At 71.8% G+C, this 113,418-nt stretch carries 104 protein-coding genes, 1 tRNA gene and 1 pseudogene (2 of these 106 running past the window's edge); 68 read left to right on the top strand and 38 right to left on the bottom strand.

The window, feature by feature from the left end:
• Positions 1-577 carry the start of an ArsA family ATPase gene (locus tag BJ965_RS17335; RefSeq protein WP_184909502.1) on the bottom strand. Its footprint begins 869 nt before the window's first position, so the window shows 577 of its 1,446 coding nt (coding positions 1-577); its start codon is at positions 575-577; its stop codon lies beyond the left edge, outside the window.
• A gap of 127 nt (positions 578-704) precedes the next feature.
• On the bottom strand, positions 705-1,682 hold the full coding sequence (locus BJ965_RS17330) for an ArsA-related P-loop ATPase (protein ID WP_184909501.1): 978 nt from the start codon (positions 1,680-1,682) through the stop codon (positions 705-707).
• 107 nt (positions 1,683-1,789) lie between these two features.
• Here BJ965_RS17330 and BJ965_RS17325 point away from each other — a divergent pair, with 107 nt between their 5' ends.
• The 4 genes from BJ965_RS17325 to BJ965_RS17310 all read left to right on the top strand — a co-directional run bounded on the left by BJ965_RS17325 (position 1,790) and on the right by BJ965_RS17310 (position 4,211).
• The gene (locus tag BJ965_RS17325; protein WP_097218487.1) at positions 1,790-1,948 is read left to right on the top strand and encodes a DUF4177 domain-containing protein; all 159 of its coding nucleotides are present in this window, start codon (positions 1,790-1,792) and stop codon (positions 1,946-1,948) included.
• Positions 1,948-2,409, top strand: coding sequence for a RidA family protein (locus BJ965_RS17320; RefSeq protein WP_030846166.1), 462 nt, complete (start codon positions 1,948-1,950; stop codon positions 2,407-2,409). Before BJ965_RS17325 ends, BJ965_RS17320 begins: the two co-directional genes overlap by 1 nt.
• A gap of 105 nt (positions 2,410-2,514) precedes the next feature.
• Positions 2,515-3,384, top strand: coding sequence for an NUDIX hydrolase (locus BJ965_RS17315; protein ID WP_184909500.1), 870 nt, complete (start codon positions 2,515-2,517; stop codon positions 3,382-3,384).
• Positions 3,381-4,211 carry an MBL fold metallo-hydrolase gene (locus tag BJ965_RS17310; protein WP_184909499.1) on the top strand — a complete coding sequence of 277 codons (831 nt, stop codon included), beginning with the start codon at positions 3,381-3,383 and terminating at the stop codon, positions 4,209-4,211. Before BJ965_RS17315 ends, BJ965_RS17310 begins: the two co-directional genes overlap by 4 nt.
• Before the next feature lie 76 nt (positions 4,212-4,287).
• On the opposite strand, the gene BJ965_RS17305 is transcribed toward BJ965_RS17310, so the two are convergent.
• The gene (locus BJ965_RS17305; RefSeq protein WP_010031945.1) at positions 4,288-4,962 is read right to left on the bottom strand and encodes a Crp/Fnr family transcriptional regulator; all 675 of its coding nucleotides are present in this window, start codon (positions 4,960-4,962) and stop codon (positions 4,288-4,290) included.
• Between the two features lie 335 nt (positions 4,963-5,297).
• On the opposite strand from BJ965_RS17305, the gene nth reads away from it, so the two are divergent.
• The 3 genes from nth (at position 5,298) to BJ965_RS17290 (ending at position 8,500) form a co-directional block, all read left to right on the top strand.
• The gene (nth, locus tag BJ965_RS17300; RefSeq protein WP_184909498.1) at positions 5,298-6,371 is read left to right on the top strand and encodes an endonuclease III; all 1,074 of its coding nucleotides are present in this window, start codon (positions 5,298-5,300) and stop codon (positions 6,369-6,371) included.
• 220 nt (positions 6,372-6,591) lie between these two features.
• Positions 6,592-7,287, top strand: coding sequence for an NUDIX hydrolase (locus BJ965_RS17295; protein WP_184909497.1), 696 nt, complete (start codon positions 6,592-6,594; stop codon positions 7,285-7,287).
• A 13-nt stretch (positions 7,288-7,300) separates the two neighbouring features.
• Entirely contained in the window at positions 7,301-8,500 is a 1,200-nt protein-coding gene (locus BJ965_RS17290) for a MarP family serine protease (protein ID WP_184909496.1), read from the top strand.
• A 65-nt stretch (positions 8,501-8,565) separates the two neighbouring features.
• Here BJ965_RS17290 and BJ965_RS39360 read toward each other — a convergent pair whose 3' ends face one another.
• The 6 genes from BJ965_RS39360 to BJ965_RS17265 form a co-directional block, all read right to left on the bottom strand.
• A complete protein-coding gene (locus BJ965_RS39360; protein ID WP_078615223.1) occupies positions 8,566-8,748 on the bottom strand; it encodes a hypothetical protein in 183 nt (60 codons plus the stop codon).
• Positions 8,749-8,876: 128 nt separating this feature from the next.
• Positions 8,877-9,815 carry an alpha/beta fold hydrolase gene (locus BJ965_RS17285; protein ID WP_184909495.1) on the bottom strand — a complete coding sequence of 313 codons (939 nt, stop codon included), beginning with the start codon at positions 9,813-9,815 and terminating at the stop codon, positions 8,877-8,879.
• Entirely contained in the window at positions 9,812-10,300 is a 489-nt protein-coding gene (locus BJ965_RS17280) for a phage holin family protein (RefSeq protein WP_184909494.1), read from the bottom strand. Before BJ965_RS17280 ends, BJ965_RS17285 begins: the two co-directional genes overlap by 4 nt.
• 121 nt (positions 10,301-10,421) lie before the next feature.
• Positions 10,422-11,858, bottom strand: coding sequence for a Na+/H+ antiporter NhaA (gene nhaA / locus BJ965_RS17275; protein ID WP_184909493.1), 1,437 nt, complete (start codon positions 11,856-11,858; stop codon positions 10,422-10,424).
• A 197-nt stretch (positions 11,859-12,055) separates the two neighbouring features.
• On the bottom strand, positions 12,056-14,011 hold the full coding sequence (acs, locus tag BJ965_RS17270) for an acetate--CoA ligase (RefSeq protein ID WP_184909492.1): 1,956 nt from the start codon (positions 14,009-14,011) through the stop codon (positions 12,056-12,058).
• 257 nt (positions 14,012-14,268) lie between these two features.
• Positions 14,269-16,638: a bifunctional SulP family inorganic anion transporter/carbonic anhydrase gene (locus BJ965_RS17265; RefSeq protein WP_184909491.1), complete on the bottom strand. Its 2,370-nt coding sequence runs from the start codon at positions 16,636-16,638 to the stop codon at positions 14,269-14,271.
• A gap of 287 nt (positions 16,639-16,925) precedes the next feature.
• On the opposite strand from BJ965_RS17265, the gene BJ965_RS17260 reads away from it, so the two are divergent.
• Complete coding sequence (locus tag BJ965_RS17260; RefSeq protein ID WP_184909490.1) at positions 16,926-18,218, top strand: hypothetical protein; 1,293 nt, start codon at positions 16,926-16,928, stop codon at positions 18,216-18,218.
• Positions 18,219-18,377: 159 nt separating this feature from the next.
• The gene (locus BJ965_RS17255; RefSeq protein ID WP_184909489.1) at positions 18,378-19,202 is read left to right on the top strand and encodes an oxidoreductase; all 825 of its coding nucleotides are present in this window, start codon (positions 18,378-18,380) and stop codon (positions 19,200-19,202) included.
• 385 nt (positions 19,203-19,587) lie between these two features.
• Here BJ965_RS17255 and BJ965_RS17250 read toward each other — a convergent pair whose 3' ends face one another.
• A complete protein-coding gene (locus BJ965_RS17250) occupies positions 19,588-20,421 on the bottom strand; it encodes an HAD family hydrolase (protein ID WP_184909488.1) in 834 nt (277 codons plus the stop codon).
• A gap of 573 nt (positions 20,422-20,994) precedes the next feature.
• On the opposite strand from BJ965_RS17250, the gene ssd reads away from it, so the two are divergent.
• The 7 genes and pseudogenes from ssd to BJ965_RS17215 all read left to right on the top strand — a co-directional run.
• Positions 20,995-22,104 carry a septum site-determining protein Ssd gene (gene ssd / locus BJ965_RS17245; RefSeq protein ID WP_184909487.1) on the top strand — a complete coding sequence of 370 codons (1,110 nt, stop codon included), beginning with the start codon at positions 20,995-20,997 and terminating at the stop codon, positions 22,102-22,104.
• Positions 22,101-23,321 carry a TadA family conjugal transfer-associated ATPase gene (locus BJ965_RS17240; RefSeq protein WP_184909486.1) on the top strand — a complete coding sequence of 407 codons (1,221 nt, stop codon included), beginning with the start codon at positions 22,101-22,103 and terminating at the stop codon, positions 23,319-23,321. The genes ssd and BJ965_RS17240 overlap by 4 nt, the downstream gene beginning before the upstream one ends.
• A gap of 7 nt (positions 23,322-23,328) precedes the next feature.
• The gene (locus BJ965_RS17235) at positions 23,329-24,177 is read left to right on the top strand and encodes a type II secretion system F family protein (protein WP_184917242.1); all 849 of its coding nucleotides are present in this window, start codon (positions 23,329-23,331) and stop codon (positions 24,175-24,177) included.
• Positions 24,174-24,965, top strand: a complete 792-nt coding sequence (locus BJ965_RS17230) for a type II secretion system F family protein (RefSeq protein WP_184909485.1) — start codon at positions 24,174-24,176, stop codon at positions 24,963-24,965. The genes BJ965_RS17235 and BJ965_RS17230 overlap by 4 nt, the downstream gene beginning before the upstream one ends.
• 121 nt (positions 24,966-25,086) lie before the next feature.
• Positions 25,087-25,296 carry a DUF4244 domain-containing protein gene (locus BJ965_RS17225; RefSeq protein WP_184917239.1) on the top strand — a complete coding sequence of 70 codons (210 nt, stop codon included), beginning with the start codon at positions 25,087-25,089 and terminating at the stop codon, positions 25,294-25,296.
• A complete protein-coding gene (locus tag BJ965_RS17220; protein WP_184909484.1) occupies positions 25,283-25,645 on the top strand; it encodes a TadE family type IV pilus minor pilin in 363 nt (120 codons plus the stop codon). Before BJ965_RS17225 ends, BJ965_RS17220 begins: the two co-directional genes overlap by 14 nt.
• Positions 25,642-26,052 (top strand): annotated as a pseudogene (locus BJ965_RS17215) (Rv3654c family TadE-like protein); the annotation flags it as partial. The gene BJ965_RS17220 and the pseudogene BJ965_RS17215, both read left to right, overlap by 4 nt.
• Here the strand turns inward: BJ965_RS17215 and BJ965_RS17210 are convergent.
• Positions 25,979-28,537, bottom strand: coding sequence for a DEAD/DEAH box helicase (locus BJ965_RS17210; RefSeq protein WP_246545919.1), 2,559 nt, complete (start codon positions 28,535-28,537; stop codon positions 25,979-25,981). The pseudogene BJ965_RS17215 and the gene BJ965_RS17210 sit on opposite strands and share 74 nt — an antisense overlap.
• A gap of 78 nt (positions 28,538-28,615) precedes the next feature.
• Here BJ965_RS17210 and bldG point away from each other — a divergent pair, with 78 nt between their 5' ends.
• The 11 genes from bldG (at position 28,616) to BJ965_RS17155 (ending at position 45,001) form a co-directional block, all read left to right on the top strand.
• Positions 28,616-28,957, top strand: coding sequence for an anti-sigma factor antagonist BldG (gene bldG, locus BJ965_RS17205; protein WP_003991900.1), 342 nt, complete (start codon positions 28,616-28,618; stop codon positions 28,955-28,957).
• 122 nt (positions 28,958-29,079) lie between these two features.
• Positions 29,080-29,517, top strand: coding sequence for an ATP-binding protein (locus BJ965_RS17200; protein ID WP_184909482.1), 438 nt, complete (start codon positions 29,080-29,082; stop codon positions 29,515-29,517).
• Between the two features lie 273 nt (positions 29,518-29,790).
• Positions 29,791-32,196, top strand: a complete 2,406-nt coding sequence (locus BJ965_RS17195) for a sodium-translocating pyrophosphatase (RefSeq protein ID WP_184909481.1) — start codon at positions 29,791-29,793, stop codon at positions 32,194-32,196.
• Positions 32,197-32,389: 193 nt separating this feature from the next.
• Positions 32,390-32,980 (top strand): small secreted protein, encoded by a 591-nt coding sequence (locus tag BJ965_RS17190; protein WP_184909480.1) that lies wholly within the window; start codon positions 32,390-32,392, stop codon positions 32,978-32,980.
• Between the two features lie 204 nt (positions 32,981-33,184).
• Positions 33,185-34,723 (top strand): DUF7059 domain-containing protein, encoded by a 1,539-nt coding sequence (locus BJ965_RS17185; protein ID WP_184909479.1) that lies wholly within the window; start codon positions 33,185-33,187, stop codon positions 34,721-34,723.
• A 222-nt stretch (positions 34,724-34,945) separates the two neighbouring features.
• The gene (locus BJ965_RS17180; protein WP_184909478.1) at positions 34,946-35,143 is read left to right on the top strand and encodes a hypothetical protein; all 198 of its coding nucleotides are present in this window, start codon (positions 34,946-34,948) and stop codon (positions 35,141-35,143) included.
• Between the two features lie 246 nt (positions 35,144-35,389).
• Entirely contained in the window at positions 35,390-38,221 is a 2,832-nt protein-coding gene (gene topA / locus BJ965_RS17175; protein ID WP_184909477.1) for a type I DNA topoisomerase, read from the top strand.
• Positions 38,222-38,375: 154 nt separating this feature from the next.
• Positions 38,376-41,702 (top strand): dTMP kinase, encoded by a 3,327-nt coding sequence (gene tmk, locus BJ965_RS17170; protein ID WP_184909476.1) that lies wholly within the window; start codon positions 38,376-38,378, stop codon positions 41,700-41,702.
• Between the two features lie 147 nt (positions 41,703-41,849).
• A complete protein-coding gene (locus BJ965_RS17165) occupies positions 41,850-43,055 on the top strand; it encodes a DNA polymerase III subunit delta' (RefSeq protein WP_184909475.1) in 1,206 nt (401 codons plus the stop codon).
• A 139-nt stretch (positions 43,056-43,194) separates the two neighbouring features.
• Positions 43,195-44,817, top strand: coding sequence for an alpha/beta hydrolase (locus tag BJ965_RS17160; protein ID WP_184909474.1), 1,623 nt, complete (start codon positions 43,195-43,197; stop codon positions 44,815-44,817).
• Positions 44,818-44,924: 107 nt separating this feature from the next.
• Positions 44,925-45,001: transfer RNA gene (locus BJ965_RS17155), tRNA-Thr, on the top strand.
• Between the two features lie 55 nt (positions 45,002-45,056).
• Here BJ965_RS17155 and BJ965_RS17150 read toward each other — a convergent pair.
• Positions 45,057-45,938, bottom strand: a complete 882-nt coding sequence (locus BJ965_RS17150) for an AraC family transcriptional regulator (RefSeq protein WP_184909473.1) — start codon at positions 45,936-45,938, stop codon at positions 45,057-45,059.
• Positions 45,939-46,143: 205 nt separating this feature from the next.
• Here BJ965_RS17150 and BJ965_RS17145 point away from each other — a divergent pair, with 205 nt between their 5' ends.
• Both BJ965_RS17145 and BJ965_RS17140 read left to right on the top strand, forming a co-directional pair.
• Positions 46,144-47,037 carry a glycosyltransferase family 2 protein gene (locus BJ965_RS17145; protein ID WP_184909472.1) on the top strand — a complete coding sequence of 298 codons (894 nt, stop codon included), beginning with the start codon at positions 46,144-46,146 and terminating at the stop codon, positions 47,035-47,037.
• A 379-nt stretch (positions 47,038-47,416) separates the two neighbouring features.
• Entirely contained in the window at positions 47,417-50,482 is a 3,066-nt protein-coding gene (locus BJ965_RS17140; RefSeq protein ID WP_184909471.1) for an AfsR/SARP family transcriptional regulator, read from the top strand.
• On the opposite strand, the gene BJ965_RS17135 is transcribed toward BJ965_RS17140, so the two are convergent.
• Together BJ965_RS17135 and BJ965_RS17130 are read right to left on the bottom strand one after the other, a co-directional pair.
• Entirely contained in the window at positions 50,483-52,222 is a 1,740-nt protein-coding gene (locus BJ965_RS17135; RefSeq protein ID WP_184909470.1) for a bifunctional 3'-5' exonuclease/DNA polymerase, read from the bottom strand.
• Between the two features lie 69 nt (positions 52,223-52,291).
• Complete coding sequence (locus BJ965_RS17130) at positions 52,292-53,029, bottom strand: Clp protease N-terminal domain-containing protein (RefSeq protein WP_184909469.1); 738 nt, start codon at positions 53,027-53,029, stop codon at positions 52,292-52,294.
• A 77-nt stretch (positions 53,030-53,106) separates the two neighbouring features.
• Here BJ965_RS17130 and BJ965_RS17125 point away from each other — a divergent pair, with 77 nt between their 5' ends.
• Positions 53,107-54,228, top strand: a complete 1,122-nt coding sequence (locus BJ965_RS17125; RefSeq protein WP_184909468.1) for a DUF2786 domain-containing protein — start codon at positions 53,107-53,109, stop codon at positions 54,226-54,228.
• A 79-nt stretch (positions 54,229-54,307) separates the two neighbouring features.
• On the opposite strand, the gene BJ965_RS17120 is transcribed toward BJ965_RS17125, so the two are convergent.
• The 4 genes from BJ965_RS17120 to rpmB all read right to left on the bottom strand — a co-directional run bounded on the left by BJ965_RS17120 (position 54,308) and on the right by rpmB (position 56,589).
• Positions 54,308-54,835, bottom strand: a complete 528-nt coding sequence (locus tag BJ965_RS17120; RefSeq protein WP_184909467.1) for a DUF4232 domain-containing protein — start codon at positions 54,833-54,835, stop codon at positions 54,308-54,310.
• A gap of 583 nt (positions 54,836-55,418) precedes the next feature.
• Positions 55,419-55,925 (bottom strand): hypothetical protein, encoded by a 507-nt coding sequence (locus BJ965_RS17115; protein WP_184909466.1) that lies wholly within the window; start codon positions 55,923-55,925, stop codon positions 55,419-55,421.
• Between the two features lie 122 nt (positions 55,926-56,047).
• A complete protein-coding gene (gene rpsN, locus BJ965_RS17110; RefSeq protein WP_184909465.1) occupies positions 56,048-56,353 on the bottom strand; it encodes a 30S ribosomal protein S14 in 306 nt (101 codons plus the stop codon).
• Positions 56,353-56,589 carry a 50S ribosomal protein L28 gene (gene rpmB, locus BJ965_RS17105; protein WP_030846002.1) on the bottom strand — a complete coding sequence of 79 codons (237 nt, stop codon included), beginning with the start codon at positions 56,587-56,589 and terminating at the stop codon, positions 56,353-56,355. Before rpmB ends, rpsN begins: the two co-directional genes overlap by 1 nt.
• Positions 56,590-56,654: 65 nt before the next feature.
• Between rpmB and rpmG the strand changes: the two genes are divergently transcribed.
• From rpmG to BJ965_RS17080, 5 genes are all read left to right on the top strand, one after another.
• Complete coding sequence (rpmG, locus tag BJ965_RS17100) at positions 56,655-56,819, top strand: 50S ribosomal protein L33 (protein WP_030846000.1); 165 nt, start codon at positions 56,655-56,657, stop codon at positions 56,817-56,819.
• 2 nt (positions 56,820-56,821) lie between these two features.
• Complete coding sequence (locus BJ965_RS17095; protein ID WP_030845997.1) at positions 56,822-57,079, top strand: type B 50S ribosomal protein L31; 258 nt, start codon at positions 56,822-56,824, stop codon at positions 57,077-57,079.
• 4 nt (positions 57,080-57,083) lie between these two features.
• Complete coding sequence (locus tag BJ965_RS17090) at positions 57,084-58,286, top strand: CobW family GTP-binding protein (protein WP_184909464.1); 1,203 nt, start codon at positions 57,084-57,086, stop codon at positions 58,284-58,286.
• Positions 58,287-58,290: 4 nt separating this feature from the next.
• Positions 58,291-58,524 (top strand): 30S ribosomal protein S18, encoded by a 234-nt coding sequence (rpsR, locus tag BJ965_RS17085; RefSeq protein ID WP_184909463.1) that lies wholly within the window; start codon positions 58,291-58,293, stop codon positions 58,522-58,524.
• A 718-nt stretch (positions 58,525-59,242) separates the two neighbouring features.
• On the top strand, positions 59,243-59,461 hold the full coding sequence (locus tag BJ965_RS17080) for a DUF397 domain-containing protein (protein ID WP_045296613.1): 219 nt from the start codon (positions 59,243-59,245) through the stop codon (positions 59,459-59,461).
• Positions 59,462-59,553: 92 nt separating this feature from the next.
• On the opposite strand, the gene BJ965_RS17075 is transcribed toward BJ965_RS17080, so the two are convergent.
• Positions 59,554-60,048 (bottom strand): ATP-binding protein, encoded by a 495-nt coding sequence (locus BJ965_RS17075; protein WP_246545918.1) that lies wholly within the window; start codon positions 60,046-60,048, stop codon positions 59,554-59,556.
• Positions 60,049-60,412: 364 nt separating this feature from the next.
• Between BJ965_RS17075 and BJ965_RS17070 the strand changes: the two genes are divergently transcribed.
• From BJ965_RS17070 to BJ965_RS17045, 6 genes are all read left to right on the top strand, one after another.
• A complete protein-coding gene (locus BJ965_RS17070) occupies positions 60,413-61,237 on the top strand; it encodes a helix-turn-helix domain-containing protein (protein WP_051715698.1) in 825 nt (274 codons plus the stop codon).
• 183 nt (positions 61,238-61,420) lie between these two features.
• The gene (locus BJ965_RS17065; RefSeq protein WP_184909461.1) at positions 61,421-62,884 is read left to right on the top strand and encodes an aldehyde dehydrogenase family protein; all 1,464 of its coding nucleotides are present in this window, start codon (positions 61,421-61,423) and stop codon (positions 62,882-62,884) included.
• A gap of 123 nt (positions 62,885-63,007) precedes the next feature.
• On the top strand, positions 63,008-63,559 hold the full coding sequence (locus BJ965_RS17060; protein WP_184909460.1) for a DinB family protein: 552 nt from the start codon (positions 63,008-63,010) through the stop codon (positions 63,557-63,559).
• A 10-nt stretch (positions 63,560-63,569) separates the two neighbouring features.
• Positions 63,570-64,211 carry a PadR family transcriptional regulator gene (locus BJ965_RS17055; RefSeq protein ID WP_184909459.1) on the top strand — a complete coding sequence of 214 codons (642 nt, stop codon included), beginning with the start codon at positions 63,570-63,572 and terminating at the stop codon, positions 64,209-64,211.
• Positions 64,212-64,284: 73 nt separating this feature from the next.
• A complete protein-coding gene (locus BJ965_RS17050) occupies positions 64,285-65,235 on the top strand; it encodes an ATP-binding cassette domain-containing protein (RefSeq protein ID WP_184909458.1) in 951 nt (316 codons plus the stop codon).
• Entirely contained in the window at positions 65,232-65,993 is a 762-nt protein-coding gene (locus BJ965_RS17045) for an ABC transporter permease (protein WP_184909457.1), read from the top strand. The genes BJ965_RS17050 and BJ965_RS17045 overlap by 4 nt, the downstream gene beginning before the upstream one ends.
• Before the next feature lie 424 nt (positions 65,994-66,417).
• Here BJ965_RS17045 and BJ965_RS17040 read toward each other — a convergent pair whose 3' ends face one another.
• Both BJ965_RS17040 and BJ965_RS17035 read right to left on the bottom strand, forming a co-directional pair.
• Entirely contained in the window at positions 66,418-67,824 is a 1,407-nt protein-coding gene (locus BJ965_RS17040; protein ID WP_184909456.1) for a glutamate decarboxylase, read from the bottom strand.
• 37 nt (positions 67,825-67,861) lie between these two features.
• Complete coding sequence (locus BJ965_RS17035) at positions 67,862-69,148, bottom strand: ion channel protein (RefSeq protein WP_184909455.1); 1,287 nt, start codon at positions 69,146-69,148, stop codon at positions 67,862-67,864.
• Between the two features lie 102 nt (positions 69,149-69,250).
• On the opposite strand from BJ965_RS17035, the gene BJ965_RS17030 reads away from it, so the two are divergent.
• Positions 69,251-70,012 (top strand): MerR family transcriptional regulator, encoded by a 762-nt coding sequence (locus tag BJ965_RS17030; protein WP_184909454.1) that lies wholly within the window; start codon positions 69,251-69,253, stop codon positions 70,010-70,012.
• 19 nt (positions 70,013-70,031) lie between these two features.
• Here BJ965_RS17030 and BJ965_RS17025 read toward each other — a convergent pair whose 3' ends face one another.
• Positions 70,032-70,397, bottom strand: coding sequence for a YbjQ family protein (locus tag BJ965_RS17025; RefSeq protein WP_184909453.1), 366 nt, complete (start codon positions 70,395-70,397; stop codon positions 70,032-70,034).
• Positions 70,398-70,531: 134 nt separating this feature from the next.
• Here BJ965_RS17025 and BJ965_RS17020 point away from each other — a divergent pair, with 134 nt between their 5' ends.
• Entirely contained in the window at positions 70,532-71,512 is a 981-nt protein-coding gene (locus tag BJ965_RS17020; RefSeq protein WP_184909452.1) for a DedA family protein, read from the top strand.
• A 39-nt stretch (positions 71,513-71,551) separates the two neighbouring features.
• Here BJ965_RS17020 and BJ965_RS17015 read toward each other — a convergent pair whose 3' ends face one another.
• Both BJ965_RS17015 and BJ965_RS17010 read right to left on the bottom strand, forming a co-directional pair.
• Complete coding sequence (locus BJ965_RS17015) at positions 71,552-73,249, bottom strand: threonine/serine exporter family protein (RefSeq protein ID WP_184909451.1); 1,698 nt, start codon at positions 73,247-73,249, stop codon at positions 71,552-71,554.
• 120 nt (positions 73,250-73,369) lie between these two features.
• Entirely contained in the window at positions 73,370-73,861 is a 492-nt protein-coding gene (locus BJ965_RS17010; protein WP_003975424.1) for an inorganic diphosphatase, read from the bottom strand.
• Positions 73,862-73,940: 79 nt separating this feature from the next.
• Between BJ965_RS17010 and dacB the strand changes: the two genes are divergently transcribed.
• The 6 genes from dacB to folE all read left to right on the top strand — a co-directional run bounded on the left by dacB (position 73,941) and on the right by folE (position 81,572).
• A complete protein-coding gene (gene dacB / locus BJ965_RS17005; protein ID WP_184909450.1) occupies positions 73,941-75,527 on the top strand; it encodes a D-alanyl-D-alanine carboxypeptidase/D-alanyl-D-alanine endopeptidase in 1,587 nt (528 codons plus the stop codon).
• 104 nt (positions 75,528-75,631) lie between these two features.
• On the top strand, positions 75,632-76,759 hold the full coding sequence (locus BJ965_RS17000; RefSeq protein WP_184909449.1) for a zinc-dependent metalloprotease: 1,128 nt from the start codon (positions 75,632-75,634) through the stop codon (positions 76,757-76,759).
• Between the two features lie 195 nt (positions 76,760-76,954).
• On the top strand, positions 76,955-77,992 hold the full coding sequence (tilS, locus tag BJ965_RS16995; RefSeq protein ID WP_184909448.1) for a tRNA lysidine(34) synthetase TilS: 1,038 nt from the start codon (positions 76,955-76,957) through the stop codon (positions 77,990-77,992).
• A 61-nt stretch (positions 77,993-78,053) separates the two neighbouring features.
• The gene (gene hpt, locus BJ965_RS16990; protein WP_030845937.1) at positions 78,054-78,614 is read left to right on the top strand and encodes a hypoxanthine phosphoribosyltransferase; all 561 of its coding nucleotides are present in this window, start codon (positions 78,054-78,056) and stop codon (positions 78,612-78,614) included.
• 186 nt (positions 78,615-78,800) lie between these two features.
• Positions 78,801-80,840 carry an ATP-dependent zinc metalloprotease FtsH gene (ftsH, locus tag BJ965_RS16985; RefSeq protein WP_031106707.1) on the top strand — a complete coding sequence of 680 codons (2,040 nt, stop codon included), beginning with the start codon at positions 78,801-78,803 and terminating at the stop codon, positions 80,838-80,840.
• A 126-nt stretch (positions 80,841-80,966) separates the two neighbouring features.
• A complete protein-coding gene (gene folE / locus BJ965_RS16980) occupies positions 80,967-81,572 on the top strand; it encodes a GTP cyclohydrolase I FolE (protein WP_184909447.1) in 606 nt (201 codons plus the stop codon).
• A gap of 55 nt (positions 81,573-81,627) precedes the next feature.
• On the opposite strand, the gene BJ965_RS16975 is transcribed toward folE, so the two are convergent.
• The 6 genes from BJ965_RS16975 to BJ965_RS16950 form a co-directional block, all read right to left on the bottom strand.
• The gene (locus BJ965_RS16975; RefSeq protein WP_184909446.1) at positions 81,628-82,116 is read right to left on the bottom strand and encodes a DUF3180 domain-containing protein; all 489 of its coding nucleotides are present in this window, start codon (positions 82,114-82,116) and stop codon (positions 81,628-81,630) included.
• A gap of 60 nt (positions 82,117-82,176) precedes the next feature.
• On the bottom strand, positions 82,177-82,788 hold the full coding sequence (gene folK / locus BJ965_RS16970; protein ID WP_184909445.1) for a 2-amino-4-hydroxy-6-hydroxymethyldihydropteridine diphosphokinase: 612 nt from the start codon (positions 82,786-82,788) through the stop codon (positions 82,177-82,179).
• Positions 82,785-83,144: a dihydroneopterin aldolase gene (gene folB, locus BJ965_RS16965; RefSeq protein WP_031106702.1), complete on the bottom strand. Its 360-nt coding sequence runs from the start codon at positions 83,142-83,144 to the stop codon at positions 82,785-82,787. Before folB ends, folK begins: the two co-directional genes overlap by 4 nt.
• 236 nt (positions 83,145-83,380) lie before the next feature.
• Entirely contained in the window at positions 83,381-83,887 is a 507-nt protein-coding gene (locus tag BJ965_RS16960) for a nuclear transport factor 2 family protein (protein ID WP_184909444.1), read from the bottom strand.
• The gene (gene folP, locus BJ965_RS16955; RefSeq protein ID WP_184909443.1) at positions 83,884-84,774 is read right to left on the bottom strand and encodes a dihydropteroate synthase; all 891 of its coding nucleotides are present in this window, start codon (positions 84,772-84,774) and stop codon (positions 83,884-83,886) included. Before folP ends, BJ965_RS16960 begins: the two co-directional genes overlap by 4 nt.
• A 72-nt stretch (positions 84,775-84,846) precedes the next feature.
• Complete coding sequence (locus BJ965_RS16950; protein ID WP_184909442.1) at positions 84,847-86,682, bottom strand: phosphatidylglycerol lysyltransferase domain-containing protein; 1,836 nt, start codon at positions 86,680-86,682, stop codon at positions 84,847-84,849.
• 230 nt (positions 86,683-86,912) lie between these two features.
• On the opposite strand from BJ965_RS16950, the gene BJ965_RS16945 reads away from it, so the two are divergent.
• Together BJ965_RS16945 and BJ965_RS16940 are read left to right on the top strand one after the other, a co-directional pair.
• On the top strand, positions 86,913-88,031 hold the full coding sequence (locus BJ965_RS16945) for an alpha/beta hydrolase (RefSeq protein WP_184909441.1): 1,119 nt from the start codon (positions 86,913-86,915) through the stop codon (positions 88,029-88,031).
• Positions 88,032-88,207: 176 nt separating this feature from the next.
• Entirely contained in the window at positions 88,208-89,554 is a 1,347-nt protein-coding gene (locus tag BJ965_RS16940; protein WP_246545917.1) for a hypothetical protein, read from the top strand.
• A gap of 69 nt (positions 89,555-89,623) precedes the next feature.
• Here BJ965_RS16940 and BJ965_RS16935 read toward each other — a convergent pair whose 3' ends face one another.
• Together BJ965_RS16935 and BJ965_RS16930 are read right to left on the bottom strand one after the other, a co-directional pair.
• Complete coding sequence (locus BJ965_RS16935) at positions 89,624-90,958, bottom strand: PH domain-containing protein (RefSeq protein ID WP_184909439.1); 1,335 nt, start codon at positions 90,956-90,958, stop codon at positions 89,624-89,626.
• Positions 90,955-91,536: a PH domain-containing protein gene (locus BJ965_RS16930; RefSeq protein ID WP_246545916.1), complete on the bottom strand. Its 582-nt coding sequence runs from the start codon at positions 91,534-91,536 to the stop codon at positions 90,955-90,957. The genes BJ965_RS16935 and BJ965_RS16930 overlap by 4 nt, the downstream gene beginning before the upstream one ends.
• Positions 91,537-91,567: 31 nt before the next feature.
• Between BJ965_RS16930 and BJ965_RS16925 the strand changes: the two genes are divergently transcribed.
• Positions 91,568-92,719 carry an NADH-quinone oxidoreductase subunit D gene (locus BJ965_RS16925; RefSeq protein WP_184909438.1) on the top strand — a complete coding sequence of 384 codons (1,152 nt, stop codon included), beginning with the start codon at positions 91,568-91,570 and terminating at the stop codon, positions 92,717-92,719.
• Between the two features lie 3 nt (positions 92,720-92,722).
• Here BJ965_RS16925 and BJ965_RS16920 read toward each other — a convergent pair whose 3' ends face one another.
• Positions 92,723-93,718: an SAM-dependent methyltransferase gene (locus BJ965_RS16920; protein ID WP_184909437.1), complete on the bottom strand. Its 996-nt coding sequence runs from the start codon at positions 93,716-93,718 to the stop codon at positions 92,723-92,725.
• 118 nt (positions 93,719-93,836) lie between these two features.
• Here BJ965_RS16920 and BJ965_RS16915 point away from each other — a divergent pair, with 118 nt between their 5' ends.
• Positions 93,837-95,030 carry a sensor histidine kinase gene (locus tag BJ965_RS16915; protein ID WP_184909436.1) on the top strand — a complete coding sequence of 398 codons (1,194 nt, stop codon included), beginning with the start codon at positions 93,837-93,839 and terminating at the stop codon, positions 95,028-95,030.
• Positions 95,031-95,085: 55 nt separating this feature from the next.
• Complete coding sequence (locus BJ965_RS16910; protein WP_184909435.1) at positions 95,086-95,754, top strand: response regulator; 669 nt, start codon at positions 95,086-95,088, stop codon at positions 95,752-95,754.
• Between the two features lie 21 nt (positions 95,755-95,775).
• Here BJ965_RS16910 and BJ965_RS16905 read toward each other — a convergent pair whose 3' ends face one another.
• On the bottom strand, positions 95,776-96,882 hold the full coding sequence (locus BJ965_RS16905) for a DUF5937 family protein (RefSeq protein WP_184909434.1): 1,107 nt from the start codon (positions 96,880-96,882) through the stop codon (positions 95,776-95,778).
• A 159-nt stretch (positions 96,883-97,041) separates the two neighbouring features.
• On the opposite strand from BJ965_RS16905, the gene BJ965_RS16900 reads away from it, so the two are divergent.
• Entirely contained in the window at positions 97,042-97,227 is a 186-nt protein-coding gene (locus BJ965_RS16900) for a hypothetical protein (RefSeq protein WP_184909433.1), read from the top strand.
• Here the strand turns inward: BJ965_RS16900 and BJ965_RS16895 are convergent.
• Complete coding sequence (locus BJ965_RS16895) at positions 97,220-98,401, bottom strand: threonine aldolase family protein (protein WP_246545915.1); 1,182 nt, start codon at positions 98,399-98,401, stop codon at positions 97,220-97,222. The genes BJ965_RS16900 and BJ965_RS16895 overlap by 8 nt on opposite strands.
• Before the next feature lie 191 nt (positions 98,402-98,592).
• Between BJ965_RS16895 and BJ965_RS16890 the strand changes: the two genes are divergently transcribed.
• The 10 genes from BJ965_RS16890 to BJ965_RS16845 all read left to right on the top strand — a co-directional run bounded on the left by BJ965_RS16890 (position 98,593) and on the right by BJ965_RS16845 (position 107,028).
• Positions 98,593-99,522, top strand: coding sequence for a Rossmann-like and DUF2520 domain-containing protein (locus BJ965_RS16890; protein ID WP_184909431.1), 930 nt, complete (start codon positions 98,593-98,595; stop codon positions 99,520-99,522).
• A complete protein-coding gene (gene panC, locus BJ965_RS16885) occupies positions 99,519-100,520 on the top strand; it encodes a pantoate--beta-alanine ligase (RefSeq protein ID WP_184909430.1) in 1,002 nt (333 codons plus the stop codon). Before BJ965_RS16890 ends, panC begins: the two co-directional genes overlap by 4 nt.
• Complete coding sequence (locus BJ965_RS16880) at positions 100,517-102,226, top strand: L-aspartate oxidase (RefSeq protein WP_184909429.1); 1,710 nt, start codon at positions 100,517-100,519, stop codon at positions 102,224-102,226. Before panC ends, BJ965_RS16880 begins: the two co-directional genes overlap by 4 nt.
• A gap of 5 nt (positions 102,227-102,231) precedes the next feature.
• Positions 102,232-103,206, top strand: coding sequence for a carboxylating nicotinate-nucleotide diphosphorylase (gene nadC, locus BJ965_RS16875; RefSeq protein WP_184909428.1), 975 nt, complete (start codon positions 102,232-102,234; stop codon positions 103,204-103,206).
• Positions 103,207-103,221: 15 nt separating this feature from the next.
• Complete coding sequence (locus BJ965_RS16870) at positions 103,222-104,019, top strand: type III pantothenate kinase (protein WP_142161099.1); 798 nt, start codon at positions 103,222-103,224, stop codon at positions 104,017-104,019.
• A 378-nt stretch (positions 104,020-104,397) separates the two neighbouring features.
• Complete coding sequence (locus BJ965_RS16865; RefSeq protein ID WP_246545914.1) at positions 104,398-105,060, top strand: hypothetical protein; 663 nt, start codon at positions 104,398-104,400, stop codon at positions 105,058-105,060.
• Between the two features lie 18 nt (positions 105,061-105,078).
• Entirely contained in the window at positions 105,079-105,267 is a 189-nt protein-coding gene (locus BJ965_RS16860; protein WP_184909427.1) for a hypothetical protein, read from the top strand.
• A gap of 146 nt (positions 105,268-105,413) precedes the next feature.
• Positions 105,414-105,887: a BlaI/MecI/CopY family transcriptional regulator gene (locus tag BJ965_RS16855; RefSeq protein ID WP_184909426.1), complete on the top strand. Its 474-nt coding sequence runs from the start codon at positions 105,414-105,416 to the stop codon at positions 105,885-105,887.
• 9 nt (positions 105,888-105,896) lie between these two features.
• A complete protein-coding gene (locus BJ965_RS16850) occupies positions 105,897-106,430 on the top strand; it encodes an amino-acid N-acetyltransferase (protein ID WP_184909425.1) in 534 nt (177 codons plus the stop codon).
• Between the two features lie 262 nt (positions 106,431-106,692).
• On the top strand, positions 106,693-107,028 hold the full coding sequence (locus BJ965_RS16845) for a histone-like nucleoid-structuring protein Lsr2 (protein ID WP_010048839.1): 336 nt from the start codon (positions 106,693-106,695) through the stop codon (positions 107,026-107,028).
• Positions 107,029-107,037: 9 nt separating this feature from the next.
• Here BJ965_RS16845 and BJ965_RS16840 read toward each other — a convergent pair whose 3' ends face one another.
• Positions 107,038-107,742 (bottom strand): SCO3374 family protein, encoded by a 705-nt coding sequence (locus tag BJ965_RS16840; protein ID WP_184909424.1) that lies wholly within the window; start codon positions 107,740-107,742, stop codon positions 107,038-107,040.
• A gap of 430 nt (positions 107,743-108,172) precedes the next feature.
• Between BJ965_RS16840 and BJ965_RS16835 the strand changes: the two genes are divergently transcribed.
• Entirely contained in the window at positions 108,173-110,698 is a 2,526-nt protein-coding gene (locus BJ965_RS16835) for an ATP-dependent Clp protease ATP-binding subunit (RefSeq protein WP_030845852.1), read from the top strand.
• A 71-nt stretch (positions 110,699-110,769) separates the two neighbouring features.
• Here the strand turns inward: BJ965_RS16835 and BJ965_RS16830 are convergent, their stop codons facing one another.
• Entirely contained in the window at positions 110,770-111,408 is a 639-nt protein-coding gene (locus tag BJ965_RS16830) for an HAD family acid phosphatase (RefSeq protein ID WP_184909423.1), read from the bottom strand.
• Positions 111,409-111,848: 440 nt separating this feature from the next.
• Between BJ965_RS16830 and BJ965_RS16825 the strand changes: the two genes are divergently transcribed.
• Positions 111,849-112,562 (top strand): M23 family metallopeptidase, encoded by a 714-nt coding sequence (locus tag BJ965_RS16825; RefSeq protein WP_184909422.1) that lies wholly within the window; start codon positions 111,849-111,851, stop codon positions 112,560-112,562.
• A gap of 22 nt (positions 112,563-112,584) precedes the next feature.
• Here BJ965_RS16825 and BJ965_RS16820 read toward each other — a convergent pair whose 3' ends face one another.
• Positions 112,585-113,181: a TetR/AcrR family transcriptional regulator gene (locus tag BJ965_RS16820; RefSeq protein WP_030845846.1), complete on the bottom strand. Its 597-nt coding sequence runs from the start codon at positions 113,179-113,181 to the stop codon at positions 112,585-112,587.
• A gap of 122 nt (positions 113,182-113,303) precedes the next feature.
• Between BJ965_RS16820 and BJ965_RS16815 the strand changes: the two genes are divergently transcribed.
• Positions 113,304-113,418, top strand: partial view of an MDR family MFS transporter gene (locus BJ965_RS16815; RefSeq protein ID WP_184909421.1) — the 5' end (the start) only. It continues 1,469 nt past the right edge of the window; the window shows 115 of its 1,584 coding nt (coding positions 1-115); it begins with the start codon at positions 113,304-113,306; the stop codon falls past the right edge of the window.

Raw genomic sequence — 113,418 nt, 5'->3', positions numbered from 1 at the left:
CGTCCAGGAACGACCCCAGCCGCTTGGGCGCGTCCAGGAAATCCAGCGCCGAGCGGGAGGGCGGGGTGTCGACGACGATCAGGTCCCACTCGTCCCGGGCGCGCAACTGCCCGAGCTTCTCCATCGCCATGTACTCCTGCGTGCCCGCGAAGCCCGCCGAGAGCGACTGGTAGAAGGGGTTTCCCAGGATGGCGGCCGCCCGCTCGCCGTCCGCGTGCGCCTCGACGATCTCGTCGAAGGTGCGCTTCATGTCGAGCATCATCGCGTGCAGCTCGCCGCCCGCGGAGTCGTCGATGCCCTTCACCCGGCGCGGGGTGTTGTCCAGGGAGTCGATGCCCATGGACTGGGCCAGCCGGCGGGCCGGGTCGATGGTCAGGACGACCACCTTGCGGCCCCGCTCCGCCGCGCGCAGACCCAGGGCCGCCGCGGTGGTGGTCTTGCCGACCCCGCCCGAGCCGCAGCAGACCATGATCCGGGTCTTCGGGTCCTCCAGCAGGGGATCGATGTCGAGCAGGCGCGCGGGGGCGAGGTGCGGGCGGGCCGGGTCGTGGCTGTGGGCCGGGTCCGGACGACTCATGACATCCCCTGCTTCCGACTCATGACGGGCCTTGCCCGTCCGTCCTGGCTCATGACACGCCCTGCTCGCGTGCCCTGTCCGTGCCGGCTCATCTCGTGCCCCGCTCGCGTGCCCTGCCCGTGCCTGCTCATGACACGCCCTGCTCGCGCAGCTCGCGGGCCAGCTCGTACAGCCCCGCCAGGTCCATGCCCTCGGCGAACAGGGGCAGTTCGTGCGTCGCCAGGCCCAGTTCGGCCAGGACCGCCCGCTGCTCGTGCTCCAGCGTGTACCGCTCGGCGTACTCCTCGGCCTGCGTGAGCAGCGGATCCACCAGCCGCTCGGCGTGCCCGCCGCGCCGCGCCCCGCCGAGCCCCGCGGAGGACAGGGACCGCGCGACAGTGGAACGCGGGACCGTCCGTACGAGTTCCAGGTCCGTCTCGTCCAACACCTCCGGCCGGACCATGTTCACGATGATCCGTCCCACCGGCAGCCGGGCCGAACGCAGCTCCGCGATGCCGTCCACGGTCTCCTGGACGGGCATCTCCTCCAGCAGCGTCACCAGGTGCACGGCCGTCTCCTGCGACTTCAGCACCCGCATCACGGCCTGCGCCTGATTGTGTATCGGGCCGATCTTGGCGAGACCCGCGACCTCGTCGTTCACGTTCAGGAAGCGGGTGATCCGCCCGGTCGGCGGGGCGTCCATGACGACGTAGTCGTACACGAACCGCCCGCTGCGCTCCTTGCGGCGCACCGCCTCGCACGCCTTGCCGGTCAGGAGGACGTCCCTGAGGCCGGGCGCGATGGTGGTGGCGAAGTCGATCGCGCCGAGCTTCTTCAGGGCCCGTCCCGCGCTGCCCAGCTTGTAGAACATCTGGAGGTAGTCCAGAAGGGCCAGTTCGGGGTCGATGGCGAGGGCATACACCTCCCCGCCCCCGGGTGCTACCGCGATTTTCCGTTCCTCATAAGGCAGCGCTTCCGTTTCGAAGAGCTGCGCGATGCCCTGACGGCCCTCGACCTCGACGAGAAGCGTCCGCTTCCCCTCCGTGGCCAGGGCCAGCGCTAGGGCCGCGGCCACCGTGGTCTTGCCGGTACCGCCCTTGCCGCTGACGACCTGGAGCCTGCTCACGTATTCGAGCCTAACCAGTCCGTGCCCGCGCTACGCGGGAGGCTGTGGACAACCGGTGCGGTGGTGGGCCGCGTGGCCCCCGGCCGCCAGGGGCTAGAGTCGGCCGCATGACCAAGTGGGAATACTCGACTGTGCCGCTGCTCGTCCACGCCACGAAGCAGATTCTGGACACCTGGGGCGAGGACGGCTGGGAGCTCGTCCAGGTCGTGCCCGGGCCGAACAACCCCGAGCAGCTCGTGGCCTACCTGAAGCGGGAGAAGCAGTAGTGGGCGCCGTCGAGGCGAAGCTGGCCGAGCTCGGCCTGAGCCTGCCGGCGGTGGTCCCGCCGCTCGCCGCGTACCAGCCGGCCGTGCAGTCAGGCCCGTACGTCTACACCGCCGGGCAGCTCCCGATGGTGGACGGCAAGCTTCCGGTCACCGGCAAGGTCGGCGCGGAGGTCACCCCCGAGGAGGCCAAGGAGCTGGCACGCACGTGTGCGCTGAACGCCCTGGCCGCCGTGAAGTCCGTAGCCGGTGACCTGGACCGCATCGCGCGTGTGGTGAAGGTCGTCGGCTTCGTCGCCTCGGCCTCGGACTTCACGGGCCAGCCCGCGGTGCTCAACGGCGCGAGCGAGCTGCTCGGCGAGGTCCTCGGCGACAAGGGCGTGCACGCGCGCAGCGCGGTGGGCGTCGCGGTGCTGCCGCTGGACGCACCGGTCGAGGTCGAGATCCAGGTGGAGCTCGCGTAGCACCGGGCCGTGCACCCCGTCCGTGCCCTCTGCGATGGCCCCAGCTGCGCATTCCGTCCCCGGGGCCACTCGAACATCCGCCCGTCACGGGATAGCCTCGCGCCCATGGCGAACGGTCAGTGGTACCCCCCGGAGTGGCCGGACCGCATCCGCGCACTCGCGGCCGGCACCCTCACCCCGGTGACCCCGAAGCGCGCGGCCACCGTCATGCTCCTGAAGGACACCGGCAGCGGCCCCGCCGTCCACATGCTGCGCAGACGCGCCTCCATGGCCTTCGCCGGAGGCGCGTACGCGTATCCGGGCGGCGGTGTCGACCCGCGCGACGACGATCACCACGTCCGCTGGGCGGGCCCCACGCGCGCGTGGTGGGCCGACCGGCTCGGCGTCGACGAGACGGCGGCCCAGGCGATCGTCTGCGCGGCCGTGCGCGAGACGTACGAGGAGGCGGGCGTGCTGCTCGCCGGACCGGCCTCCGACTCGGTCGTCGGTGACACCACGGGTGCCGACTGGGAGGCCGACCGGGCCGCCCTGGTCGCCCGGGACCTGTCCTTCGCGGAGTTCCTGGACCGCCGCGGCCTGGTCCTGCGCTCCGATCTGCTGGGCGCCTGGACCCGCTGGATCACCCCGGAGTTCGAGGCCCGCCGCTACGACACCTGGTTCTTCGTGGCCGCGCTCCCCGAGGGGCAGCGCACCCGCAACGCCTCCACCGAGGCCGACCGGACGGTGTGGATCACGCCGGGTGAGGCGGCCGCCGGGTACGACAAGGGCGAGCTGCTGATGATGCCGCCGACGATCGCGACCCTGCGCCAGCTGACGGAGTACGAGACGGCCGCCCGGGCGCTCGACGCCGCCCCGGGGCGTGACCTCACGCCCGTCCTGGCCACCGCCCGCCTGGTCGACGGCGAGCTCGTGCTCTCCTGGCCGGGCCACGACGAGTTCACCAAGCACATCCCGACCGGTGGAGCCACCGCATGACGGACGCAAGCGCCCTTCCCGGCCAGCCCCGGGGCGGGGTCCTCTCGGGGCCCGCCACCGCGCGGGCCGTGAACGTCCTGGCCCCGAACGCGTCGGCGATGACCCTGGACGGCACGAACACCTGGATCGTCTCCGAGCCCGGCTCGGACCTGGCCGTGGTGATCGACCCGGGGCCGCTGGACGACGCGCACCTGCGACGGGTCGTCACGACGGCCGGGCAGGCCGGCAAGCGGGTCGCCCTGACCCTGCTGACCCACGGGCACCCCGACCACGCGGAGGGCGCCGCCCGGTTCGCCGAACTGACCGGCACGCGCGTGCGTGCCCTCGACCCGGCACTGCGGCTGGGCGACGAGGGCCTGGCCGCCGGGGACGTGATCACGACCGGTGGGCTGGAACTGCGCGTGGTGCCGACCCCCGGCCACACCGCCGACTCCCTCTCCTTCCACCTCCCGGCCGACCGGGCCGTCCTCACCGGCGACACGATCCTCGGCCGCGGCACGACGGTCGTGGCCCACCCCGACGGCCGCCTCGGCGACTATCTGGACTCCCTGCGCCGCCTGCGCTCCCTGACGGTCGACGACGGCGTCCACACCGTCCTGCCGGGCCACGGCCCGGTCCTCGACGACGCTCAGGGCGTCGTCGAGTACTACCTCGCCCACCGCGCCACCCGCCTCGCCCAGGTCGAGACGGCCGTCGAGGACGGCTACCGCACCCCTGCGCAGGTCGTCGCCCACGTCTACGCCGACGTGGACCGCTCCCTGTGGCCGGCGGCGGAACTGTCGGTGCGCGCGCAGATGGACTATCTGGAGGAGCACGGGCTCATCTGACCCCGTCCGGATACGACGTCGGGCCCCGTCTCGTGAGGAGACGGGGCCCGATGACGTACGGGGCCGGGTGTGCGCGTCAGCGTGAGCGCTTGGCGAGGCGCTCCACGTCCAGGAGGATCACCGCGCGGGCCTCCAGGCGCAGCCAGCCGCGCTGGGCGAAGTCCGCGAGGGCCTTGTTGACCGTCTCGCGGGACGCGCCGACGAGTTGGGCCAGCTCCTCCTGCGTGAGGTCGTGCACGACGTGGATGCCCTCCTCGGACTGCACGCCGAACCGGCGCGACAGGTCGAGCAGCGCGCGGGCGACACGGCCCGGGACGTCCGAGAAGACGAGGTCGGACATCGCGTCGTTGGTCTTGCGCAGTCGGCGGGCGACGGCGCGCAGGAGCGCCGTGGCCACCTCCGGGCGGGCGTTCAGCCAGGGCTGGAGGTCGCCGTGGCCGAGGCCGAGCAGCTTGACCTCGGTCAGTGCCGTGGCCGTCGCGGTGCGCGGGCCCGGGTCGAACAGCGAGAGCTCGCCGATGAGCTCGCCGGGGCCGACCACGGCCAGCATGTTCTCGCGGCCGTCGGGGGATGTGCGGTGGAGCTTCACCTTGCCCTCCGTGACCACATACAGGCGGTCACCGGGGTCGCCCTCATGGAACAGCGAGTCACCGCGGGCGAGGGTCACCTCACTCATGGAGGCGCGGAGCTCCGCGGCCTGCTCGTCATCGAGCGCCGCGAAGAGCGGATTGCGCCGCAGAACGTCGTCCACGAGTTCTCTCCTATTCGACCTGCTCAGGGGATCTTGCTCCCCCGTGTACCGAGGGACCGTGGTGCCCATTTTGTCGGGCGGTCCAAACAGTGTGATCTGTCACAAGGATGCCGCACACGTGTCCCGGGGTACGCGGCAGGGGTCCAATTGGGCGCCGATCTTCAGGGGCCGGGGCGGATGTCGGTGCCGGGCCTTAGGCTGGCCGGGTGTCCAAATCGCCGGTGAGAGCACAGGCCGAGGGGGCTGCGCGGGTGGTTGTACGTCGCGATTCCGCTGTGGGCGAACAGAGCCCCGATGGCGGTAGGAAAACGGCGAAAGAGAACAAGACGGAACCGGTGACGAGGGCGGCGTCCGCGAAGAAGGCCGCGTCCGCGAAGAAGGCCGCGTCTACGAGACAGACGGCCTCCGCGAAGGAGACGGCCTCCGTCAAGGGGACGGCCTCCGCCAAGAAGGCTGCCTCCGCCAAGAAGGCCGCTTCCAAGACGTCCGCCGCCCAGAAGGCATCGAAGAAGGCATCGAAGGGCGCCGCCGTGAAGAAGGCGCCCGCCGCCAAGAAGGTCGCGGTCGCGCCCAAGAAGGCCACCGCCCGTCTCAAGGGCACCGCCCCCGCCAAGGCCGTCGTCCACCCGCCGGGTGACGAGTCGCCCACCGCCCTGGTCCGCCGGGCCCGTCGGATCAACCGCGAGCTCGCCGAGGTCTTTCCGTACGCGCACCCCGAGCTGGACTTCGAGAACCCCTTCCAACTGGTCGTCGCCACGGTCCTGTCCGCCCAGACGACCGACCTGCGCGTCAACCAGACGACGCCCGCCCTCTTCGCCACGTACCCGACCCCGGAGGACCTGGCCGCCGCCAACCCCGAGGAGGTGGAGGAGATCCTCCGCCCGTGCGGCTTCTTCCGGGCCAAGACGAAGTCGGTCATAGGGCTGTCGAAGGCCCTGGTGGAGGACTTCGGGGGCGAGGTGCCCGGCCGGCTGGAGGACCTGGTCAAGCTGCCCGGCGTCGGCCGCAAGACCGCGTTCGTCGTGCTCGGCAACGCCTTCGGGCGCCCCGGCATCACCGTCGACACGCACTTCCAGCGCCTGGTGCGCCGCTGGCGGTGGACCGGCGAGACCGACCCGGACAAGATCGAGGCCGCCATCGGCGCGCTCTTCCCGAAGAGCGACTGGACGGATCTCTCGCACCACGTCATCTGGCACGGCCGCCGCATCTGCCACGCCCGCAAGCCCGCGTGCGGCGCCTGCCCGATCGCCCCGCTCTGCCCGGCCTACGGCGAGGGCGAGACCGACCCGGAGAAGGCGAAGAAGCTCCTCAAGTACGAGAAGGGGGGCTTCCCCGGGCAGCGTCTGAAGCCCCCGCAGGCCTACCTGGACGCGGGCGGCACACCGGCGCCGCCGCTGGGGGCCGGATGAGTTGCCCGAGGCGCCCGCAGCATCCGACGCGCCGCCCGAGCGGCCCGACGCGCGACGCGAAGAACTCCACGCGCCATCCGGAGAGCCCCACGCGCCACCCCACGAGCCTCACGCGCCATCCGGAGAGCCCCACGCGCCGCCCGTTCAGGGGATCCGGGGCGTCGGCGGAACGATCTCGGGCCCGTCGTGCGTTGGACGCGGCAGGACGACGGGGGTGGCGATGACGCGTGCGAGCGACACACAGGGCGGCCGGGTGGCGTTGAGCAAGGACGGCCTGCCCGGCTGGCTGGACCCGGTGGTGCACGCCGTGGAGACCGTCCGGCCGCGGCAGCTGAGCCGGTTCCTGCCGCCGGAGGACGGGGCGGGGCGGCAGTCCGCCGTGCTGGTCCTGTTCGGTGAAGGGACGCACGGCCCGGAGTTGCTGCTCATGGAGCGGGCGAGCTCCCTGCGCTCGCACGCCGGCCAGCCTTCCTTCCCGGGCGGCGCCCTCGACCCGGAGGACGGCGACCCGTACGGCGATGGCCCGCTGCGGGCCGCCCTGCGCGAGGCGGAGGAGGAGACCGGCCTCGACCCCTCGGGCGTCCAGCTCTTCGGCGTCCTGCCTCGGCTCTACATCCCGGTCAGCGGCTTCGTCGTCACACCCGTGCTGGGCTGGTGGCGCGAGCCGACCCCGGTCGGAGTCGTCGACCCGAACGAGACCGCCCGGGTCTTCACCGTCCCCGTGGTGGATCTCACGGATCCCGCCAACCGAGCGACCACCGTCCACCCCAGCGGCCACCAAGGTCCGGCGTTTCTGGTCGAATCGGCCCTGGTCTGGGGTTTCACGGCCGGAATCATCGACCGGCTGCTGCACTTCGCGGGCTGGGAGCGGCCCTGGGACCGCGAGAAGCAGGTCCCGCTCGACTGGCGCGCATGACAGGGTGGCCTCCGTGAACGTGCTGGACATCTTGTTGCTGGTCGCCGCCGTGTGGTTCGCGGTCGTGGGGTACCGCCAGGGGTTCGTCGTCGGCATCCTGTCGGTGATCGGCTTCCTGGGCGGCGGCCTCGTCGCGGTCTACGTGCTGCCCGTCATCTGGGACGCGCTGACGGACAAGGCGGAGGTGAACACGACCGCCGCCGTCGTCGCGGTCGTCGTCGTCATCGTCTGCGCCTCCGTCGGCCAGGCCCTGACCACCCACCTCGGCAACAAGCTGCGCCGGCACATCACCTGGTCCCCGGCCCGGGCCCTCGATGCCACCGGTGGCGCCCTGGTCAACGTCGTGGCGATGCTCCTGGTCGCCTGGCTGATCGGCTCGGCCCTCGCGGGCACCACTCTGCCGACCCTCGGCAAGGAGGTCCGCAGCTCCAAGGTGCTGCTGGGCGTCTCGCAGGCCCTGCCGGACCAGGCGGCCACCTGGTTCGCGGACTTCTCCTCCGTCCTCGCGCAGAACGGCTTCCCACAGGTCTTCAGCCCCTTCTCCAACGAGCCGATCACCGACGTCCAGCCGCCCGACCCGGCGTTGGCGAACAGCCCCGTGGCACACAGCGCCCAGCGCTCCATCGTCAAGGTCATGGGCACGGCCCCGAGCTGCGGCAAAGTCCTGGAGGGCACCGGCTTCGTCTTCTCCGACCGTCGCGTGATGACCAACGCGCACGTGGTGGGCGGAGTCGACGAGCCGACCGTGCAGATAGGCGGCGAGGGCAGGAAGTACGACGCCAAGGTCGTGCTCTACGACTGGCGGCGTGACATCGCCGTCCTCGACGTGCCGGATCTGAAGGCGCCCGTCCTGCGGTTCACCGAGAAGGACGCGAGCAGCGGCAACGGTGCGATCGTCGCGGGCTTCCCGGAGAACGGGGCGTACGACGTGCGAGCCGCCCGCGTGCGCGGCCGCATCACCGCCAACGGCCCGGACATCTACCACCGCGGCACGGTCCGCCGCGACGTCTACTCCCTCTTCGCGACCGTCCGTCAGGGCAACTCCGGCGGCCCGCTGCTCACCCCCGACGGCAAGGTCTACGGCGTCGTCTTCGCCAAGTCGCTCGACGACGCCGAGACGGGATACGCGCTGACCGTCGACGAGATCCGGGAGGACATCACCAAGGGGCGCGCCGCCGCCCAGCAGGTGGGCAGCGACAGCTGCGCCCTGTAGGCCGGGCGGCTCCGGGGCGGCCCCGGAGCGGCAGATGGCGGGGTGTCACTCGCGCGAGCGGTGCCTCAGTCGCGAGTGTGGCGCAGACGTACGGAGACCCAGCGGGCCCGGCGGCGGAGGATACGCGGAATCCCTACCCGGGGGTCCGCGGTCGCCATCTGCGGTGCGCCGCTTCGCTGGTGGGGGTTCGCACCGCCCGCCGAGCGGCGATTGCGGGTTGCGTCACTGTAGTCGTGCGTCCAGCCCATACCCCGACGTGTGCCCCCGCCCCATGGTCGATAACCGCTCCCGGGGCGTCCAATTGGCCTATGCGCCAGGCAATTGGCCGTTCGTCAGACAAGCGTTCACGTGCCGGTGACGGGGCGGGGCCGGCCGGTCACCGGTCGGGTTCGGGATCCCGCAGCCAGTTGATGAGTTCCGAGGAGAACGCGACCGGGTCCTCCTCGTGCGGGAAGTGCCCGAGGCCGTCGAACAGGCGCCAGCGGTAAGGGGCTTCGACGTACTCGCCGGACCCGGCCGCGCTGCGGGTGCGCATCACGGGGTCGAGCGAGCCGTGCAGATGCAGCGTCGGCACGCGCACGGGCCGCTTCATCCGCCGGTTGAACTGGATGCCGTCCGGGCGGGCGAGGGAGCGCACCATCCAGCGGTACGGCTCGACCGCGCAGTGCGCCGCGGAGGGGATGCACATGGCGCGGCGGTACGTCTGCAGCGCCTCGTCCTCGGGCGGGCGCGGCCCGGACCAGTCCTGGATCAGCTCCGCGACGAGAGCCCCGTCGTCGGCGGTGAGCTGCCGCTCCGGGATCCAGGGCCGCTGGAACCCCCAGATGTGTGAACCGGCGCGGCTCTGCTTGACGTCCCTCAGCATGGCCGAGCGCCAGCGCCGCGGGTGCGGCATGGAGGAGACCGCCAGCCGCCGCACCAGCTTGGGACGCATCGCGGCGGCGGTCCACGCGAGATATCCGCCGAGGTCATGGCCGACCAGCGCGGCGTCGGACTCGCCGAGGGAGCGGATGACGCCGGTGACGTCGAGCGCGAGGTTGGCGGGGTCGTAGCCGCGCGGGGTGCGGTCGCTGCCGCCGACACCCCGCAGGTCCATGGCGACGGCCCGGAAGCCGGCGTCGGCGAGCGCCACCAGCTGGTGGCGCCAGGTCCACCAGAACTGCGGGAAACCGTGCAGCAGCAGGACCAGCGGCCCGTCCCCCAGCTCGGCGATGTGGAAGCGGGCGCCGTTGGCGGCCACGTCGCGGTGGCTCCAGGGGCCGTCCAGGAGTACGGCCGAGGCCGGTTGTGCCGGGGAAGGGGCGGGGTCCGTCATGAGGACGAGCGTGCCACAGCCTCGATGGCCTCGGGGACCCGGTCCTGCGGGAGCTCCGGCCGCGGGTGCGGCTTGGCCTTCTGCAGCACGACCGCAGTCTCCTTCATCGACGCGGCGACCTTCTGCGGGCCCTTGCTCTTCTTGGCCTTCTTCGCGAAGGTCACGCCGACCAGCGCGAGGACGCCCGCGACCAGCACGTTCGCCGCGAACGACAGCAGGAAGCAGACCGCGAGGTTCCAGTCGCTCCAGGTGCGGATGCCGTACGCCAGCGCGAAGTTCAGCATCGGCAGGGAGAAGATCAGCACCGCGCCGGCCGCCGAGAAGGCGCCGCCGCTGGTTGCGCCGCGTTTCACGTCCTGCTTGAGCTGCGCCTTCGCCAGCGCGATCTCGTCGTGCACCAGCGCCGACATTTCCGCCGTCGCCGAGGCGAACAGCTGGCCGATGCTGCGTTCGGCGCCGACCGGGCTGCCGTCGGGTGCGCTCATCGCGGTCTCCCTCTTCTGCGTACGGTCCGATGTCCGCGTCTTCTGTCCGACCCGTGCGCAGTCGTCCGACTGCGCACGGCATGACCGCGTACGGACCCGTCTTTTGTACCGTCTCGTCAGATCATGCCGGACGGTGGTGGTCCTCGCCTGCCCCGCCCGGTACTTCGGCAAGCCCGTGGCGCGCCGCTGCCTTCTCCTGGGCGATCCGGCGGTGGTCGGCGGCCTTGCGCTCGTACAGCGCGGCGAGCCGCAAGTGGTAGGCCGGGTCGTCCTCCTCGTAGACGTCCGGGATGCCGTCGGCGTCCTCGTCGCGCTCCTCGTCCTCCCACAGGCGGCGGTACTTGGCGTTGCGGATCTTCAGCAGGACGGTCGCGAGTGTCGCGGCGATGAGCGAGCCCAGTAGGACGGCGGCCTTGACCTCGTTGGTCATCGTCTGGTCGCCGGCGAAGGCGAGTTCGCCGATGAGCAGGGACACGGTGAAGCCGATGCCGGCGAGACTCGCCACCGCGAACACGTCCGCCCAGGCGAGGTCGTCGCTGAGCGAGGCGCGGGTGAAACGGGCCGTCAGCCAGGTGCCGCCGAAGATGCCGAGCACCTTGCCGACGACGAGCCCGAGGACGACGCCGAGCGTCTCGGGTGTGGTGAACACATCGGCGAGCGCCCCGCCGGACACCGCCACGCCCGCGCTGAACAGCGCGAACAGCGGAACGGCCAGCCCTGCCGAGAGGGGCCGCACGAGGTGCTCGATGCGCTCGCCGGGGGAGTGGTCCTCGCCCTCGTGGCGGTGGCAGCGCAGCATCAGGCCCATGGCGACGCCGGCGATGGTGGCGTGGATGCCGCTGTTGTACATCAGCGCCCAGACGACGAGGGCGAGCGGCACGTACACGTACCAGCCGCGTACGCCCTTGCGCAGCAGCAGCCAGAAGAGCACCAGACCGGCGACGGCGCCGCCGAGCGCGGCGAAGTTCAGGTCGGAGGTGAAGAACACCGCGATGATCAGGATCGCGAAGAGGTCGTCGACCACGGCGAGCGTGAGCAGAAAGGCCCGCAGTGCGCTCGGCAGGGAGGTGCCGATCACGGCGAGCACGGCGAGCGCGAAGGCGATGTCGGTGGCGGTCGGCACGGCCCAGCCGGCCAGGGAGCCCCCGCCGGCCACGGCGGTGACGGTGTAGACGAGGGCCGGTACGGCCATGCCGCAGAGGGCGGCGACGACCGGGAGCGCTGCGGCCTTCGGGTCGCGCAGGTCGCCCGCGACGAGTTCGCGCTTGAGCTCGATTCCGGCGACGAAGAAGAAGATCGCCAGCAGCCCGTCGGCGGCCCAGTGCGCGATCGACAGGTCCAGGCCGAGGGCGGCGGGACCCACGTGGAAGTGGGAGACGTTCTCGTAGCTGTCGTGCAGCGCGGGGATGTTCGCCCAGAGCAGCGCGGTGACCGCGGCGGCGAGCAGCAGCACCCCGCCGACGGTCTCGGTGCGCAGCGCGTCCGCCACGTAGGTCCGCTCGGGCAGCGACAGCCGGCCGAGGACCTTGCGGGGGGTGGTGGAGCGGGGCGCGGTCACGGGGAAACCTCCGGTCGGTGGGCAGGACGGAACACATGCCGACCAGACTTCCCGGCGCACCATGGAGCACTTGTTTTGCTTAGTTTAGGTAAGCGTACGGCCGTGCGCATCCGGCGGCCTCCGCCGCGGGGACGCTCCGGCGGAGAGCACCCGGTGATCGGGTGCCCTCCGCCGGATTCGTCATGCCGGTGCCGCGATCAGTCCTCGCTGGGCGCGGCGGGCAGCTTGGTCTGGATGAGGTCCATGACCGTGGAGTCGGTCAGCGTGGTGACGTCCCCCAGCTGACGGTTCTCGGCGACGTCCCGCAGCAGCCGGCGCATGATCTTGCCGGAGCGGGTCTTGGGCAGCTCGGCCACCGGCAGGATCCGCTTCGGCTTGGCGATCGGGCCGAGGGTGTTGCCGACATGCGTGCGCAGCTCGGCGACCAGGGTCTCGGTCTCCGAGGCCGTGCCGCGCAGGATCACGAACGCGACGATGGCCTGCCCGGTCGTCTCGTCCGCCGCGCCGACCACGGCCGCCTCGGCGACCGAGGGGTGTGAGACGAGCGCCGACTCGACCTCGGTGGTGGAGATGTTGTGCCCGGACACGAGCATGACGTCGTCGACCCGGCCGAGCAGCCAGATGTCGCCGTCGTCGTCCCTCTTGGCGCCGTCACCGGCGAAGTACTTGCCCTCGAATCGCGACCAGTACGTGTCGATGAAGCGCTGGTCGTCGCCCCAGATGGTGCGCAGCATCGACGGCCACGGCTCGGTCAGCACCAGGTAGCCGCCACCGCCGTTCGGCACCTCGTTCGCCTCGTCGTCGACGACCGTCGCGGAGATGCCGGGCAGCGGCGTCTGCGCGGAGCCGGGCTTGGTGGCGGTCACGCCCGGCAGCGGGGTGATCATCATCGAACCGGTCTCGGTCTGCCACCAGGTGTCGACGACCGGGGTGCGGTCGCCGCCGATGTTCTTGCGGTACCAGATCCACGCCTCGGGGTTGATCGGCTCGCCCACCGAGCCCAGCACGCGCAGGCTGGACAGGTCGAACTTGGCGGGGATGTCGTCGCCCCACTTCATGAACGTACGGATCGCGGTCGGCGCGGTGTACAGGATCGTGACCCCGTACTTCTGCACGATCTCCCAGAAGCGGCCCTGGTGCGGGGTGTCGGGCGTGCCCTCGTACATGACCTGCGTCGCGCCGTTCGCCAGCGGCCCGTAGACGATGTACGAGTGGCCGGTGACCCAGCCGACATCGGCGGTGCACCAGTAGACGTCGGTCTCCGGCTTGAGGTCGAAGACGGCGTGGTGGGTGTAGGCGGTCTGCGTGAGGTAGCCGCCGGAGGTGTGCAGGATGCCCTTCGGCTTACCCGTGGTGCCCGAGGTGTAGAGGATGAACAGCGGGTGCTCGGCGTCGAACGCCTGCGGGGTGTGCTCCGCGCTCTGCCGTCCCACCAGGTCGTGCCACCACACGTCGCGGCCCTCGGTGAAGGCGACCTCCTGGCCCGTGCGGCGCACGACCAGGACGTGCTCGACGATGCCCGCCTTCTCGACGGCCTCGTCCACGGCAGGCTTGAGCGCGGACGGCTTGCCGCGCCGGTAGCCACCGTCGGAGGTGATGATCACGCGCGCGTCGGCGTCCTGGATGCGGGTGGCGAGCGCGTCTGAGGAGAAACCGCCGAAGACGACCGAGTGCGCGGCGCCGATCCGGGCGCAGGCCAGCATCGCGACGGCCGTCTCGGGGATCATCGGCATGTAGACGGCGACCCGGTCGCCCGCCTGGACTCCTAGCTCCAGCAGGGCGTTGGCGGCCTTGGAGACCTCGTCCTTGAGCTCGGCGTAGGTGATCGCGCGGCTGTCGCCCGGCTCGCCCTCGAAGTGGATGGCGACCCGGTCGCCGTGCCCGGCCTCCACATGGCGGTCGACGCAGTTGTAGGCGACGTTGAGCTCGCCGTCCTTGAACCACTTGGCGAACGGCGGGTTCGACCAGTCCAGCGTCTCGGTGGGCTCCTTGGCCCAGGTCAGCCGACGGGCCTGCTCGGCCCAGAAGCCGAGCCTGTCAGCCTTGGCCTGTTCATACGCCTCCGCGGTGACATTGGCGTTCGCGGCCAGGTCGGCGGGGGGCGCGAAGCGTCGCTCCTCCTTCAAGAGGTTGGCCAGGCTTTCATTGCTCACGGCATCTGCCTTTCCCAGGGTGTCCGTTGTGTCCCAGGCCACAGCTCATCAGACCCGGGGGTGCGATGACAAGGGCCGACCGCCGATTGGTTTAGACCTGTTGGACGGTCTGTCGGGGACCGGCGTCATCCGTACCCACGGACGCCGACCAGGGAAAGTTCAGTGCGTCTGCTGCCCGTCACCCCGCTTGCCGCTCGCCGGGCCGCGGGGTGTGCCCCGGCTGTCGATCGGGGGCACACCCTCGTCCGGCGCCGGCCTCAGGCCGTCAGATCCGACTCCCGTACGCGGTCGAAGGCGCCGCCGCTCTCCGTCTCGGTGAGCAGGAAGGACTCGGCCTCGCCCACGTGGAAGTACATCCCGTGCAGCTCCAGGGCGCCCTCGCGGAGCGCCCGGGCCACCGAGTCGTGGGCGCGCAGGTGCTCCAGCTGCTGAACCACGTTCGTCAGGCAGAGCTGCTCGACCGCGTCCTCGGGGAACCGTCCGGCCAGCCTGCCCCAGGGCAGATTGCCGTCGGCCATGCGCTCCAGGCTCGGCAGCCCGTGCCGCAGCCACCGCTTCAGCGGGGTCTGGGCGCCGCCGGGCTCGGAGTTGAGCAGGGCCTGCATGGCGCCGCAGCCCGAGTGCCCGCACACCGTGATGGACCGCACCTGAAGCACGTCCACGGCGTATTCGATCGCCGCCGCCACCGAGTCGTCGCCGCTCTCCTCGCCCGGACACGGGACGAGGTTGCCCACGTTGCGCACGACGAACAGGTCGCCCGGACCACTGGAGGTGATCATCGAGGTGACCAGCCGCGAGTCGGCGCAGGTCAGGAAGAGCTGCGAGGGCTTCTGCCCCTCTCGTGCCAGCCGGGCCAGCTCGCTGCGCACCAGCGGGGCGGTGTTGCGCTGGAACGCGCTGATGCCACGCGCCAGTTCGTGCCCGCTGGTTCCGCTGGTGCCCGTCGGGTCCGGCTCGGAGCGGTCCGACCCGTCCGGGTTCTTCTCGGCAGGGGGTACGGACTGGGGGCCTTCGCACTGGTGGTTGCGCCAGGGTGTCCAGGGCCGGCAGCGGCAGTCGCCGGAGGTCTGGGGCTCGGAGATGCGGGTGCCGGGATGCCGTCCGGTGATCTCCACGGTGCCGCCCTGCGCGGTGTGCGTCTTCTGCCAGTCCTGCAATGTCTCGTACGCCGCGTGGTCCATGAACGACCCGTCCAGCTCGACGACCGTGTCGGCGCCGTGGGGCACGAGATGCAGGACCCGGCTGAGCCGTGGCACCGCGAGGAACGTCAACTGTCCTCTGACGTGTACGTGATGGACTCCTTCCTCTGCTTCGTGCGTGATGCGGGTGCGGGTGAGGCGGTGCAGGGCGACGCCGACGGCCATGGCGATGCCGAGCGCCACGCCCTCCAGGACGCCGAGGGAGACCACGCCGAGGGTGGTGACGGCGTAGACCCAGACTTCGCGGTGGCGGGTCACCGTGCGGATGTGGTTCAGGGACACCATCTGGATGCCGACGGCCATCACCAGGGCGGCGAGCGAGGCTAGCGGGATGAGCTCCAGGATCGGGACCATCAGCAGCGCGGCGATCACTACGAGAACGCCGTGCAGCATCGTGGAGTTCCGGCTGACCGCGCCCGCGTGCACATTCGCCGAACTCCGCACGGCCACACCGGCGATGGGCAGTCCGCCGAGCGAGCCGGAGACGATGTTGGCGGCGCCCTGCCCGAGCAACTCGCGGTCGAGCTGCGAGCGCCCGACGCGGGTCGACAGGCCGGGGCGGCCGGCCACCAGCTTGTCCACGGCGACCGCGCCGAGCAGCGACTGCACACTGCACACCAGCGTGGTGGTGAGCACGGCGGCCACCAGGCCGAGCACGGGGCCCTCGGGCAGCCCGGCCAGGGCGTGGTTGCTCCAGGACGGCAGGTCGACCTTGGGCAGGCGCAGCCCGGCGAGGGCGGCGGCCGCGGTGGCTCCGGCGACGGCGACGAGCGCGGCCGGCACCTTGCGCAGCAGGCGTCCGGCCCGGCCGGGCAGTCTCGGCCAGAGCAGCAGCAGCGCCAGGGTCAGCACGCTCACCGACACGGCGGCCGGGCGCATGTGCGCCAACTGGGCGGGAAGCGCCCGGAGGTTGTCCGGGACGGAACTCTGCGGTGTGCCGCCGAGCACGATGTGCAGCTGGGCGACGGCGATGGTGATACCGATCCCGGCGAGCATGCCGTGCACGATGGCGGGACTGACGGCCAGGGCGCCGCGGGCCACGCGCAGGCAGCCCAGGCCGAGTTGGGCGAGGCCCGCGAGGACGGTGATGGCACAGGTCGTCCGCCAGCCGTAACGCTGGATGAGGTCGGCGGTGACGACGGTGAGCCCGGCGGCCGGGCCGCTCACCTGGAGCGGGGAGCCGCCGAGCCGCCCGGCGACCAGGCCGCCCACGGCGGCGGCGACGAGGCCGGCCTGGAGGGGGGCGCCGGTGGCGAGGGCGATGCCCAGGGACAGGGGCAGGGCGATCAGGAAGACCGCGATCGAGGCCGACACATCGGCACCCGCGATCCTGAAGCGGCGGGGTCCGGTCGGCGGCGGGCTGTGGGGCGGATGGGTGCGTTCGGTTCGGTTCGGATCGGCGGCGCGTGTGGGGACGCAGGCTGACATGGTTTCCCGTCTCCTCCGGGGCTGCGCGGTCGCGTACTGGGGTCCCGCTCGGGGCGGGTTCGGTCGCGGCGGTCACGGCGTAAATCGGCGGGATGAATCAACGCTCGGTAAACGGATCGTAATGCAGAGTAAAGGACGAGCATAGACATTACGGGCAAATGGGTGAATAGATCACTCTGACGAGTGAAGTGGCTATTTGATCGGCTTGTCGTACTAATTCCTTCTCGAAGTCGTGCGAATTTGGCGGCGCTGTCCGCACCCGAGAGAAGGAAGAAGGTGGGCGGAACATGGCCGCCACCCACAGGATCGCCGCGAGTTCAGTGATCGCCGCGGTCTGCGCCGCATCGCTCGCCGGTTGCGCGACCGGCACCCCCCGGCAAGAGGCCCCCGACCCGCAGAAGGCGACACCGGCACAGGCGCCCAAGAGTGCCGTCCGGTTGATCGGAGACGGCTCCACCGCCTACACCGGCGCCCAGCCGCACCTGCCCGGACCGGAACGCCTGCGGCCCGGTCAGAAGCCCCCACAGTTCGTCGTCTTCTCCTGGGACGGAGCGGGCGAGGACAGCCAGAAGCTGTTCTCCCACTTCCGCAAGGTGGCCAAGCGGAACAACGCGACCATGACGTACTTCCTGAGCGGCGTGTACATGCTGCCGGGCGAGAAGCGAGACCGGTACCGGCCCCCGCAGCACTCCCCGGGCCGCTCCGACATCGGCTTCAACGACCGCCGCGGCATCGCCGCCACCGCGAAGCAGCTGCGCCTGGCGTGGCTCGAGGGCAACGAGATCGGCACGCACTTCAACGGCCACTTCTGCGGCAGCGGCGGCGGCGTCGGTGAGTGGTCCGTCCAGGACTGGAAGGACGAGATCTCCCAGGCCAAGCAGTTCGTGAAGACCTGGAAGACCAACACCGGCCTGAAGGACGCGGCCCCCCTGCCCTTCGACTACGACAAGGAGCTCATCGGCGCCCGCACACCCTGCCTCGAGGGCCAGCGCAACTTCATGAGGGCCGCCCGCGACCTGGGCTTCCGCTACGACACCAGCGGCGTGAACGACCAGGTCTGGCCGAAGAAGAAGCAGGGCCTGTGGGACGTGTCCATGCAGCTCGTGCCGTTCCCCGGCCACTCCTTCGAGCAGCTCACCATGGACTACAACTTCATGGTCAACCAGTCGGGCACCAAGACCCAGGGCAACCCCGCCATGCACGACTTCTGGGGTGACCAGATGCGCGACGGCCTGCTGAAGGGCTTCTCGCGGGCCTACGACGGCAACCGCGCGCCCCTGATCATCGGCAACCACTTCGAGTCCTGGAACGGCGGCACCTACATGCGGGCCGTCGAGGAGGTCATCGAGACGGTGTGCACCAAGGAGGAGGTGCGCTGCGTCTCGTTCCGGCAGCTCGTGGACTGGCTGGACGCCCAGGACCCGAAGACGCTGGAGAAGCTGCGCACCCTGCCGGTCGGCCAGGCGCCCAAGGCGGGCTGGGCGTCGTTCCTGTCGGACCGGCCCGCCCCGGCGCCCAAGGGGGTGCCCGGTGCTCCTGCGGCGCAGGGTGTCCCGGGCGCTCCGGCGGCCAAGGGGTAGCCCTTCGGCGGCCCGAGGGGTGGCCCGAGGGCGGCCCGAGGGGTGGCCCTTCGGTGGCCATGGGGAGAGCCCTTCGGACGGACGTGGCCGGGCGCACGCGCGCGTGAAGAAGGCCACTCCGCCGCGGGGCGGGGCTCCGGGGTGCGTAGGGTCGTACTCATGAGTACAGCAGGCGCGAGCGCCGATCCCCTCGCGGCCCTGGGGGCGCTGCCCGGAGTGGCCGATTCCGTGGAGTCCGTCCGCAAGGCCGTCGACCGGGTCTACGGGCACCGGGTCATGCGGCGGCGCAGCAACGCGATCACCTCCGAGGCCGCCCTGCGCGGCGCCCGTGGCTCGGCCGCGCTGTCCGGCGCGGACTGGGCCCTGGAGGAGGTACGCCGGCGCACGGACTTCAGCGGCGACGACGAGGCCCGCACCGTGGGTGCCGCCCTGCGGCTCACCGCGGAGGCGGGCCAGCTGCTGTCGATCTGGCGGCAGTCGCCTCTGCGGGTGCTGGCCCGGCTGCACCTGGTGGCGGCCGCGGACAAGGGCGACCAGGTGGGGCGGCCCCGCAAGGAGGGCGAGCCGGTCGACGAGCCGCTCGTCGCGCTGCCGCTGCCGAGCGCCACCGAGACGCACGGCAGGCTGGACGGGCTTGCCGGACTGATCATCGCGGGCGGCTCCGCACCGGCGCTGGTGACGGCCGCCGTCGTGCACGGCGAACTCCTCGCGCTGCGGCCCTTCACGTCCCACAACGGCCTCATCGCACGCACGGCGGAGCGCATCGTCCTCATCGGCAGTGGGCTGGACCCGAAGTCGGTCTGCGCGGCCGAGGTCGGTCACGCGGAGCTGGGGCGCGACGCCTACCTGGAGGCCCTCGACGGGTACGTCTCCGGTACCCCTGAGGGTGTGGCCGCCTGGATCGCCCACTGCGGCAGGGCCGTCGAGCTGGGAGCCCGCGAGTCGATGGCGGTGTGCGAGGCGCTGCAGCGCGGAGCTGCGTGACCATGCGGGCGGGACATCGCGGTGCGGTGTGACGTCGCGGTGCGGCACGGCATCGCACGGCCGGAAAAGTGATGCGGCGGTACGAGTTCTCGTACCGCCGCTGGCATGAGCATCGGGTTACCAAGCGTCCTCGATATATGCCCATCAGGTCGGGAGCTTTGCCCGTCACCTGGTGCGGCTGGCCCGTATTCGACGGGTCGACGTCGCGTGGGTGCCCGGTGTTCATGCTCGGTCCGTGGGGCCAAATGCGTTAAAAGGTGATCCTCTCGGATGTCCTTGGTCTCGCGGGCCGTTGAGTCCTTTGTACTCCTGCCCCGGTGCGAGCGGAAGTCCAGGCCGCACTTCTTTACTTTCGGGTTCACGTAGAACTGTGCATCGCCGCAGGTCAAGCGACCGTGGTCCGGCGCTTGTTCGCGTACCAGACGAGTCCTGCGGTGGCCGCCGCTGCGCCTATCGCCGCGACCGCCACGAGCGCCGGGCGCGGCGGCACGGAGAACGCGGGAATGCGCTGCTTGAGCCGGACCGGGCGGTGGAAGTCCAGGATCGGCCACCCGCGCGCGAGGGCCTCGCGGCGCAGCGCCCGGTCGGGGTTCACGGCGTGCGGATGGCCGACGGACTCCAGCATCGGCACATCGGTCGCCGAATCGCTGTAGGCGTAGCAGCGGCTGAGGTCGTACCCCTCGGACTCGGCCAACTCCCTGACGGCCTCGGCCTTGGTCGGGCCGTACGCGTAGTACTCCACGTCGCCGGTGAAACAACCGTCGTCGCCCACGACCATCCGGGTGGCGACCACGCGGTCCGCGCCCAGCAACTCGCCGATCGGCTCGACCACCTCGGCGCCCGACGTGGACACGATCACGACGTCGCGGCCGGCGGTGTGGTGCTCCTCGATGAGGGAGGCGGCCTCGTCGTAGATGATCGGGTCGATCAGGTCGTGCAGCGTCTCGGCGACGATCTCCTTGACCTGCTGCACGTTCCAGCCGCGGCACAGGGCGGACAGATATGCGCGCATGCGCTCCATCTGGTCGTGGTCGGCGCCGCCGGCAAGGAAGACGAACTGGGCATATGCGGTGCGCAAGACGGCCCGGCGGTTGATCAGACCGCCTTGGTAGAACGACTTGCTGAACGTGAGCGTGCTCGACTTCGCAATGACCGTCTTGTCCAGGTCAAAGAAGGCGGCTGTGCGGGGCATCGAGTGGTTTTCCACGCCCCAGAGCATAGGGGCAGCCCATTCGGCGTAAGGTGGGGCGCGTGGGTTTGCCTGAGAAGGCTCTCGGGTACACCATGGAAGTCACGGATCGTTCGCGACCGTGCTAACCCGGCCCGACTCCTCCCCCCCCGAGTCGGCCGTGGGGACGACCCCCGCTCTCCCCCCCGGCGGGGGTCGTCGCATGTCCGGATGGGTTTTCGTCCCCTTCGCGCGCCCTGAAAAGCCGCTTGGAAGCTGTTGCGGCACAGTGTTGTCATGCGCATGATCTGTCACGGTGGGTAGTCGCCGGACTGCTCTCCGGGAGTCGCACGGGAGGCCTGAGCGGCTCACCGGTATGGGTGACGGCGATATTCACAACCCTCGGGGCGTCCACAGTTATCCACCAAGATCCACACGATTTCCGGGATGGCTGCACCGTGATTCAAGCGCGCCCCGCTCGCGGCGAGTTCATGGCCCGTTCCGAGTAGCGGGGAGCGTTGGCCGGATTCTGTCGGCCGTTCACAGGGAGGCCGCTCGTCGGTTCTTCCCACGTTTGGCAATCGCGGGGCCGCAGTTGTCGCGCGAGTCATGCAGCGAAGGGGGATGGAAAGCGTGGTCGGAACCGTCACACACGATCCGCCGCCCGCCGGAGGGCGGCAGGGCGGACCGCTGATCGTCACCGAGGACACCGAACTCCTCGACGACCTGCTGCGCCTGTGCGCGGCGGCGGGCGCCACACCCGAGGTGCACCACGGGGTGCCGGAGCGCAGAGGCAGCTGGGAGGCCGCGCCGCTCGTCCTGGTCGGCGACGACGCCGCGCGCCGGGTGCGCGGGGCGGTACGCAGAAGGGGCGTCGTGCTCGTCGGCCGGGACCAGGACGACTCCGGGGTGTGGCGGCGTGCCGTCGAGATCGGCGCCGAGCACGTCCTGATGCTGCCCGACGGCGAGCAGTGGCTGGTCGACCGGATCGCCGACGTGGCCGAGGGTGTCGGCCGGCCCGCTCTCACCGTGGGCGTCATCGGCGGCCGGGGCGGGGCCGGAGCGTCCACGCTCGCGTGCGCCCTCGCCGTCACCTCCGCGCGGGAGGGACTGCGCACCCTCCTCGTGGACGCCGATCCGCTGGGCGGGGGCCTGGACGTTCTCCTCGGCGGTGAGACGGCCGAAGGGCTGCGCTGGCCCGCGTTCGCCTCCTCGCGCGGACGGGTCGGCGGGGGAGCCCTGGAGGAGTCGCTGCCCGAGCTGCACTCGCTGCGGGTGCTCAGCTGGGACCGCGGCGACCGGATCGCGGTCCCGCCGCAGGCGGTACGTGCCGTGCTCGCGGCGGCCCGGCGCCGGGGCGGCACGGTCGTGGTCGACCTGCCGCGCCGGATCGACGACGGCGTCGCCGAGGTGCTCACCCAACTGGACGTGGGCGTGCTGGTGGTGCCCGCCGAGCTGCGGGCCGTCGCTGCCGCGGGGCGGGTGGCCTCGGCGGTCGGCATGGTCCTGCGGGATCTGCGGGTGGCGGTCCGCGGGCCCTACCCACCGGGGCTCGACGGCCGTGAGGTGGCGCGGCTGCTCGGCCTGCCCCTGGTCGGCGAAGTGCCCGACGAGCCGGGGCTGTCGCGCCCGGACGCGGGCACGGCGCCTCCGGGTGCCACCCCGCGCGGACCGCTCGCCCGGTTCTGCACGGAGTTCTGGGAGCGGGCGCTCGTCGAGGCGGGTGCGGCATGAGCACCCTGGCCGGACTCGAGGGCGCGGCGCTGCTCGACGGGGTGCGGCGGTGGCTGGCCGAGAGCGGGGCCGAGCCGACCCCCGCGCGCGTGGCACAGGCTCTGCGGGAGCAGGGGCGGGTCCTCGGGGACGCGGAAGTCCTGGGTGCCGCCGCGCAGTTGCGGTCCGAGCTGGTCGGCAGCGGCCCGCTGGAGCCGCTCCTCGCCGATCCGTCGGTGACGGACGTGCTGGTGTCGGCCCCGGACCGGGTCTGGGTGGACCGCGGCGGCGGACTGCAGCTGACGTCGGTGCGGTTCACGGACGCGGCAGCGGTACGACGGCTCGCCCAGCGCCTCGCCGCGGTGGCCGGACGTCGGCTGGACGACGCCCGCCCGTGGGCCGACGCCCGACTGCCCGACGGGACCCGGCTGCACGCCGTGCTGCCGCCGGTGGCGGTGGGCTGCGCCTGCCTGTCCCTGCGGGTGGTACGGCCGCGCGCCTTCACGCTCGGCGAGCTGGTCATGGCGGGCACGGTGCCGCCGGGCGGGGACCGCATGCTGCGCGCGCTGCTCGACGCCCGGCTGTCCTTCCTGGTCAGCGGCGGTACCGGCACGGGAAAGACCACGCTGCTGAGTGCCCTGCTCGGACTGGTGGGACCGGATGAGCGGATCGTCCTCGCCGAGGACTCGGCGGAGCTGCGGCCCGATCACCCGCATGTCGTACGGCTGGAGACCAGACCCGCCAACCAGGAGGGTGCGGGCCTGGTCACCCTCGAGGACCTGGTGCGCCAGGCGCTGCGGATGCGGCCCGACCGGCTGGTCGTGGGCGAGGTGCGTGGGCCCGAAGTGGTTCATCTGCTAGCCGCGTTGAACACCGGGCACGAGGGCGGCTGCGGGACCGTGCACGCCAACGCCGCTGCCGATGTACCGGCCCGGCTGGAAGCGCTCGGCACGGCCGCCGGGCTCGACCGGGCCGCGCTGCACAGCCAGTTGGCGGCCGCCCTCTCCGTGGTGCTGCACCTGGTGCGCGACCGGGCCGGACGACGGCGGATCGCGGAGGTGCACGTGCTGGAGCGGGACCCGTCGGGGTTGGTGCGGACGGTGCCGGCACTGCGGTGGGGAGCGGAGGCGTTCGTGCGCGAGCGGGGGTGGGAGCGGCTGCGGGGGCTGCTCCGGGGCGAGGCGAGCGGGCCGGGTGAGGTCGTGGTGGAGGGGGCGGATCGTGACACGTGTGCCTGAGGTGTCGATGGGTGCGGCCGTGGTGTGCATGGGGGCGGCGGTCTGGCTGCTGGGTGAGCGTGAGGAGGCGGCGCGGCGGGCGCGGTTGCTGTTCGCGGACGGCGCAGCCGTCGGGAGCGGGCCGCCCGGGTGGCGGTGGATGGCCGGGGGACCGTGGCGGCTCCGTGGGCGGCTGCGGCCCGAGTGGTGGTCACCGGTGGCCGGGCTGGTGTTGGCGGTGCTCGGGGCGTCGGTGCTGCCGGTCGTCCTCGGGGCGGCCGGGGTGCTGTTGCTGCGGCGGGCCCGGCTGGCCGGCGAGGTGCGGCGGGACCGGGAGCGCCGAGCCGACGCGGTGATCGCGTTGTGCGGGGCGCTCGCCGGTGAGGTGCGGGCCGGGCGCCAGCCGGGTGAGGGGCTGTTGCGAGCCGCGCGGGACTGCGGCGGACTCGCGGAGGCGCAGCCGACGGTGCTTGCGGCGGCGCGGTTCGGCGGCGACGTGCCCGATGCGCTCGCCACGGCGGCAGGGCAACCGGGTGCTGAGGGACTGCGGGGGCTCGCGGCCTGCTGGCGGGTTGCCGTGGACCAGGGTGCGGGGCTCGCGGCCGGGCTCGACCGGCTCGCCGCCGCCCTGCGCGCGGAACGGGACCAACGGTCCGACCTGCGAGCCCAGTTGGCGGGCGCCCGGGCCACGGCGGTGATGCTCGCCGGGTTGCCGGCCCTCGGGCTCCTCATCGGCACCGCCCTCGGGGCCGATCCCCTCCGCATCCTGCTGCACACCGGTGCGGGACTGGGGTGTCTGGCGGCCGGTGGGGTGCTGGAGGGCCTGGGGCTGTGGTGGGTCGGGCGGATCGTGCGGGGTGCGGAGACGGCGGCATGAGCGGAGAAGTTGTCCACAGGCTGGGGGTGGCCGTGGGGATCGTGCTGGCCTGCGGATGGCTGGTGCGCCGGCTGCTGGAGGCGCGGCGCCGCAGGAGGATGCGCCGGCGGCTGACCGGGCTGTCGGGGGCGCGGGAGGCGACGGTTCCCGCCCTGGGGCCGGCCGTGCGGGGGATCGCGCGCACGTCGTTGGCCCCGATGGGCGTCGCGTGCGCCGGATGGGTGCTGGTCGGAGGCCTCGCCGGGACCGCCGTGGGCCTGGCCGGCGCGGTGGGGATGTGGCGGTGGCAGTTGAGGCGAGAGACGGCCGGCGCGGGCCCGGGGGCACCCGACCCCGCCGAGGCGGCACGGCAACTGCCCCTCGCCGCCGATCTGCTGGCGGCCTGCATCACGGCGGGCGCCGGTCCGGTGATCGCGGCCCAGGCGGTGGGTGAGGCCCTGGGAGGCCCCGTCGGCAACGCCCTTGCCCGGGGTGCGGCGGAGGTGCGCCTGGGCAGTGAACCGGGCGCGGCCTGGCGGCGGTTGGGCGCCGTACAGGGTGCCGAAGGTCTCGCCAGGCTGCTCGAACGGGCCGATGTGTCCGGGCTGCCCGCCGCGGTGCCGGTCGCCCGGCTCGCCGCGGAGGCCCGGGCCGACTGGGGCCGGGCCGCGACGGCCAGGGCCCGCCGGGCGGGCGTGATGGTGAGCGCGCCGGTGGGGCTGTGCTTCTTGCCCGCGTTCATCGCGGTCGGCGTGCTGCCCGTGGTGATCGGACTCGCGGGCGGGGTGCTCGGAGGGGGTGGTGGATGACGCGCCGCAGGGAGGCGACGAAGCGGCGAAAGGAGGCGAAGGAGCGCCGAAGACGGCGAAGGCCCGGAAGCAAGTGAGCGACGACCAACAGAAGTTCGGACTCTTTCCTACGGGGGTTGAGATGTATCAGGCGGTACGGGCACGGATGCGTGCCCTGGTGTGCGGGATGCGGGCGGCACGGAGGGACGCGGGAATGGTCACCTCCGAGTACGCGATGGGAATCGTCGCGGCGGTGGCGTTCGCGGTGGTGCTGTACAAGGTCGTCACGAGCGGCCCGGTCAGTGCGGAACTCCAGAACATCGTGAAGGACGCCCTCAATGCGCGGATGTGAGCGGGGCGCGGACCGGGGGTTCGTCACGGCGGAGTCGGCCGTGGTGCTGCCCGTGCTGGTGATGTTCGCGATGGCGTTGGTGTGGGGGCTGCTGGTCGTGGCCGCGCAGATCCAGTGTGTGGACGCGGCGCGGACGGGTGCGCGTGCGGCGGCCCGCCAGGACCCACCTGGTGCGGTCGTGAAACTGACCCGCGAGGCGGCGCCGCCCGGCGCGAAAGTGATGGTCAGCCGGGGCACGGAACAGGTCCGGGTGACCGTCGTGGCCGAACCGCCGGTGCTGCGCGGTCTGTCCTTCGCCGCCGTGCGCGAGGAGGCCGTGGCGTCGGTGGAGGAGGCGGTGGGCACGTGAGACGGGGCCGGAGGTGTGCCGGTCTTCGGGGCGCCGGTGCGGACCAGGGGTCCGCCACCGTGTGGAGCGTTGGGGCGATCGCCGTTCTGTGTGTGGTGTTCGGGGTCGTCCTGGCGCTGGGGCAGGCCGTTGTCGTCCGGCATCGGGCGGCGGGCGGTGCGGATCTCGCGGCACTCGCCGCGGCGGACCACTGGGCCGACGGTGGTTCGGCGGCCTGCGCCCGGGCCGGCCGGGTGGCCCGGGCGCAGGGCGTGCGGCTCGTGCGGTGCGAGGTCGCCGGGGAGATCTCGGACGTGACGGCGGCGTCGGGAAGGGGTCCGTTCACGGCGGAGGTCAGGGCGCGGGCGGGGCCTCCGACGGCTCTGCCGGCGGCCGCACCGGTGCCTCGTCCACCGTTTCCTCCTCCGGAGCGCTCTCCTTCTCCTCGGACGCGCCATCCTTCTCCTCCGGAGCCCCCTCCAGCAGCACCGTGAGGAGCCGCACCGCCCCCCTCTTGTGCAGCGGGTCGTTGCCGTTGCCGCACTTGGGGGACTGGATGCAGGACGGGCAGCCGGCGTCGCACTCGCAGGAGGCGATGGCCTGGCGGGTGGCGGTCAGCCAGGTGCGGGCGGTGTGGAAGGCGCGCTCCGCGAAGCCCGCGCCACCCGGATGGCCGTCGTAGACGAAGACCGTGGGCAGGAGCGTGTCGGGGTGGAGCGGGATCGACACGCCGCCGATGTCCCAGCGGTCGCAGGTCGCGAAGAGGGGCAGCAGGCCGATCGACGCGTGCTCGGCGGCGTGCAGGGCGCCCCCGAGGATCTCCGGGTTGATCCGGGCCCGGTCCAGCTGGTCCTCGGTGACGGTCCACCACACGGCGCGGGTGCGCAGCGTACGGGGAGGGAGTTCGAGCTTGGTCTCGCCGAGCACTTCACCGGTGATGAGCCGTCTGCGGAGGAAGGAGACGACCTGGTTGGTGACCTCGACGGAGCCGTAGCAGAGGCGGCCGTCGCCCCACGGGACCTCGATGTCCGTCTCCAGGACGGAAATGGACGTCGTGTCGCGGGCGACCGTGGAGTACGGCGGGGCGGCCTCCTCGACGAGGGCGACGGAGTCCTCCAGGTCCAGCGACCGCACCAGGTACGTGCGGCCCTGGTGGAGGTGGACCGCTCCCTCGTGCACCGTCGAGTGCGCGGCGCCGGCGTCGACCGTGCCGAGCAGCCGGCCCGTTCCGGTCTCGACGACCTGGATGGGGCGCCCGCCCTCCCCGCGGATGTCCGTCAGGTCGGCGGCGCGCTCGCGGCGGGTCCAGTGCCAGGCCCTGGTGCGGCGGCGCAGCAGCTTCGCGGCCTCCAGCTGGGGCAGGAGGCCCTCGCTGGCAGGTCCGAACAGGGCGAGGTCCTCGTCCGTCAGGGGCAGCTCCGCGGCGGCCGCGCACAGGTGCGGGGCCAGCACGTAGGGGTTGTCCGGGTCGAGGACGGTCGATTCGACGGGCTGGTCGAACAGGGCCTCGGGGTGGTGGACGAGGAAGGTGTCCAGCGGGTCGTCGCGGGCGACCAGGACGGCCAGCGCCCCCTGCCCGGCCCGTCCGGCCCGGCCCGCCTGCTGCCACAGGGAGGCACGGGTGCCCGGGTAGCCGGCGATGACGACCGCGTCGAGGCCGGAGATGTCGATGCCGAGTTCGAGGGCGTTCGTCGCGGCGAGGCCCAGCAGTTCACTCGAATGGAGGGCTTGTTCGAGAGCGCGTCGTTCCTCGGGGAGATAGCCGCCCCGGTACGCCGCGACACGCCGGGCCAGCGACCGGTCGACCTCGGCCAGACGCTCCTGGGAGATGACCGAGATCAGCTCGGCGCCGCGCCGGGAACGGACGAAGGTGACGGAGCGCACGCCCTGCACGGTGAGGTCGGTCAGCAGGTCGGCGGCCTCGGCGGTGGCGGTACGGCGGACGGGAGCCCCCTTCTCGCCGTGCAGTTCGGTCAGCGGCGGTTCCCAGAGGGCGAACACCAGTTCACCGCGTGGGGAGGCGTCGTCGGCCACTTCCAGGACCGGCACGCCGGTGAGGCGGCGGGCGGCCACCGAAGGCTCGGCGGCGGTCGCGGAGGCCAGCAGGAACACGGGCGACGCGCCGTAGCGGGCACACAGACGGCGCAGCCGGCGCAGCACTTGGGCGACGTGTGAGCCGAAGACGCCGCGGTAGGTGTGGCACTCGTCGATGACGACGTACTTCAGCGCCTTCAGGAAGGAGGCCCAGCGGGGGTGGGACGGCAGGATGCCGCGGTGCAGCATGTCCGGGTTGGTCAGGACGTAGTTGGCGTACTGCCGGATCCACTCGCGTTCCTCGAACGGAGTATCGCCGTCGTACACGGCTGCGCGCACGGAATTGCCCAGCGGATGTGAAAGTTCCTTCACGGAGCGGCACTGGTCCGCCGCGAGAGCCTTGGTGGGGGCCAGGTAGAGGGTGGTCGCGCCGCGGCCGTTCGGGGCCTCCGCGCCGTCCAGAAGGGTGGAGAAGACCGGCACGAGGTAGGCCAGGGACTTGCCGGAGGCCGTGCCGGTGGCGACGACGACCGACTCGCCGTCCAGGGCGTGCTCGGCCGCGCGTGCCTGGTGGGCCCAGGGATGTTCGATGCCCGCGGCGCGCACGGCCGCGACGACCTCGGCGCGGATCCGGTCCGGCCAGACGGCATGGCGACCCTCACGCGGGGGCAAGTGCTCCGTATGAGTAATGCGAGAAGCCCTGCTGGGGCCGGACGCGAGCCTGTCCAGGACCGCGCCCGGCGCGGGTCGCGAGGCAGGGTCCGTCGGGGTTCGATCGGATCGGTGATTCTTGGCCATCGGCACCGAGTGTGTCACTGGCGTGACGGACAATGGAGCCAAGGCGTCGTGCACGCCTGCCGGTAAGTGATTGAATGCCATCGCGGCTGGCGAAGCGTCCAGGGGCTGAAGCCGAATGCCCCTAGGGCGACCGCTCGATAGCAAGGTGCTGGAGGATCCGTGGACCTGTCCTTGTCGACCGAAACCATGGGCGATCGCACGATCGTCAGGGTCGGTGGCGAAATCGACGTATATACCGCGCCCAAGTTGCGCGAGCAGTTGGTCGAGCTGGTGAACGACGGCAGTTTCCACCTTGTCGTCGACATGGAGGGCGTGGACTTCCTCGACTCCACCGGGCTCGGCGTACTGGTCGGCGGCCTGAAGCGCGTGCGTGCCCATGAGGGCTCCCTGCGCCTGGTCTGCAACCAGGAGCGCATTCTGAAGATCTTCCGTATCACCGGCCTCACCAAGGTGTTCCCGATTCACACCTCGGTCGAGGAAGCGGTTGCGGCCACCGACTGACACCGGTCCCGGGCCGAGTGCCCGGGCCGGCCGACATTCGGCAAGAGTGAAGACCGAGGGGGCCCGGGTTTCGCCGGCCCGGAGCCTCTCGACAGCACGCCCGCTAGTTGCGAGGGGGATGCATGGCCACCGTTGAGCTCCGCTTCAGCGCGCTGCCCGAGCACGTCAGGACCGCCCGGCTGGTGGCGGCAGCGGTGGCGCGCAGGGCCGGAGTGGACGAGGCCGTCCTCGACGAGGTCCGGCTCGCCGTCGGTGAGGCGTGCACCCGAGCCGTCGGACTGCATCAGACCGTCGGGATCTCGGCACCGGTGAAGGTGCTGCTGATCGAGGAGGAGAAGCAGTTCTCCATCGAGGTCGGCGACGAGGCCCCGCACGCGGTCTCCGGCGAGCGCGCCTCCGGGGCCGGACCCGGCGACGCCGACGGAGAGGCCGACGAGGACGAAATGGGCCTCGCGGTCATCAGTGGACTCGTCGATGACGTCGAGGTCAGCGCGGGAGAGCACGGCGGGCTGATCAAGATGACCTGGCCGACCACGCCGCCGCCGACGATCCTGGTCTGACCCCGCCACCGCGCACACCGTTCTTCCGAAGGGCCCCACCCGTGGGGCCCTTCGTCATGTGCGGGTGTCAGTGCCCGCCTTTACAGTAGGTCCTGTGCCGTTCATCGCGTGAATTCGTTCACGATCATTCGCGCGCCCTCCGGCAGCCTCAGAATGCTTTAAGGGCATTACTTCGGAATGCCAATTCCGTTTATTGCGCTCTGTTTTGATCAGGTTCCGGTACCTACAATCCCGTCCACATCTTGAGCTCAGCCCAAGCGTCAAGGAGGACGAATGGCGGGGCTTTCCCTCTCATCACAGTCGGGCCATCCCACAGACCTCGCAGCCGCCGTACTGACCGATGGCAACCGTGTCCTCATCGTGGTCATCGCGGTCGTCGCACTGGCGGCCCTGGTGCTCGCGGGGGTCCTGGTGCGCCAGGTACTCGCGGCCGGCGAGGGCACCGACAGCATGAAGGAGATCGCGGCAGCGGTCCAGGAAGGCGCGAACGCCTATCTGGCCCGTCAGCTGCGCACGCTCGGCGTATTCGCCGTGGTCGTGTTCTTCCTGCTCATGCTGCTGCCCGCGGACGACTGGAGTCAGCGTGCCGGACGGTCGGTGTTCTTTCTGATCGGAGCGGCGTTCTCGGCGGCCACCGGCTATATCGGCATGTGGCTCGCCGTGCGCAGCAATGTGCGTGTCGCCGCGGCGGCGCGTGAAGCCACTCCGGCTCGAGGCGAGCCGGAAAAGGATCTGACCACGGTCTCGCACAAGGCGATGAAGATCGCTTTCCGCACGGGCGGTGTGGTCGGCATGTTCACGGTGGGCCTCGGCCTGCTCGGCGCCTCCTGTGTGGTGCTGGTGTACGCGGCCGACGCGCCCAAGGTGCTCGAGGGCTTCGGCCTCGGCGCCGCGCTGATCGCGATGTTCATGCGTGTCGGCGGCGGCATCTTCACCAAGGCCGCCGACGTCGGCGCCGACCTGGTCGGCAAGGTCGAACAGGGCATTCCGGAGGACGACCCGCGCAATGCCGCGACCATCGCCGACAACGTGGGCGACAACGTCGGCGACTGCGCGGGTATGGCGGCCGACCTCTTCGAGTCGTACGCCGTGACCCTGGTCGCCGCGCTGATCCTCGGCTCGGCGGCCTTCGGTGACGCCGGACTCGGCTTCCCGCTGCTCGTGCCGGCGATCGGGGTGATCACCGCCATGATCGGCATCTTCGCGGTGGCGCCCCGGCGCGCCGACCGCAGCGGCATGAGCGCCATCAACCGAGGGTTCTTCATCTCCGCGGTGATTTCGCTGGTGCTGGTGGCGGTGGCCGTCTTCGTCTACCTGCCGGGCAAGTACTCCGAGCTCGACGGGGTCACCGACGCCGCGATCCTGGGCAAGGACGGCGACCCGAGGGTCCTCGCGCTCGTCGCCGTGGCGATCGGCATCCTGCTCGCCGCCGTCATCCAGCAGCTGACCGGCTACTTCACCGAGACCACCCGCAGGCCTGTGCGGGACATCGGCAAGAGCTCGCTCACCGGCCCGGCCACCGTCGTCCTCGCCGGTATCTCCGTGGGTCTCGAATCCGCCGTCTACACCGCCTTGTTGATCGGTCTCGGTGTGTACGGGGCGTTCCTGCTCGGCGGCACCTCGATCATGCTGGCGCTGTTCGCGGTGGCGCTGGCCGGCACCGGCCTGCTCACCACGGTCGGTGTGATCGTCGCGATGGACACCTTCGGGCCCGTCTCCGACAACGCGCAGGGCATCGCGGAGATGTCAGGCGACGTCGAGGGCGCGGGCGCGCAGGTGCTCACCAACCTGGACGCGGTCGGCAACACCACCAAGGCGATCACCAAGGGCATCGCGATCGCCACGGCCGTGCTCGCGGCGGCGGCGCTGTTCGGGTCGTACCGCGACGCGATCTTCACCGGCGCGCGGGACGTGGGCGAGAAACTCAGCGGGGACGGCGCCCCGATGAGTCTGATGATGGACATCTCGCAGCCCAACAACCTCGTGGGTCTCATCGCCGGCGCGGCGGTCGTCTTCCTCTTCTCGGGGCTGGCGATCAACGCCGTGTCGCGGTCGGCGGGTTCCGTGGTCTACGAGGTGCGGCGGCAGTTCCGTGAGAAACCCGGGATCATGGACTACAGCGAGAAACCGGAGTACGGCAAGGTCGTCGACATCTGCACCAAGGACGCCCTGCGCGAGCTCACCACGCCCGGTCTGCTGGCCGTGATGGCGCCCATCTTCATCGGGTTCACGCTCGGTGTCGGCCCGCTCGGGGCGTTCCTGGCGGGTGCGATCGGTGCGGGCACACTGATGGCGGTGTTCCTCGCCAACTCCGGTGGCGCCTGGGACAACGCCAAGAAGCTCGTCGAGGACGGCCACCACGGCGGCAAGGGCAGCGAGGCGCACGCGGCGACCGTGATCGGAGACACGGTCGGCGACCCCTTCAAGGACACGGCGGGTCCCGCGATCAACCCGCTGCTGAAGGTCATGAACCTGGTGTCGCTGCTCATCGCGCCCGCGGTGATCAAGTTCTCCTACGGCCCGGACAAGAGCATCGGGGTGCGGATTCTGGTCGCCGTCCTCGCGTTCCTCGTGATCGCCGGGGCGGTGTACGTGTCAAAGCGGCGCGGAATCGCCATGGGTGACGAGGACAACGCCGGTTCCGAGCCCAAGTCGGCCGATCCGGCGGTGGTTTCGTAGGGAGGTTTCCGAGCACCGGTTCCAAGGTGCGGGCGGGCGGCGCGCGTTGACGCGGCGCCCGCCCGCGCTGTGTGGGTACACGCTCACGCGTGAGCCTTCTCTCGCTTGGTGCAAAAGGTTACAAAACGGTCTTAATAGACGTTCGGCGTGCGGTTGTCGTGCATCTGGCGTGTATGTTCCGGGGCCGAGAGCCATGGAAGGGACCAAACCGGTGAACAAGAAGCTCGCGGCCGCACTGTCCGGCGGTGCGGTACTGGTACTGGCGCTGTCGGGCTGCGGCGGCGACGACGGCAACGACAAGCTGGACGCCTGGGCCAAGCAGGTCTGTGACGCCGTACAGCCGCAGGCCAAGAAGATCGAGTCGGCCAATGCGGCGATCCAGAAGGAGACCTCCGACAACAGCACGCCCGAGGACGTCCAGAAGACCGACGCACAGGCCTTCCAGGACATGTCCGACGCCTACAAGGCGATCGGGACCGCCGTGAACAAGGCCGGGGCGCCGGACGTCGAGAACGGCGAGAAGAAGCAGCAGGACGCGGTCAAGGAGCTCAACTCGATCTCCGCCTCGTACGCCTCCCTGAAGAAGCAGGTCGACGGTCTGGACACCAAGGACCAGGGCAAGTTCGCCGACGGCCTGAAGGACATCGCCACCGAGCTGGACAAGCTGAGCCAGAGCGGCAACAACGCCCTCAGGAACCTGGAGGAGGGCGAGGTCGGCCAGGCGATGGCCCAGCAGTCCAGCTGCAAGGCGGCCACGGCGTCGGCGGGGGCCACGCAGAGCTGACGGGTCGGACGGCGGGCAGCGCAGTGCGGCGGCCCCGACGGCCGAGTCGTAGGTGACCGCCGGTGTCTGATGTGCCGTACGGCACGAACGCCTGCCGTACGGCGGGAGCACATGCCGTACGGCGGGAGCACGTGCCGCCGTACGGCAGGTATGCGTGCCGTCCCTCCCCCACGGGCAGGTGCGGCACCCGCACCGGCGGCCACAATGGGGGGCGTGAGTAACGCCAGCCAGTCACCCCTGCCCCCGCTGCCCGCCTCCGACCGTCCCGATGTCGCCGCCCGGCTCCGGGACGCTCTGCTCGCGGCCTCCTTCACCGCCGACGGACTGCTCGAACTGCTCGGCGCCCCCGCGTACGCGGCACTGGCCCGGAGCGAGACCGTGCCCGCGCTCCGGGCGACCCGCGGGGACACGCCGCTGGAGATGCTCGTCCGGCTGTTCCTGCTCCAGCAGCCCGTGCCGCACGCGCGCGTGGCGGAGGTACTGCCCGTGGACGCCTGTCTGGAGAACGGCTGGCTGACCCGGGCCGGTGCGGACGGACTGGCCGCCACGGTGGACGTCCGGCCCTACGGCGGGCCCGGCGGCGAGGACTGGTTCATCGTGTCGGACCTCGGCTGCGCGGTCGGCGGCGCCGGCGGGATCGGCCGGCGTGAGGAAGGGGTCGTCCTCGGAGTCGGCGGCGCCTCCACGACCCTCGCCGGCATCACCGTCCGTACGCCCGTCGCCGCCGCGCTCGACCTCGGCACGGGCTCCGGCATCCAGGCCCTGCACGCGGCACAGCACGCCACGCGCGTGGTGGCCACCGACCTCAATCCGCGCGCCCTGCACATCACCGCCCTCACGCTGGCACTGTCCGGCACCTCGGCCGTCGAGCGACGCGAGGGCTCCCTCTTCGAACCGGTGCGGGGCGACGAGACCTACGACCTCATCGTGTCCAACCCGCCCTTCGTCATCTCCCCCGGCGCGCGGCTCACCTACCGCGACGGCGGGATGGGCGGGGACGATCTGTGCCGCACGCTCGTTCAGCAGGCGGGGGACCGTCTGAACGAGGGCGGGTTCGCGCAGTTCCTCGCCAACTGGCAGCACGTGGAAGGGGAAGACTGGCAGGACAGGCTCAGGTCATGGGTGCCCCGGGGCTGCGACGCGTGGATCGTGCAGCGCGAGGTGCAGGACGTCAATCAGTACGCCGAGCTGTGGCTGCGTGACGCGGGCGACCACCAGGGCGACACGGCGGAGTACCAGGCGCGGTACGACGCATGGCTCGACGAGTTCGAGGCGCGCAAGGTGAAGGCCGTCGGCTTCGGCTGGATCACCCTGCGCAGGACGAGCGCCGCCGTGCCCTCGCTCACCGTGGAGGAGTGGCCGCACCCGGTCGAGCAGCCGCTCGGCGACACGATCCGGGCCCACTTCGACCGGCTCGACCACCTGCGCGACCACGACGACGCCGCCCTGCTCGAAGGACACTTCCGGCTCGCCGCCGAGATCGTGCAGGAACAGGTCGGGCTGCCCGGCGCCGAGGATCCCGAGCACGTCGTGCTGCGCCAGAACCGCGGCATGCGCCGGGCGACCCGGGTGGACACCGTCGGCGCGGGATTCGCGGGCGTCTGCGACGGCACGATGAGCGCGGGCCGCATCCTCGACGCCATCGCCCAGCTGATCGGCGAGGACCCGGTCATGCTGCGCGACCGCACACCGGCCCAGATCCGGCTGCTGGTCGAGCAGGGCTTCCTGGAGCCGGTCCGCTGAACGGGCTCCCGAGGGGCGATCCCGGGGGTCGTCGAGGAGACTCGCCAACAAATTCGAGTCGATTTGAACACCTCGTCCGAAACGGGTCACGAGGAACGGACGCCCTTGATCCACCGCCGAGTCGCCCCGGCGTTCACCTCGGGTTCGCCTGCCCGCCGCCCAGGCGTGTCAGCCTCCCGTGGCTGGGGATGCGCGGACAGGGGAAAAGGGGCACGGCGGGCCATGGAGAGCGAACCGGCGATCTTCGCGGGAGCGGTGTTCTCCCTGTTCGGAGGCGGACTACTGGCGTGGACCGTGACGTGCGTGTGCCGGCAGCGGCCCGTCGCCGTCGGTGTGAGGCCCGTCGCATCGGCGACCCTCGCGAGCGTCGTCTCGGTGCTCGCGCTGGCGCTCGGAACGTGGTGCTTCACGCGCCTGTGAGGCCCGCTCCGGCGACGCACCTGCCGGTAACCGGGGGGTTGCCCTCCGCACAGGGGCTGCCCTGCTCCCGGTACTCCGGGCGGCAGGATTGGTGGTAGTCGGGTTACCGTTCGAGTGGCCGTTGCGGGCTTTTCCCGTTTGACACGGGGGCGGGATGTACCGTCACACTCCGCAGCGTCACCACGTACCCAGCCCCGGTAAGCGACTCCGGGGAGGCCCCAGCGTCGACCGGAGAGAAGAGCGAAGTTGTCCCCGACCAGCGAGACCGCGAACGGCGGCCGCCGACTCGTCATCGTCGAGTCGCCTGCCAAGGCGAAGACGATCAAGGGCTATCTCGGCCCCGGCTACATCGTCGAGGCGAGCGTCGGGCACATCCGCGACCTTCCCAACGGCGCCGCCGAGGTGCCCGAGAAATACACCGGCGAGGTCCGCCGCCTCGGTGTGGACGTCGAACACGACTTCGCGCCCATCTATGTGGTCAACGCCGACAAGAAGGCGCAGGTCAAGAAGCTCAAGGACCTGCTGAAGGAGTCCGACGAACTCTTCCTCGCCACCGATGAGGACCGCGAGGGCGAAGCCATCGCCTGGCACCTCCAGGAGGTGCTCAAGCCCAAGGTCCCGGTCAAGCGGATGGTCTTCCACGAGATCACCAAGGCCGCGATCCAGGCCGCCGTGGCCAACCCGCGCGAGCTGAACCAGAAACTCGTCGACGCCCAGGAGACCCGCCGCATCCTCGACCGCCTCTACGGCTACGAGGTCTCGCCGGTCCTGTGGAAGAAGGTCATGCCGCGGCTGTCCGCGGGCCGCGTCCAGTCCGTCGCCACACGACTCGTCGTGGAGCGGGAACGCGAGCGCATCGCCTTTCGTTCGGCTGAGTACTGGGACCTGACGGGGACCTTCGCGACCGGCCGCGCCGGAGACTCGTCGGACCCGTCGTCGCTGGTAGCGCGCCTGCAGACCGTCGACGGCAGGCGCGTCGCGCAGGGCCGCGACTTCGACTCCCTGGGACAGCTGAAGAGCGCGAACACCCTCCACCTCGACGAGGCGAACGCCCGCGCCCTGGCCGCCGCCCTGGAGCAGACGCGGTTCGCCGTCCGCTCGGTCGAGTCCAAGCCCTACCGCCGCTCGCCGTACGCCCCGTTCCGTACGACGACGCTGCAGCAGGAGGCCAGCCGCAAGCTCGGCTTCGGTGCGAAGGCCACCATGCAGGTCGCGCAGAAGCTGTACGAGAACGGCTACATCACCTACATGCGTACGGACTCCACGACCCTGAGCGACACGGCGGTCGCCGCCGCCCGCGCCCAGGTCACGCAGCTGTACGGCGCCGACTACCTGCCGCCGCAGCCGAGGACGTACGCCGGGAAGGTCAAGAACGCGCAGGAGGCCCACGAGGCGATCCGCCCCTCGGGTGATCGTTTCCGCACTCCCGCCGAGACCGGACTGACCGGTGACCAGTTCAAGCTCTACGAGCTGATCTGGAAGCGGACCGTCGCCTCCCAGATGAAGGACGCGACCGGCAACAGCGTCACGGTGAAGATCGGCGGCACGGCGGCCGACGGCCGCGACGTCGAGTTCAGCGCGTCCGGCAAGACGATCACCTTCCACGGCTTCCTGAAGGCCTACGTCGAGGGTGCCGACGACCCGAACGCCGAGCTGGACGACCGCGAGCGCCGGCTCCCCCAGGTCTCCGAGGGCGACGCCCTCAGCGCGCAGGAGATCACGGTCGACGGGCACGCCACCAAGCCCCCGGCCCGCTACACCGAGGCCTCCCTGGTCAAGGAGCTGGAAGAGCGCGAGATCGGCCGCCCGTCGACGTACGCGTCGATCATCGGCACGATCCTCGACCGCGGCTATGTGTTCAAGAAGGGCACGGCCCTGGTGCCGTCCTTCCTGTCCTTCGCCGTGGTCAACCTCCTGGAGAAGCACTTCGGGCGGCTCGTCGACTACGACTTCACCGCCAAGATGGAGGACGACCTCGACCGCATCGCCCGCGGTGAGGCGCAGTCCGTGCCGTGGTTGAAGCGGTTCTACTTCGGCGAGGGCACCGCCGACGGTGGCGCGGCCGACGCCGGCAACGGCGACGGGGACCACCTCGGCGGCCTCAAGGAGCTGGTGACGGACCTGGGCGCGATCGACGCCCGCGAGGTGTCGTCGTTCCCGGTGGCCAACGACATCGTGCTGCGGGTCGGCCGCTACGGGCCGTACATCGAGCGCGGCGAGAAGGACACCGAGCAGCACCAGCGCGCCGACATCCCCGACGACCTGGCGCCCGACGAGCTGACCGTCGAGCTCGCTGAGGAGCTGCTCGCCAAGCCGAGCGGCGACTACGAGCTGGGCACGGACCCGGCCACCGGCCACACGATCGTCGCCAAGGACGGCCGCTACGGCCCGTACGTGACGGAGGTCCTCCCCGAGGGCACCCCGAAGACGGGCAAGAACGCGGTCAAGCCGCGCACGGCGTCCCTGTTCAAGACGATGTCCCTCGACACGGTGACCCTCGACGAGGCCCTCAAGCTGATGTCACTGCCGCGTGTCGTCGGCGCCGACGCCGAGGGCCAGGAGATCACCGCGCAGAACGGCCGCTACGGCCCGTACCTGAAGAAGGGCACGGACTCGCGCTCGCTCCAGGCCGAGGAGCAGCTCTTCACGATCACGCTGGAAGAGGCGCTGGCGATCTACGCCCAGCCCAAGCAGCGTGGCCGGGCCGCGGCCAAGCCGCCGCTGAAGGAGCTGGGCACCGACCCGGTCAGCGAGAAGCCGGTCGTGGTCAAGGACGGCCGCTTCGGCCCGTACGTCACCGACGGGGAGACCAACGCGACCCTGCGCTCCGGCGACAGCGTCGAGGAGATCACCCCGGAGCGCGGTTTCGAGCTGCTCGCCGAGAAGCGCGCCAAGGGGCCTGCGAAGAAGACCGCGAAGAAGGCGGCCAAGAAGGCGCCGGCCAAGAAGGCGACGACGGCGAAGAAGACCGCGGCGAAGAAGACCACGACCGCGAAGAAGACGACGGCGAAGAAGACCACCACCGCCAAGAAGACGACCGCCAAGACGGCGACCGCCGCCAAGTCCACGGAGGACTGAGGTCGTTCGAGCCCTGTTCGGAACCCGGACCGCCGCGTCCGGATCTTCGCCCAGGGTTCGGAAAGCGAACGCCCCGGCAACACTTCGGTGTCGGGGCGTGCGCATGCCAGACCGCGCCCCCCAGGGTGTCGGTGGCTCCCGATAGGCTGAACGCATGACGCGAGCCGACCACCCAACGGCCCCTCAGCCCGCCCCCGACGACGCCCTGGTCGCGGACTCCCGCGAGCGTGCCGTCCGCGCCCTGCTGCGGCGACCGCAGCTGAAGCGGTTGTGGAGCGCACAGCTCGTGGGCGGCGTGGGGGACACCCTCGCCCTTCTCGTCCTGGTCCTCCTGGCCCTTCAGGCGGCCATCGCCGAAGGATCGTTCGGGGGCGGTTACCGGGGCGTGGCGTTCGCAGTGGCGACCGTTTTCGGGGTGCGCATCCTCGCGACGCTCCTGTTCGGCGCCGTTCTGCTGGGCCCGCTCACCGCGCTCACCTCGCAGGACGGCCCGCTCGACCGGCGCTGGACCATGGTGGGCGCCGACGGGCTGCGCGCCGCGCTGCTCATCGTCGCGCCCCTGTGGATCGACTGGACGCCCGAGAACGCACTGGCCGTCCTCCTCGTCACGGCCTTCGTGGCCGGGGTCGCCGAGCGGTTCTGGACGGTGTGCCGTGAGAGCGCGGCGCCCGCGCTGCTCCCCGCCCCGCCGCCGGAGGGGGCGACGGTCCGGCCGCTGCCCGACCACATGGACGCCCTGCGCCGCCTGTCGCTACGCACCGACTTCGTGGCGATCCCCCTCGCGGCCGTCGCGCTGGTCGTCGCGGGCCTGTTCAACAACCTGCTGGGCGCCGGCATCGACTGGTTCGGCCAGCACCAGGCGGCCCTCGCCTCCTACGTGGCCGCCGGGCTGTTCGCCGCGTCCCTGTCCGTGCTGACCTTCCTGGAGCTGCCCGACACGCGCACCCCGCGCGCGCGGTCGCCGCTCGAAGGGCTGCGCCGCCCGAAGACCGGCACCGGCACCGACAAGGGCCGCACCGGCGCGATGCCGCTGCTGGTCCTGTCCTGCGCGGCCGTCGCCGCCGCGGTGTCGGCCGCCGTCGCCGTGGCCGTGCTGCACGCCAAGGACCTGGGCGGCGGCCCGGTGCTCTACGGCCTCTTCGTGGCCGCGCTGACCGGCGGTGTCGTCATCGGCATCCGTACGGCGCCCGCGCTGATGCCCGCCCTGTCGCGGCGCCGGCTGCTCGCGCTGACGATCGCCTTCACCGGTATCGCCCTGCTGGCCGCCGGGCTGGTCCCGGACGTCACCTCCGTGCTGCTGATCCTCGCGCTGGCCGGTGTCGGCGCGGGCCTGTCCGCCAACATCGGGCACACCCTCCTCGACCAGGAGGCCGAGGAGTACCGGCGCCCCCGCACCACGGAGCACCTGCACGCGGTCGTCCGGGTCTGCGTGGCGCTCGGCGCGATCATCGCCCCGCTGGTGGCGGCGGCGATCGGGCCGCACCGGCTGGAGAGCGGCAAGTTCGTCTTCGCGCACGGCGGCGCGGCCTTCACGCTGATGCTGGCCGGCGCCCTGCTGCTGCCGGTCGCCGCGCTGGTGCTGGCCAAGGTCGACGACCGTTCCGGTGTGCCGCTGCGCCAGGACCTGAAGGACGCGCTGCTCGGCGGCGACGACCCGGACCAGGGCGCCGCGGCCTCCGGCTTCTTCATCGCGCTGGAGGGCGGCGACGGCGCCGGCAAGTCCACGCAGGCCGAGGCGCTCGCCGAGTGGATCCGCGCCAAGGGCCACGAGGTCGTCCTGACGCGGGAGCCCGGGGCGACGCCGGTGGGCAAGCGGCTGCGGTCGATCCTGCTGGACGTGTCGAGCGCGGGCCTGTCCCACCGCGCGGAGGCGCTGCTGTACGCGGCCGACCGGGCCGAGCACATCGACACCGTCGTACGACCCGCCCTGGAGCGCGGCGCCGTCGTCATCTCCGACCGGTACATCGACTCGTCCGTCGCCTACCAGGGCGCCGGGCGCGACCTGTCGCCGACCGAGATCGCCCGGATCAACCGCTGGGCGACGAACGGACTCGTGCCGCATCTGACCGTGCTGCTGGACGTAGCGCCGGAGACCGCGCGCGAGCGGTTCACCGAGGCGCCGGACCGGCTGGAGTCGGAGCCCGCCGAGTTCCACGCACGCGTGCGGGCCGGATTCCTCACCCTGGCCGCCGCCGACGCCGGACGGTACCTGGTGGTGGACGCGGGCCAGGAGCCCGAGGCGGTCACGACGGTCATCCGGCACCGGCTCGACCAGGTGCTGCCGCTGTCCGAGGCCGAGATCAAGGCACAGGAGGAGGCGCGGAAGAAGGCCGAGGAGGAAGCCCGCCGCAAGGCCGAGGAAGAGGCCGCCCGCAAGGCCGAGGAGGAGCGCCTGGAGCGTGAGCGCCAGGAGCAGCTCGCCAAGCTGCGCGCCGAGGAGGAGGAGCGCAAGCGCCGCGAGCTGGAGGAGGCGCAGCGCCGCGAGGCCGAACGGCAGGCGGAGGAGGCCCGCCGCCGGGCCGAGGAAGCGCGCAGGAAGGCCGAGGAGGAGCGGGCCCGGCTCCTCGCGGAGGAGAAGGCACGCGCCGAGGAGGAGGCCCGCCGCAAGGCCGAGGAGGAGCGCCGTCGCAAGCAGGCCGAGGAGGAGGCGCGACTGCGTGCCGAGGCCGAGGCGCTCCGCTTGGAGAAGCAGCGCAAGGCCGAAGCGGCACTGCTGCGGGCCGAGGAGGCGCGGCGGCTCGCCGAGGCGGCAGCGGCCGCGGCCGAGGCCGGGCCGAAGAGCACCGCTCCGAAGAGCACCGCTCCGAAGAGCACCGCTCCGAAGAGCACCGCTCCGAAGAGCACCGCTACCAGGGGTGCCGCGGGTTCCGCGGCCGGTCAGGACGCGGCGACCGTGCCGACGCCGGTGGTGACACCGGGAGGTGCGGGGGACGACACGACCGTGCTGCGCCCCGTGCGGGACGACGAGCAGGGCCCGGGCCGGGCTTCCGCCGGTTCGGACGCCGAGGTGACCGCCGAGCTGCCCAAGCCGCCGGTTCCGCCGGTGGCCGGGGAGCGGACGGAGGTGCCGCCGCCGGTTTCGCCACGCGCCGGGGACGAGACCGAGGTGCTGCCGCGGGTGCCCGACCGGGATGCCTCCGGTGCGGCCGACGAGACGGCGGTGCTGCCTCCGGTCCGGCCGGAGGACGCCGAGGAGACCGCCGTGCTCCCGCCGGTGCGCGGGGACGAACCGGCGGACCGGGTCCCGCCCGGGTACTTCCGCAAGGACGCCCCGGCCCCCCGCCCCGACGGCACCGAGGACCGTACGCGGGAGATGCCCCAGGTCGACGCCGACGGGACGCCGCGCCGACGCCGGTCCGACTGGGCCGAGGAGACGCCGCTGGACGACCTGCCCTCGCTGGCGGACGAACTGCTCGGACCGCACGACGAGGAGCCGGACGAGGGACGCGGACGCCGCGGCAGGGGCGGCCGGGGGCGCTGACGCCTCCGGCGGACCGGCGCGGGAGCCCCTGGCCCCGGCTCGGGGCTCCCGCGGACCGCGGGGCCGGGTGGGGTGGCAGGCGATGTCAGTGGTCGCCCCCACAATGGATCTCGCAACGCGGAACGTGACGGAAGGGCGGCGTGACCCATGACCGTGTGGGACGACCTCGTCGGGCAGGAGAGGGTGAGCGAGCAGCTGGCCGCTGCCGCCCGGGACGCCGACGCCCTGGTCACCGCGGCCGTGACCGGCGCCCCGCCTCCCGAGGCGTCGAAGATGACGCACGCGTGGCTGTTCACGGGCCCGCCCGGCGCCGGGCGCAACCAGGCGGCCCGGGCGTTCGCGGCGGCGCTGCAATGCGTCAGCCCCGACCGCGCCCTCGGCGGCTCCCCGGGCTGCGGCTTCTGCGACGGCTGCCACACGGCACTGATCGGCACGCACGCGGACGTCAGCACCGTCGCCGCCGTCGGCAGCCAGATCCTCGCCGACGACATGCGCGACACCGTCCGCAAGTCGTTCACCTCGCCGGCGACCGGCCGGTGGCAGATCATCCTCGTCGAGGACGCGGAGCGGCTGAACGAGAAGTCCGCCAACGCCGTCCTCAAGGCCGTGGAGGAGCCCGCGCCCCGCACGGTCTGGCTGCTGTGCGCCCCCTCCATCGAGGACGTCCTGCCGACGATCCGATCCCGTTGCCGCCACCTGAACCTGAGCACGCCGAGGGTCGACGCCATCGCCGACATGCTCGTCCGCCGCGAGGGCATCGAGCCGGACGTCGCCGCCGCTGCGGCCCGCGCGACCCAGGGCCATGTGGACCGGGCACGCCGCCTGGCCACCGACCCGGCCGCCCGCGCACGCCGAGCCGCCGTGCTCAGGCTGCCGCTGCGCGTCGAGGAGATCGGCGGCGCGCTCAAGGCCGCCCAGGAACTGGTCGACGCGGCCGCCGAGGACGCCAAGCAGCTCGCGGAGGAGACGGACTCCAAGGAGACCGAGGAGCTGAAGGCCGCTCTCGGCGCCGCCCAGGGCGGCCGCATGCCCCGGGGCACCGCGGGCGTGATGAAGGACCTGGAGGACAAACAGAAGCGCCGCAGAACGCGCACGCAGCGTGACAGCCTCGATATCGCCCTGACCGACCTCACGGCCTTCTACCGCGACGTCCTCGCCCTCCAGCTCGGCTCGCGCGTGGCCATCGCCAACGCGGACGCCGAGGACGCCCTGGAGCGCCTCGCCCGCGGCAGCTCCCCGGAGTCCACGCTCCGCCGCATCGAGGCGATCGCCGCCTGCCGCGACGCCCTCGACCGCAATGTGGCGCCGCTGCTCGCGGTGGAGGCGATGACGATGGCGCTCAGAGCGGGCTGAAAACCGAGCGGCCGGGCCCGGCGGCTCCGGGGCGGGGCGGGGCGCCGGCTCTGGCGGCTGCGCGTTGACGACGTAACTCGTACGAGGCACGGCGTGCACGCAGGGCACCCATTCCGTCGCCCAGAGTTACGCTCGCTGGATGTACTCACGGCGTACCCCCCGTTCCGTCTCCGGCTCCGGCGGTCTCCACCGCAGGACACGAAACCGGGTCAAGACCGCCGCCGGACTGCTCGCCACGGCCGCGCTGCTCGTCTCCGCCTGCTCCTCCGGGAGCGCGACGACGTCCGCCGCCTCCGCGGCGGCGGAGGCGGCGCTGGTCGAGCTGCCGCAGGCCACGCCCGCGGCGCTCTCCTCGTACTACCGGCAGAAGCCGGCCTGGCGCGGCTGCGGTGTCCCCGGCTTCGAGTGCGCCACCCTCAAGGCGCCGCTCGACTACGCGGAGCCGTCCGCCGGTGACGTCCGGCTCGCCCTCACGCGCAAGAAGGCCACGGGCCCCGGCAAGCGGCTGGGCTCGCTGCTGGTGAACCCCGGCGGGCCGGGCGGCTCGGCGATCGGCTACGTGCAGGCGTACGCGGGCATCGGCTACCCGGCCGAGGTGCGGGCCCGCTACGACATGGTGGCGGTCGACCCGCGCGGCGTGGCCCGCAGCGAGCCCGTCAGGTGTCTGGACGGGCCGGACATGGACACGTACACGCAGACGGACGCCACACCCGACGACGGCAAGGAGACGGACGGGCTGGTCGCCGCGTACCGGACGTTCGCCGAGGGGTGCGGCGCGGACGCGCCCCGGCTGCTGCGCCATGTGTCCACCGTGGAGGCGGCACGGGACATGGACATCGTGCGGGCGGTGCTCGGCGACGAGAAGCTGAACTACGTCGGGGCCTCGTACGGCACGTTCCTCGGGGCGACGTACGCCGGGCTCTTCCCCGACCGCGCGGGGCGGCTGGTGCTGGACGGCGCGATGGACCCGTCGCTGCCGGCCCGGCGGCTGAACCTCGAACAGACGGCGGGCTTCGAGACGGCGTTCCGGTCGTTCGCGAAGGACTGCGCACGGCAGCCCGACTGCCCGCTGGGCGGCAAGGGCACCCCGCCCGAGCGGGTCGGCGAGAACCTCAAGGCGTTCTTCGCGAAGCTGGACACGCGGCCCGTCCCCACCGGCGACGCCGACGGCCGCAGGCTCACCGAGTCGCTCGCCACGACCGGCGTGATCGCGGCCATGTACGACGAGGGCTCCTGGGAGCAGCTGCGCGAGGCGCTGACGTCCGCGATGAAGGAGAACGACGGCTCCGGACTGCTCGTCCTGTCCGACAGCTACTACGAGCGGGACGCCGACGGCGCCTACAGCAACCTGATGTCCGCCAACGCGGCGGTGAACTGCCTGGACCTGCCGGCCTCCTTCGACACCCCCGAGGAGGTGAGCAGGGCGCTGCCCGAGTTCGAGAAGGCGTCGCCGGTCTTCGGCAAGGGCCTCGCGTGGGCCGCGCTGAACTGCGCGTACTGGCCGGTGCACGCCACGGGTGAGCCGCACCGCATCGAGGCGAAGGGCGCCGCGCCCATCGTCGTGGTCGGCACGACCCGCGACCCCGCGACGCCGTACCGCTGGGCGAAGGCCCTGGCCGGCCAGCTCTCCTCGGCGCGCCTGCTGACCTACGAGGGCGACGGCCACACCGCCTACGGCCGCGGCAGCTCGTGCATCGACCGGACGATCAACGCCTACCTCCTCCGCGGGACCCCGCCCACGGACGGAAAGCGCTGCTCATAGCCCTTCTCCCAGCCCCGGAAGGCCCGCCTCCGGGGCTGGTGCGGAGCACCCTCCGAAACTGTGTAGACTTACCGTCGTTGCTGATCGCACCATAGTGCTGACAGCGCGCCGCCTTAGCTCAGATGGCCAGAGCAACGCACTCGTAATGCGTAGGTCTCGGGTTCGAATCCCGAAGGCGGCTCCACTGAAACCCCAGGTCGGATGGACTCCGACCTGGGGTTCTTGCGTGTGGCCGGGTGTCAGTGGGTCGCTTCGCGTTCCACCGGCAGCCACAGCTCGGCGTCCGCCTCCGTGCCGTCGGGGGACAGGCGGGTGCGGAGGATCTCCGGGCCCGGGCGGGTGCGGTACGGGTTGGACGGGAACCACTCCGTGAACACGTCCCGCCACAGCTCCTGGATGGCCTCGGGGGCCGGGCCCGAGGTGGTGAAGACCGCCCAGGTGCCCAGGGAGACCGGGAGGGCGGTGGTGCCCTCGGGGACCCCCGCCGGGGGCGGGGACGAGGTGATCACGGCCTGGTAGTAGTCGAGTTCCGTGCCCTCCGCCCGGCTCGGGTCCAGGTCGTCGCAGACCGCGACGACGCCCTGCGGTTCCTGGTCGGACAGTTTCTCCAGGGCCTCCACGGCGGACTTGTCCAGGCCCCGGACGAAGTCGATGATCGCCTGGTTCGGCCCGGAGTGGATCAGGGGGATCCGGGTCTTGAAGCCCGTGACGGTGAAGGCCGGGCGGTCCACGACGCGGTAGTGCATGCTGCTGTTCCCTTCGACGGTGAGGCGGAAGGCCAACCGGGGCTGGGAGACGAGCGCGGCGCCGGTGCGCCGGGCCTCGCCCGGGCCCACGCCGTGCATCGTGCGGAACGCCCGGGCGAACGCCTCGCCCGAGCCGTAGCCGTAGCGGACCGCGATCTCCAGCAGCGTCGCGTCCCCCGACAGCACCTCCGCGCCCGCGACCGTCAGCCGCCGGCGTCGGATGTACTCCGACAGTGGCATGCCTGACAGGGCCGAGAACATGCGGCGCAGGTGGTACTCCGAGGTGCATGCCGTACGCGCCAGTTCCGCGACGTCCACGGTGTGGGCGAGGTTCCGTTCGATCCGGTCCATCGCCTGGTTGAGCCGGTCCAGCACGTCCGGTCTCCTTCCTTTCGTGCCTTCACGCTAGGCAGCGCGTGCCCTGCCGCACCCGACATCCTGTGCCCGCTCCGGTCGGGTGCCGCCTGCGCTGAACGGCGTAGGGGAACCGCAGTCCGGCAGGCGTACGCGAGGCGTCCCCGCCGTGAACGGCTAGCATCGCCCGTCAACCCGTCAGTTGCCGACCGGATGAGGTGAGGACATGGGGGCGCCTCGGATCGCCGTCGCCGTGGTGACGATGGGCAACCGGCCCGACGAGGTCGACGCCCTGCTGGAGTCCGTGGCCAAGCAGGACGTGCCACCCGAGCGGATCGTCATCGTGGGCAACGGCTGCCCGCTGCCCGACTTCGCCCGGCGGCTGTCGCTGCCCGGCGAGGTCACCGCCGTCGAACTCGACGAGAACCTCGGCTGCCCCGGCGGGCGCAACGCGGCCCTGGCGCGGCTGCGGGAGTTCGGCGACATCGACGTCGTGGTGGATCTCGACGACGACGGTCTGCTCGTGGACGCCGATGTGCTGCGCCGCGTGCGGGACCTGTACGCCGCCGACGACCGGCTCGGCATCGTCGGCTTCCGCATCGCCGACGAACTCGGTGAGACACAGCAGCGGCACGTGCCCCGGATCGGCAACTCGGACCCCCACCGCGGCGGTTACGTCACCGGCTTCCTCGGGGGCGGGCACGCGCTGCGGATGGCGATGCTCGACGAGACCGGTGACTGGCCCGCCGAGTTCTTCTTCGCGCATGAGGAGACCGACCTCGCGTGGCGCGCGGTGGATGCCGGGTGGCGGATCCTGTACGCGCCGGAGCTGCTGCTCCGGCATCCGAAGACCTCGCCCGCCCGGCACGCCATCTACTTCCGGGTGAACGCCCGCAACCGGGTCTGGCTGGCCCGCCGCCGGCTGCCGCTCGCGCTCGTCCCCGTCCACCTGGGCATCTGGGTGCTGCTCACCCTCGCCCGGAACCGGTCGGGCGCCGGACTGCGGGCGTGGTTCGGCGGATTCGTGGAAGGCGTACGGGAGCCGGCGGGGGAGCGGCGGCCCATGCGGTGGCGGACCGTGTGGCGGCTCACCCGGCTGGGGCGGCCGCCCGTCATCTGACGCCGTGCGGGTGCCGTGCATGTACCCGGAGGAGCGATGGAGCGGCCCGCCGGAGAGATGGAGTGGGCCCCGGCCGATCACCTCCGCCGACCGGGACCCGGATCCGGCCGCGGCGGCGACACTCCCCCGAGTATGCGCGTCCAGACGCGCGCGCCGTCGGGCCAGATCCGATGTAGTGATCACATCAGGCTTTGCCAACTGATCGCTAACATATGGCCAACGGTTCGCCGTTGTGCCGTCTCCCGATCGGCCGGAAGTCACTGAACCAAGATCGAGGGTGGCCAGAGCAACGGCCGTTCCCGGTGGAACAGGAGAAGGCCGAGGTGGCGGAAATCCGCTGCCCGGGGGTGGAAGATCGGCATGGCGGGGGGCACGGGGCATGCGGTTCGGGTTGCTGGGGCCGCCGGTGCTGTTTCACGACGCCCGGGAGGGCGGCCGGGGTGATGCCCGGGAGGGCGTCCGGGGCGAGGCCCGGATCATCGCGAGCCCCAAGTCCCGTGCTCTGCTGGCCGTTTTGCTGCTCGACGCCGGGCGGGTCGTCTCCGTCGAGTCGCTCAAGGACGCACTGTGGGGCGGGGCGCCGCCCGTGTCCGCCCAGGCCTCGCTGCACAACCACATCACCCGGTTGCGGCGGCTGCTCGACGATCCAGGACGGCTGCGCACCGTGCCGTCCGGGTATGTGCTGCGGATCGACGACGGCGAGCTGGACGTCCATGTCTTCGACGCCCACGTCGCCGAGGCGCGTGCCGCGCACACCGGCCGGGACTGGCGGCGGGTCGTGCGCGAGTGCGCCGGCGCACTCGCCCTGTGGCGGGGCGCGCCGCTCGCCGGGCTGCCGCCCGAGGTGGGCGGTTACGCCTTCGCGCAGCGGCTGTGCGAGGCACGGCTGCTGCTTCTGGAGTGGCGCTACGACGCCGAGTTGGCGCTGGGCGGCCCGCGGCTGCACGAGTTGGTGCCGGAGCTGGCGGCGCTGACCGTCGAGTATCCGCTGCGGGAGGTGTACCACCGGCAGCTGATGCTCGCCCTGCACCGCACCGGCCGCCAGGCCGAGGCCCTGGCCGTCCACCGGGAACTGCGCACCCGTCTCGTCGGCCGGCTCGGCATCGAACCCGGGCCCGGAGTCCGGGAGGCACACGTGGAGGTGCTGCGGGGAGCTGCGGGGGAGAGGGGCGCGAAGGGCCCTGAGGACGCAGACGGCTCGAGCGGCGACAAACACTCGAGGGGCGCAAATGGTTCGGGCGGCGACAAAGACTCGAGGGGCGCAAATGGTTCGGGCGGACCTGGCAGGCCGGATCCCTCACCCGCCCAACTGCCCCCGCACCCGACTCACTTCATCGGCCGCACCGCCGTACGGGACGCCCTGCACCGCACGCTCACCGCACCCGATCCCCACCCCACCGCCGTCATCAGCGGCATGGCCGGTGTCGGCAAGAGCGCGCTCGCGTTGCACGTCGCCCATCAGCTGGCGGAACGTTTCCCCGATGGTCAGCTCCACCTCGACCTGCATGGCGCCACCCCGGGCATGACCCCCCTCACCCCTGCTCAGGCCCTCACCACCCTGCTGCGTGACCTCGGCACCGAGCCCTGCCGGATCCCCGAACGGCCGGAGGACGCAGCCGCGTTGCTGCGTTCACTGCTCGCGCCGACCCGCACGCTCCTGGTGCTGGACGACGCCGCGAGTGCCGCGCAGGTACGGCCGCTGCTGCCGGGCGGTGCCGGCTGCGGGGTGATCGTCACCAGCCGTTCGCCGCTGGCCGCCCTCGACGGCGCGGCCCGGTTCCCGCTCGCCCCGCTGTCGGACGAGGAAGGCGCCGAACTCCTGCGCAAGGCCTCGGGCCGCGAGGGCCTGGACGGCACGGACGCCGCCCGGCTCCTCGTCGAACTCACCGGCCGGCTCCCGCTGGCCCTACGGGTCGTCGCCGCGCGGCTCGCCGCCCGACGGGCCCTGACCCCCGACGTCCTCGCCGGACAACTCACGGCCGCTGAGGTCCGGTTGCACCACCTGGAGTACGACGACCTGAGCGTCCGCCGCTCCCTGGCCGTCGCGCACGACGCGCTCGCCGCCTCCGAGCGCGAGGCCGACCGGGACGCGGCCCGCACCCTGGTCCGTATCGGCGCGCTCGACCTGCCCACATACGGCGCCCCCCTGCTCGCCCGCCTCGCCGGCACGAGCGAACACCGCACCGAGGCCGCCCTGGACCGCCTCCTGGACGTGGCCCTGCTGGAGGAGACGACCTACGGCCGCTACGCACCGCACGACCTGGTGCGCGACTTCGCCCGTGAACGGGCCGGAGAGCGGGGCACCGCCACCACCGCCGACACCGCGCTGCACTGGTACGCCGCCGTCGCCGAGCGCCTCCTCGCCGCGATCGTGGAACCCGGCCCCGACCGGGACGACCGCCGCCGGCCCACCCCGGTTCAGCCGGGTGGCCATGCGGCCCACGTCGGCACCGTCGCCCCCTTCGCCGATGCCGACGAGGCCTTCGCCTGGGGGGACAGGGAGCTGGAGAACGTCGTCGCCCTGGCCGTGCGGTACGCGGACGACCCCTCCGGGCAGCGTGCGGGCCTGGTCTCCACGCTCGTCCGGCTGATCTTCCCGTACGCCCATCGCCGGGGGCGCGTCGCCGAGATGGAGGTGCTCGGGCAGGCGGGCCTCCGGGTGGCCCGGCGGCTCGGTGACGCGGTGGCGGAGGCGTACGCGCTGGTCGACCTCGCCGGGCTGCACTTGCTGACCGGGAGGCAGAACGACGCCCTCGCCCTCAACGACCGCGCGCTCGCCATCTGGCGGCGGCTGGACCACCCTTCCTGGATCCGCCGCTGCCTCAACAACCGCGGACTGCTGCTGGACGGGCTGGGCCGGCACACCGAGGCGGGCGAGGCACTGGAGCGGAGCCTGGAGTACGCACGGCGGCTGGACGACCCGTATGGCGAAGCCGTCACCCACAGCCACCTCGGCAACCTCGTCGAGCACACCGACCCGCGGGCCGCCATCGAGCGGCACCGGCGTTCGCTCGCCCTCGGGGACGCGATCGGCGCCGTGATCGTGCGGCACTCCGCGCACTGCAACATCGGGTACGCGCATCTGCGGCTCGGCCAACCGGCCGCCGCCCTGCCGCACTTCGAGGAGAGCCTGCGCATCCTCGGCGGGCACGGCGACTGGCACGGCGAGTCCCAGACCCGGCTCGGGCTGGTCCGGGCCCTGCGTCTGCTGGGACACGACGGGCGGGCCGCCCGCGAGTGCGCCGAACTGCTCCGCCGGGCCGAAGCCCGCGCCGACCACTACACCGGCGGTCTCGCCCGCCACCAGCACGGCCTGCTGCTGCGCGAGCGGGGGCACATCGGCGAGGCGCGCGAGGAGTGGAGCTCCGCGCTGGCGGCGCTGGAGGACACGGACGAGCAGGCGGTGGTCACGGAGCTGCGTGAGCTCCTGGAGTGCCCCGTCTGATCACTTGGCGTCCGCGTAGCACTCCACCACCGCCGTCGTGAACGGGAACCGCACCGGCGTCTGACCGAAGGTCAGCCGGCCGGCCAGGTCCGCCGCCTCGCGGATCGCCGCCACGACCGCCTCCGTCTCCTCCTCGGGGCAGTGCACGATCACCTCGTCGTGCTGGAAGAAGACCAGTTCGGCCGCCAGCTCCGCGCAGGTCCTGCGCAGCGCGGCGAGCAGCAGCAACGCCCAGTCGGCGGCACTGCCCTGGACGACGAAGTTGCGGGCGAAACGGCCTCGGGCGCGGGCGTTGGTGGAGGCGTACCCGGGCACCCACTGCCCGCCGTCCGGCTGGTCGTCCTCCCCCGAGCCGGAGCCGGAGCCATGACCGCCCCCGGAGCCGGAACCCTCGGCAGCCGTAGGGATGCCCGCCTCCTCGCTCGCGTCGTCCGTCCCCCGGGCCGCCGGCGGGCAGGTCCGGCCCAGCCAGGTCCGCACGAGCCGGCCCTCCTCGCCGGCCCGGGCCGCGTCGTCGACGTACGCCACCGCCCTGGGGAAACGGCGTCGAAGCGCGGCGAGGTTCTTCAGGCCGTCGCCGGAGGTCTGGCCGTAGACGGCGCCGAGCACGGCGAGTTTGGCCTGGGTGCGGTCGCCGGAGAAGGCGCGGTCGGAGACGGACTGGTACAGGTCGGTCTCCCGGCCCGCCACCTCCATCAGCCCGGGGTCGCGGGAGATCGCCGCGAGGACGCGCGGCTCCATCTGGTCGGCGTCGGCGACGACGAGCCGCCAGCCGGGGTCGGCGACCACGGCCCGCCGGATCACCTTGGGGATCTGGAGCCCGCCTCCGCCGTTGGTGACCCAGCGCCCGGTCACCGTCCCGCCCGCGAGGAACTCGGGGCGGAAGCGGCCCTCGCGGACCCAGTCCTGGAGCCAGGACCAACCGTGGGCGACCCAGATGCGGTAGAGCTTCTTGTACTCGATCAGGGGTTTCACGGCGGGGTGGTCGACCGACTGGAGCTCCCAGCGGCGGGTCGAGGAGACCTTGATCCCGGCCTGGGAGAAGGCCTTGATCACGTCGGCGGGCAGATCGGGGCGCACGCGTCTGCCGAACGCGGCGGACACCTCGTCGGCGAGCTCGGCCAGGCGGCGCGGCTCTCCGCCGCCCGCGTACCGCTCGCCCAGCAGGTCGTGCAGCAGTGCGCGGTGCACCTGAGCGCTCCAGGGCAGCCCGGTGCGGTTCAGCTCGGCGGCCACCAGCATCCCCGCCGACTCGGCGGCCGTCAGCAGCCGCATGCGGTCGGGGTGCTCGGCGCTCTCGTGCCGCCGCTGCTGCTCGGCGTAGACCGCGAGGAGGTCCGGCAGGGGCAGGTGGACGCCCTGGGGCTCGAACAGGGAGGACTGGGAGCCCGGTTCGGCGGACCGCTGCGGCGGATCGGGCGGTACGGGGCCGCCGCGCAGCCGGGCCAGGGCGGCCGCGGCCGAGCGTGGTTCCCCGTACCGCCCCTCGTGGCCGAGGAGGAGGGTCTCGGCGGCTTCGATGTCGTAGCACCGCTCGGCTCGCACCCCCGTGGCGAGCAGGCGCGGGTAGACCTCGGCGGTGGACCGCCACACCCACCGTGTGACGCCGGGACGGCTCCGGACGGCCTCGGCGGGATCCGCCTCCCGCCGCACCGGGCCGGAGGGCAGCCCGTCCGGACCGAGGGGGGCGACGTCCACGCCACCGTCCTCGGCCGGAGCGAGAGCCCACCGGTCGGCCATGCTGCGAGTGTGCCAGGGGGGTCTGACAACGCCCCGGTTCGCCTTGGTGGAAGGCCTCGTCAGGCCTCGTCAGGCCTCGTCCGACTCCTTCTGCGCCTGCATGATCTTCTCCAGCACCGTCCCGATGTACTGCTCGGCCCGCTCCTTGTCGACGCCGAGGCCACTGAGGACGCCCTCGCCGTTCTCGTGCTCCAGCAGGGCGAGCAGGATGTGCTCGGTGCCGATGTAGTTGTGGCCGAGGCGCAGGGCCTCGCGGAAGGTGAGCTCCAGGACCTTCTTGGCTCCCTGGCCGTACGGCACGAGCTCCGGGACCTCGTCGACGGCCGGCGGAAGAGCCGCCGTCGCCGCCTCGCGGACCGCGTCGAGCGTGACGCCCTGCTTGATGATCGCCTTCGCGGCGAGGCCGTCCGGCTCGGCCAGCAGACCGATGACGAGATGCTCGGGCAGGCCCTCGGCGTTGCGGGCGGCCTTGGACGCGTTGTGCGCGGCCATCACCGTGTTGCGGGCGCGGGGCGTGTACCGGTTGAAGCCCTGGCTCGGGTCGAGGTCGTTCGACTCCTTCGGCACGAACCGCTTCTGCGCGGCCTGCCGGGTGACGCCCATGCTCTTGCCGATGTCGGTCCAGGACGCGCCGGAGCGCCGGGCCTGGTCGACGAAGTGGCCGATCAGATGGTCGGCCACGTCGCCCAGGTGGTCCGCGGCGATCACCGCGTCCTGGAGCTGGTCCAGCGGCTCCGGGTGGACCTTCTTGATGGCCGCGATGAGGTCGTCGAGACGGATGGATGACGTGGTGTCGGGGTGCGTCATGTGTCAACCGTAGGTTGCGCCCTCATGGGTGTCAACCTTGAGTTGACACTCTCTCGCCGGGTGCCTAATCCTCCGTCATGACGTGGCACCATCGGCCCGTGAGTACGTCCACCACCGTCGACCGCGCGTTCGAAGCGGCCCTCTACGCCTCCGGCGAGACGGCCCTCGACACCGGCGCGTCCCTGCTCGCCTCCGACCCGGCGGCGGACGCCGAACTCGGCCGGCGCGGCCGGGAGTTCGTGGCAGCGGCCTGGCGGCGCGGCTGGCAGCCGGCCGACGTCGTACGGATCGTCCGGCGCGAGCTGGACGACGTCCATGTGCTCCTCGCCGCCGAGCTGATCCGCGCCCAGGCGCCCGACGACGGACCCCGGGGCCGCCGCTGGAACGCGCAGCTGGCAGAGCTCCCCGCCGACGCCCCGCCCCGCCCCGATCGTTTCTCGTACGCCACCGCCGTGCTGGAGCTGTACCGCCTGCTGCTGCGGCTGCCCTCTCTGGAGGCCCTGGAGGATTCGCCCGGGGAGGCGCGGACCGAGTCCCGCATGCTCACCCGCATCCGTGCCCTGCTCGCCAAGGCCGAGGCCACCGGGTTCCCCGAGGAGGCGGAGGCGCTCAGTGCCAAGGCCCAGGAGCTGATGGCCCGGCACAGCGTCGACGAGGCGCTGCTCGCGGCGCGGGCGCCCTCCCCGGACACACCCGGGGCCTGCCGGATCGGGGTCGAGCCGCCGTACGAGCAGGCCAAGGCGGTGCTGCTGGACGCCGTCGCCGGCGCCAACCACTGCCGGGCGGTGTGGAACGAACCCCTCGGCTTCTCCACCGTCGTCGGTTTCGACACCGACCTGGAGGCGGTGGAACTCCTCTACACCTCACTCCTCGTACAGGCCACGACGGCGATGACCAAGGCGGAGGCCGCGCAGCGAGCGGGCGGCCGTAAGCGCACCAAGACGTTCCGCCAGTCGTTCCTCGCGGCCTACGCCCACCGCATCGGCACCCGCCTGACGGCGGCTGCCGAGACCCAGGTGACCGACGACCTGCTCCCGGTCCTCGCCTCCCGCGAGGTCGCCGTCACCGGGCGGCTGGACCGGATGTTCCCGGAGACGACCACGACCCGGCTGCGCGGGGTGCGGGACGCGGCGGGCTGGACGGAAGGCGCGCAGGCGGCGGACCGGGCCCAGGTCCGGCACCGGCCGCCGCTGCGCTGATCCGCCGTCAAGGCCGTCCGGGCCATCGGTCTCGTCCGGCCCGTCGGTCTCGTCCGGCCCGTCGGTGTCGTCGGTGCCGTCAGTCGCCCGACGTCTCGAAGCCGCTCACCGAGGGCTTCTTGTCCTCCGACCAGTCGACCGCGCCGTACGACCACGTCAGTTCGTGCGCCGTCCTGGTGTCGCCGGGCAGGGTGAAGGACGCCTTGCGCACGTCGAGACTCTCCGCGGAGCCCGCCTCGCCCCGGACGTAGGTGATCGTGAAGGACGTGGTCCCGCCCTTCCCGAGAGTCAGCGACTGGGGCTTCGCGCCCTCGTCCGGCGAGACGGACGTCGTCTTGTCGTCCGCCAGCAGGTCCACGCCGGGGAAGCCCTTCAGCGAGCACTGCGCGCCCTTGTTGGTGAGCGTGACGGTGACGGTGCCGGTGTCCCCCGCGGCCGGGGCGGCGCCGGCGCCGACCTCCACGCCCATGTCACCGAGCGCGCAGGCCGACTCGCTCGGCCGGTCCGCGTTCTTGACGTCGTCGCCACCGGACTTGTCGTCGCTGCAGCCGGTCAGCAGGGCCGTCGCGGCGAGGGCGGCGGCCAGGGTGAGGGGGTAGGTGCGCATGAGGTCCTCTGGACGTGTCGAACGAAAGCGGCATCGGGCCCCTGGATCATCACGCACGTGCCTGCCGCAGGGGTACGCACCCCCTGCGATTCCCCCGAAAGCCGGACGGGCTCCCGGGCCCGGTGTCTCCCAGAACGCCGACGGGTCCCTGGGCTCGCGGCGGCTCTTCGGGGCTGGACGGGGCCTTGGGCTCGCGGGGCTCCCCGAAGTCAGGACGGGTCCCCCGCACCCTGGTCACTCCTCGAACGCCGGACAGGCTCCTGGCCCCCGGCAACTCCTCGAACGCCGACGGGTCCCTCGGCCCCAGGTGACTCCCCGAACGCCGGACAGGCTCCTTGGTCCCGGCGCTTCCCCGAACGCCGGACGGGTCCCTGGGCTCGCGGCGCTTCCCTGAACGCCGGACGGCCCCTGGATCCGCGGTGCCTCCCCAAACACCGACCCGAACGCCGGACGGGTCCCTCGGCCCCGGGTTCCCCCCGAACACTGGACGGGTCCCGGGCCCCCGGGTGCTCCGCCCTCCCGAACGCCGGACGGGCCGCAGCGCCCTCAGGCGATCCGCGGCCCGTCCGTACGCCGTCGGGTGTCAGCCGGGGCTCGCCGTCGGCAGGCCCGTCGGGAGCTTGCCGCCCTCGGTCTTCCGGTAGGTCTCGGCGCCGATGCCGCCCTTCCAGGTGACCTTCAGACTGCTTCCGTTCACGGAGTCGACCATGCCGGTCGCCCGGTCCTTGGAGCCGTCCGTGCACTTCAGGCGGATCATACGCATCCCGGACTCCTCGCCCGCGGTGCCGCTGCACACGCTTCCGCCGGTGCCGAACAGCGCGGCCTGCTTGCCGGTGATCACCAGGGCCACGGCCTTGCCGTCGGTCGTGGCGAGCCAGCTGCCCGCCAGTTCGCCACCGGCCGGGTCCCCGGAACCGGACCCGGAGTCGCCGCCTTGGGCGGCGGATTCCGAAGCGGACGGGGCGGGGGCGGCGGCCGAGTCGTCGCCCGAGTCGCCGTCGCTGCTGCACGCGCTCAGCACGAGCGCGCCCGCCAGACCCGCGGCAGCCGCCGCGACGCGTACGGCGCCGGAGCGGCGCGAGAAGATCACCGAAGTCACTGCAAGCCCCCAAGCTGTAGCCGGCCGACCGGCCTGACGGCACCGGCCGGCCTCCTGGCCGGAACGATCGCAGCAAGCTACCAGGGCCGGTCAAGAGCCCCGGGGCGCGCCTCTCACCAGGAGGACTTGCGCACCCCGGGCAGGTACCCCGCGTGCGCCTGCTCCCGCAGATTCACCCGGGACAGCCCGAACGCCCGGAAGTAGCCGCGCGGCCGGCCGTCGACGCCGTCGCGGTTGCGCACGCGCGTGGCGCTCGCGTCGCGCGGCTGCCTGCGCAGCTCCGCCTGTGCGGCGAGCCGTTCGGCCTCCGTCGACGACGGCCGCCGGATGATCTCCTTCAGTTCGGCCCGCCTGGCGGCGTACCGCGCGACGACCTCCTGCCGCCTGTCGTTCTTCGCGATCTTGCTCTTCTTGGCCATCAGATCCTCACTCCCCGGGCGCGGATCCGGGCGACGGCCGCCTCGATCCCGATCGTGTCGACGGTCTTGATCCCCTTCGTGCTGAGCCGGAGCCGTACGTGCCGGCCCTCGCTCGGCAGCCAGTAGCGCTTGGACTGGATGTTGGGGTCGAACCGGCGCGACGTGCGCCGGTGGGAGTGCGAGATGCGGTTGCCGAAGCCCGGCCGGGTGCCGGTCAGCATGCAGTGCGCGGACATGGGTGGTGACGTACCTCTCTGCCTCATGTTGTGGAAATGGATTTCATTTTCAGTATCATAGCGGCATGGCACGCAACGAACTCCGTCCGGTCATCAAGCTCCGGTCCACCGCCGGGACCGGCTTCACCTACGTGACCCGCAAGAACCGCCGCAACGACCCGGACCGCATGACCCTGCGCAAGTTCGATCCGGTCGCCGGCCGCCACGTCGACTTCCGAGAGGAGCGCTGACCATGCGCCAGGGAATCCACCCGGACTACGGCCCCGTCGTCTTCCGCGACCGTGCCGCGAACTACGCCTTCCTCACCCGCTCGACCCTTTCCGCCACGGCGGGCGAGAAGACCGTCGAGTGGGAGGACGGCAACACCTACCCGGTCGTCGACGTCGAGATCTCCGACGTGAGCCACCCCTTCTACACCGGCACGGCCCGCGTCCTGGACACCGCCGGCCGCGTGGAGCGCTTCGAGCGCCGGTACGGAAAGAAGGGCTGATCCCGTGGCTGTCCCTCCTGGGCTCCCCGTCGTGATCGTCGGCGGGCTGCACGCCGACGCCCGCAAGGCGGCCGTCGCGCGGCTACTGGCCGACGTCCCCGGCAGTGTCGTCCTCCACCACGACCTGGCGACGGCCGCCGCGGGCACGGTCGTACGGACCATCAGGGACGCCTCCGGCATCCTCGACGCGGGGGAGGCGCCGCTGGTCAACGACTGCGCCTGCTGCGCCCTGCGCGAGGACCTGGTGCCCGAGCTGGAACGGCTGCGGGACGCCGGCGGCACCCGGCTCGCCGTCGTCGAACTGTGGGACTCGGTCGAGCCCAAGGCCATGGCCGAGGTCGTCACGGCCGGCGGTCTCACCGTCACCGGTGTGATCACCGCCGTCGACCCGGCCCTGGTCCTGCCCTGCCTCGGCAACGGCGACGACCTGGCCGACGGCGGTCTCGCCGCGGCCGCCACCGACCAGCGCACGGTCGCCGACACCTTCGCGCGCCAGCTGGAGTACGCCCCCGTCCTCGCGGTCGCCGACTCCCCGGAGGCCGACGACGAGGACCGCGAGCTGCTCGCGCAGCTGCACCCGACGGCCCGCCAGGTCCCGATCGGTCAGGGAGTCTCCGCGGACCCGGTCGACGACGGTCTGACGGTGCCGACCCCGCGCCTGCGTCCGCTCTCCCCGCTGGCCCAGGCCGCCCTGGCCGGCTTCGACGTCGAGGCGGCCGCCGCCGCCCAGCACCCGGCCTGCGCCCTGCTGCCCGCCGAGGCAGACGCGCACGGCGTCTCCACGCTGGTCTGGAGCCGGCGCCGCCCCTTCCACCCGGAGCGGCTGTACGCCGCACTGGAGGACCTGACCTGCTCGGCCGCCCGCAGCCGGGGCCGCTTCTGGCTCGCCGACAAGCCCGACACGCTGTTCCACTGGGACGCGGCGGGCGGCGCCCTGTGCGTGGAGAGCACGGGCCCGTGGCTGGCCTCCCTGCCGGACGCGGCCTGGGAGATGGTCCCGCCGGTACGCCGGGCCGCCGCCGCGCTGGACTGGGACGCCGAGCACGGCGACCGCTGCCAGCACCTCGTCTTCACCTCACCCGGCCTCGACCGGGACGGCCTGGAACGGCTGCTGGAGTCCTGCCTGCTGACCGACGCCGAATACGCCGCCGGGCGGGACGCCTGGCAGCGGCTGCCGCACGCCTTCGACACCCTCCTGGAGGTCTGACCCCATGCCGCGCAAGCCCGACCGCAAGCCCGCCAAGGACCGGCCCAACCCCCTGGACCAGGCCGGGATCACCTACATCGACTACAAGGACACCGACCTGCTGCGGAAGTTCATCTCGGACCGCGGGAAGATCCGCAGCCGCCGGGTCACGCGGGTGTCGTCCCAGCAGCAGCGGCAGCTGGCCAAGGCGATCAAGAACGCACGGGAGATGGCGCTGCTGCCGTACACCGCCCGCTGAGCCGGTCCGGACCGGGTGAGGTTCCCCACGCTTGACGGGTGGGGCCTCCTCCCCATGAGGTGACGGGGCCGGACTCAACCGCCGACCGGCCGGCGGCAGGGGCCGCGGCGGGCCGCCAGGACCGGGCCGGACGCCGGTCGGGCCTGCCGGACGGCGGCCGTCGTCCGCAGTGATCCGGCGCGATCCGGCGTGATCCGGGGCGCGGGGTGCGCGGGTCGCCCGGGGCCGGACGTCGAGCGGGCGTCCGGCGATGGTCCGAGCACCGCACCGGCCGGGAGAACGACCCGCACCTCCTGCGACCGGCCTATTTCTCCCCGTCCTCGCAGGCCGCAGCGGCCTTCCGGATGCCGGTCGGCCGGTCGAACGCCTTTCCCGCGGCCCCGCGCCTCAGCTCACGCTTCTCCGGCGCGGCCCTGCCGCGGCCACTCCGTCCCGCCGTCGAGCGGATGCTCCGCCTCCACCGGACCTCCCCGAATCCGGCGACTTCGTCGCAGGCCGCCGGGAACGAGAGGCGGGGAAGGGCCGTCAAACAGTCAAGAGCTCGGTAAAGCGGTCGTCAAAGCTGTAACCGCGGGACCACCCCGCGTGCACGTGCATCTGCCCATGCATCTGCACATGAACAGGGTTATGATCCGGGTCAGTTGACCACTGCACCAATGGCCACACCAGCCAGTGCACCACCGGGGAGCGACCTGTGGATCACGACGTGTACAACGGTATGGCTGCCGCCGGGCTGCACGGTGTGGCCTGGCAGAAGAGCCGGCACAGCAACTCGCAGGGCTCGTGCGTGGAGTTCGCCCGGCTGCCGGGCGGTGACGTGGCCGTGCGCAACTCGCGCTTCCCCGACGGGCCCGCGCTGGTCTACACCCGTGCGGAGATCGAAGCGATGCTCCTGGGTGTGAAGGACGGCGAGTTCGACCACCTGGTGGGCGGCTGACGATCCGCCGGGCCCCGGAGGAAACGGGGCAATCGATACTCAACGCACGGTGACGCGCGTAGAACCGCGACGCGAGGAAGCGCCGCGGTTTCTTATGCGTCGGCCGTCCGTGAACCGGTCCGGGGCAGCCGGAACAGCGCCCAGACCACCTTGCCGTCGAGCGCGCCCGCGAGCGGGTGCCAGCCCCAGCTGTCGCTGAAGGAGTCGACGAGGAACAGCCCTCGGCCCGACTCGGCCGAGAAGTCGTCGGTCTCCCGGGCCACCGGACTGTCGTGACTGGGGTCGCGCACCGCGCACACCAGACGCTCGGTCCACCGCATCAGGTGCAGCCGCACGGGAGCCTCGCGGCCGCCGGCGCAGACGTCGTTCGCCGGGATGCCGTGCCGCAGGGCGTTGGTGACGAGTTCCGAGACCACCAGGCACACGTCGTCGAACCGCTCGCCCATGTCCCACTGGTCGAGGGTCCTGCGGGTGAACCGGCGTGCCTCGCGCACCGCTTCGAGGCGGGCGGGCAGAGCGCAGGAGGCGGCGTCGGACACGGCCGCGGGATCCAGCGGCGGAAGGCCCTGCCGTAACGGCTCGAGCATGGTCGATCCATTCGTCCCCATGCGAGGCACTCCCGGGAATTCGCGGTCGGTGCGATGCGGCGGTGGTGCGGGACCATGGTTTCGGATGCGTACAGCAGATGCAAGGGCAGATGCACGTGCACGTGACCGGAATGAGATGTCCCGTACCGCTTGTTGGTCAATTTTTCCGTCATCTTCGGGTCCCTCTTTGGCCGTTCACTTGCCTTCTCCTTGCTTCCGCGCGCGAGCGGCGACCGTCTCGATTCCGTTTCCGTAACCGGACGAGTACTGCTCGAAGTGTTTTAGTGGCAGACTGCGGCCCCTGGAGACGTTGGGGAGGCTGGCGAACGTGAGCGCGGGAGAGCCGGGATCGGTGGTGCGGCGCATGCTGCTCGGATCACAACTCAGGCGACTGCGTGAGGCGCGGGGCATCACGCGCGAGGCGGCGGGCTATTCGATCCGCGCCTCCGAGTCGAAGATCAGCCGGATGGAGTTGGGCCGGGTGAGCTTCAAGACCAGAGACGTCGAGGACCTGCTCACCCTGTACGGCATCACGGACGAACAGGAGCGCGCCTCCCTGCTGTCGCTGGCGAAGGAGGCCAACGTCGCCGGGTGGTGGCACAGTTACTCGGACGTGCTGCCCAGCTGGTTCCCGACCTACGTCGGCCTGGAGGGCGCCGCCTCGCTGATCCGGGCGTACGAGGTGCAGTTCGTGCACGGACTGCTGCAGACCGAGGCGTATGCCCACGCGGTGGTCCGGCGGGGCATGCAGGGCGCGAGCGAGGCCGACGTCGAACGGCGCGTGGCGCTGCGTCTGGAGCGGCAGAAGTACCTGGTCGACGAGCGCGCGCCGGACTTCCACATCATCCTGGACGAGGCCGCCCTGCGCCGTCCGTACGGCGACCGCGAGGTGATGCGGGGCCAGCTCCAGCACCTCATCGAGATCTCCGAGCGGCCCAACGTGCGTCTCCAGGTGGTGCCGTTCAGCCTCGGCGGCCACTCCGGCGAAAGTGGCGCGTTCACGATCCTCAGCTTCCCGGAGTCCGACTTGTCGGACGTCGTGTACCTGGAGCAGCTCACCAGCGCGCTGTACCTGGACAAGGCCGAGGACGTCGCCCAGTACGAGAAGGCGCTCAAGGAGCTCCAGAGCGACAGCCCGGGCCCCTCGGAGAGCCGGGACCTTCTGCGGGGGCTCCTCCAGCTCTCCTGACGGAGTCGTCCCGCTCTCCTGACGGAGTCGTCCCGCTCTTCTGGAGGTGGCGTCCCGCTCTCCTGATGGAGCCGGGCCACTCTCCTCAAGGACCCCTTCAACTCGCCTGAAACACAAGTACGATGACGTGTGATCAGATCGTGAAGGCGCGATCAGGGGTCTGCTAGGGATCGAGGGATCACATTGTCGTCGTCCTGCTTCACCGACCTTGCACAGCAGTACATCGACGGTGAGTGGCGCCCGGGCACCGGTTCCTGGGACATCATCGACTTCAACCCGTACGACGACGAGAAGCTCGCGTCGATCACCATAGCCACGGCCGACGAGGTCGATCAGGCGTACCGGGCGGCGGCCCGCGCCCAGAAGCAGTGGGCCGCGACCAACCCCTACGCCCGCCGGGCGGTCTTCGAGAAGGCGCTGCGTCTGATCGAGGAGCGCGAGGCCGAGATCTCCGACGCCATCATCGCCGAGCTCGGCGGCACGCGCCTGAAGGCCGCCTTCGAGCTGCACCTCGCCAAGGAGTTCCTGCGCGAGGCGGTCCACCTGGCACTGGCCCCCGAGGGCCGGATCATCCCCTCGCCGGTGGACGGCAAGGAGAACCGCGTCTACCGCGTGCCGGTCGGCGTCGTGGGCGTGATCAGCCCCTTCAACTTCCCGTTCCTGCTGTCGATCAAGTCCGTCGCCCCGGCGCTCGCGCTCGGCAACGCCGTGGTGCTCAAGCCGCACCAGAACACCCCGATCGTGGGCGGCTCCCTGGTCGCGAAGCTCTTCGAGGACGCGGGGCTGCCCGGCGGGCTGCTGAACGTCGTCATCACGGACATCGCGGAGATCGGCGACGCCTTCATCGAGCACCCGGTCCCCAAGGTCATATCCTTCACCGGCTCCGACGCGGTCGGCCGGCACGTGGCGACCGTCTGCGCCCGGCTGTTCAAGCGCTCCGTCCTCGAACTGGGCGGCAACAGCGCGCTGGTGGTCCTCGACGACGCCGACCTCGACTACGCCGTCGACGCGGCGGTCTTCAGCCGGTACGTCCACCAGGGCCAGGTCTGCATGGCCGCCAACCGCGTCCTCGTGGACCGGGCGGTCGCGGACGAATTCACCGAGAAGTTCGTCGCCAAGGTCAGGACCCTGAAGACGGGCGACCCGCGCGACCCGGAGACCGTCATCGGCCCGGTCATCAACTCCTCGCAGGCGGACGCCGTCTCCGGCGTGGTCGAGCAGGCCCTCGCCGAGGGCGCCACGGCGCTGGTGCGCGGCGGGCGGACCGACAACCTCGTCGAGCCGTCCGTGCTGACCGACGTCCCCGCCGACTCGGCGCTTCTCCGGCAGGAGGTGTTCGGGCCGGTCGCTTTCCTGGTCCCGTTCGACGGCGAGGAGGAGGCCGTACGCCTCGTCAACGACACCCCGTACGGCCTGAGCGGTGCCGTCCACACCGGGAACATCGAGCGGGGTGTGGCGTTCGCCAAGCAGATCGACACGGGCATGTTCCACGTGAACGACGGCACCGTCCACGACGAGCCGATCGTCCCCTTCGGCGGTGAGAAGCACTCGGGCATCGGCCGGCTCAACGGCGACACGATGCTGGACTCGTTCACCACGACCAAGTGGATCTCGGTGCAGCACGGCCGCAGCGGGTTCCCGTTCTAGAACCTCTCGGCTTCCAGAACCTACCGGCGCCCGGGCCCTTGCGGACAGAACCTGACCGCAAGGGCCCGTAGCTTTGTCGGTGTCAGGGGGAGAGGCCCGCTGACCAGGCGAAAGGCGGCGTTCATGGTCACCCACGTTCCGGCGGAGGCACACGGCGACGAGCGCGGGGCGCTCCTGTCCTTCATCGCCGAGCAGCGCGGCGGGGTCCGGCGGGCGGTGCTCGGGCTGACGGAGGAGCAGGCGAGCTCCCGCCCGAGCGCCAGTGAGCTGTCCCTCGCGGGGCTGGTCAAGCACGTCGCCGAGGTCGAGCAGTTCTGGGTCTCCCTGGCCAAGGGCGAGCCGCCGGCCGTCGTGCGGGACCAGAGCAACTGGCACGAGTGCTTCCGGCTGGTCGAGGGCGAGACGGTCGAGTCGCAGCTGGCGTACTGGGAGAAGGTCGCCGCCGAGACGGAGGCATACATCCGCTCGGTGCCGAGCCTCGACGACACCTTCGCGCTGCCGGCCCAGCCCTGGTTCCCGCCGGAGGGCCGGGTCTCGCACCGGTGGCTCTGCCTCCATCTCATCCGCGAGACGGCCCGGCACGCCGGTCACGCCGACATCGTCCGCGAGTCCCTGGACGGCAGGACGGCCTTCGAGCTGGTGGCCGAGGAACAGCAGGTGACGGCCGGGCCATAACCTGGACCGCATGTCAACCATCCGTCTCCTCGTGCTCGGCGCGGTCCGTATGCACGGCCGCGCCCACGGCTACCAGGTGCGCAACGACCTGGAGTACTGGGGCGCGCACGAGTGGTCCACCGCCAAGCCCGGCTCGATCTACCACGCGCTGAAGCAGATGGCGAAGCAGGGGCTGCTGCACGCGCACGAGATCGCCCCGTCGACGGCCGGGGGCCCGCCGCGCACGGAGTACGAGATCACCGGGCGGGGGACCGAGGAGTACTTCCGGCTGCTGCGGGAGGCGCTGGTCACCTACGACCAGCGCGGGGACATGAAGACGGCCGCCGTCGGCTTCGTCGTCGACCTGCCGCGTGCCGAGGCGGTCGCGCTGCTGAAGGAGCGGACCCTGCGGATCGAGCAGTGGCGGGCCGCCGTCCTGGAGCACTACGTGCCCGAGGAGGGGCCCGCGCAGCTCGGGCACATCGGCGAGATCATGAACATGTGGGTCCACACGGCCGACTCCGAGGCCGAGTGGACCCGTGGTCTCATCGAACGCATCGAGGGCGGCGCCTACACCTTCGCCGACGAGGGCGACCCGTTCGTCGGCGTCCTGGCCGACGGCGAGGAGAACCCGTACGCGACGGGGGAGCGGCATCCCGGGGACGCCCACTAATCAAGTTTGACGAATGGCTCGGCCGGGTTTACGTTTGGGCTTGTAGTCAAGTTTGACTAGCGAGGGAGACTCAGTGGCCGATCCGGCGATCACCGTCGAAGGCGCGGAGAAGACGTACGGCGACAAGAAGGCGCTGAACGGGCTCGACCTCACGGTCGCGCGCGGCACGGTGCACGCAGTGCTCGGCCCGAACGGCGCCGGCAAGACCACCCTGGTGAGGGTCCTGTCCACGCTGCTGCGGCCCGACGCGGGCCGGGCCGAGGTGGCAGGGCACGACGTGGTGCGCGAGGCGTATGCCGTGCGGCTGCGCATCGGCCTGCTCGGCCAGCACGCCGCGCTCGACGAGGAGCTCGGCGGCCGGCAGAACCTGGAGCTGTTCGGCCGGCTGCACCACCTGGGGGTGCGGCGGGCACGCGCGCGTGCGGGGGAACTCCTGGAGCGCTTCGACCTGACCGACACCGGCCGCAAGGCGGTCCGGCAGTACAGCGGCGGCATGCGGCGCCGCCTTGACCTGGCCGCCTCCCTGATCACGGAGCCGGAGGTGCTGTTCCTGGACGAGCCGACCACCGGCCTCGACCCGCGCGGCCGCGCCGAGGTGTGGGCGTCCGTCCGCTCCCTGGTCGGCGGCGGTACGACGGTCCTGCTGACCACGCAGTATCTGGAGGAGGCCGACCAGCTCGCCGACCGCATCTCGGTCGTCGACGCCGGCCGGGTCATCGCCGAGGGCACGGCGGACGAACTGAAGGCCGAGACCGGCGGCGACCGTATCGACGTGACCCTGCGGCACGCCGGCCAACTGGGGGCCGCCGTCGCCCTGTTGCCCCTCACCGGGGTCAGCGTCGACGCCGACCGGCGGCTGCTGAGCGCGCCGGTGACCGACCGCATGGAGGCGCTCTCCGGGGTCGTACGGGCCCTTCAGGAGGCCGGGATCGAGGCGGAGGACGTCGCGCTGCGCCGCCCGACGCTGGACGAGGTGTTCCTGCACCTCACCTCAGACGACCGCCGAGTGAAGGAGGCCGCGTGAGCGCCTACGCCCTGACCGACTCCTGGACCATGACCCGCCGGGAACTCGCCCGCTGGGGGCGGCAGCCCGTCCAGCTCGTCGTCAACCTGGTCTTCCCGGTGATGCTGCTGCTGATGTTCGGGTACCTGGTCGGCGGCGGCCGGGGGGTGAGCGGCGAGTACCGCGACTACCTGATCCCCGGCATGCTCGCGCTCACCATGGCCTTCGGCCTGGAGGGCACGATGCTCGCCGTCACGCAGGACCTCAACAAGGGTGTGATCGACCGCTTCCGCTCGATGCCCATGGCCAACGGGGCGGTGTTGGTGGGCCGTTCGGCCGCCGACATGCTCCAGTCGGCGCTCGCCCTGGTCGTCCTCATCGGAGTCGGCGCCGCGCTCGGCTGGCGTCCCGGCGGCGGCCCGGCGGCCCTCCTCGGGGCGGTGGGACTGCTGCTCCTGTTCCGGTTCGCCATGCTGTGGATCGGCATCCATCTGGCCCTGGTGGCGGGGAAGCCGGAGATGGTCCAGGCCGTGCAGATCCTGGTCTGGCCGGTCGGCTTCCTGTCCAACGCCCTCGCCGCCCCCGGCTCGATGCCCGGCTGGCTGGGCACGGTCGTCGAGTGGAACCCGATGTCCCACACGGCCACGGCTGTACGGCACCTGCTCGGCGTACCAGGCACGGAGTCCGGGCACATCTGGTCGGCAGTGGTGTGGCCGCTGGCCCTCCTGGCGGTGTTCTTCCCCCTGGCGGTACGGCGGTTCGGGCGCCTGAGCCGCTAGCCCGGACGGGTGGGGGAGGGGCGGTTGAGCTGCTGGCCGCTGGCTCTGGCGGGGGGACGGGCGGCTGGGCCGTTGGTTCGGGCGGGGCGGTGTGCGGGTGGTTGAGCCGCCGGCCCGGACCGTAGAGGTCCGAGCGGCTGACCCGTCAATCCCGGTAGGCGAGGTACCCGCGGCCGGGCCGTCGGCTCCGGCTGGTGGGGCCCGCGGCTGACCGCTGGCTCGGGCACGAGGTCGCGTGGCTGCGGCCGTGGCCCAGGCCAGCGGGTAAGGGGTGTTGAGCGGCCGGGCCGGGCCGGCGGGGTTCGGGCGGTCGGCCCGTCGGCCCCGGCAGGTGAGGTACCCGCGGCAGCGCCGCCGGCTCTGGCAGGGGGGCACCCGCAGCAGTGCCGCCGGACCCGGCAGCCACGTACCCGCGGCTCTACCGCTAGTGGTGGAAGCTCGTCGCCGCGCCCCTGTCCTCCGTCAGCGGGCGCGGCTGTCGGCGCAGGTCCGGCAGCAGCCGTTCCAGGTCCTGGGCGAGGAGTTCCGCGAGGTCGGCGGAGAAACCGTTGCGGCACACCACGCGCAGCACGGACAGGTCCTCCCGGTTGGCCGGGAAGGTGTACGCGGGCACCAGCCAGCCGCTCTCGCGCAGGCGCCGGGAGAGGTCGAAGACGTCGTACGCCGTCACGTCCGGCGCGGTCGTGAAGGCGAACACCGGCAGTTCGTCGCCCCGGGTCAGCAGCCGGAAGTCGCCGAGCGCCTCGACCCGCCCGGCCAGCTCCGTCGCCACGTCCCGCGCGGCCTGCTGCACGACCCGGTAGCCCTGCCGGCCCAGCCGCAGGAACGTGTAGTACTGCGCCACGACCTGCGCCCCCGGCCGGGAGAAGTTGAGCGCGAACGTCGGCATGTCGCCGCCCAGGTAGTTCACCCGGAACACCAGCTCCTCCGGCAGCGCCTCCGCGTCCCGCCACAGCGCCCAGCCGACGCCCGGGTAGACCAGCCCGTACTTGTGCCCTGATGTGTTGATCGACGCCACCCTCGGCAGCCGGAAGTCCCACACCAGGTCCTCGTCGAGGAAGGGCGCGACCATGGCCCCGGACGCCCCGTCCACGTGCACCGGGACGTCCAGCCCGGTGCGCTCCTGCAACGCGTCCAGCGCCGCGCACAGGTCCGCGATCGGCTCGTAGGACCCGTCGAAGGTGGAGCCCAGGATCCCGACGACCCCGATGGTGTTCTCGTCGCACAGCTCGGCCGCGGCCTGCGGATCCAGGTGGAACCGTTCGCCCTCCATGGGCACCAGCCGGGCCTCCACCTCCCAGAAGTTGCAGAACTTCTCCCAGCAGACCTGCACGTTGACGCCCATCACCAGGTTGGGCCGGGCCCCGGGGTAGCGGTCGGCGTTGCGTTTCGCCCAGCGCCGCTTCAGCGCCATCCCGGCGAGCATGCACGCCTCGCTCGACCCTGTCGTCGAACACCCCACGGCCGTCGCCGGGTCGGGCGCGTTCCACAGGTCGGCGAGCATCGCCACGCAGCGCCGCTCCAGCTCGGCGGTGCGCGGGTACTCGTCCTTGTCGATCATGTTCTTGTCCCGGCACTCCGCCATCAGGATCCCGGCCTCGGGCTCCATCCACGTGGTGACGAAGGTGGCGAGGTTCAGCCGGGCGTTGCCGTCGAGCATCAGCTCGTCGCGCACCAGCTGATGGGCGGTCGCCGGTGCCATGGGCTGGTCCGGCAGCCGGTGCGTGGGCGGGCCCTCGGCCATGTCCCCGAGCGGGTTGGCGGGGCCGTAGAAGGGGTTGACGGACAGGCGGCGTTCGCCGGTCCGGGGGGTGCCTTCGCTGAACGGCATGGGGGCCTCCAGGCGTGGGTTCGGGAGAGGGGTGGGTTCATCGGACCGGCGTGCCGTCCTTGCGCAGTTGCATCTCGGGCCGGCCCGTGACCAGCAGCCAGGCCGGCAGCGAAGCGACGCAGAGCAGGGCGATGACCGTCGGTTCGGCGACCAGCACCGCGGCGACGAACAGGCTGATCCAGCCCTGCCGCGTGATCGCCAGCAGCACCCCGAGCACACCGGCGGACACGCCCACCGAGGGATGCACTCCGGACACCAGGGCGTGCGCGCACAGGCCGAGGGCGGTGCCGACGAACACGGCGGGGAAGATGCGCCCGCCACGGAAACCGCAGGCCGCGGCGACGACCAGCGCGGCCAGCTTCACCACCGTCATGACGGCGAACTCCCCGGCCGACCAGCCGTCCGGGTCGTGGGCCAGCGTGGCGATCTCGTCGAGCCCCTTGAACAGCGTCAGATGGCCGCCCACAGCCGCGAGGCAGCCGAGCACGACCCCGCCCGCCGGGAGCATCAGCATCGGGTGCCGCAGCCGCTGGAAGGCACTGTGCACGTACGGCAGCGCCCGCACGGCGCACATGGCGAGCAGCGCGCCCACCGCGGTGACCACGACGGACGCCAGCAGGTCGGACCACCCCGGCCGGCCGAAGGACGGCAGGCCCAGGTCGAAGCTCGGGTGGTCGAGGAGGGTGACGGTCAGGGAGCCGGCGGCCGCGGCGGTCAGCGGCGCGAAGAGGTTGTCCCACAGCATGCCGCGGGTCTCCTTCGTGGCCAGCAGCTCGGAAATCGCCAGGGCGGCCGCGACCGGGGTGCCGAACAGCGCGCCGATGGTGGCCGCCTCCGCCAGCGCCGGCCAGATCCGTCCGGGTGCCCGGGGGACGAGCCGGCTGCCCAGCCAGACCGCGAGGCCCACGTTCACGGTGATGATCGGGTTCTCGGGGCCGAGGCTGGGCCCGCCGGCCAGCATCAGCGCGGTCACCAGCAACAGCCCCGGCAGCACCACGGGCGGCAGGACGGGGGCGTCCAGACCGATGGTGGCGGGATCGGGCCCCGCGTGCCCCGGCACCTTCCACACCACCAGACCGACCGCGATGCCGGTCGCGACGAGCACGACGAACATCCACGCCACGGAGTACCGGCCGATCCCGAGCGCGTCGGGCACGGTCTCCCACAGCACGTCCTGGAGCTGGTCGGCGGCGACCTCCACCCCCACCAGGATCAGGGCGGAGACCACGCCGACAGTGGCGGCGGGCACGATCGACGGCAGCAGGGTGCGGGCGGGAGTCGACGGGGTGACGGAGGGCGCCTGGTCTTCGGAGTCCTGGACCACGGGCACACGATAAACGGATCAAACGGCATAAACGGGAAACACGCTTGCACCTCACGTGGCGTGAGGCCCGACCGTGGAGCACGGAAGAAGAAGGGAGCGGAAGTGAACTACTCGGTGGGACAGGTCGCGGGCTTCGCCGGTGTCACGGTGCGCACGCTGCACCACTACGACGACATCAACCTGCTGGTCCCGAGCGAACGCAGCCACGCGGGCCACCGGCGCTACAGCGACGCCGACCTCGACCGGCTGCAGCAGATCCTGTTCTACCGGGAGCTCGGCTTCCCGCTCGAGGAGGTCGCCGCCCTGCTCGACGACCCGGACGCGGACCCGCGCGCGCACCTGCGCCGCCAGCACGACCTGCTGACCGCCCGGATCGAGAAGCTGCGAAAGATGGCGGCGGCCGTGGAGCACGCCATGGAGGCACGCACGATGGGACTCAACCTCACGCCCGAGGAGAAGTTCGAGGTCTTCGGGGACAAGGACCCCGAGCAGTACGCCGAGGAGGTGGAGGAGCGCTGGGGCGATACCGACGAGTACGCCGACTCCCAGCGCCGCACCGCGAGCTACACCAAGGAGGACTGGAAGCGCATCCAGGCCGAGGCCGCGGACTGGGGCGAGCGCTACGGCGCCCTGATGTCGGCGGACGAGCCGCCCACCGGCGAGGCGGCCATGACCCTGGCGGAGGAGCACCGGCAGCACATCTGCACGTGGTTCTACGAGTGCTCCTACGAGATCCACCGCTGCCTCGGCGAGATGTACGTCTCCGACGAGCGGTTCAAGGCGTTCTACGACGCGCTGCGCCCGGGCCTCGCCGAGCACCTGCGGGACGCGATCGCCGCGAACGCCGCACGTCACACCGCCTGATCCCCGGCCCGGGGGTGCCTCACTCCCGGGTCAGGACCACCGCCGTGCCGTACGCGCACACCTCGGTGCCCACGTCCGCCGCCTCCGTCACGTCGAACCGGAAGGCGAGGACGCCGTTGGCGCCACGCGTGCGTGCCTGTTCGACGAGCCGTTCCATGGCCTGGTTGCGGGTCTGCACGAGCGTCTTGGTGAGCCCGCGCAGTTCACCGCCGACCATCGACTTCAGCCCGGCGCCGATCTGGCTCCCCAGGTGCCGGGAGCGCACGGTCAGGCCGAAGACCTCGCCGATCACCTCGCGCACGTGGTAGCCGGGAATGTCGTTCGTGGTGACGACGAGGACGTCGGGCTCCGGGCCCTGTCCGCCGCCGTATTCATCGATGCCCATGGTTCACAGCTTTGACCGGGGCCGGGCACAGTGCATCCTGAGTACGCCCATGGAACCTGGGTCATGACGGCTGCGTTGATACTTTGAGGCAGCCAGCCCCGCCCGTACCCCACAGCAGCAGGAGCCACATCCCCGTGACCACGCTTGCGCTCGGCCCCGAGTGGCTCAGCCCGGACTACCTGATCTCCACGTTCAGCCTGCCCGGCATCCTGCTCATCGTCTTCGCGGAGTCCGGTCTCTTCGCGTTCCTGCCGGGTGACTCCCTGCTGTTCACGGCGGGTCTCTTCGTGGCCGAGGGCACCTACATCACCCAGCCGCTGTGGCTGGTCTGCGTGCTGATCGTGCTCGCCGCCGTCATCGGCGACCAAGTGGGCTACATGATCGGCAAGTTCCTGGGCCCGAAGCTCTTCAACCGCCCCAACTCCAAGCTCTTCAAACAGGAGAACCTGGACAAGGCCCACGAGTTCATGGAGAAGTACGGCCCCAAGGCGATCGTCCTGGCCCGCTTCGTCCCCATCGTGCGCACCTTCGCCCCCATCGTGGCCGGAGCCGGCCGCATGAAGTACCGCACGTTCCTCACGTACAACGTCATCGGCGGCGTCGCCTGGGGCACCGGCGTCACCCTCGCGGGTTACTGGCTCGGCCAGATCGACTTCATCAAGAAGAACGTCGAGTCGATCCTCATCCTGATCGTCCTGCTCTCCGTGGTCCCGATCATCATCGAGTACCTGCGCGACCGCTCGAAGAAGAAGCGCGCCGCGGCCGAGAACCCCGCGGAGCGGCAGCAGCCCCCGGCCATGGACGACGCGACGACCCAGCTGCGCCGCATCACCCCGGACGACCAGCCGCCCCACCAGCGGCCGCAGCAGCCGCCGTACGACGACCCGAACGGCTACAGCGACCAGCAGTACTACAACCAGTACCCCCAGGCCCCGGGCTACGGCCAGCAGGGCGGCCACCAGCAGCCCGCTCCCGGGTACGGCCACCAGCAGGGCGGCCACCAGCAGCCGGCCCCCGGGTACGGCCACCAGCAGGACGGCCGGCAGCAGCCCGCTCCCGGCTACGGCCACCAGCAGCAGGGCGGTCACCAGCAGCCGTACAACGGCGGCTACTGAACCGCGGTCGACCCCACCGGCCCGAGGCCGCCGAACGCGCTAGAAACCCCTGGTGCGCTTGGCGGCCCTTCGCTTCTCCGCGGACCCGATGCGCAGGAACATCCGGGAGATCTCCGACCCGAGGTTCACTCCGATGGCGATGGCCATGGCGAGCGCCACCGCCTTCGACAGCGACACCAGCCCCTCGTCCACCTCGTTCTGGGCGATCGCCAGCAGCCCGAAGTACGTCGCGGAGCCCGGCAGCAGGGGCCCGATCGCCGCCGTCGTGTAGGGCAGGGCGGAGGCGAACTGATACCGGGACAGCAGCTGCCCGAACAGTCCCACCAGCCCCGCGGCCGCCGCCGTGGACGCCACCGGCGAGATGTCCCCCACGTAGTGCATGGCGCCGTAGACGACCCACGCGACACCGCCGTTCAGCGTCACCCACATCACGGTGGATCGTTCCTGCTGGAGCAGCACCGCGAACGCCAGTGACAGCAGCATCGACGCCCCGATCATCATCACCGGGTCGTCGGAGGCACCGAGCGCCTGGTCGGGGTTGAGCCGCGCGCCCAGCTGCACGCCGAAGTACAGCACCAGCAGCACGCCCGCGACGATGCCGACGAAGAAGTACATGACCTCCAGCAGACGCGCGGACGCGGTGATGTAGAAGCCGGTCAGACCGTCCTGCACACCCGCTACCAGCGCCCGCCCGGGCAGCAGCGCGAACAGCCCACCGGTGATCACCGCCGACGCCTTCACGTCGACGTGGGCCAGCGTCAGCGCGATTCCGATCGCGGCCGGCGGCGTCGCGGCCACGGTGAACTGGTAGAACTCCGGCAGCCCACGCCCCGCGCACAGCCACGCCAGCCGGTCACCGAGCATCGCGCCCAGCGCCGCGGCGACGAACACGATCAGGTCGCCGCCCACGAGCACGGAGGCCGCACCTGCCAGCAGCCCGCTCGCACCGGTCAGCGCCCAGCCGGGGTAGGGGTGGCGGTTACGGCGGATCTCCGCCAGTCGCCGGTAGGCCTCCTCCAGGGAGACCGCCGTCTCGTGGTCGCTGAGGTCGTCCACCAGCTGGTAGACGGCCGCCAGCCGCGTGTAGTCGGTGCCCCGGCGGCGCACCGTCCGCGACGCCGTGACCGGGTCGTCGACGAGGGACGGCTGGTACGAGATCGCCAGCAGCGTGAAGGTCACGTTGGGCTCGCAGCGGTCAAGACCGTACGACCGGCAGACGGCGAACATCGCCGCCTCCACGTCCTCGGCGCCCTCACCGCCCGCCAGCAGCAACTCGCCGATACGCAGCGTCAGGTCGAGCACGCGCGGCACCGCCGGCCCGCTCTCGTCGCCGCCGCGCTGGATCGCCTCCGGCGCCGGCCGCTCCGCCACCGGCATGCGCAGCATCGTGCGCATCCGGTCCTGCCACGGCACGTCCTTGGTCAGGCTGACCACGGGGATCCCGCTCGGCGGCGTGAACGCCGTCGGGGCGTGCTTCGAGCTGTACGTGCTCGGCGGGGTGAACGCCGACCCCTCCGGCTCCGCCGCGGGCGCCGCATGGACGTCCAGCCCCTGCGGCACCGCGAACTCGGACGTCGTCTCGGACTCCGCGCCGGCCGCTCCGCGCAGAGCCAGTCCGTCGGGGATCGCGAACTCCGACGTCGTCGACATGTCCCCGTCGACGCCGGTCCCGGCCGGAGGGAGGAACGCACTCCTCGCCTCGTCCGACCTCGGCTTGCGGTCCTCCGCGTCCGTCACTGCCTGGCGCTCCCTGTACGACACGTCAGCCTCGTACCCCCCACAGCCTCAGTATGCGCACAGACGGACGAACGGGCCGCACACGCAGGCGTGCGGCCCGTCGGCAACAAGAGTGGGAGGTCAGTGACCGCCCTGGTCCTTGAACCGCTTGTAGGACCGCTCGATCTCGGCCTCGGCCTCGGTGCGGCCCACCCAGTCGGCACCCTCGACCGACTTGCCGGGCTCCAGGTCCTTGTACACCTCGAAGAAGTGCTGGATCTCCAGACGGTCGAACTCCGACACGTGGTGGATGTCCCGCAGGTGCTCCACACGCGGGTCCGTCGACGGCACGCACAGCAGCTTGTCGTCGCCGCCCGCCTCGTCCGTCATGCGGAACATGCCGATCGCGCGGCAGCGGATCAGACAGCCCGGGAACGTCGGCTCGTCGAGGATGACCAGCGCGTCCAGCGGGTCGCCGTCCTCGCCGAGGGTGTTCTCGACGAAACCGTAGTCGGTCGGGTAGGCGGTCGAGGTGAAGAGTCGCCGGTCCAGGCGGATACGACCGGTCTCGTGGTCCACCTCGTACTTGTTGCGCGAACCCTTCGGAATCTCGATCGTGACGTCGAACTCCACCGGTGGCTCCTCCATGATCAACACATAGTTCTGGTGGTTAAGTGTCCCTCACGCAGGTGTGTGATCGCGAAAGGGGCTGGTGGTCGTGCCAGAGCTGAGGCCTTGGCGGGCCGCGAAACCGCACGTGGTGCGCCTCGCGGATGCCGTACGACCACGCCTGGCCCGGGCCGCGGCGGCCACGAAACCACAGATCGCCCGGCTCGCACGAGCCGGGAAACCGCAGGTCGCGCGGGTCGCGCTGCCGAAGACCTGGCAGTACACCGCGGGTGCCGCCACCGCCGGACTCGCACTCGCCGCCGGTGTGGTGACCGCCGCCGGTCCCTGGGACTCCTCGGGTCAGCGTACGGCCGAGCGGGACCGGGCAGTGGCCCTGGGCCGCGCGGGTGGCACAGATCACGGCAGCGCCCCAGGCGCCCCCGGCCGCACCCGGCCCGCCCCCACCGCCGGACCCGTGCTGACCGGCCTCGGCGGCGTCAGCACCGTGAAATCCGCCCCCGACGGCAAGGCCCTCGCGGGCGCCCTCGACCCCCTGCTGAAGGACCCGGCCCTCGGCTCCCGGCCCGCCGCGTCCGTCATCGACGTGACCACCGGCAGACGCCTGTACGGCTCCGGCTCCGGCACCGGGCTCACCCCGGCCTCCACCACGAAGATCGCGACAGCCGCCGCCGCACTGTCCGCCATGGGCACCGACCACCGCCTCACCACCCGCGCCGCACTCGAACCCGACACGAAGGAGGTCGTCCTGGTCGGCGGCGGCGACCCCACCCTCACGGCCCGTGAGAAGACCCAGGGCTCCGCGAGCCTGCGCACCCTGGCCGCCGGCACGGCCGCCGCCCTCGCCGAACGGGGCGTCCGAGAGGTCACCCTCTCCTACGACACGACCCTCTACGCGGGCGACGAGATGCACCCGATCGGGGTCGACGGCAACCTCGCCCGCGTCACCCCCCTGATGGCCGACGAGGGCCGTACCGACGACTCCACGAGCGGCCCCGTCGAACGCGTGCCCGACCCGGCGGCGGACGCCGCCCGCCGCTTCGGGGACCTCCTCAAGTCCCACGGCATCAAGACCACCGCCCCCGGCCCCTCCAAGGCCACCACCCGCGCCAAGACCCTCGCGACGGTCTCCTCGCCCCCGCTCTCCGCCCTCGTCGAGCGCATGCTGACCAACAGCGACAACGACATCGCCGAAGCCCTCGCCCGCCAGACGGCCGTCGCCACCGGTGAGCGCGCCGACTTCGCCGGCGCCGGCAAGGCCATCGGCTCCCAGCTGCGCAAGCTCGGCCTCCCCGTCAAGGGCGCCGCCTTCAAGGACGGAAGCGGCCTCGACCGCGCCGACCGGCTCACCCCCGACCTCCTCACCGCCCTGCTCGCCAAGGCCGCCGACCCCTCCCACCCCGAACTCCGCCCGGCCCTCACCGGCCTCCCCGTCGCCGGCTTCACCGGCACCCTGACCACCCGTTACACGGACGGAGCATCCGGCGTCGTCCGCGCCAAGACCGGCACCCTCTCCGGCGTCCACACCCTCGCGGGCACCCTCGTCGACGAGGACGGCCGCCTGCTGGCCTTCGCGTTCATGGCCAACGGCACGGACGGAATCCTCCCCACCACGACCCAGAAGGCCCTGGACAGGATCGCCACCGCCCTGGCGGCGTGCGGCTGCCGATGACGGACCGGCCCCGCCCGCCCGTCGGCACCGGCCGGAGCGGGTCCCCGAAGCCCCCGGCCCTCGCCGCCCTGCCCCAGCGGCGAGCGCTCACGTACGGTTGACGCATGACGAGCATCGGTGGTGCTTCAACCGGCATGGTCGACTGGAACCTCGCGGTCGCGACCGCGACCCGGCTCGTACGGCCGGGCCCCGAGGTCAGTCGCGACGAGGCCCGCGCCGTCGTCGCGGAACTGCGCCGGCATGCCAAGGCCTCGGAGGAACACGTCCGCGGATTCACCCGCCTGGGCACCGAGGAGGGCCACGACACCCCCGTCCTGGTCGTCGACCGCCCGGGCTGGATCCGGGCGAACGTCGCCGGGTTCCGGGAAATCCTCCGCCCCCTGCTCGACAAGATGCAGGAACGGCGCGGCAACTCCCCCGGCGGCTCCGTCATGAGCGCCGTCGGCGGCAAGGTCACCGGCGTCGAACTCGGCATGCTGCTGTCCTTCCTGTCCTCCCGCGTCCTCGGCCAGTACGAGACCTTCGCCCCCGCCACCCGCGAACTCCCCAGCGGCACCAACGGTGGCGGCCGGCTCCTGCTCGTCGCCCCGAACATCGTCCACGTCGAGCGCGAACTCGACGTCGACCCGCACGACTTCAGGCTCTGGGTCTGCCTGCACGAGGAGACGCACCGCACCCAGTTCACCGCCGTGCCCTGGCTGCGGGACCACCTTGAGGGTGAAATCCAGTCGTTCCTCCAAGAGACCGACGTCGACCCCATGACCGTCCTGGAACGCGTCCGGGAAGCCGCCCAGACCCTCGCCGGAGGCCGCCCCGAGGCCGAGGAGGACGACGGCGGCCGCTCCCTCGTCGAGATCGTCCAGACCCCCGCCCAGCGCGAGATCCTCGGCCGCCTCACGGCCGTCATGTCCCTGCTGGAAGGCCACGCCGACTTCGTGATGGACGGCGTCGGCCCGTCCGTCGTGCCCTCCGTCGGCGAGATCCGCGAGAAGTTCCAGCAGCGCCGCGCCAAGGGCGCCTCACGCCTCGACCTGGCCCTGCGCAAACTCCTCGGCCTGGACGCCAAACTCCGCCAGTACCGGGACGGCGAACGCTTCGTACGGGCCGTCGTCAACGAGGTCGGCATGGACGGCTTCAATCGCGCGTGGACCTCGCCCAACACCCTCCCCACCAAGTCGGAGATCGCCAAACCGGCGGACTGGGTCGCGCGGGTGCACCGCAGGGCCGAGTAGTGAACATCGCGGGAAGGTCGTGAAAGGAAACCGGCCGACGGCAGGCGAACGCCCCTCCAATCACCCGTCCGAGGGACCGTGAGGCAGGGGTAGGCGTGCAATGCTCGGGGAACGGCCCGCTTCTGTCACCATCTACACACTCTGCGTGACCGGCACGCGGACTCACCCCCGAAAACTTCATGAAGGGAACCGGACATGGGTCCCCATCCTGCGGTCGCGGCGATACGCCTGGCGGTCCGCCGCGTCCTCCACGACCTCCTCACCGAACACCACCGCGCCCCCGCCGCGGTCCCGCACGCCCTCCCGCACGAGCTGCCGCCCCCGCCGCTCGTGCTCGTGGCCTGCTCCGGAGGCGCCGACTCCATGGCCCTCGCCTCCGCCCTCGCCTTCGAATCCCCCAAACTCGGCATCAGAGCCGGCGGCGTCACCGTCGACCACGGCCTCCAGCCCGGCTCCGACGCCCGCGCCGCGGAAGTCGTCCAGCGCCTGCGCGAACTCGGCCTCGACCCCGTCGACTCCGTCGCCGTCACCGTCGGCCGCACCGGCGGACCCGAAGCCGCCGCCCGCGACGCCCGCTACGCCGCGCTCGACACCGCCGCCGAACGCCACGGCGCCGCCGCCGTCCTGCTCGGCCACACCCGCGACGACCAGGCCGAAACCGTCCTCCTCGGCCTCGCCCGCGGCTCCGGCATCCGCTCCCTGTCCGGCATGGCCGCCGTCTCGGGAGCCGGCGGCCGCTACCGCCGCCCCTTCCTGGAACTCGACCGGCAGACCGCCCGCAAGGCCTGCATGGTCCAGTCCCTGCCCGTCTGGGACGACCCCCACAACGCCGACCCGGCCTACACCCGCTCCCGGCTGCGCCACGAAGGCCTGCCCGCCCTGGAGAAGGCCCTCGGCAAAGGCGTCGTGGAAGCCCTCGCCCGCACGGCCCAGCTCTCCCGCGACGACGCCGACGCCCTCGACTCCTGGGCCGGCCAGGCCGAGGCCACCGTCCGCGACGCCACCGGACTCCTCGAATGCGCCAAGCTCTACGCCCTGCCACCCGCCGTACGCCGCCGCATCCTGCGCCGGGCCGCCATCGACGCCGGCGCACCCGCCGGATCACTCTTCGCCCGCCACATCGAGGAAGTCGACCGGCTGATCACCGGCTGGCGCGGTCAGGGAGCCATCAACCTCCCCGGCAAAGTCGTGGCCCAGCGGCAGGGTGGCAGACTGGTGATTCGGCAAGGCTGAACCACGACCCCTCCCCGCAGCCGGCGGAGGGGCCGATCGGCCGCTGGGACGACCGAAAGTGATGCGGGTGGACGCGAAAGACATGGGTGCCGACCTCGAGAAGGTGCTCATCACCAAGGAAGAGATCGACGCCAAGCTCGCCGAGCTGGCAGCGAAGATCGACGCGGAGTACGCAGGCAAGGACCTGCTCATCGTCGGAGTCCTCAAGGGCGCGGTGATGGTCATGGCCGACCTCGCCAGGGCGCTGTCCACCCCCGTCACCATGGACTGGATGGCCGTATCCTCGTACGGGGCGGGCACCCAGTCCTCCGGTGTGGTGCGGATCCTCAAGGACCTCGACACCGACATCAAGGGCAAGCACGTCCTGATCGTCGAAGACATCATCGACTCCGGCCTGACCCTGTCCTGGCTGCTCTCCAACCTCGGCTCGCGCGAGCCCGCCTCCCTCAAGGTGTGCACGCTGCTGCGCAAGCCCGAGGCCGCGAAGGTCGCCATCGACGTGGAATGGGTCGGCTTCGACATCCCCAACGAATTCGTCGTGGGCTACGGCCTCGACTACGCCGAGAAGTACCGCAATCTCCCGTTCGTCGGTACGCTCGCGCCCCACGTGTACGGCGGCTGAAACCCCGGCCGCGGTGCCGTCACGGTGATCGGGAACCCCAGCGGGCCTCCCGCCGTTGGAGCAGGCGTAGGCGGATCGCCAGTCGTCCCACGCAGCTTCAGGTGACAATGCTGGGGTACCGTCCGAAGAACAGTCTTTATCAAACTCACTATGGCAGGAGGGACGGGGCGGCACCGCTCCGTATGGATGGACGTGAAGCGATACTTCCGTGGGCCGGTCATGTGGATCGTGCTGGCCGTCCTTGCCGTGGTCGTGTTGATGCAGGTCGTCGGCTCGTCCGGCGGCTACAAGACGGTGGACACCGGCCAGGTCGTCCAGGCGATCAACCAGAACAAGGTCGAGTCGGCCAAGCTGACCACCGGTGACGAGCAGACCATCAAGGCCACGCTCAAAGACGGCGTGAAGGTCGAGGGCAGCTCGAAGATCCAGGCGAGCTACATCGGCGACCAGGGCGTCGACATCGCCAACACGCTGCAGAACAAGTACCAGGACAAGCAGATCCCGGACGGCTACACCGTTTCGCCGTCCAAGCAGAACCCGTTCGTCGGCATCCTGCTCTCCCTGCTGCCCTTCGTGCTGATCGTGGTCGTGTTCCTGTTCCTGATGAATCAGATGCAGGGCGGCGGCTCCCGAGTCATGAACTTCGGGAAGTCCAAGGCGAAGCTCATCACCAAGGACACCCCCAAGACCACCTTCTCCGACGTCGCCGGATCCGACGAGGCCGTCGAGGAACTCCACGAGATCAAGGAGTTCCTCCAGGAACCGGCCAAGTTCCAGGCAGTCGGCGCCAAGATCCCCAAGGGCGTCCTGCTCTACGGGCCCCCCGGCACCGGCAAGACCCTGCTCGCGCGCGCCGTCGCGGGCGAGGCGGGCGTCCCCTTCTACTCGATCTCCGGTTCCGACTTCGTCGAGATGTTCGTCGGCGTCGGTGCCTCCCGAGTCCGTGACCTGTTCGAGCAGGCCAAGGCGAACGCCCCGGCGATCGTCTTCGTCGACGAGATCGACGCGGTCGGCCGCCACCGCGGCGCCGGCCTCGGCGGCGGTCACGACGAGCGCGAGCAGACCCTCAACCAGCTCCTCGTCGAGATGGACGGCTTCGACGTCAAGGGCGGCGTGATCCTCATCGCCGCGACGAACCGGCCCGACATCCTCGACCCGGCGCTGCTGCGCCCCGGCCGCTTCGACCGGCAGATCGCCGTCGACCGCCCGGACATGCAGGGCCGTCTGGAGATCCTCAAGGTCCACCAGAAGGGCAAGCCGGTCGCGCCCGACGTCGATCTGTCGGCCATGGCCCGCCGTACGCCCGGCATGACGGGTGCCGATCTGGCCAACGTCCTGAACGAGGCCGCTCTGCTGACGGCCCGCAGCGACAAGAAGCTGATCGACAACCACATGCTGGACGAGGCGATCGACCGAGTGGTCGCGGGCCCGCAGAAGCGGACCCGGATCATGTCGGACAAGGAGAAGAAGATCACCGCGTACCACGAGGGCGGACACGCCCTGGTCGCGGCGGCCTCACCGAACTCCGACCCCGTCCACAAGATCACGATCCTGTCGAGAGGCCGCGCCCTCGGCTACACGATGGTGCTGCCGGACGAGGACAAGTACTCCACCACGCGCAACGAGATGCTGGACCAGCTGGCCTACATGCTGGGCGGTCGCGCGGCCGAGGAGCTCGTCTTCCACGACCCGACCACGGGTGCCGCCAACGACATCGAGAAGGCCACGGGCCTGGCCCGCGCGATGGTCACGCAGTACGGCATGACCGAGCGTCTCGGCGCGATCAAGTTCGGTGGCGACAACACCGAGCCCTTCCTCGGCCGTGAGATGTCTCACCAGCGCGACTACTCGGAAGAGGTCGCCGCGCTCGTGGACGAAGAGGTCAAGAAGCTCATCGAGACCGCTCACAACGAGGCCTGGGAGATCCTGGTCGAGAACCGCGACGTCCTCGACAACCTCGTGCTGCAGCTGCTGGAGAAGGAGACGCTGGGCAAGGAGCAGATCGCCGAGATCTTCGCCCCCATCGTCAAGCGCCCGCCCAGGCCCGCCTGGACCGGCTCCTCCCGCCGCACGCCGTCCACCCGTCCGCCGGTCCTCTCCCCCAAGGAGCTGGCCCTGACGAACGGCGCGAACGGCGCGACGCCGGCCATTTCCACCGCCAAGAGCACCGCGGCGGAGCCCGCCCCGGCGCCCGAGCGGACCCCGGAGGACCGCCCCGAGAGCTGACCGGGCTCTCCCGGCGGCCCACCGCCCCGGAATGGATGCCGCGCCCCCCAGGTTTTAGCCTGGGGGGCGCGGCTTTTCGCCATTTCCGCAGGCCGCCCCGTGAAGGACACAGGAACGAGGCATCTGATGACCGACCCCGTGACGCTGGACGGCGCCGGCCATATCGGCGAGTTCGACGAGAAGCGCGCCGAGAACGCCGTGCGCGAGCTCCTGATCGCGGTCGGCGAGGACCCGGACCGCGAGGGCCTCCGGGAGACGCCGGCGCGGGTGGCGCGGGCGTACAAGGAGATATTCGCGGGGCTGTGGCAAAAGCCCGAGGACGTGCTGACGACGACGTTCGACATCGGGCACGACGAGATGGTCCTCGTGAAGGACATCGAGGTGTACTCGACCTGTGAGCACCATCTCGTACCGTTCCGGGGCGTCGCGCACGTCGGGTACATTCCGGCCACCAGCGGCAAGATCACCGGGCTGTCCAAGCTGGCCCGGCTCGTGGACGTCTACGCCCGGCGTCCACAGGTGCAGGAACGACTCACCACGCAGATCGCGGACTCGCTGATGGAGATCCTGGAGCCGCGCGGAGTCATCGTGGTCGTGGAGTGCGAGCACATGTGCATGTCGATGCGGGGGATCCGCAAGCCGGGGGCCAAGACGCTGACGTCGGCCGTACGGGGTCAGCTGCGGGACATGGCGACGCGGAACGAGGCGATGAGCCTCATCATGGCGCGCTGACGCCGCTGACGCCGCTGACGCCGCTGACGCCGCTGACGCCCGAGGTCGCCCCGCGTCAGACCGTCGGGGCAACCCCCGTGCCGTCGTTCTCGTCGTCTTCCGGGAGTTTGCAGACGCGTTCCAGGAAGATCGCTGCCGCTATGACGCCGATGCCCGCGAGGACGGAGAGGCCGGCGTAGATGGCCTGGTCGCGGCGGGCCGGGATGTCGAGGGATTCCAGGAGGAAGACGCCGGTGCCGCCGTACATGCCGGCGACCAGGGCGGCGACCAGGGCGCTGGCGTGGCCGAAGACGACCGCGCGGGCCGCCATGAGGGGGTCGACGCCCTTGGCCTCGGGGCGGCGTTCGCGCTGGGCCTTGAGGCGGGTGCGGATCGAGAGCGCCGTGGCCAGCAGGATCACGGCGATCACGGCGAGGACGATGGGGGCGGCCAGGGGGACGCTCGGGAGCGTTCCGACCGAGTTCCAGAGGCGGGCGCCCGCCCAGGACAGGACGCCGGCCACGACGAAGACGGCGGCCAGCACCCTGATACGCAGCTCTCTCACGGTGTCCCTTCGGTTCCCCCGGTTCTCCGGCCCGGTTCGCGGCCGTCTTGACCTTAACGGCTACTCGGGCAGCCGGAGTTCCAGGTCCCGGCGGGGCGCCACGCCGTCGCGGGTGACGGTGTCCAGGAGTCCGGCGACGGGCCCGCGGCCGGGCAGCTGCGCTTCGGGGTCCAGGTCGTGCCAGGGGGCCAGGACGAAGGCGCGCTCGTGGGCGCGGGGGTGGGGGAGGGTGAGCTGCGGGTCGTCGGAGACGACGTCGGAGTAGGAGACGATGTCGACGTCGAGGGTGCGGGGGCCCCAGTGTTCGTCCCGGACGCGGTGGAAGGCCTCCTCCACCGCATGGGCGCGCTCCAGGAGCGAGGACGGCGGGAGGGTGGTCTTGAGGACCACGACGGCGTTGAAGTAGGCGGGCTGGCTGCCGGGGTCGACGCCCCAGGGCTCGGTCTCGTAGACGGGGGAGACGCCCTTGATGCGCAGGCCGGGCGTGTCGCCGAGGGCGTCGACGGCTCCCTGGAGGGTTTCCAGGCGGTTGCCGAGGTTGGAGCCGAGGGCGACCACGGCCCATTTGGGGTTGGACAGGGTCGTGTCGGCGGCGTCGACCTTCTCGACGACGGAGGCGGGTACCGGCTGTACGGTCGGGTCGCTGGGACCCTTGATGAAGGGCGCGGTCATGCTCGGCTCCGGGTGATGGTGACGGTCACGTCGTCGAAGGGGACGGTGATCGGTGCGTCCGGTTTGTGGACGCAGACCTCGACCTCCTGTACTCCCTCGTGCTTCAGACAGACCTGGGCGATGCGCTCGGCGAGCGTCTCGATGAGGTCGACGGGCTCGCCCTGGACGACGGCCACGACCTCCTCCGCCACGATGCCGTAGTGCACGGTCTTCGCCAGGTCGTCGTCGGCCGCGGCCGGTCGGGTGTCGAGGCCGAGGACGAGGTCCACGATGAAGGTCTGGCCCTCTTCGCGTTCCCTGGGGAACACGCCGTGGTGCCCACGGGCCTTCAGGCCGCGCAGCGCGACACGATCCACGCGAATCACTCCTGCAATCGTCGGTCAGGGCCGGTCGGTGCCGTGTGCGGTCGGCACACCGGCCTCGGTCGAATCTACCTGCGCGCACGGACGGGGACGGGCCACGGGGTGGGGGCTTCGGCCGGGTCCGGCAGGATTCATCCAGCGTTTCCCCTGGGGAACCCGTCGGTGCGCAGGTTGGTAGCCGCCCCTACCCGGGCGTCCGTGATTCCAACCACTTCCTGCCGCCTACCCACTCAGGCGGGGGTGTCGTCCTGTTCGTCCTCGTCGGTTTCCGCCAGGACGGGGGAAGCGTGGTGCGACCAGATCTTCCACCCCTGGGGCGTGCGCCGGAACACGTTGGTGGCGACCACGAGCTGTCCGACGAGGGGGCCGAGCTCCTCGCCGGCTCCTTCGGGGGCGGGGCCGCCGCTGAGGATGTTCTCGGTGCAGTTGACCAGGGCGGTGTCGCCGGTGACCGAGACGTGCACGTCGGTGAGGATGAACTGGATGTAGTCGGTGTTCGCCATGATCAGCGCGTAGGACCGGAGGACTTCGCCGCGGCCGGTGAGGACGGGCCAGCCGGGGTGGACGCAGGAGACCACGCCGGTGTCGGCCGGGTCGTGGTAGGACTCGTCGACGCCCAGGTCGGCGGGGGTCAGCCAGAGCGACGCCAGTTCTTCGAAGTCGCCCTGTTCCAGTGCCTCGTAGAAGGCGGTGTTGGCGGCTTCGACCTGCTCGACGTCGGTGTGCGGGGCGCTCACCGGGTTCCTTCCGCCCCGGTGCCCGTACCGCGTGCCCCCGCGATGGCGCGGGCGACCCGGACGGCGTCGGCGGTGGCGCGTACCTCGTGGACGCGGACCGCCCAGGCGCCGGCGTGCGCGGCGAGTGCGGAGACGGCGGCGGTGGCGGCGTCGCGTTCGCGCGCGGGCGGCGGTGGGCCGTCGGGGCCGGCGAGGACCCGGCCGAGGAAGCGTTTGCGGCTGGCTGCGACGAGCAGGGGGTGGCCGAGGGTGAGGACCCGGTCGAGGCGGGCGAGGAGGGCGAGGTCGTGTCCGGCGTCCTTGGAGAAGCCGAGGCCGGGGTCGACGACGATGCGTTCGGGGGCGATGCCGCCGGCCAGGACGGCTTCCACGCGTGCGTGGAGTTCGTCGACGACTTCGGTGACGACGTCGGTGTACTCGCCCCTGACGTTGCCGCCCTGGAGGAAGCCGCGCCAGTGCATGACGACGAAGGGGGCGCCGGCGTCGGCGACGGCCGGGATCATGCGGGGGTCGGCGAGGCCGCCGCTGACGTCGTTGACGAGGGCGGCACCGGCGGCGAGGGCCCGCTCGGCGACGGAGGCGCGCATGGTGTCGACGGAGACCGTGACGCCTTCGGAGGCCAGGCCGCGCACGACGGGGACGACGCGGCGCAGTTCCTCGTCCTCGTCGACACGGGTGGCCCCGGGGCGGGTGGACTCGCCGCCCACGTCGACGAGGTCGGCGCCCTCGGTGACCAGGTCGAGGCCGCGTTTGACGGCGGCCGTGGTGTCGAAGAAGCGGCCGCCGTCGGAGAAGGAGTCGGGGGTGACGTTCACGACTCCCATGACCGCGCAGCGGTCCCATTCGGGTAGGCCCGCCACGCGCCCGCGTCCGCTCTGGTTGCTCATATGTTCAGCGTAGGCCCCGGCGGGGGCCGCCAGGCGCTGCGGCCCGGGTGACGGCCCCCTCGCGAGGTGGGGTCATGCCGCCCGGACGTCCCGTTCGGTGATGGTGCCGTGGGCGCAGGGGCGGGGGGTGGCGAGGCGCCGGCGGCGCAGGAAGCGCGGCAGGGGGAGGGCGAGGGTGACGAAGCCCTCGGCCTGCATGGCGGCGAAGCCGATGCGGGGGAGGTCGGCGGAGGCGCGGTAGACGACGAAGCGCGGTTCCCAGCGTGGCTGGAACTTGGCGTTGAACTTGTAGAGGGACTCGATCTGGAACCAGCGGGAGAGGAAGACGAGCAGTCCGCGCCAGGCGCGCAGTACGGGTCCGGCTCCGATCTTCTCGCCGCGGGCCAGTGCCGCGCGGAACATGGCGAAGTTGAGGGAGACGCGTGCGATGCCCAGCCGGGGGGCGGCCTGGAGGGAGGCCACGATGAGCAGTTCGTTCATGCCGGGGTCGGCCGAGCGGTCGCGGCGCATCAGGTCCAGGGAGACGCCGTCGGTGCCCCAGGGCACGAAGTGCAGGATGGCCTTGAGGTCGCCGTAGGGGCCGGGGTGCTCGTCCTGTTTGTGGGCGGTGGCGATGAGGCAGTCGCCGTCGGCGAGGTCGCCGACGCGGCCCAGGGCCATGGAGAAGCCGCGTTCGGTGTCGGTGCCGCGCCAGTCGTCGGCGGCCTGCCGGATGCGCTCCAGTTCGGCTTCGCCGAGGTCACGGACACGTCGTACCCGGGTTTCGTAACCGGCGCGCTCGATGCGCTTGACCATCTGGCGCACGTTGCGCATCGCGCGGCCGGCGAGGGAGAAATCCGCGACGTCCACCACCGCCTCGTCGCCCAGTTCGAGGGCGTCGAGCCCGGTCTCGCGGGTCCACACCTCGCCGCCGGTCTCGGAGCAGCCCATGACGGCGGGGGTCCAGGAGTGGGCCTTGGCCTCGTCCATGAAGCGTTCGATGGCGCCGGGCCAGGCCTCGACGTCGCCGATGGGGTCGCCGCTGGCGAGCATCACGCCGGAGACGACGCGGTAGGTCACGGCCGCCTTGCCGCTGGGGGAGAAGACGACGGCCTTGTCGCGGCGCAGGGCGAAGTGGCCGAGGGAGTCGCGGCGTCCGTGCTTGTCCAGCAGGGCGCGCAGCCGGGCCTCGTCGTCCTCGGTGAGCTGTGCGGCCGGGTGTTCGGGGCGGAAGGCCAGGTAGATGGTGGTGACGGCGGTGAGCAGGCCGAGGGCGCCGAGGGAGAAGGCGACGGTCCAGGAGGTGTTGCCCTGGTAGTCGACGGGGCCTTCGAAGCCGAACAGGCCGTAGATGACGTGGGTGATGCGGTCGGCGAGGCTGGGGTCACCGATGATGTGCTCGCCGTGGACGCTGACGATGAGCAGTCCGAGCAGGAGTGAACCGGCGCTCATGAGCACGAAGTTGGCGAGGGCACGCCAGCGGCTGCGCGGGTCGGGCAGGGCGTTGAACTGGTCGCGGTGGCGCAGCAGGGGGGCCAGCAGGGCCAGGGAGATCAGCGTGCCCACGAGCGAGTGCCGGTAGGTGAACTGCGCGACGGCGCCGGCGGGCAGGAGTGCGACCGCTGCTCGCCAGGCCCGGCGCTTGCCGCGCTTGAGGCCGTGGGCGAGGAGCAGCAGCAGGACGCCGGTGCTGAGGGACAGGGCGGCCGCGAACGGGCCGAGTGCGCCGGGCAGGACCTCGGCGATGGCGTGCATGCGGCTGTGCCGGAAGCGGGGGAAGACGCCCGCGGCGATGTCCAGGACGCCCACCAGGGCGCAGGCTCTGCCGACGAGGACGGGGACGGCCTCGGGGCGTGGCCCGCTCAGTATCCGGCGCATCCGGCCCGGACGTGCCGCGCCGCTGCCGCGACTCGGAACCTCGCCCGACATTTCCTCATCTGTCTTGACAGACATCGCATCCCGTAGTTCTGCGAGAGACCTTGGATCCGGTGCCGATTCGGGCATCCGGCGACATTGCGCCCTCTAGGACGGTGTCTTGGGGGAAGAGGTTCACTCCCCATGTCAAAGCCGTTTCAAAGGCCGAGGAAAGTCCGGGGCAAGCTCTTGCGAAGGTGTGCTCGCGAGGGTCCGGACGGAGAGCGCGAGCAGGTAACCGACGTATGGGTCTGACGAGCAACACGACGCTGGTGCTGGCGGTGCTGTCCGCTGTGCTGCTGTTCGCCGGCACCGTCTGGGTCTGGCCACGGCTGGCCCGGCGCAGTTGGCGTGCCGTGGGCGGGCGGGTCGGTCTGCTGCTGGGCACTCAGCTGGCGCTGTTCGCCGCGGTGGGTCTCGCCGCCAACCAGGCCTTCGGGTTCTACGCGAGCTGGGCCGACCTGTTCGGGCAGGAGAAGGACCAGGGTGTGGTCGTCGATCACACGCCGGGCGGCGGCCCGCTGGAGGTGGTCGGCTCGCGCCGGGTGCCGGGGGCGGGCGGTGCGCTGCCCCAGGCCGGTGGCCGGGTCCAGCAGGTCGGGATCGTGGGCCGTACGACCCGTATCGCCACGCCCGCGTACGTCTATCTGCCGCCGGAGTACTTCCAGCCGCGGTACCGCACCCACCGGTTTCCCACGGCCGTCGTGCTGACCGGGTACCCGGGTACGGCGTCGGCGCTGGTGGAGAAGCTGCGTTATCCGCGTACGGCACTGGAGCTGGCGCGGGCGGGCCGGGCGGAGCCGATGATCCTGGTGATGCTGCGTCCCACGGTGGCGCCGCCCCGGGACACGGAGTGCGTCGACATCCCGGGCGGGCCGCAGACCGAGTCGTTCTTCGCGAGGGATCTCCCCGACGCGTTGCGCACGCACTACAGGGTGGCGGAAAAGCCGGGCGGTCTGGGCATCATCGGCAACTCCACGGGTGGCTACTGCGCGTTGAAGATCGCGCTGCACCATCCGGATGTGTACGCCGCGGGGGCGGGCTTGTCCGCGTACTACAAGGCGCCGATCGACGCGACGACGGGTGATCTCTTCCAGGGCGACAAGGCGCTGCGCAATCGCGCCGATCTGGGGTGGTACGTCGCGCACATGCCCGCTCCCGATACCTCCCTGCTGGTCAGCAGCAGCAAGCAGGGAGAGGGCAACTACAAGGACACGCTGAGGTTCATCGAGCGGGTGGAGGGCAACGGGGGGACGCGGATCTCGTCGATCATCCTCGAAAGCGGCGGCCACAACTTCAACACCTGGCGGCGTGAGATTCCGGCGGCGCTGGAGTGGATGAGCGGGCGGCTGAGCGGGCGTTGAAATGATCTTGGGAATTGGATGAGCGGTCGATTCCGGTTCTTCCCGAGTTCTGATGCCGTGTGAACGTTTCGGTGTGGCTTTGTTTTTGCGGGGTGGGTCACCATGATTCGCCTACGCGCGGTAAGTTTCTGGCCATGCCACGTGGACGTCACCGCCATTCCCCGCCCCTGCACAGGATGCTCCCCCCGTCGGCGATCGCAGGCGTCTCCCTCGTCTGCGCCCTGGGGCCCTGGGTGTTCACGGAGCCGATGGTGCTCCGCGGCCTGGCCGCGGCGGCCGCGGCCACGGCGATCATCGGCGCGGTCGTGCTGCGCCGTTGGGACACGCAGGCGGGCAAGCGCGTCGCCGACCTCACGCGCGCGCGTGCGAGCGACGAGTGGCGCTTCGAGGAACGGGTCGCCGAACTGGAGGCCGATCTCGAGGAGTCGCGCGAGCTGCGCGGGAAGCTGGAGCAGCGGCTGCGCGCCAAGCGCACGGAACTGGCCGGGCTGCGCAACGAGCACGCCGCGCTGCTGCGCCGGTACGCCACGTCGGAGACCGAACGCGCGAGCGTCCTGGAGGAACGCCGGGTGCTCGAGATAGAGGCGACGGCTCCGGTGCGGGCCGCACTTCCGGCGGGTACGCCGGCCCCGGCGGACGCTGCGCCGGAGCCGGACGAGGCGGCTGCCGCCCTCGGCGTGGAGGAGGGGCCCGAGGTTCCCGCCGTGTTCTCGCCCGAGGGGTCCCGGCTGTTCCTGCGGGCCGCCGCCGCGCTCGCCCGGTTCGACGGCGGGACGGTCCCGGTGCCGGACCCGGACGGTGGCGGCGACGGCGACGGCGGCCCGAAGGGCGAGGACACGGAGCCCGCGCGGGAGCCGAAGCAGGACCGGGCGGAGCCGCGGGAGCAGGCACGGGAGGACGAGGCCGAGGCGCAGGAGCAGTCCGAGGCGGCCGACGGGCACGAGCGGGCGACGGCCGAGACGGGCGGCGGGCGTTCCGCGCCGGCCGCTGGGACCGTCGAGTCGGGCGTTGGGACCGTCGAGTCGGGCGTTGGGACCGTCGAGTCGGGCGTTGGGACCGTCGAGTCGGGCGTTGAGACCGCAGAGTCGGCTGCTGGGGCCCCCGAGTCGGCCGCTGAGGCTTCCGTGCAGCCCGGCGGTACCGGGCGACTCCCGGAGGCCGCGCGGGCCGAGGAGACGGCCCGGCCCGAGCAGTCCGGAGGCCGGCTGTCCGGGCACTACACCGTGCCCACCGCCGTGGCCGTCCCGCCTCAGTCGCCGGTGCGGCGTCCGTCGGCCGGGGGCGGGTTCGACTTCTTCGGCACGAAGGCCGGCACGTCGCGGGCGGCCCTGGAGGCCGTGCAGAACGAGGACCTCGCCGATGTCGTCGGCCAGGAGGCGCTCGCCCTGCACAAGGCCGAGACCGAGGCCCGCTACAAGCCGGCCGACGAGGAGTCGCGCGGGATCGGCCAGGTCATCGACCTGACGGCGCACGACGAGACGGAGCAGATCGACGTACAGGGACTGCGCAGCGCGGTGTCCTGAGGCGCGTTCGGCAGCGTGTTCCGACGGAGGGCCCCCGGCTACGGCCGGGGGCCCTCCGCGTGTCGGCGGTCACGCCATCCAGCGGTCCGGCCGTGCGTCCCTGCGCCCCGTCCGGGACCGCTCCGCCTGCGCCGCCAGCAGCTCGCGCGCCTCGGCCGCGTCCCGCAGCCGGGCCCGCACCGTCTTGTTCGCGCCCGTGTCCACACACACGTCGGCGACACCCCGGGCCCGCTCCCACGGCCCCTGCGTCATCCGTACGCTCTGCACCTTGGCGTGCGGCACCAGCGCCAGGCTCCGCCGCAGCAGCCCGGACCGGGCCGCGAACACCGTGTCCGTGACGGCGAGTCCGTACCCGCGCCACCACAGCGGCACGCACCAGCGGGCGGCGCGCGGCGCCGGCGACAGGGCCGCGGGCTCCGGCACGCTCACCCCGGGCAGCACGCGCGCGACGACGTCCTCGGCGATCTCGCGCGGAGCGACCGGCACCAGCACGGAGTTGGACGAGCCGGCCACGTCCAGCTCGACGCGCACCCACCCGCGCCGCCGCCACAGCAGCGGTTCCACGAGCCGCACGGTCTGGACGCGCCCCGGCGGGACCGTCTCGTGCGCCCGGTCCAGCAGGCCGTGGTCGATGCGCAGCCCGTCGGGCGACTCGCCCACCGTCCAGTCGTACTCGGCGACGAACCGCCCGACGCTGCTCGCGCCCGCCGCGCCCAGCAGCGGCAGGGCGACCGCGAGGACCGTCCACAGGCTGTGGGTGAGCAGCCACAGCACCGGCGGGACGACGAGCGCCGCGGCCAGCGACATCCAGGTCGCGCCCGTCAGCACCAGCGACAGGGCGAGCACCCGGGGCGGCACCCGCAGCAGCTGCCGGGACGGGGCCTCGCCGACCTCGTGCGCGGTCTCGGGTGCGAAACCGGCCGCCCGGGCGAGCAGTTCGGCACGCAGCGTCCGTGCCTCGTCCGCGCCGAGGAAGGCCAGCTCGTCCTTCTTGTCGGTGCCTATGACGTCGAGTTTGAGTTTGGAGACGCCCGCGACCCGGGCCAGCAGCGGCTGGGTGACGTCGATGGCCTGGATCCGCTCCAGCCGGATGTGCGCGGTGCGCCGGAAGACGAGCCCGGTACGGATGCGCAGTTCGCTCTCGGTCACCGCGAAGTGCGTGAACCACCAGGAGCAGAAGCCGTAGAGGGCGGCGGCCGGGACGAGCACGGCCAGGCCGATCAGCAGCGTGGTCGTCGTCAGCCGGGTCAGGTGGCGCTGCGCCCCGTCGGGGTCGTGCACGGCCCAGCCGATGAGCACGGCCACCGGTGCCCAGGCGCGGCGCAGCGGTGTGACGGGGTGCAGCCGCCGCTCGGTGACCTCGGGAACGGCCTCGGAGGCCTCGGCGGCCTCGGGCGCCGTCACAGCCCCGCCGACCGGGCTTCGCCCAGCTCGGTGAGCCGGTCGCGCAACCGCTCCGCCTCGGCCGGGTCCAGGCCGGGGATGGTCGCGTCGGTCGCGGCGGCGGCCGTGTGCAACTGCACGCTGGCCAGCCCGAAGTGCCGTTCCACGGGCCCGGAGGTGACCTCGACCAGCTGCATCCGCCCGTACGGCACGACCGTCTCCTCGCGCCACAGCACGCCGCGGCTGATCAGCAGGTCGTCGGCCCGCTCGGCGTACCGCCAGGAACGCCAGTTGCGCTCGGTCATCACCCAGCCCCAGGCCATCAGCGCCAGCGGCGGCAGCGCGAAGGCGGCCCAGGCGGGACCGGCCAGCAGCCCCGGCAGCAGCCCGGCGGCCAGGGCGATCAGCCCGAGCCACACGACCAGCAGCAGCCGGCGCATCTTCAGCAGGCCGGGCGGCAGCGCGATCCACACCGGCTCGTTCCCCACGGCCTCGATCGTGCCCCGCGGACCCACCGGCTCGGTGCTGCCCTGCGGACCGGCGCTCTCCGTGCTCTGCGGACCCACCGGCCCCGTGTTCTGCGGACTCCCCGTCTCCATGGGGCCAGCGTACGTAGGGGAGACTGTGTCCATGACTCCTACGACGGAGACCATGGTCGGAATCGGCGGCGCCGCGGAGAGCACCGACATGGTGCTCAACATCGGGCCGCAGCACCCGTCCACCCATGGCGTGCTGCGGCTGAAGCTCGTTCTGGACGGCGAGCGCATCAGGCACGCGGAGCCGGTGATCGGCTATATGCACCGCGGTGCGGAGAAGCTGTTCGAGGCGCGCGACTACCGCCAGATCATCATGCTCGCCAACCGCCACGACTGGCTGTCGGCGTTCTCCAACGAGCTGGGCGTGGTCCTCGCCGTGGAGCGGATGCTCGGCATGGAGGTCCCCGAGCGCGCGGTGTGGCTGCGTACGCTGCTCGCCGAGCTGAACCGGGTGCTCAACCACCTGATGTTCCTCGGCTCGTACCCGCTGGAGCTCGGCGGGATCACGCCGATCTTCTACGCCTTCCGGGAGCGCGAGGAACTCCAGCACGTCATGGAGGAGATCTCCGGCGGGCGGATGCACTACATGTTCAACCGGGTGGGCGGCCTCAAGGAGGACCTGCCGGCCGGGTGGACCACGCGCGCGCGTGCCTCCGTCGCCGACGTGCGCTCCCGGATGGACCGCTTCGACGACCTGGTGCTCGGCAACGAGATCTTCCGGGGCCGCACCCGGGGCGTCGGCGCCCTCACCGCCGAGGCCGTGCACGCCTACGGGGTGAGCGGGCCGATCGGGCGCGCCTCGGGCGTCGACTTCGACCTGCGCCGGGACGAGCCCTACCTCGCCTACGGCGACCTCCAGGACACCCTGAAGGTGGTCACCCGGCAGGAGGGCGACTGCCTCGCCCGCTTCGAGTGCCTCCTGGAGCAGACGCACAACGCGCTGGACCTGGCCGACGCCTGCCTGGACCGGCTCGCCGAGCTGCCGCCCGGGCCGGTCAACCAGCGGCTCCCGAAGGTCCTCAAGGCGCCGGAGGGCCACACGTACGCGTGGACCGAGAACCCCCTCGGCATCAACGGCTACTACCTCGTCAGCAAGGGCGAGAAGACCCCGTACCGGCTCAAGCTGCGCTCGGCGTCTTACAACAACATCCAGGTGCTGACGGAGCTGCTGCCGGGGACGCTGGTCGCGGACATGGTGGCGATCCTGGGGTCGATGTTCTTCGTGGTCGGGGACATCGACAAGTAGCGCCTAGAACGGGTCCTCGACGCCGATGGGCTGCACCAGCCAGCCGAAGTCGCCCAGTCCGCCCGTCGCGGTGAGCTCGGCGGCCTCTCCGGCGCCCGCCAGGGCGCGTACGTACGCGGCCGGGTCGGTGGAGGCCAGCGTGAGCGGGGGGCGCGCGCCGGTCACACCCAGGGCGCGCAGCGCCTCGCGCTGGGAGAGCACACGTCCGCCGGGCAGCGCGCACGCGTCCAGGGCGACGTGAGCCGTGAGGTCGCAGGAGCCGTCCGGGACGGGTGTGGTCTCGCGGCCTTCCCGGAACCCGGTGAGCGTCCCGAACGGCGGCCGGGCACCCGCCGTGTGCGCGTAGTCCACCGCGACGGCCAGCCCTCGCCGGAGCGTCCCGACCGCCGCGGCCCAGGCCTCGTCCCGGGACAGGCCGATCTCGGCCCGCAGCCCCTCCTCGCCCGGCAGCGGCCACCACCGCTCCAGCCACCGCGCCGACTCCCCGTCCACCGGCTCGCCGAGCCGCTCGGTCCCGTCCTCCCGGACCAGCACCAGCCGCGTGACACCCGCGGCGTCCACCTCGGCGACCTCCAGGGGCACGTTGTCCAGCCACTCGTTCGCGAACAGCAGCCCCGTCGTCCCTCGCGGCGGCTCGGCCAGCCACTCGATCCGGTGATCGAGCCCCGCGGGCCGCTCGGCGATCTCGACGGCGCACACGCGCGTGCGGGCCGCCACACCGGCGGGCAGAGCGGCGAGCACTCCGCCGGCCAGCTCGCCCCGCCCGGCCGCCATGTCGACGAAGTCCAGCACCGCAGGCCGCCCCAACGCCTCGTCCACCCGGCACAGCAGCCGCGCCACGGCCCCGGCGAACAGGGGTGTCGCGTGCACGGATGTCCGGAAGTGTCCGGCCGGCCCCTCCGCGCGCCGGTAGAAGCCCCCCGGCGCGTACAGGGCGTCCTGCGCCGCCGCACGCCACCCGCGCCACTCCTGCCACTCGTTCCTCGTCCCTGCCGTCACCGGGCCAGGCTATGCGCACGCAACGTACGCAACTCCACCTTGCGGAGTATGCGCGCCGGGCAGGGATCGGTCCTCCGGTTGACCCCTGCACCTATCCCGCTTCCCTACGCTGGGTTACGTGCAGCGCCTCTATGACTTCCTCCGCAGGCACCCGATGTGGGTCGACGGCTTCTGGGCCGTGGTCCTCCTCGGGATTTCGGTCGTGGGCGGGGCGGCGGGCGAGCAGGTCGGCCCCTGGGCCGTGGTCGTTCCGCTCACGCTGCTGCTGAGCCTCGTGGTCGCGCTGCGCCGCCGCATGCCGGAGAAGATGCTGCTGCTCGCGGCGGCGGTCGGCGTGGCGCAGCTGGTCACCGACGTCGCGATCCTGCCCGCCGACTTCGCCATGCTGGCGATCGTCTACACGGTCGCCGCGGAAGGCGCCCGCTGGGCCTCCCGCTTCGCGCTGGTCGCCGGCCTGTGCGCGGCCCCTCTGGCTCAGCTGCGCTGGTCGAACGAGCAGACGGGGGTGGCCGGCGACATCGCTCTGGCGATCCTGCAGACCGTCCCGTTCGCGCTCGCCTGGGTGCTCGGCGACTCCATCCGCACCCGCCGTGCCTACTTCGCGCAGCTGGAGGAGCGCGCCGCCCGTCTGGAGCGGGAGCGCGAGGCGCAGTCCAAGGTCGCCGTCGCCGCCGAACGCGCCCGGATCGCCCGCGAGTTGCACGACGTCGTCGCGCACAACGTGTCGGTGATGGTAGTTCAGGCCGACGGCGCCGCCTACGTCCTCGACGCCGCGCCCGACCAGGCGAAGAAGGCCCTGGAGACCATCTCCTCCACCGGCCGCCAGGCCCTCGCCGAGATGCGCCGCCTGCTCGGCGTGCTGCGCACCGGCGAGCACCAGGAGGCCGGGGAGTACGTGCCGCAGCCCGATGTGCGGCAGATCGAGGACCTCGTCGAACAGTGCCGCGGTTCCGGACTGCCCGTCGACTTCAAGGTCGAGGGCACGCCCCGACCGCTGCCCAGCGGCGTCGAGCTCACCGCCTACCGCATCGTGCAGGAGGCGCTCACCAACACCCGCAAACACGGCGGGGAGAACGCGGGCGCGAGCGTGCGCCTGGTGTACTTCGACGACGGCCTCGGCCTGCTCGTCGAGGACGACGGCAAGGGCGCCCCGCACGAGCTGTACGAGGAGGGCGGGTTCGACGGCCAGGGCCACGGTCTGATCGGCATGCGCGAGCGGGTCGGTATGGTCGGCGGCACCCTGGACGCGGGCCCGCGCCCGGGCGGAGGATTCCGCATCAGTGCCCTGCTGCCGCTCAAACCCGCGCACTGACGCCGGCGCACGCCCCCCGCTGACACCTGTAACGACCCCCCATGGAAGAGGCCCGATGACGATCCGCGTGATGCTCGTCGACGACCAGGTTCTGCTGCGCACCGGGTTCCGGATGGTGCTCGCCGCCCAGCCGGACATGGAGGTCGTGGCGGAGGCGGGCGACGGTGTCGAGGCCCTCCAGGAACTGCGGAAGGCCGAGGTCGACGTCGTGCTGATGGACGTCCGCATGCCGAAGCTCGACGGGGTGGAGACGACCCGCCGGATCTGTGAGGACGCCGACCCGCCGAAGGTGCTCATCCTCACCACCTTCGACCTCGACGAGTACGCCTTCTCCGGTCTGAAGGCGGGCGCCTCCGGCTTCATGCTCAAGGACGTGCCGCCCGCCGATCTCCTGGCCGCCATCAGGGCCGTGCACAGCGGTGACGCGGTCGTGGCGCCCTCCACCACCCGGCGCCTCCTGGACCGCTTCGCTCCGATGCTGCCGGGCGCCAAGCCGCCCCAGCACAAGGAGCTGGAGCGGCTCACCGAACGTGAGCGCGAGGTCATGGTGCTGGTCGCGCAGGGCCTGTCCAACGGCGAGATCGCGGCGCGGCTGGTGCTGTCGGAGGCGACCGTGAAGACCCACGTGGGCCGCATCCTGACCAAGCTGGGGCTCAGGGACCGGGTGCAGGTCGTGGTGCTCGCCTACGAGACGGGGCTGGTGCGGGCCGGCGGGCACGGCTGATCCGCGGACCGGATCCCCCCGCTACCTGAGGATCCCTTCCAGGAACTCGCTGCCGAGCCGGGCCACCACCGTCACGTCCAGCTGGTGCAGGACGTAGCGCCCACGGCGGCGGGTGGTGATCAGGCCCGCCTTCTTCAGCACGGCCAGATGCCGGGATATCTCCGGGGCCGTCATGCCGTGCACCTGCGCCAGCTCGCTGGTGGTGTGCGCGCTGCGGGCCAGATGACGGCACATGCGCATCCGGACCGGGTGGGACAGCGCGGTCATCCGCATGGCCAGCTGTTCGAGGGTCTGCGGTGCGGCGAGCTCCGGGGAGCCCACCGGGTAGTGCAGCACCGGCTGCCAGCCGTACCGGTGCAGGACCATCAGATGCGGCCAGCCCAGGCTGGTCGGGACGAGCAGCAGGCCGCCGTCGCCCGTGGCCGTACGGCCGTCACCCAGCTTGTCGACGGTGATCCGGCCGGCGGCCTCGTCGAGCGTGACCGCCGGGGACACCGCGGCCAGCGCCTCCGCCAGGCCCTTGCGCCGCAGGAGGTCCGTCTTGTGCCGGGCGTCGGCGGCGAGCTGGTGGCGCAGCCGGGCCCAGGCCTCCGCGAAGAACGCCTCGTCGCAGTCCCGGAGGAACTGCCGCAGCCACGCCCGGATCCGGGGCGGGTCGGCCAGCAGCCGCTCCCCGAAGCGCAGTTGCCGCGGCCCGCGCGCGGCGGCCAGGTCCAGCGCCCGGCGGCGCGTGTCCGGGTCGGACAGCGCCGTCGGCCCGCACTCGCCGTAGCCGGTGGCGCAGGTGAACTCCAGCGCCGCGTCCACGAACTGCTCGTCGGACAGCTTGTCGAGCTGGTCCAGCTCCTCGGCGAGGGTGGCGCCCGGGAGCGCGCGCCGGTCCGGCAGGCCCGCCCAGGGCAGGAACAGGTCCGAGAACGTCGTCCGCCACAGGAAGTCCGCCTCGCACATCCGGTCGGCCAGATGCGGGTCGAGCCGGGCCGTCACGCCCGTCACCCAGCCCTGCAGCCCCGGGTGGTGCGCCGGTTCGGACAGCGCGTGCAGCGCCATGCCCAGCTCGGCCAGGGGCGAGGGCACGACGGCGGCCTCCTCCGGCCGCAGCCCCTTGATGTCGATGTGCACGCTCATGCCCTCATGGTGCACCCGGCCACCGACAACGCCCCCGTCGATTGACGCGCCCTGTCAATCGGCGCGACGCCGTCCCCGAGACAGGCGCACGGTGGGACGACCGGGGCCGCCGCGGAGCCTTCGGACCTCCAACACCCCGTCCCGCAAAGGTGATCCACCATGAGCATCACGCAGCAGCACCTGCTCGACACCTACCGTGCCCGGACCCTCGGCGAACCCGCCCCGCCCGCGCCGGGCACGCACGACCGGCAGGCCGTACGGGAGCTGAGCGACGAACAGCGCTCCCGCGCGGGCCGCCACGTGCTCCGGGACGCCCTGAGCCGGTGGCGGCGCCGCCCTACCTGACCTGCTCCGGCAGCCGGGCCGTGAACTCCGCCACCGCCGCCTTCACGTCCTCGGCCGTCCACTCCAGCCCGTCGGCCCGCACATGCACCTCCGTGAGCGCCAGGCCCGGCCCGCCCCGGTCCCAGGCGCCTCCGAACAGGACCACCCCGGTCTCCTCGGCCGTGCGGACCGCCACCTCCGCGAGGACCTCCGGCTCGTACGGCAGCCACACCTGGAAGTCGTGGGTGTGCGGCACCTCCGGGTGCACGCGCGCCCACGGCACCCCTGCCGCCGCGAACCCCTCGCGCAGGGCGGCGGCCACCACGCGCGCGTGGGCCACGTACTCCGGCAGCCGGGGCAGTTGCCGCTCCAGCCCGACCAGCGCCGAGAGCGCCGTGGGGAACTGCTGGAAGACCATCCCGCCGTACCGGTGCCGCCAGGCCCTCGCCTCCTCGACGAGCTCCTTCGGGCCGGCGAGCGCCGCGCCGCCGAAGGCCTCCAGGGACTTGTAGAACGACACGTAGACGCTGTCGGCCAGGCCCGCGATCTCCTCCAGGGGCCGGCCGAAGTGGACGGTGGACTCCCACAGTCGGGCCCCGTCGAAGTGCACCACCGCGTCCCGTTCCCGCGCGGCCTCGACGACCTCGGTGAGCTCCTCCCAGGTGGGCAGGACGAAACCGGCGTCCCTGAGGGGCAGTTCCAGCATCAGCGCCCCGAACGGCTCCCCGAAGTCGCGCACCTCGGCGGCGGTCGGCAGCCGCGGCTCCCCGGTCAGCCGCACCGGGCGCAGACCGGCCACCTCGCTGAACGCGTTCCGCTCGTGCACCTCGGGATGGCTCAGCGCGTGCAGGGCGACGGCCGGGTTCCCGGTGCGGCCCGCCCAGCAGCGCAGGGCCACCTGCTGGGCCATCGTGCCCGTCGGGAAGAACACCGCGGCCTCGGTGCCGAGCAGCCCGGCGACCTTCGTCTCCAGCACCTCGACGACACCGTCGCCGTACACGTCGGACAGCTCGTCCAGGTCGTGGACGCCCTCCGCCTCCGCCAGCACCGCCAGGCGCTCCCGGAGGGTGCGGTGGAAGCCGAAGCGCGCGAACACGCGCCGGGCCGCGCGGTGGGCGGCCAGCCGCCGCTCACGCAGCCGTGCGCCCCGGTCCTCGTCCGTCACCTGATCGTCGTGTTCCGCCGTATCGGTCATGCCCGGATCCTCTCCCGCGCGTGTGCGGCCGGGCATCCGCATTTCGTACGCCGCATTTCGTACGCCGCCCGGGACGGCGCACGGGCGTGCACAGCCTGTGGACGGCCGAACGCCCCTCGAACCGATCGCGTTAACATGACGAGAAATCGTCCGGTACCCGGAGCGGACTGGAACGGGAAGGCCGCCGTCGAGTGAACACAACCCCACAGCCAGACCCCAAGGACCGCCCCGCGCGGCTCACCGTCGGCGTCGTCGGCGCCGGCCGCGTGGGTCCCGCCCTGGCGGCGTCCCTGCAGCTCGCCGGGCACCGCCCGGTCGCCGTCTCCGCGGTCTCGGAGGCCTCCCGGCGCCGCGCCGGGCAACTGCTGCCCGACGTGCCGGTGATGCCGCCCGCCGAGGTGCTCCAGCGGTCCGACCTGGTGCTGCTGACCGTTCCCGACGACGCCCTGCCCGACCTGGTCACCGGCCTCGCCGACACCGGATCCGTGCGGCCGGGCCAGCTCCTCGTCCACACCTCCGGGCGGTACGGCACGCGGGTCCTCGACCCCGCCCTGCGCGCGGGCGCCCTGCCGCTCGCCCTGCACCCCGCGATGACCTTCACTGGCACGCCCGTGGACGTCCAGCGGCTGGCCGGCTGCTCCTTCGGCGTCACCGCCCCCGAGGAGCTGCGCCTCGCCGCCGAGGCCCTCGTCATCGAGATGGGCGGCGAGCCGGAGTGGATCGCCGAGGAGAACCGGCCCCTCTACCACGCGGCCCTCGCTCTCGGCGCCAACCACCTGGTCACGCTGGTCGCCCAGTCCATGGAGCTGCTGAGCGCGGCCGGGGTCTCGGCCCCCGACCGGATGCTCGGCCCGCTGCTCGGCGCGGCCCTGGACAACGCCCTGCGCTCCGGTGACGCGGCCCTCACCGGCCCGGTCGCGCGCGGCGACGCGGGCACCGTCGCCGCGCACGTCACCGAGCTGCGCCGGCACGCCCCGCAGACCGTCGACGGCTACCTGGCGATGGCCCGCGCGACCGCCGACCGGGCCCTGGCACACGGCCTGCTGAAACCGGAGCTCGCCGAGGACCTCCTCGGGGTACTCGCCCACGGGACCGACGGCACCGAAGGGGACGCCCGATGACCACCACCCTGCTGCGCACCGCGGGCGAACTGCACGCACGCGCGCGTGCGGGCCGCCGCGCCGTGGTGATGACCATGGGCGCGCTGCACGAGGGCCACGCCACACTGATCCGCACCGCCCGCGGCATCGCCGGGCCGGACGGCGAGGTCGTCGTCACCGTCTTCGTCAACCCGCTCCAGTTCGGCCAGGGCGAGGACCTCGACCGCTACCCGCGCACCCTGGACGCCGACCTCGCCCTCGCCGAACGGTCGGGAGCGGACGTCGTGTTCGCCCCCGCCGTGGACGAGGTCTACCCGGGCGGCGAGCCCCAGGTCCGCATCACCGCGGGCCCCATGGGCGAGCGCCTGGAGGGATCCTCCCGCCCCGGCCACTTCGACGGCATGCTCACCGTCGTCGCCAAGCTGCTGCACCTGACCCGCCCCGACGTCGCCCTGTACGGCCAGAAGGACGCCCAGCAGCTCGCGCTGATCCGCCGCATGGTGCGGGACCTGAACTTCGGCGTGGAGATCGTCGGCGTGCCCACCGTCCGCGAGGAGGACGGCCTGGCCCTGTCCAGCCGCAACCGCTACCTGTCGGCCGCCGAGCGGCGCACCGCCCTCGCGCTGTCGGGTGCCCTGTTCGCGGGCCAGGACCGGCATGCCGCGCAGGAGGCACTGCGCGCCCGGGCCCGCGAGGTGCCCGCCACTCGCGCGCGTGCCGAGGCGCTCAGTGCCATAGGGGAGTCACGCGCGGCGGCCGACGCGCACGCCGTGGCGACGGCCGTCCCGGGCGGCCCCGCGGCCGTCCGTGCGGCCGCCCGCCAGGTCCTGGACGAGGCCGCCCGCCTCGAACCGCCGCTCGCGCTGGACTACCTCGCGCTGGTCGACCCGTCCGACTTCACCGAGATCGCGGACGACTTCACCGGCGACGCGGTCCTCGCCGTCGCCGCCCGGGTCGGGGCGACCCGGCTGATCGACAACGTCCCCCTCACCTTCGGAAGCTTCGGAGCCGCCTCGTGACCACCACAGGCATACGACTGCACGCGCCCGCCCCCGGGTGGTCCATCGCCGCGGACGTGGTCGTCGTCGGCTCCGGCGTCGCCGGGCTGACCGCCGCCCTGCGCTGCGAGGCCGCGGGCCTGCGGACGGTCGTCGTCACCAAGGCCCGTCTCGACGACGGCTCCACCCGCTGGGCCCAGGGCGGCATCGCGGCTGCCCTCGGCGAGGGCGACACCCCCGAGCAGCACCTCGAGGACACCCTGGTCGCGGGCGCCGGAGTGTGCGACGAGGACGCCGTCCGCCTCCTCGTCACCGAGGGCCCCGACGCCGTACGCCGTCTCATCGAGACCGGCGCCCGGTTCGACGAGTCCTCCGAGGGCGAGCTGGAACTGACCCGGGAGGGCGGCCACCACCGCCGTCGCATCGCGCACGCCGGCGGTGACGCCACCGGCGCCGAGATCTCCCGGGCCCTGGTCGAGGCCGTGCGCGCGCGGGGCATGCGCACCGTCGAGAACGCGCTCGTCCTGGACCTCCTCACGGATGCCGAAGGCCGCACCGCAGGTGTCACCCTGCACGTCATGGGGGAGGGCCAGCACGACGGCGTGGGGGCCGTCCACGCCCCCGCGGTGGTCCTCGCGACCGGCGGCATGGGCCAGGTCTTCTCCGCCACCACCAACCCGTCGGTGTCGACGGGCGACGGCGTGGCGCTCGCGCTCCGGGCGGGCGCGGAGGTCAGCGACCTGGAGTTCGTCCAGTTCCACCCGACCGTGCTGTTCCTCGGTCCGGACGCGGAGGGCCAGCAGCCCCTGGTCTCCGAGGCCGTGCGCGGCGAGGGCGCCCACCTGATCGACGCCGACGGCGTCCGCTTCATGGTCGGACAGCACGAACTCGCCGAACTCGCCCCCCGCGACATCGTCGCCAAGGGCATCACGCGCCGCATGCTGGAGCAGGACGCCGAGCACATGTACCTCGACGCCCGGCACTTCGGCGCCGAGATGTGGGAACACCGCTTCCCGACGATCCTGGCCGCCTGCCGCGCCCACGGCATCGATCCGGTCACCGACCCCATCCCGGTCGCCCCGGCCGCCCACTACGCCTCCGGCGGCGTCCGCACCGACTCCCACGGCCGTACGACCGTCCCCGGCCTCTACGCGTGCGGCGAGGTCGCCTGCACCGGGGTGCACGGCGCCAACCGGCTGGCGTCCAACTCCCTGCTCGAAGGCCTCGTCTACGCCGAGCGCATCGCGGCCGACATCGCGGCGAACGGCCTGCCCGCGCGCGTGCCCCAGCCGGTCCCGCACCCCGAGATCCCCGAGCACCCGCTGCAGACCCCGCAGGCCCGCTTCACGATCCAGCGGATCATGACCGGCGGCGCGGGCGTCCTGCGCTCGGCCGGCTCCCTCGCCAAGGCCGCCGACCAGCTCCAGCGCCTGCACACCGACGCCCGGGAGGCCCTCGCCGAGAACGGCGAGACGGCCGAGGCCGGCGTCGACACCTGGGAGGCCACCAACCTCCTGTGCGTGGCCCGCGTGCTGGTCGCCGCCGCCCTGCTGCGCGAGGAGACCCGGGGCTGCCACTGGCGCGAGGACCGCCCCGAGCGCGACGACGCGGCCTGGCGCCGCCACATCGTCGTGACCCTGAACCCGGACCGCACGCTGGCCGTGCACACCACGGACACCACAGACTTCCCCCCGACCCTCCCGACCCAGGCCCCCCAGGAGCAGTGACCGACGTGAGCACCCCCGACCTTCCCCTCGCCTCCTCCGGAGGCTGCGGAGACGGCTGCGCCTGCGGCGCGGACGACGAGGCATACCTGGAGTGCGGCCTGGACCCCGCACTCGCCCAGCTCCTGGCCGACGCCGGCCTCGACCCCGTCGAGGTCGAGGACATCGCCAACGTGGCCCTCCAGGAGGACCTGGCCCACGGCGTGGACGTGACGACGGTGGCGACCATCCCCGAGGACGCGGTGGCCACGGCCGACTTCACCGCCCGCGAGGCGGGCACCGTGGCCGGTCTGCGCGTCGCCGAGGCGGTCATCTCGGTGGTCTGCGAGGAGGAGCTCGAGATCGAGCGCCACGCGGAGGACGGCGACCGCGTGGAAGCGGGCCGGAAGCTCCTCTCCGTCACCACCCGCACCCGCGACCTCCTCACGGCCGAGCGCAGCGCGCTGAACATCCTGTGCCGCCTGTCGGGCGTCGCGACGGCCACGCGCGCGTGGGCGGACGTACTCGACGGGACCAAGGCGAAGGTCCGCGACACCCGCAAGACGACCCCCGGCCTGCGCAGCCTCGAGAAGTACGCGGTCCGCTGCGGCGGTGGCGTCAACCACCGCATGTCGCTCTCGGACGCGGCCCTGGTCAAGGACAACCACGTGGTCGCCGCGGGCGGTGTCGCCCAGGCCTTCCAGGCGGTCCGCGAACGCTTCCCGGACGTCCCCATCGAGGTCGAGGTCGACACCCTGCACCAGCTCCGCGAGGTCCTGGACGCCGGCGCCGACCTGATCCTGCTGGACAACTTCACGCCGGGCGAGTGCGCGGAGGCGGTCGCGCTCGTCCAGGGCCGCGCCGCCCTGGAGGCCTCGGGCCGCCTCACCCTCGACAACGCCAAGGCGTACGCGGACACCGGCGTCGACTACCTCGCCGTCGGGGCCCTCACCCACTCCTCGCCGATCCTGGACATCGGCCTGGACCTGCGGCCGGCGGAGTAGGGGCGGATACGGGTCATGCTGCTGACGATCGACGTAGGAAACACCCACACCGTCCTCGGCCTGTTCGACGGCGACGAGATCGTCGAACACTGGCGCATCTCCACGGACGCGCGCCGTACCGCGGACGAACTGGCGGTCCTGCTCCAGGGCCTGATGGGCATGCACCCGCTCCTCGGTGACGAGCTGGGCGACGGCATCGACGGCATCGCCATCTGCGCCACCGTCCCCTCGGTCCTGCATGAGCTCCGCGAGGTGACGCGCCGCTACTACGGCGACGTGCCCGCGATCCTCGTCGAACCGGGCGTCAAGACGGGCGTGCCGATCCTCATGGACAACCCCAAGGAGGTCGGCGCCGACCGCATCATCAACGCGGTCGCGGCGGTCGAGCTCTACGGCGGCCCCGCCATCGTCGTCGACTTCGGCACGGCGACGACGTTCGACGCGGTCAGCGCGCGAGGGGAGTACGTCGGCGGGGTCATCTCACCCGGCATCGAGATCTCCGTGGAGGCCCTGGGCGTCCGCGGCGCCCAGCTCCGCAAGATCGAGGTGGCCCGGCCCCGCAGCGTCATCGGCAAGAACACGGTCGAGGCGATGCAGTCGGGCGTCATCTACGGTTTCGCCGGCCAGGTCGACGGCGTGGTCAACCGCATGGCCCGCGAGCTGTCGGAGGACCCGGACGACGTCACCGTCATCGCGACGGGCGGCCTCGCGCCGATGGTCCTGGGCGAGTCGTCGGTGATCGACGAACACGAGCCCTGGCTGACGCTGATCGGACTGCGGCTTGTGTACGAGCGGAACGTGTCCCGCACGTGAGCGGCTGAGGAGGGGGGGGCGCGCGACGCGACGAATCGGGCACGCCCCCCACCCCAACCGCGGCCCCCGGGCACCCTCAGCCCCACCGCCCCACCGCCCCACCGCCCCTGCGCCCCTGCGCCCCCTCGGCCGCAGCCGCCCCAGCGCGCGACCTCCGGCTGCCCGCCCACGCCGCCGTCCGGCTTTCGCCCGCAGCGCCCGGTGTCCGGGCCACACCACCCCGGTGACCCGGTGACCCGGTGACCCGGCCACGCCGCCCAGGCGTCCCGGCATCCTCCAGCCACCCCCCCGGCATCCCCCCGCCACCACCCGAGTGGTCCCCCGCGCCACACCCGCCCCCTATGCGCAATTTGTCTGATTAGCGCGTATCGTCGCCGCATGCCCACGCCATACGGATCCCGCGGCGGCATGGTGTTCGGCGTGGAGGAGCTGCGTGTGCTCCGCCGCGCTCTCGCCCTCGCCCTAGACCCCACCCCCGCCTCGGCCGACGACGTCCAGGACTGTCTCCGCCTCGCAGAGTCACTCGACGAGGCACTGCGGGAGGGGGCCAGGCTGCGCGCCTTCCTCGTGGCCGACCTGGGCCGGTATCGCGCCGCCCTCCCCGGAACCGCCGCCGGCTACCTCGCCCTCCTCGACGAGGCGCTGGGTGCCGGCTACCGCCCCCTGCCCGACGACCTCGCCGCCCTCCGCGCCCTGCGCGGCAACCCCGCCGCGGCGGCCCTCCTGGATCGCTGCGCGGTCACTCCCCTCACCTCGGCCCCTCTCCCCGTGGCGGCCGTGCCCGGCTCCCGCACCCGCCTCCTGGCCATCCCCGGAGGCCGCCGCGCCCCCGTCGGCGCAGCCGCCGAGGACGGCACGGAGAAGCAGCCCGAGAAGAAGCCCGCCCGCAAGCCGCCGGCCCCCAAGCCCGCCCCGGCCCCGGCCCCCGGCCCGGACACCCCGAAGCCCTCCCGTCCGATCCCCACCCCGGGCGAGGTCTTCCCGCGCCGCAAGCCGGCCCCGCCACCCCCGGCCAACCCCCAGCAGCTCGCCGTCGGCTGACGTGGCTACCCTGGATCCATGGACTACGTCTCCGCGCTCCTGCCCCCGGCCGTCATGGCCGTCTTCTTCATCGGCGTGATCCGGGTGATCGTGAAGACCCAGGGCGGCGCCAACAAGGCCAAGGAGGACGCGGCCGTGGACGCCGCCCTCGCGCGCGTGGAGGGTGCCCGCCAGTCCACCGCGACGTCCCCGACGGCCGACGCCTGACCCCACCCCCCGAGGGCGTACGACTCGGCGGACCCGCACCCCGCGGCGCCCGCATCCACGAGCCGTACGCCCTTTTTGTTCCCGTTCGCCGGTCCCGCGCACGTCCGCCACGCCATTACCGGGATCTCCCACTATTGTTCTGAGCTGTGCCTCGCCCATTGGGAGAACTCGAAGACGCGGTCATGTCGCGGGTGTGGAAGTGGAACCGCCCGGTGACCGTTCGAGAAGTCCTGGAAGATCTTCAGAAGGAGCGGTCCATCGCGTACACCACCGTGATGACCGTTTTGGACAATCTCCATCAGAAGGGCTGGGTACGCCGCGAGGCGGAAGGCCGTGCCTATCGATATGAGGCGGTCTCCACCCGCGCCGCCTACGCAGCCGCCCTGATGAACGACGCCTGGTCGCAGAGCGACAACCCCGCCGCGGCTCTCGTCGCCTTCTTCGGCATGATGAGCGAGGAACAGCGGCAGTCTCTCACCGATGCCGTCCGCATCGTCCAGGGTCCGGAAACCCAGGAACCGACCGAACCGTCGGAATCCGCAGAACCGGCCGAACGAGCGGAACCCGGGGAAGGGCCCGGGGAGAACCCCGCCTCCCCCCGGGACCTCGGCGGGCGATAGCGTCCCGTCATGTCCGCGAAGAGCCCCGAAGCCACCGCAAAAGCCATCACCGTCCGACGGGCCCGCACCAGCGACGTCCCGGCCGTACGGGGCCTCCTTGACGCCTACGTCCGCGGCCGCATCCTGCTCGACAAAGCAACGGTGACGCTTTACGAGGACATCCAGGAGTTCTGGGTCGCCGAACGGGACGACAACGCCGAGGTCGTCGGCTGCGGCGCGCTGCACGTGATGTGGGAAGACCTCGCGGAAGTGCGCACTCTCGCGGTGAAGCCCGGCTTGCAGGGCGCCGGCGTCGGACACCGCGTGCTGGAGAAGTTGCTGCAGACCGCCCGCTGGCTCGGTGTTCGCCGTGTTTTCTGTCTGACCTTCGAAGTCGACTTCTTCACCAAGCACGGCTTCGTGGAGATCGGCGAGACGCCCGTCGACACGGATGTCTACGCGGAGCTCCTGCGTTCCTATGACGAGGGCGTCGCGGAGTTCCTCGGACTCGAACGAGTGAAACCGAACACCTTGGGCAACAGCCGGATGCTTCTGCATCTGTGATCGCCGGGCGCAAGTAGGTCACCGAAGGGTCCGACCGGTTCGCCAAGGCATATTCCGCGAGCCCGCCCTGCCCCGGTGCCCTATGTCCGAAACGCGCACGTTTCCGGACCGGGGCCGGGCTGCCGGTCTCTGCCGGGGGTTTGTGTTTTTCCGGCAAAAGCGGTTTGCTTTCCGACGTACTGCAGTACTGCATATAACAGGGGACGGCGATACGGCGGACGCCGGCACACCCGCCCTGAAGATATCGATGAAAGGAAATCCGGTGGCACAGAAGGTTCAGGTCCTTCTTGTCGACGACCTCGACGGTGGCGAGGCGGACGAGACCGTGACGTTCGCGCTGGACGGCAAGACGTACGAGATCGACCTCACCACTGCCAATGCGGACAAGCTCCGTGGCCTTCTCGAGCCTTACGTGAAGGGCGGTCGTCGTACCGGAGGCCGTGCTTCGGGCGGGCGTGGAAAGGCCCGCGCCGCTTCGAGCGGCAGCCAGGACACCGCGGCGATCCGCGCCTGGGCGAAGGAGAACGGTTACGAGGTCAACGACCGCGGCCGTGTTCCCGCGACCATCCGCGAGGCTTACGAGAAGGCCAACGGCTGAACAGCGGCCCTACCGACCCTGCGCACGCTTGGCCGGTGGCTGGGCGCACACGCGCCGCAGCCGGACCCGGTGGCACTGCGTGGCCACCGTGTTCACCAGCCGCACGAGATCGGGGGCGCCCCCACCGCCCCCCAGCGCCGACAGCGTCGGCAGCGAGGCCTCGACCTCGCATCCCGGCTCGGGGGGCCGCAGCCACACGGCGGCCCCCTGGGAACCGACCCGGTCCCGGGGAGCAGGCGGAACACCCGCCTCGCAGGGCGCCGCAGCGTGCGACCCGCGCGCCGGCGGCATCGCTCTCTCCCCGCGCGGCACCGGGGGCGACGGCGCCTCCATGAGGCCGCCCGCACCGATCGCCACCAGATCCAGCGACAGGGCGCCCCAGTCCAGCCACTCCAGCAGCCCGGGGAGCTCCTCCGCGCCGCCCGCGGCCACCAGGAGCAGCATCCGGTCGCGGTGCAGCGCGACGGGGGAGCCGGGCGCCAGGCGCCGCAGGGCCGCGTGCCCCGCCTCCGCCGGGACGTCCAGGACGTCCCAGCGCACTCCCACCGGCAGATGCAGCGGATCGCCGGGCACCGTCGGCCACCCCAGTTCGTTCTCGTACCACCACCGGACCTGACCGCTCGCGCCGGCCGGGTCGAGCGGCCGGCGGGGGAGCGGGACCAGCGGGACGAGCGGAGTCGAGGATGCGGTCACGGGCTGAGAGGCGCCGAACATGCCAAGTGCAACAGCCGAAAGCGCCTGCGGGTTACGCTGGGTGGCGTCGTGAGCGCACAGCGTGGCGAATCGGGGGCGCGCGGGGGGTGCGGGGAGGCGCAAGGTTGTTCGCCCGTAGCGGAGGGAACGGGGGCGCCCGGCATGGACTTCCGGTCCCTGCGGGTAAGACATCCCTAGTGGGAGGGGGCGACACGCAGGAAAGGACGTCTCACGTTCGCCATCGGCGTACTGGCGAGTGGGGTATCTGCCTGGCCTGCGGGAACATCGTCTCGCACCATCGGGTTGGAGCAGATGTCGGCGTTCGGGGTCAGGAGGCCAAGGACGGTGTCGGCAGTTGGAATGAGCGGTCCCCGCTTGCGGGACTAAGCTGCGGAAGGACAGGGAGGGGAAGTTCCCCCCACTGCCTGACCGCTCTGAGGAGCGATTAACGATGTTCGAGAGGTTCACCGACCGCGCGCGGCGGGTTGTCGTCCTGGCTCAGGAAGAAGCCCGGATGCTCAACCACAACTACATCGGCACTGAGCACATCCTCCTGGGCCTGATCCACGAGGGTGAAGGTGTCGCCGCCAAGGCCCTTGAGAGCCTCGGGATTTCGCTCGAGGCGGTCCGCCAGCAGGTGGAGGAGATCATCGGCCAGGGCCAGCAGGCCCCGTCCGGCCACATCCCCTTCACCCCCCGTGCCAAGAAGGTCCTGGAGCTGTCGCTCCGCGAGGCCCTTCAGCTGGGCCACAACTACATCGGCACGGAGCACATCCTGCTCGGCCTGATCCGCGAGGGCGAGGGCGTCGCCGCCCAGGTCCTCGTCAAGCTGGGCGCAGATCTGAACCGCGTGCGGCAGCAGGTGATCCAGCTGCTCTCCGGTTACCAGGGCAAGGAGACCGCCACCGCCGGCGGTCCTGCCGAGGGCACCCCCTCCACGTCCCTGGTCCTCGACCAGTTCGGCCGGAACCTCACCCAGGCCGCTCGTGAGTCCAAGCTCGACCCGGTCATCGGGCGCGAGAAGGAGATCGAGCGGGTCATGCAGGTGCTGTCCCGCCGTACCAAGAACAACCCGGTGCTGATCGGTGAGCCCGGCGTCGGCAAGACCGCCGTCGTCGAGGGCCTCGCCCAGGCCATCGTCAAGGGCGAGGTGCCCGAGACCCTCAAGGACAAGCACCTCTACACCCTGGACCTCGGCGCGCTGGTCGCCGGCTCCCGCTACCGCGGTGACTTCGAGGAGCGCCTGAAGAAGGTCCTCAAGGAGATCCGCACCCGCGGCGACATCATCCTGTTCATCGACGAGCTCCACACGCTGGTCGGTGCGGGTGCCGCCGAGGGCGCCATCGACGCGGCTTCCATCCTGAAGCCGATGCTGGCCCGCGGTGAGCTGCAGACCATCGGTGCCACCACGCTGGACGAGTACCGCAAGCACCTGGAGAAGGACGCCGCCCTCGAGCGCCGCTTCCAGCCCATCCAGGTCGCGGAGCCGTCCCTGCCGCACACGATCGAGATCCTCAAGGGTCTGCGTGACCGGTACGAGGCCCACCACCGCGTCTCCATCACGGACGAGGCGCTGGTCCAGGCCGCCACCCTGGCCGACCGGTACATCTCGGACCGCTTCCTGCCGGACAAGGCGATCGACCTGATCGACGAGGCCGGTTCCCGGATGCGCATCCGCCGGATGACCGCGCCGCCGGACCTGCGCGAGTTCGACGAGAAGATCGCCGGCGTCCGCCGCGACAAGGAGTCCGCGATCGACTCGCAGGACTTCGAGAAGGCCGCCTCCCTGCGCGACAAGGAGAAGCAGCTCCTGGCCGCCAAGGCCAAGCGGGAGAAGGAGTGGAAGGCCGGCGACATGGACGTCGTCGCCGAGGTCGACGGCGAGCTGATCGCCGAGGTCCTCGCCACGGCCACCGGCATCCCGGTCTTCAAGCTGACCGAGGAGGAGTCCTCCCGCCTGCTGCGCATGGAGGACGAGCTCCACAAGCGGGTCATCGGCCAGGTCGACGCCGTCAAGGCGCTGTCGAAGGCGATCCGCCGTACGCGTGCCGGTCTGAAGGACCCGAAGCGTCCCGGTGGCTCGTTCATCTTCGCCGGCCCCTCCGGTGTCGGTAAGACCGAGCTGTCCAAGGCGCTCGCCGAGTTCCTCTTCGGCGACGAGGACGCGCTGATCTCCCTCGACATGTCGGAGTTCAGCGAGAAGCACACGGTCTCGCGGCTCTTCGGTTCGCCCCCCGGCTACGTGGGCTACGAGGAGGGCGGCCAGCTCACCGAGAAGGTCCGCCGCAAGCCGTTCTCCGTCGTCCTCTTCGACGAGGTCGAGAAGGCCCACCCGGACATCTTCAACTCGCTGCTGCAGATCCTGGAGGACGGTCGCCTGACCGACTCCCAGGGTCGGGTCGTGGACTTCAAGAACACGGTCATCATCATGACGACCAACCTCGGCACGCGGGACATCTCCAAGGGCTTCAACCTGGGCTTCGCGGCCCAGGGCGACACGAAGTCCAACTACGAGCGCATGAAGAACAAGGTCTCGGACGAGCTCAAGCAGCACTTCCGGCCCGAGTTCCTCAACCGCGTCGACGACGTGGTCGTCTTCCCGCAGCTCAGCCAGGACGACATCCTCCAGATCGTCGACCTGATGATCGGCAAGGTCGACGAGCGCCTGAAGGACCGGGACATGGGCATCGAGCTCTCCCAGTCCGCCAAGGAGCTGCTGTCCAAGAAGGGCTACGACCCGGTGCTGGGTGCGCGTCCGCTGCGTCGCACCATCCAGCGTGAGATCGAGGACTCGCTGTCGGAGAAGATCCTCTTCGGCGAGCTGCGCCCCGGTCACATCGTGGTCGTCGACACGGAGGGCGAGGGCGACACCAAGACCTTCACCTTCCGCGGCGAGGAGAAGGCGCCCCTCCCGGACGTCCCGCCGATCGAGCAGGCGGCCGGTGGCACGGGCCCGAACCTGAGCAAGGACGCCTGAGCGTAACGACCCAAAGTGAGAAGGGGCCGGTGCTGAACAGCACCGGCCCCTTCCTCATGCCCGGACGCTCCCTAGGACAGCTGCCCGTCGTAGTCCGGCAGCTTGTACGTCTTCTCGGCGTGGCCGCCCGAGAGGTCGGTGGCGCTGTTGCCGATGTTCGCGATGATCGTGTAGCCCTTGCGCTCGATGTCCACGCGCTGGGCCGTCTTGTACTCGGCGACGTTCTTGAACAGGTCGATGAAGTTGCGGACGTAGAGCCCCGAGACCTGGTAGCCGGCCTGCTTCAGGTTGTACTGGGTGAACGAGGCGATGATGTCCGGCCGGGCGGTGACGAAGAACAGGGTGACGCCGCGCTCCTGCGCGTATCTGGCGGCCTCCAGGACGGGCTTGTTGGCCGGTTGCGGGTAGCTGAAGCCGAAGTCCGTCTCCAGCGTCGTGTTGTCGATGTCGAAGACGATGGCCTGCTTCTCGCCCGGCTTCGTGGCCGCGATCCGCTGTTTCAGATAGGGCATCGCCTGGTTCATCACCGCCTGGCAGTCCTTCTGCCAGGTGCCGTAGTCGACGTCCGCGGCCGCGGTGGCGGCCGTGGCGGCGGTCGTGGAGGCCTGGCTGGTGGTCGCGGCGTCGGCCGGTGCGGCCATGGCCACGAGGGCCGCCGCCGAGACGGCGGTCACTGATGCGCGGCGCAACCAGGGGCGTCGGGTCTGCATGTCGTGGGGGTCCTCTCACGTCAATGACGCTGCCAACATGTCGTGTGCATGCTCGTGCGCGAGGGTGGCGCGAGGGGAACCGTAGGGTTACCGGGCGGTAAGTGCCTAGAGGCGTGCGCCACATTTCCGGAATGGCTGAAGAGGGCCCCTGGTGACATGGCGCACAGGCGATATGTCCGTTACTAGATGGAATAGTGGATAACGGGCCGGGAGGAAAGGGATTCTTTCCCCGCGGCAGGGGTGGAAGTGCGGGTCAGTGCCCTGATTCGTCCCGAATGACTGCTGTGTCAAGAGACGTAGAACACTGAACCAAATTACTAACTAGCGTCGTAGATCACGCTTTTGGGAGTTTGTCGGACTTCGGGTTACCAAGGGATGGCCACACGGCGAGCGGTTGTGCGCCGGGTGGTTTTCTCCGTCCCCTTCCACACGAGGTTTCGATGTCCCAGCGCGTCACGTCCCGTTCTTCCCGTACGTCCCAGCTCCGCACCCGTGCGACCGTGCTGGCCGCCGGCCTTGGTGTCTCGGTCGCACTGGGAGCCGGGGTCGCGTCCGCCGCCGACACCACGGCCGCGTCCGGTGCCGCCAGTGCCGTGCAGGCGCAGGCCGCCGTCCAGGCCAAGGCCGCCAAGGCCGAGGCCGTGAAGGCCGAGAAGGCCGCCAAGGCCGCCGCCGCGAAGAAGGCGGCCGAGAAGAAGGCCGCTGCCAAGAAGGCAGCCGCCAAGAAGGCCAAGCCCTCCTGGGTCGACCCGGTGAAGAAGTACAGCCTCTCCGCGAGCTTCGCCCAGAACGGCGGCATGTGGGCGCACAAGCACAGCGGCCAGGACTTCGCCGTGCCGAGTGGCACCCAGGTCGTCGCCGCCCACGGCGGCACCGTGGTCAAGGCCGGCGGCAACGGCGCCGGCGACGGCCCCGCGTACGGCAACGCCGTCGTGATCAAGCACGGCAACGGCACGTACTCCCAGTACGCCCACCTGTCGAAGGTCACGGTGCACGTCGGCCAGATAGTCAAGACCGGCCAGGAGATCGCCAAGTCCGGCAACACCGGTAACTCGAGCGGCCCCCACCTGCACTTCGAGATCCGTACGACCCCGAACTACGGCTCGGCGGTCGACCCGGTGAAGTTCCTGCGCGCCAAGGGCGTGACGGTCTGACCCCAGGTGCGATCCCCAGGCCCTAGGAGCCCCCGGCTCCCCGGTGGGCCTGGGTCACCAGATCGGTGGCGACCTCGAGGACGGCTTTGTTCTTCTCCTCGGGGTCGTCTCCCATGTCCTGGAGCAGGAACATGCCGGCGTGCAGCGTGAAGATCGCGCTGGCGCAGCGGACCTGGTCGACCAGGTCCGCGTCCGGGTCGACGATGATGTCGCGCAGGCTGTGGATGCGGGCCTTGAAGGACTCGCCGATCCGCAGGTCCCGTACCGTCGCCTGGTTCTCGTGCATGAAGCGGAACAGCGGCGTCGCCTCGGCGAGGGTGTCGGCGTAGCGGCGGATGATCTCCTGCTTGGTCGCGAGGGTGTGCGGCTGCTGCCGGCCCCACTCGATCAGGTCCTCGATCGGCTGGGTGAGGTCCTCGAAGATGCTGACGAGGATCTCTTCCTTCGTTTTGAAGTGGTAGTAGAGCGCGGCCTTGGTGACGTCCAGGCGCTCGGCGATCTCGCGCAGGGAGGTCTTCTCGTAGCCGTGCTCCGCGAAGAGTTCGAGGGCCACATCCTGGATGCGCCGGCGGGTGTCCCCGCGGCGCCGCTGCTTGGTGCCGTCCATGGTGCCGCCCATCCTCCTACGCCCCCGCTTTCCATAAAACTTACTTGACGCCCGGCTAGTTCCGCCGCTAGCTTCCGAGTGTAGTCACTAGCCGGTCGGCAAGTAAGTAGCGGTAGCAGGGGGAGTGGGAAGCGATGACGGACACGACGGACACACCGGCGGCCGACGCTGGGGGGAAACAACCCAAGAGCGTGCGGGTGGTCCTGCTCGCGCTGATGATCGCGATGATGCTCGCGATGCTCGACAACA

The sequence above is a fragment of the Streptomyces luteogriseus genome, from assembly GCF_014205055.1.
GTDB classification, from domain to species: Bacteria; Actinomycetota; Actinomycetes; order Streptomycetales; family Streptomycetaceae; genus Streptomyces; species Streptomyces luteogriseus.
The sequence above is the reverse complement of the archived record's forward strand: the minus strand, read 5'-3'. Positions and strand labels throughout refer to the sequence as shown.

Excerpts from the sequence above, each read along its gene's own strand:
- BJ965_RS17220 (WP_184909484.1), top strand. The coding sequence starts at position 25,283 with ATGCGCGGATGTGAGCGGGGCGCGGACCGGGGGTTCGTCACGGCGGAG.
- BJ965_RS17255 (WP_184909489.1), top strand. The coding sequence starts at position 18,378 with ATGAGTACAGCAGGCGCGAGCGCCGATCCCCTCGCGGCCCTGGGGGCG.
- BJ965_RS17195 (WP_184909481.1), top strand. The coding sequence starts at position 29,791 with ATGGCGGGGCTTTCCCTCTCATCACAGTCGGGCCATCCCACAGACCTC.
- BJ965_RS17235 (WP_184917242.1), top strand. The coding sequence starts at position 23,329 with ATGGGTGCGGCCGTGGTGTGCATGGGGGCGGCGGTCTGGCTGCTGGGT.
- BJ965_RS17055 (WP_184909459.1), top strand. The coding sequence starts at position 63,570 with ATGTCAACCATCCGTCTCCTCGTGCTCGGCGCGGTCCGTATGCACGGC.
- BJ965_RS17160 (WP_184909474.1), top strand. The coding sequence starts at position 43,195 with ATGTACTCACGGCGTACCCCCCGTTCCGTCTCCGGCTCCGGCGGTCTC.
- folE (WP_184909447.1), top strand. The coding sequence starts at position 80,967 with ATGACCGACCCCGTGACGCTGGACGGCGCCGGCCATATCGGCGAGTTC.
- BJ965_RS16945 (WP_184909441.1), top strand. The coding sequence starts at position 86,913 with ATGGGTCTGACGAGCAACACGACGCTGGTGCTGGCGGTGCTGTCCGCT.
- BJ965_RS17165 (WP_184909475.1), top strand. The coding sequence starts at position 41,850 with ATGACCGTGTGGGACGACCTCGTCGGGCAGGAGAGGGTGAGCGAGCAG.
- BJ965_RS16835 (WP_030845852.1), top strand. The coding sequence starts at position 108,173 with ATGTTCGAGAGGTTCACCGACCGCGCGCGGCGGGTTGTCGTCCTGGCT.
- BJ965_RS17250 (WP_184909488.1), bottom strand. The coding sequence starts at position 20,421 with ATGCTCTGGGGCGTGGAAAACCACTCGATGCCCCGCACAGCCGCCTTC.
- BJ965_RS17040 (WP_184909456.1), bottom strand. The coding sequence starts at position 67,824 with ATGCCGTTCAGCGAAGGCACCCCCCGGACCGGCGAACGCCGCCTGTCC.
- panC (WP_184909430.1), top strand. The coding sequence starts at position 99,519 with ATGACCACCACCCTGCTGCGCACCGCGGGCGAACTGCACGCACGCGCG.
- rpsR (WP_184909463.1), top strand. The coding sequence starts at position 58,291 with ATGCCGCGCAAGCCCGACCGCAAGCCCGCCAAGGACCGGCCCAACCCC.
- BJ965_RS17130 (WP_184909469.1), bottom strand. The coding sequence starts at position 53,029 with ATGACGCACCCCGACACCACGTCATCCATCCGTCTCGACGACCTCATC.
- folP (WP_184909443.1), bottom strand. The coding sequence starts at position 84,774 with ATGAGCAACCAGAGCGGACGCGGGCGCGTGGCGGGCCTACCCGAATGG.
- BJ965_RS17125 (WP_184909468.1), top strand. The coding sequence starts at position 53,107 with ATGACGTGGCACCATCGGCCCGTGAGTACGTCCACCACCGTCGACCGC.
- BJ965_RS17265 (WP_184909491.1), bottom strand. The coding sequence starts at position 16,638 with ATGTCAGCCTGCGTCCCCACACGCGCCGCCGATCCGAACCGAACCGAA.
- BJ965_RS17095 (WP_030845997.1), top strand. The coding sequence starts at position 56,822 with ATGCGCCAGGGAATCCACCCGGACTACGGCCCCGTCGTCTTCCGCGAC.
- BJ965_RS17060 (WP_184909460.1), top strand. The coding sequence starts at position 63,008 with ATGGTCACCCACGTTCCGGCGGAGGCACACGGCGACGAGCGCGGGGCG.
- BJ965_RS17325 (WP_097218487.1), top strand. The coding sequence starts at position 1,790 with ATGACCAAGTGGGAATACTCGACTGTGCCGCTGCTCGTCCACGCCACG.
- rpsN (WP_184909465.1), bottom strand. The coding sequence starts at position 56,353 with ATGGCCAAGAAGAGCAAGATCGCGAAGAACGACAGGCGGCAGGAGGTC.
- BJ965_RS17240 (WP_184909486.1), top strand. The coding sequence starts at position 22,101 with ATGAGCACCCTGGCCGGACTCGAGGGCGCGGCGCTGCTCGACGGGGTG.
- BJ965_RS17145 (WP_184909472.1), top strand. The coding sequence starts at position 46,144 with ATGGGGGCGCCTCGGATCGCCGTCGCCGTGGTGACGATGGGCAACCGG.
- BJ965_RS17200 (WP_184909482.1), top strand. The coding sequence starts at position 29,080 with ATGGCCACCGTTGAGCTCCGCTTCAGCGCGCTGCCCGAGCACGTCAGG.
- BJ965_RS16895 (WP_246545915.1), bottom strand. The coding sequence starts at position 98,401 with ATGACCGATACGGCGGAACACGACGATCAGGTGACGGACGAGGACCGG.
- BJ965_RS17225 (WP_184917239.1), top strand. The coding sequence starts at position 25,087 with ATGTATCAGGCGGTACGGGCACGGATGCGTGCCCTGGTGTGCGGGATG.
- BJ965_RS16870 (WP_142161099.1), top strand. The coding sequence starts at position 103,222 with ATGCTGCTGACGATCGACGTAGGAAACACCCACACCGTCCTCGGCCTG.
- rpmG (WP_030846000.1), top strand. The coding sequence starts at position 56,655 with ATGGCACGCAACGAACTCCGTCCGGTCATCAAGCTCCGGTCCACCGCC.
- BJ965_RS17025 (WP_184909453.1), bottom strand. The coding sequence starts at position 70,397 with ATGGGCATCGATGAATACGGCGGCGGACAGGGCCCGGAGCCCGACGTC.
- BJ965_RS16925 (WP_184909438.1), top strand. The coding sequence starts at position 91,568 with ATGACTCCTACGACGGAGACCATGGTCGGAATCGGCGGCGCCGCGGAG.
- BJ965_RS16850 (WP_184909425.1), top strand. The coding sequence starts at position 105,897 with ATGTCCGCGAAGAGCCCCGAAGCCACCGCAAAAGCCATCACCGTCCGA.
- BJ965_RS16840 (WP_184909424.1), bottom strand. The coding sequence starts at position 107,742 with ATGTTCGGCGCCTCTCAGCCCGTGACCGCATCCTCGACTCCGCTCGTC.
- hpt (WP_030845937.1), top strand. The coding sequence starts at position 78,054 with ATGCGGGTGGACGCGAAAGACATGGGTGCCGACCTCGAGAAGGTGCTC.
- BJ965_RS16950 (WP_184909442.1), bottom strand. The coding sequence starts at position 86,682 with ATGTCGGGCGAGGTTCCGAGTCGCGGCAGCGGCGCGGCACGTCCGGGC.
- BJ965_RS16910 (WP_184909435.1), top strand. The coding sequence starts at position 95,086 with ATGACGATCCGCGTGATGCTCGTCGACGACCAGGTTCTGCTGCGCACC.
- BJ965_RS17210 (WP_246545919.1), bottom strand. The coding sequence starts at position 28,537 with ATGGCATTCAATCACTTACCGGCAGGCGTGCACGACGCCTTGGCTCCA.
- BJ965_RS17310 (WP_184909499.1), top strand. The coding sequence starts at position 3,381 with ATGACGGACGCAAGCGCCCTTCCCGGCCAGCCCCGGGGCGGGGTCCTC.
- BJ965_RS17075 (WP_246545918.1), bottom strand. The coding sequence starts at position 60,048 with ATGCTCGAGCCGTTACGGCAGGGCCTTCCGCCGCTGGATCCCGCGGCC.
- BJ965_RS17260 (WP_184909490.1), top strand. The coding sequence starts at position 16,926 with ATGGCCGCCACCCACAGGATCGCCGCGAGTTCAGTGATCGCCGCGGTC.
- tmk (WP_184909476.1), top strand. The coding sequence starts at position 38,376 with ATGACGCGAGCCGACCACCCAACGGCCCCTCAGCCCGCCCCCGACGAC.
- BJ965_RS17140 (WP_184909471.1), top strand. The coding sequence starts at position 47,417 with ATGCGGTTCGGGTTGCTGGGGCCGCCGGTGCTGTTTCACGACGCCCGG.
- BJ965_RS17185 (WP_184909479.1), top strand. The coding sequence starts at position 33,185 with ATGGGGGGCGTGAGTAACGCCAGCCAGTCACCCCTGCCCCCGCTGCCC.
- ssd (WP_184909487.1), top strand. The coding sequence starts at position 20,995 with ATGGAAAGCGTGGTCGGAACCGTCACACACGATCCGCCGCCCGCCGGA.
- BJ965_RS16865 (WP_246545914.1), top strand. The coding sequence starts at position 104,398 with ATGCCCACGCCATACGGATCCCGCGGCGGCATGGTGTTCGGCGTGGAG.
- tilS (WP_184909448.1), top strand. The coding sequence starts at position 76,955 with ATGGGTCCCCATCCTGCGGTCGCGGCGATACGCCTGGCGGTCCGCCGC.
- BJ965_RS16930 (WP_246545916.1), bottom strand. The coding sequence starts at position 91,536 with ATGGAGACGGGGAGTCCGCAGAACACGGGGCCGGTGGGTCCGCAGAGC.
- BJ965_RS16830 (WP_184909423.1), bottom strand. The coding sequence starts at position 111,408 with ATGCAGACCCGACGCCCCTGGTTGCGCCGCGCATCAGTGACCGCCGTC.
- BJ965_RS17285 (WP_184909495.1), bottom strand. The coding sequence starts at position 9,815 with ATGACGGACCCCGCCCCTTCCCCGGCACAACCGGCCTCGGCCGTACTC.
- BJ965_RS16820 (WP_030845846.1), bottom strand. The coding sequence starts at position 113,181 with ATGGGCGGCACCATGGACGGCACCAAGCAGCGGCGCCGCGGGGACACC.
- BJ965_RS17190 (WP_184909480.1), top strand. The coding sequence starts at position 32,390 with ATGGAAGGGACCAAACCGGTGAACAAGAAGCTCGCGGCCGCACTGTCC.
- BJ965_RS16940 (WP_246545917.1), top strand. The coding sequence starts at position 88,208 with ATGCTCCCCCCGTCGGCGATCGCAGGCGTCTCCCTCGTCTGCGCCCTG.
- BJ965_RS17000 (WP_184909449.1), top strand. The coding sequence starts at position 75,632 with ATGACGAGCATCGGTGGTGCTTCAACCGGCATGGTCGACTGGAACCTC.
- rpmB (WP_030846002.1), bottom strand. The coding sequence starts at position 56,589 with ATGTCCGCGCACTGCATGCTGACCGGCACCCGGCCGGGCTTCGGCAAC.
- BJ965_RS17180 (WP_184909478.1), top strand. The coding sequence starts at position 34,946 with ATGGAGAGCGAACCGGCGATCTTCGCGGGAGCGGTGTTCTCCCTGTTC.
- BJ965_RS17230 (WP_184909485.1), top strand. The coding sequence starts at position 24,174 with ATGAGCGGAGAAGTTGTCCACAGGCTGGGGGTGGCCGTGGGGATCGTG.
- BJ965_RS17315 (WP_184909500.1), top strand. The coding sequence starts at position 2,515 with ATGGCGAACGGTCAGTGGTACCCCCCGGAGTGGCCGGACCGCATCCGC.
- BJ965_RS16860 (WP_184909427.1), top strand. The coding sequence starts at position 105,079 with ATGGACTACGTCTCCGCGCTCCTGCCCCCGGCCGTCATGGCCGTCTTC.
- BJ965_RS17295 (WP_184909497.1), top strand. The coding sequence starts at position 6,592 with ATGACGCGTGCGAGCGACACACAGGGCGGCCGGGTGGCGTTGAGCAAG.
- BJ965_RS17120 (WP_184909467.1), bottom strand. The coding sequence starts at position 54,835 with ATGCGCACCTACCCCCTCACCCTGGCCGCCGCCCTCGCCGCGACGGCC.
- ftsH (WP_031106707.1), top strand. The coding sequence starts at position 78,801 with ATGGACGTGAAGCGATACTTCCGTGGGCCGGTCATGTGGATCGTGCTG.
- BJ965_RS17135 (WP_184909470.1), bottom strand. The coding sequence starts at position 52,222 with ATGGCCGACCGGTGGGCTCTCGCTCCGGCCGAGGACGGTGGCGTGGAC.
- BJ965_RS39360 (WP_078615223.1), bottom strand. The coding sequence starts at position 8,748 with ATGGGCTGGACGCACGACTACAGTGACGCAACCCGCAATCGCCGCTCG.
- BJ965_RS17070 (WP_051715698.1), top strand. The coding sequence starts at position 60,413 with ATGCTGCTCGGATCACAACTCAGGCGACTGCGTGAGGCGCGGGGCATC.
- folK (WP_184909445.1), bottom strand. The coding sequence starts at position 82,788 with ATGACCGCGCCCTTCATCAAGGGTCCCAGCGACCCGACCGTACAGCCG.
- BJ965_RS16825 (WP_184909422.1), top strand. The coding sequence starts at position 111,849 with ATGTCCCAGCGCGTCACGTCCCGTTCTTCCCGTACGTCCCAGCTCCGC.
- BJ965_RS16900 (WP_184909433.1), top strand. The coding sequence starts at position 97,042 with ATGAGCATCACGCAGCAGCACCTGCTCGACACCTACCGTGCCCGGACC.
- BJ965_RS16905 (WP_184909434.1), bottom strand. The coding sequence starts at position 96,882 with ATGAGCGTGCACATCGACATCAAGGGGCTGCGGCCGGAGGAGGCCGCC.
- BJ965_RS17080 (WP_045296613.1), top strand. The coding sequence starts at position 59,243 with ATGGCTGCCGCCGGGCTGCACGGTGTGGCCTGGCAGAAGAGCCGGCAC.
- BJ965_RS17280 (WP_184909494.1), bottom strand. The coding sequence starts at position 10,300 with ATGAGCGCACCCGACGGCAGCCCGGTCGGCGCCGAACGCAGCATCGGC.